Below are 115343 nucleotides of genomic sequence, written 5' to 3'. Positions count from 1 at the left end.
GACAACCAGATCGATATAGCCGAGACCGAGTTCTTCCATTTGGCGTGTGTGCTCTTCGTTATCACGCACAGCCAACAACCCACTATGAACTGCCGGATGCAATGTTTTGACACGTCCGTCCATGATTTCGGGGAATCCGGTCACATCCGAAATTCCGATGACAGGTACGCCTTCCTTCGACAACAGGCTGCTTGTACCTCCTGTCGAAATAATCTCCACACCCATTTGCGACAGCTCGCGGCAAAAGTCCACGATGCCCGTTTTATCCGATACGCTAACCAGCGCTCTTTTGATACTCACAATATGCTCCTCCTTTAATGTCCCATGGCTTCGCGTTTCCTGACGAAACACAGCCGATTTATTTCCCGAGAAATATCACAAAATGCGTACCAATATTCGACTTCTGTTATAGAAGTTGAACCAAGATGTTTACACGGGACACTCCGATGACAGAACAACCTTCCAATCGCTGTTATCCCCAGATTTTTTGATTCCCTTTTCTTAAAGGGAAAATCCGGTGATAAAGGCGAACGCTTCGCTTTTTCAGGTTTTTTCTGTCCTCTCCGTTAATGTGTAAAAAAATTCAACTTATATCAAACCGGTTTGTTAACAGTCACGTGACGTCCGTCTAACTGAACCAGACCTTGCGCGAACCAGGAAACAACTTCAGGGTATAACTGCTGTTCAGCCGCATGAATGGAACGGCTGATTGACTCAGGCGTATCCTCTGGCAAAATGGGAACCGGATGCTGGGCAATAATCGGTCCGGTATCCATGCCTCCGTCCACAAAGTGCACGGTCACACCCGTAACTTTCACACCGTATTCCAATGCCTGTCCAATCGCATCCTTACCTGCAAATGCCGGTAGCAAGGACGGATGAATGTTAATCAACCGCCCTGCGTAACGATCCACCACAACGGAAGTCAGCAATCTCATATATCCGGCAAGAACGACCAGGTCGATCTTTTTGGATTCAAGCACTTCCACGATCTCTGACTCATAGGCTTCACGGGAAGCATAATTTTTCGGAGTAAACAGATGACATTCCACGCCTGCGTCCTGTGCCCGCTGCACAACACGTGCAGATGGTTTATCACACACGAGCAGATCAACGGATGCATTCAGCCCACCATTCCGTACTGCATCGACCAATGACTGAAAGTTAGTCCCTTCACCCGAGGCAAATACAGCTATGCGGTAGTTCGCCATTAAACATCCGCTCCCGTGAAGGTTACTCGCGCATCTCCTTCAGTAACACGGCCAATGATGTACGCTTCTTCACCAGATGCTTTCAGTTGTTGCAGCGCTTCCGATGCATCTGCTTCATTAACGACCAGTACAAGCCCGACACCCATGTTAAATGTGGTGAACATGTCACGGTTCGAAACAGCACCCTTTTCCTGTAACAGGTTGAAGATTGGCAGGATCGGCCAAGAGCCGTAGTCAATATCCACATTCACGTTGCTAGGCAACATACGTGGGATATTCTCGATGAAACCACCACCTGTAATGTGAGCCATACCTTTTACTTTTACCTTTTCCAGCAAGGACAACAGGGGTTTAACATAGATCTTTGTAGGTTCCAGCAGAGAATCACCCAGCTTACCGCCCAGTTCCGCTACTTCATCATGCAGATCAAGTCCTGCATCTTCCAACAAAAGTCTGCGTACCAGCGAGAATCCGTTACTATGCACACCGCTGGAAGCAAGTCCAATCACTGTGTCGCCAGGGGCGATGGTTGTACCGTTGATGATCTTCGCTTTGTCCACGATGCCCACCGTGAATCCGGCAATATCGTATTCGCCTTCACTGTACATGCCCGGCATCTCCGCCGTCTCGCCACCGATCAACGCACAACCAGATTGATGACACCCTTCAGCGATACCCGCGACAATAGCTTCAATCTTCTCAGGAATGACTTTGTCACATGCCAGATAGTCAAGGAAGAAGAGTGGTTCTGCACCCTGTACCACAATGTCGTTCACACACATCGCTACCGCGTCGATTCCGATGGTATCGTGACGGTCCATGGCAAATGCAATTTTCAGCTTGGTGCCTACGCCGTCTGTACCGGATACAAGCACCGGCTCATCGTATTTATCTTTGTTCAAACCGAACAGGGCACCGAATCCACCCAGATCCGTCATCACTTCCGGACGGAAGGTACGCTTCACGTGTTTTTTCATCCGTTCAACCGCTTCATTACCTGCCGCGATATCAACGCCGGCCTTTTTATATGCTTCGGACAAGTGGAATCATCTCCTTTTTTTTCGCCCCACCTAAATCCTCCCGCCCGGGAGGACCCCATAGGACCTTGGCAGGCCCTCTGGACACCCGCCAAAAAAAGCGGTGCAGAGGTGGCTGGTGTGATCTTGCTATGGTTGATTCGTGCGTGATCTCGCGGGATTGTTCGCCGATTCCGTTGGCTGCAAGCCATCGGTCAGCGAACCCCGCTCAGCTACGCTGCGGGCAAGCCCGCTGGGCAGCTGCTTCGCTCGGCTGCCTGGCCCCTGTTGCTCCGCAAAGCGGGGCTTGAGGGCGCGGGCTTGGCCCGGGGCAGCTGCTTCGCCTGGCTGCCTAGCCCCTGTTGCTCCGCAAGGCGGGGCTTAAGGGCGCGGGCTTGGCCCGGGGCAGCTGCTTCGCCTGGCTGCCTAGCCCCTGTTGCTCCGCAAGGCGGGGCTTAAGGGCGCGGGCTTGGCCCGGGGCAGCTGCTTCGCTCGGCTGCCTGGCCCCTATTGCTCCGCAAGGCGGGGCTTGAGGGCGCGGGCTTGGCCCGGGGGCAGCTGCTTCGCCTGGCTGCCTAGCCCCTGTTGCTCCGCAAAGCGGGGCTTAAGGGCGCGGGCTTGGCCCGGGGGCAGCTGCTTCGCCTGGCTGCCTGGCCCCTGTTGCTCCGCAAGGCGGGGCTTAAGGGCGCGGGCTTGGCCCGGGGCAGCTGCTTCGCCTGGCTGCCTAGCCCCTGTTGCTCCGCAAGGCGGGGCTTAAGGGCTAACAGCTGCAACCGAATTTTTCCTCGCCGCCAAAATCGAGGCGGGTTGGGTAATCATGATCAAAACATGCGAGACATAGTCCGCCCTTCGGATCATCCTGATTATCTCCCTGAATCGATGCAATCAGTCCATCCGGACTGAGGAACTCTAGGGAGTCAGCATTAATTTCACGGCAAATTTCTTCCACCGACAACTGTGAAGCAATTAATTCACGGCTGTCAGGCGTATCAATACCGTAGAAACACGGGTTTTTAAAAGGTGGTGATGTAATCCGTACATGTACTTCCGTTGCTCCTGCATCACGCAGCATGTTCACGATCCGTCGGGAAGTTGTTCCCCGTACGATGGAGTCGTCAATCATAACCACACGTTTGCCTTCCACAACACGACGCACAGCGCTCAGCTTCATCTTCACGCCCTGCTCCCGCAATTCCTGGCTTGGCTGGATAAACGTACGTCCAGTGTATTTATTCTTGATCATACCCATCTCATACGGAATACCTGTCTGTTCAGCATATCCAATGGCCGCCGAGATGCTGGAATCTGGTACCCCCGTAACCAAGTCCGCATCCACAAACGACTCAATCGCCATCCGGCTTCCCATCCGTTTACGCGCAGCATGTTGGTTCGTACCATTCATATCACTATCCGGACGAGCAAAATAAATATATTCCATCGCGCATAATGCCTTGCGGTGTTTGTGATGATCAAAGCGATCCTCATGTAGACCATCTGCATCCAACACAAGTAGTTCACCCGGTTCAATGTCACGTATTAACTCTGCGCCAATTGTTTCCAGTGCACACGTCTCGGATGCAAACAGATACGCATCTCCCAGCTTACCCATCGTCAGCGGACGAAGTCCGTGCGGATCGGAAGCCACGAGCAGTTTGTCATTGGTCATGATCAGAAATGCATAACCACCCACAATGCGCTGGAACGCCTCTTTTGCCGCTTCCACAAGCCCTTTGGAGGATCGTGCAATTAGATGCGCAATGACCTCGGTATCACTTGTTGTTTGGAAAATGGACCCGCTCTGCTCCAGCTCGCGCCGGATCGTTGGTGCATTCACAATGTTCCCGTTGGTCGCTACCGCCAAATCGCCATCACGGTATTTGAATACCAATGGCTGTGCGTTTGTCAGTTTACTGTCACCACTTGTGGAATACCGGACATGTCCAATGGAAATATCCCCGGTCAGCGTCTGCATCAGGTCTTTGGTGAATACTTCCTTCACCAGACCCATGCCGCGATGATAGTTAAACTGGCTGCCATCACTCACACACATGCCTGCACTTTCTTCGCCCCGATGTTGCAGCGCATGCAGTCCATAATAGGAGAGCGAAGCCGCGTCAGGGTGTCTGAACACCCCGAACACACCGCATTCTTCTTTCAATTTGTCGAGTCCTTCCTTGCCGGACCCTTCATTATAATAATCGCCTGTCCACAACGGTCCTGTCGTCAGTTCATGAGACATGGAATCGCATCCTCCCAGACCTGAGCCAAACCTCCTACAGGTTCGCTCACGGCTGATGTTCCGTTCAATTCAATCGTCAGGTTACTTCCTTCTACACGTCCAATCACAGCAACAGGTACACCGCGCTCACGTACAAATGCTTCAAGTTTACCCGCTTGCTCTGGCGTAGCCGACAACAAGATACGGGATTGGCTCTCACTGAACAGGGCGTGATCTGCACGAAGTGCAGTCTCCACATTCACCTGTGCTCCTACGTTACCACTGATACAAGACTCTGCGAGTGCTACAGCCAAGCCACCTTCAGACAAGTCATGTGCAGAGCGAACGAGTCCGGATTGGATCGCTTCCAGCACCGTGCTGAGCAGCGCTTTTTCCGTTTGCAAGTTCAGTTCTGGTGGACGACCTTCCGTCTGACCATGAACCGCGTATTGCAGCTCGCTGCCACCCAGTTCAGCTTTTGTTTCACCGAGGAGGATGATAACATCACCTTCGGATTTGAATGCTTGCGTCGTGATATGATCCGTGTCATGAACGAGACCTACCATACCGACAACTGGCGTTGGATAGATGGAGCCTTTGGCGTTTTCGTTATACAGACTTACGTTACCACCGATGACCGGTGTATCCAGCACACGACAAGCTTCCGCCATACCGTCTACCGCTTTTTCCATTTGCCAGAAAATATCCGGTTTCTCCGGATTACCGAAGTTCAGGTTGTCCGTAATCGCCAGCGGCTCAGCACCGGAACATACAATGTTACGCGCTGCTTCACTTACGGCAATCCGTCCGCCAACTTCAGGATCAAGGTACACATAACGTCCATTACAGTCCGTTGTCATTGCGAGACCTTTGCGTGTGCCACGAATCGTAACTACAGCCGCATCCGAACCCGGGCGAACGGCAGTGCTTGTACGCACCATGTAGTCATATTGATCATAAATCCATTTTTTACTTGCTACTGTTGGTGATGCCAGCACTTGTTTCAGTGCTCCGCCGAGATCCGACACTTCGTCATAACGAAGCGTGTCGATGGAAGCACTTTGCTCGTAGTAGGCAGGTACAGAAGAAGGTTTGTCATACACTGGACATTCGTCAACCAAAGCCGTTACCGGCATATCTCCGACCACTTCGCCGTGGTGGATCAATTTCAGACGACCATCATCTGTTACTTTACCAACTTTGGCACAGATTACGCCCCAACGTTCAAAGATTTCCATCGCCTGCGCCTCATCCTTCGGCTCAACAACGAACAACATCCGTTCCTGGGACTCTGACAACATCATCTCGTAAGGCGTCATGCCTTCTTCACGCTGTGGCACCTGATCCAGATACAGTTCCAGACCGTTACCCGCTTTACTTGCCATCTCTGCACTCGAACATGTCAGACCCGCAGCACCCATATCCTGAATTCCGAGCACGATGCCCGTGTCGATCAATTCCAGACAGGATTCCATCACCAGTTTCTCCATAAATGGATCACCAACCTGAACAGCTGTCCGTTGTGACTCGGATTCTTCCGTCAATTCAACCGATGCAAAGGTTGCTCCATGAATACCATCCCGCCCTGTTGGTGGCCCAACATAATACACGGGGTTTCCTACACCTTTAGCTACGCCGCGCTGAATCTTGTCATGATCAATCAGACCCACACACATCGCGTTAACCAGCGGATTGCCTTCATAGCTCTCATCAAACATCACTTCGCCACCAACGGTAGGAATACCGATACAGTTACCGTATCCAGCAATACCCGCTACCACATGTTCGAACAAATATTTAACGCGATCACTCTCCAGCTTACCGAAACGAAGGGAGTTCAGTATGGCTACCGGTCTTGCACCCATGGAGAAAATATCACGGATAATACCGCCCACACCTGTTGCCGCACCTTGATAAGGCTCAACTGCGGAAGGATGGTTATGGCTTTCAATTTTGAATACAACGGCCTGATTATCACCGATATCCACGATACCGGCACCTTCACCAGGTCCCATCAGGACACGTGGTCCAGTCGTTGGGAAACGGCGCAGCAATGGCTTGGAGTTTTTATAAGCACAATGCTCGGACCACATTACACTGAACACACCAATTTCCGTGTAGTTTGGCTTGCGCCCCATGAACTCACAGATCAGCTTATACTCGCTGTCAGATACGCCCATTTGTGCGTAAAGTTTATGTTCTGCGACCTGTTCTGCTGTTGGTTCCTTAGCGGATAGCTGCTGCGTCATGCCGATCCCTCCATGCTTTCAAAATAGATGTAAACATACGTTTGCCGTCTTCCGAACCAAACAGTGAATCCACTGCACGCTCTGGATGCGGCATCATGCCGACCACGTTTCCAGCCTCGTTACAGACTCCTGCAATATCACCCAGGGAACCGTTCGGGTTGGTCCCGTACGTAAATACGATCTGGTTGTTCGCTTGCAGACTCGCAAGCGTCTCCTCGTCGCAATAATAGTTTCCTTCACCGTGAGCAATCGGGATGATAATCTCTTCGCCCGGTGCATAGTCACGTGTAAATGGTGTATCTGCGTTCGCCACTTTCAATACCGTATCGTGACAACGGAATTTCAGGGAAGTGTTACGGATCAATGCACCTGGAAGCAATCCCGCTTCCGTCAGGATCTGGAATCCGTTGCAAATACCAAGAATATATTTACCTTGTTCAGCAGCCTTCGCTACCTCGTTCATTACCGGTGCAAAGCGGGAAATCGCTCCGCAACGCAAGTAGTCACCATAAGAGAAACCACCCGGAACTAAAATACAATCATAAGCCGAAAGATCTGTAGCCGTGTGCCATACATAATCAACCTCTTGCCCAATGGCATCTTCCACTGCCTTATAACAGTCGATGTCGCAGTTGGAGCCAGGGAACACAAGAACTGCAAATTTCATGAGATTAACCCTCCAATTCGTAGCGGTAATCTTCAACAACGGTGTTGGCCAGCAACTTTTCACACATGACTTTCAATCGTTTCTCCGCTTCCGCACGATCTGTTGTATCCAGGTTCAATTCCATGACTTTACCGATCCGTACACTTTCCACTTCGTTGAATCCCATAGAATGCAGGGCTCCTTGAACAGCTACGCCTTGCGGGTCGAGTACGCTTTGCTTAATAGTGACATATACGGTTGCTTTGATCATGATCCTTATGTTCCTCCTCAGTAATGAACGGGATAAATGCTTTACGCTGTTAAAAGGTGGGGCTTGGGAGCTTGCTCCGGGGCGGATTGTTCTTTCCGGTCGCTTGTTGTCCCCAGGTTTTTTGATTGTTTTGGCCCGCTGTGCGGTCAAAACCCGGGGACAAAGGCGAACGCTATCGCTCCTTTAAGAACAATTCCGCCCCTCCGCTAGTCCATGCGACGTTTTTTAAAGGCCTAAACCTTTTACGTTGCACGGTGTGTAATGGTCTAGCCTGACCATTCCTTCAAAACAGTGAATGGCGAATGGTCTTTAAGTTACTTTAGTAATTAGTGAATTTAATTCTCTTAATTTTTCAGGCTTCCCCTACCTGTGGGAAGCCACCGCTCTTAATTGCCTCACCCACCAGTTTGAACACTGGCGGAGGGAAAGATTTGAGCTAGAGAAACGAAGTGCTCGCCTTTGCAACCGGAATGTTTCCTTTTGAAAAAAGGATTCCAATCAAAACATTCCGGGGGCAACAGCGATCGAAAGCCAAACTTTCCCATAGCCTCTCGCTCAAACGTTAAACGTTATTATTTCGTTAAACGGTTATAAATATCGACGTATCTTGCGGTTGTTGTCTCTACTACCTCTTGTGGAAGTGGATCAGGTTTGCTGTTCTTGTCCCAATCGGTTCCGGCGAGATAGGTGCGCACTGGCTCTTTATCCATGCTGTCGATCTCGATGTCGAGTTCATAATTCTCTTTGGCCCAGAAGCGTGAAGCATCTGGGGTGAAGATTTCGTCAATCAGGATGACCTTGCCATCCACGATGCCGAACTCGAATTTGCAATCTGCCAGAATGATGCCACGCTGATCACAGTAATCACGGGCGAATTCGTACAGGCGCAAGCTTTTTTCCTGAAGCTCAACTGCGAGTGCGTCTCCCACCAGTTCTTTCATGCGATCCATTGGGATGTCCTCATCGTGACCAACATCGTTTTTGGCTGCCGGGGTGAAAATGGGAACTTCGAGCTTGGCGTTTTTGCGAAGTCCATCAGGCAGTTTAATGCCATTCACTTCACCACTCGTCTCGTATTGTCTCCATCCCCCACCCGTGATGTATCCACGCACGACACATTCAATATCAATGCGTTCTGCTTTGCGGGTTACCATGATGCGGTCTTTAAGCAATTCAGGGTCTGTGATGAGATCACCCAGTTGATTCACATCGGTATGAACGACGTGATTCTCCATCATGTCACCCGTCAGTTCGAACCAAAAGCTGCTGAGTTTATTCAGTACGTTTCCTTTCTCGGGAACCGCCGGGTCCAGCACGTAATCAAATGCCGATATACGGTCCGTAACCACGATCAGAAAATGTTCACCCAGATCGTACAATTCACGTACTTTTCCTTTATATAACAGAGGTGCTTTAACGAGATCTGCCGCAGTGGACAGTGCCATGGGCTCACCTTCTTTCAGGAGATGTAAAGTATACGTCCAATTCCCCTCTTCACGCGGGGCCACTCCGAATGCAGAACAACCTTCCGATCGCTGTTATCCCCAGATTTTTTGATTCCACTTTTGCAAAGTGAAAATCCGGGGATAAAGGCGAACGCTTTGCTTCTTCAGCTTATTTCTGTCCTCTGCGTTCTCTGCTGAACCATCATTCTGCGCTATAGCCTTATGGGACTTATATATTAGTCGTTCAAGCCGAGCTTTTTGAAGATGGTGTCAACGTGCTTCAGGTGCCATGACGGGTTGAAAGCATCTGCGATTTCTTCTTCGTTCAGCACTTCCGTAATTTCCGGTGTGGATTTCACGATATCCTGGAACTGGCGTTGTTCTTCCCATGCTTGCATCGCACGTGGTTGAACGGTATCGTACGCTTGCTCGCGGCTGAAGCCTTTGTCGATCAGCTTTGTCATGATACGACCGGAGAATGGTACCCCGTAGGTGCGCTCCATGTTACGTTTCATGTTCTCAGGGAATACCGTCAGGTTCTTCACGATGTTACCAAAACGGTTCAGCATGTAGTTCAGCAGCATCGTTGCATCCGGCAGAATGATACGTTCTACGGAAGAATGTGAGATGTCGCGTTCATGCCAAAGTGTTACGTTCTCGTATGCCGATACCATATGTCCGCGAATGACGCGGGACAGACCGGAGATGTTTTCACTACCGATCGGGTTACGCTTGTGCGGCATCGCGGAAGATCCTTTTTGACCTTTTGCAAAAGCTTCTTCCACTTCACGGAATTCACTCTTCTGCAGTGCACGTACCTCTGTAGCGAACTTGTCCAGGGACGTTGCGATCAACGCCAGTGTAGCCATATATTCTGCGTGACGGTCACGTTGCAATGTTTGAGTTGAGATCGGCGCAGGCTTCGTGCCCAGCTTCTCGCAGACAAACTCTTCAACAAACGGATCGATGTTCGCGTACGTTCCTACTGCGCCTGAGATTTTGCCGTATTGTACATTGTCTGCTGCATGGCGGAAACGCTCCAGGTTCCGTTTCATCTCTTCATGCCACAATGCCATTTTCAGTCCAAATGTCGTTGGCTCCGCATGCACACCGTGCGTACGTCCCATCATTGGTGTGTGCTGATAAGCCAATGCTTTTTCACGAAGAATTTCAATGAAATTCACGATATCCTTTTCCAGAATCTCATTCGCTTGACGCAATACATAACCTAGAGCCGTATCTACGACATCCGTGGAAGTCAGTCCGTAGTGCACCCATTTCCGCTCCGCACCCAGACTTTCAGATACCGTACGTGTAAATGCGATAACGTCATGACGTGTTTCTTTTTCAATCTCATAGATGCGATCGATGTCAAAAGATGCGTTCTGACGAAGCAATGCTGCTTCTTCCTTAGGGATAACACCCAGTTCGGCCCACGCCTCACATGCACAAATTTCAACTTCCAGCCACGATTGGAATTTGTTCTCTTCGGTCCAGATGGCTCTCATTTCGGGTCTGCTATAACGTTCAATCATGAATTTGTATTCCTCCAGAGATTAGTTTGTTCAATCCATTGCAATCCTTCTTCAACATCCTGACAGAGCAGATTCACATGCCCCATCTTCCGTCCTGTTTTCGCTTCGGTTTTACCATATATATGAAGCTTGGAAATCACACCGAGTTCTATCGCTTCTGCATCAGGTTGCCCTGTTCTGGCGATAATGCCTTCCAGATGTTCTCCAAGCACATTGACCATAACAACCGGACTCAATAACGAAGTGTCCCCAAGTGGTAATCCGCAGATCGCACGGATATGTTGTTCGAACTGAGAAGTCGCACAAGCTTCCATCGTATAGTGACCGGAATTATGTGGTCTTGGTGCCAGTTCGTTGACGTACAGTCTTCCATCCGCCGCTACAAACAGTTCCACAGCCAGCAACCCAACAGCCTTCATCGATTCTGCAACCGCTGCTGCCAGCTTTTGCGCTTCAATCTGGATGTCTGCGGCAACTCTAGCCGGTACAATTGAAGCATGCAAAATGTTATTCACATGAATGTTCTCCGCTGGCGGGAACGTTTTGATCTCCCCATTTGTACTACGCGCTACAACGACCGATATCTCGCATTCAAACTTGATGAATTGTTCCAACACCAGTTCCGCACCAGTAGCCGCAAGTTCTTCGTATGCCGTAACAGCCTGACTTGCTTCCCGGATGACCCGTTGACCTTTGCCATCGTAGCCTCCAGTCACCGTCTTCAGTACACACGGCACTCCAAGTTCGCTAACAGCAGCAAGCATTGTATCCGCACTTGTGATCTCACGATAAGGCGCGACTCTTACTCCAGCAGCTTCGATCGCACGTTTTTCACGCAACCGATGTTGTGTGGTGTACAGTAACGCACTTCCTTGTGGAACGTAAGACTCACGCTCGAGCAGCCCAGCGACTTCTGCATCCACATTTTCGAATTCATACGTAATGACATCGCATTGCCGAGCCAGTTCAAGTGCAGCTTTGGCATCGCCATAACCAGCTTCAATCTGACGAGCAACTTGACCACAAGGTGCATCCGTAGCGGGATCAAGAGTAACGAATCGATACCCCATTGCCGTTCCTGCGAGCGTCATCATCCGTCCGAGCTGTCCGCCTCCAAGAATGCCGATGGTTGTTTTCCCGGGCAGCAGGACTTTTTTTAGCTCTCCTGCTATACCGGATTGGTTCCCTGCTCTATTCATAGTTCTTCACTACTTTCGAGTACTTCTTGTTTGATGCGCTCTCGGCGAGCTTCAGAGCGACGTTGGACATCCGGGTCAAAAGCACCGATCATTTGAGCTGCCAGCAATCCTGCATTGGTTGCCCCTGCCTTGCCAATCGCCACAGTTGCGACGGGAATACCACCAGGCATCTGAACAATGGACAACAAGGAATCGAGACCGTTCAATGCTTTGGATTGAACCGGTACGCCAATGACTGGAAGCATCGTTTTGGCGGCAACCATACCGGGTAGATGTGCTGCCCCGCCTGCCCCTGCAATGATCACCTTAAATCCTCGATCAATCGCCTGCTCTGCGTATTCAAACATCAGATCCGGTGTACGATGGGCGGAGACCACCTTTTTCTCATACCCAATCTCCAGTTCGTCCAGCACCTCGCACGCATGCTTCATCGTTTCCCAATCCGACTTGCTGCCCATAATTACAGCGACTTGCAGTGACATGAATACATCCAACTCCCGTCTGCGCTTTTTTGATTACATCTGACTATTAAGGAACTCTTATTACGTGTGAAATGAAAAAATCCGCTACCCGCGAAAACATCACATTTTCTCCGGACACCGGACTCCAAGAAATACGTATCCCTCATTTGGGCATGCCAAAAGGGGGCTTGCTGTCCGCATCTGGTTTCATGCGACTCTCAGCCGTATCTCCTCGTAGTCCGGAAATTTACGGTTCCCGGGTAGATACTTCCGGGCCCTATTCCCGGCGTTATACGAGCAAATATCTATCAAACTATCTTCGTTCATTTTTGTAATCTCTTATTACACATTTCGTTCCTACTCGACCTTATTCTTACCTGATCGACACATCTAACATTCTAACAATCCCCTACAGCTAATGTCAACTTAAAGACGAACATTTAACATATTGACAAATATAATGTTCGGGAATTGCTTCTTTAAATTCGCTTAACCATCCATTTCATCCCATAAAAGAAAGCCGGCTCCTCTTCAATCTCTCGAAGACAACCGGCTTCCTGCTTTTCAGTGCGTACACACTTCATCCATTATTTTACGATCAGTACTGGAACCTGCGCATGCTGAACCACATTGTGACTGACACTACCCAGGACAAATTCCCGAATACCACCCAGTCCGCGGCTACCAATAATAATGATATCAGAATCATTTTCTTTGGCAAAATCAAGCAACACTTCCGCTGCCGCTCCTTGAATCAGATCCACATTGGCCGTTACACCCGCAGCCTGAATTCGTTCTTTCGCTTCATCTGTTGTCTGCACAGCCAGATTGTAGTAGTCATTATTAAGTGAAGGTGGCAGTGGAGCCAACCCCTCACCGATGAATACACGCGGGAAATCAAAAGCATGAATGACATCCAGTACTGCATTTGGGGACACTTTAGCTAGCTCAATCGCACGATCAAGTGCTTTATTTGAAGCTTTGGAACCATCATAAGCCACTAATATTTTGGAAAATAACATGTGAATCCCGTCCCTTCCTTTATATGTAGAGCACGCGAAGCAAGCTTCGGTCTGACATGTAATAAACTAACAGTTAAATAACAGAACCATGTAACTCCTTAAACGTTCCAGAGCCACAATGAACCATTTATACGAATGAATTTACATATCAGACGAATGAATGATACACCTTTCACTTCAGCGTAAGTCTTGTTCGAATGGTTACGCATGTGTTCCATGTGTTCATTAAATAAAGTAACCATAGATTACCGCATTCAAGAATAACAACAATGGAATGCCAATGGTGAAGCTGGGATGTTTAGTCTTATGCCTTTTCCGATACATCGCGATCCAGACTCCCAAAGCACCGCCTATAAATGCTAATAAGAATAACGTCCGTTCGGGTGTACGGTCACGACGCTGTTGTGCACGCCTCTTATCATCCGACATCACCAGATAACCAACTACATTAATAAATAAAAACCACAATATAAGTCCGGTTTGCATATAATTCTAGCGATCCCCCTGTCCCGGGACATCTCCCTGTCTCCATTATAGTCCTCATCAGAGACATGTTCAACGCACCGGATAGGGAACCGCAATTTTGTGTAATAACGCTAACCTCGCTCTAACCTAGGACTCCTGCTTTGGAATACCGTTCAGGCTTGGTGCTCTTTTGGCTGCTTTGTCCGGGCGCACAGCGATACTCTCTTCCCGAATACTGTCTTTGTTTTGCTGGTTATGAATTTTCTCTGGTTTGTTATGCGGCATGTAGGTATCACCTCCTTGGCTTACGTTGCCTGAAAACGGAGGATCTTATACGACTTCAACTACCCTCAAGCGTGTTACTCTCCCTTTTTCTCCATAGCCGCCTTCAGCAGATCTCCAAGGTTAGACCCAATGGACTCCTGCTTCGCATATTGTTTCACCAGCTTTTGCTGATCGCGTTTGTTCACATGCTGTTTGTCCTTATCCAACGTTTCTGTAATACCACAAGGTAGACATTGTACGTATAACCCCGCCTTACCTTCTTTGATTTCCATCTTTTTGTGGCACTGCGCACAACGACGATTGGAGAGTCTCTTTTCTGCCGAACGACGATACCCGCAGTCCTCGGTAGGACATACAAGAAACTTGCCGCGCTTGCCCTTCTTCTCCAGCAAACGTGCATTACAGTCCGGACAATGGCTATTGGACACATTATGCGGCTTGTACTCTGCTTTGCTGCCTTTTACCGTAGACACCAACTCTTTTGCCATGGATCGGATACTATCCAGAAACGGCCCCGGTTTCCCTTGCCCACGAGCGATGCGTTCCAGTTCAGCTTCCCAGCGGGCAGTCAGATCCGGTGAACGAAGCTGCGGGGCAGCCAGTTCAATCAACTGTTTCCCTTTACCGGTTGGATGCATGCTGTTGCCTTGACGATCTATTGTATCGGAACTGACCAGCTTCTCGATAATATCCGCACGTGTAGCTGGAGTGCCGAGTCCATGCTTTTCCATCTGGGAAAGCAAAGCAGCTTCGGTATACCGTTTGGGCGGCATCGTCCGTCCACTTTTAATATGGCAACGCTGAACCGTCACGGACTGTCCTTGCTGTACATCTGGCAAAAGCGCACGCTCATGGTCTGCTGCATCGTCAGCCCGGTCATCGTCATCATCGCTGTAATCACCGCCATATACTTCACGCCATCCACTTTCTTTCACCGTTGTTCCTTTGACATGGAAGGAGTCATTCCCCACCTGAACCGTGATTGCAACCGAATCGTACTTCGCTGCCGGATAGAACAGGCTGATAAAACGACGTACGATCAGATCGTACAGTTTGCGTTCCTCTGGATTCAATTGATTCAAAAGCACCGTCTGCTCCGTTGGGATAATCGCATGGTGATCCGTAACTTTGCTGTCATCCACAATCCGTTTGGTGATATTCAGATTTTTGCGCAGTAAAGGACGTGCCAAAGACGCATAAGGTCCAATGGCTACACTGTCCAACCGTTCTTTCAACGTAGCTGTCATGTCGGAAGTCAGGTACCGGCTGTCCGTACGCGGATACGTCACAAGCTTGTGCTGTTCATACAGACGTTGCAGGACATTTGATGTTTGCTTTGCAGAGAAACCATATTTCCGGTTGGCATCCCGTTGCAGTTCCGTCAGATCATATGCCAGTGGATGTGGCTCTACTTTCTCGCTTTTCTTCACTTGGGCAATCGTGCCCTTGCGTCCGTCTACCCGTTTCTTCAATTCTTGTGTTTCCTGAGGGTCAAAGATTCGCGAATCTCCCCCAGCTGCCCGCCAGACAGCCTGAAAACCTCCCATGTCTGCCGTTAACGTCTCATACTCCTGCGAGCGGAAACCGTTAATTTCATTTTCCCTGTCCATAATCATGCCCAAGGTCGGGGTTTGTACCCGTCCAGCAGACAACTGAGCATTAAAACGAACGGTTAGCGCACGGGTCACGTTAAGTCCGATCATCCAGTCAGCTTCCGCCCGGCAACGTGCAGATTCATAGAGGCGGTCGAACTGACTGCCTGGCTTCAGCGAAGCAAATCCGTCTTTGATCGCCTTATCTGTCTGGGATGAAATCCACAGGCGTTTAAAAGGTTTTTTCCACCCTGCCATCTGCATGATCCAACGTGCCAGCAATTCTCCCTCACGTGCTGCATCCGTCGCAATGACAAGCTCACCCACATCCTGACGTTTCATCAGCTGCTGCACGGCTTTATATTGATGGTTGGTCTCTTTAAGTACCTTCAGTTTCGTACGATCTGGCAGAATGGGCAGGTCCTCCAGATTCCATGTGGCATACTTTTTGTCGTAATCCTCGGGTTCAGCTAATCCCACCAGATGTCCAAGCGCCCAGGTAACGATATATTTCGGGCCTTCCATATAACTTTTATGTTTATCACGCGCACCCATAACTCTGGCTATTTCGCGTGCTACAGATGGTTTTTCTGCGAGTACCAATGTCTTCACTTCATATCTCTTCCTCTCTGGTAGAACGTTATGTCTCTTTTATCCCTATCTTTTCATTATATCATTTCACACTAAAGGTATGCTCTGTCATCTCTACTTCCTAACTACTTGCATCCTGTAACCTCATGTTTAATCAACATATCGAGTTTGTGTTATATTTCTTTACATTATAATATGTAATAGTTTTTCTGAGTACATGTAAACAGAAGCATGAATAAGTATTAACACTGTAAAGTATTGATGTATACGTTTTTTTGGATAAATATAAACCTTGTAAGATTACCTGACATAACTATACAATGTGTCAAAAGCATAGAAACAGAATCGCTACACACATCAATGAGACACAGGAAGGGAGCGTGGATGCATGACTTATCATGGATCTGTATTGAAAAAAAGCGGGGCTTTGTTACTGGCAGGTGCTGTTGTTGCCACAACATGGGGAGAAACGGTACCTTCGGCATCAGCCGCAACGGCAACGCCTACGAGTAAAACAACAGTAGCAGCTGTATCCAAAGGAAAAGCGCCTGCTACTCCGGCAGCATTTGTTCAGGCTATGGAAGAAGCGGCTACACTTGCAGGTGTCCCTTTTACCATGGACAAGCTCTCCGGCACAACCGTACAACGTAAAGATGCTGCGGTCGCCTTGCAACAATGGCTCAAGCTGGATTCGACTACCGAATCATTCAAGGATGTCCCGGATGAAGCCACTTTCGCAGGTGCTGTTGGTGCATTGAATACCACTGGGCTAATGAAAGGTTATACCGATTCCCTCTTCCTTCCAAACGCTGTACTTACCGAGAATGACCTCTCCATACTGAAAGACCGCATTTATAACTACATAAAACCGTTTGTCTTGGAGGAAGCAACCATTATGGATCTCCAGGCCGCAATGACGCAAGGAAAACTGACATCAAAAGAACTGGTTCAAAAATATCTGGACCGCATTGAAAAATACGATGATCAAGGTGTAAGCATCAACGCCGTATTAACCCTGAACCCGGATGCACTCCAAATTGCAGAGCAACTGGATGAAGAACGTGCAGCTCAAGGTGCTCGCGGGCCTCTGCATGGCGTTCCGATTCTGGTGAAAGATAACTTTGATACCAATGACATGCCGACAACCGCAGGCTGTATCTGTCTGAAAGATTCGGTCCCTGCTCACGATGCTGAACAAGTGAAGAAACTCAAAGCAGCTGGCGCCATTATTTTGGGCAAAACAAACCTGCATGAATTCGCATTTGGCATCACGACATCCAGCTCATTGGGTGGACAAACGCTTAACCCATACGCCCTGGACCATTATCCAGGTGGCTCAAGCGGTGGAACAGGTGCAGCCATTGCATCTAACTTTGCCGCAGCCGGTATGGGTACAGACACTGGCGGTTCGATCCGTATCCCATCCAGCTTTAACAGCCTTGTAGGTATCCGTCCAACCATCGGACTGTCTAGCCGCGAAGGCATTATACCATTGGCTTTGACACAGGATGTAGGTGGACCTATGGCTCGTACGGTTAGTGACGCTGCAATCATGTTGGATGCTACAGCCGGATATGATAAAAAAGATGTCGCTACAGCTTACGCAGTTGGAAAAATCCCTTCCAGCTATACAGACTTCCTGGATGTAAACGGACTGAAAGGTGCACGCATCGGTGTGGCTGCAGAACTCATCCCAAGTACCAAAGCTGAAGAAAAAGCCGTTGCTGACGTCATCAACACCGCTGTGGAAGAACTGAAGACACTGGGCGCTACCGCAGTTCCCATTTCCATCCCGAACTTGACTGAGATCAACAAATACCCAAGCCTTAGCGGATATGAATTCAAGTTCCAACTGAATGACTATCTGGACTCATTGGGTGCAGACGCTCCATATCACAGTCTGTCCGAGATCATCGCTTCCGGAGAGTTCGACAAATCTCAGGAGCAATCCATGAAGACTCGGGATGCACGCCAAACGTTGGAGACTACCGAATACAAGGACATCGTCCTGAAACGTACCCAAGTTACACGTGAGTCCCTGCTGAAAGTTATGGCAGATAATAATCTGGATGCCATCATCTATCCTACGTCCACACAAGCCGCTGGTGTTATTGGCGAAGGACAAAACTCCGGTGGTAACAACCGTCTGAGTCCATTCTCCGGCTTCCCGGCCATCACTGTACCTGCCGGTTTCACAACTGATGGTTTGCCCGTAGGTATGGAATTCCTGGGTCGCGCCTTTGATGAAGGAACCTTGATCAAGCTGGCTTACAGCTACGAACAAGGTACACATCACCGCCAAGCGCCTAAGCTTACGCCGTAAAATATTTACGGGATTAAGCAATTCCGGTTAACACAAAAAATAGAAGCAATCATATCACTTTTTTGAAACGAGTTAACCCACTAAAGAGACCACCTTCTTCATGACAGCATGAAGTTTGGGTGGTCTCTTTTAATGTTCTCTATTTATTTTTGTGTTGCATACCGTCGGATGTTACTCATTCCTGAACCTTGTCTGGCACGCCCCATTTCAGCACCAGACCTGCGTACGTCAGACCACCGCCAAAGCCAAAGAGAGCTACGCTCTGTCCTTCTTTCAATTTCCCTTCATCCACTGCAAGCTGTAAAGCAAGCGGAATGGAAGCAGCAGATGTGTTCCCGCGATACTCGACACTGGTTAAAGTACGTTCCAAAGGAACCGGACCACGTTCGCAAACAGCTTCAATCATTCTCATGTTGGCACTATGCGGGACAAACCAGTCAATCTGGTCAGGGCTTAATTCAGCTTTCGTTATAAGTTTACCCAATTGCTCTGGAATCGTCCGTACAGCCCACTTATAAATCTCTCGGCCATTCTGAACTAAACAACCTTCGCCCTGTAAAGGCACACCATTCATCTCCGAAGACAAGCCACTCTTATAGAGATGTACACCGCCTTCTCCATGTGTACCTGATATGGCTGCCATAAAGTCACCTTCAGCACCCGATGATCTCTCCACCAAGAAGGCCCCCGCTCCATCACCAAACAGTACACAAGTCGTGCGGTCTGTGTAATCCGTAATTTTGGATAATGTCTCTGCTCCTATAACCAGTACTTTACGGTACATTCCACTGGTTACTAGACTGTCAGCTAGCTGCAACCCATAGGTAAAACCTGCACATGCAGCATTTAAATCCAGTACGCCCGTGTGTGGAATCTTAAGGTTAGCCTGTACCCTGGATGCCGTACTTGGGAAAGCATATTCAGGTGTACTTGTAGCCACAAGGATCATATCTACATCTTCTACACTTACATCATAACGATGTATCATATCTTCTACAGCCTTCATAGCCAAGTCAGATACAAACTGATCTTCAGCTGCGATTCTCCGTTCTCTCATACCTGTACGCTGTACAATCCATTCGTCACTTGTCTCGACCAATTTCTCCAGATCAGCATTCGTTAATATTCGATCCGGTACATACGTCCCCATTGCCGTGATGGTTGCCTTTGATTGATGATTCATACCGGTAGTCACCTCACTTGTTTTTTACTATTATAGCACTAAGTCTTAGTACTTGGTACTAATTTTTTTATAATATTTACTCGATTTATACTTGGAATCAGCATTACTTTTATGCGAGTGAAGAGATGTTTCTGAACCATTACCCTATTTACGAGCTTTTTATAGACACTTTGTCCTTATATAAGGGTTAGATCAGTCGAATTAAAAATTACAGGTTAAGGTGAACCTCAATAATGGGGACGGGGGATTGACATTTCTGCTAGCTACGTTTGAAGAAACGGATACAAAATCACATAAAAAAACAGGTTGTCGCAATATCGACAACCTATTCCATAATTATAATAACGGGGTTATGAAATTCACTTCCGGGAACCGACTATTGGGTCCGTTCATTAAGATTCCGCCCTTTTCTTTCAGATACATGTCAAAGAAATCCAGCATATAGGAATTAATAATGAAATTCGCTCTATCGGGCGCAATCTTCCCTGTAATACCCAGAATTTTGAAAATTGGAGAAATGAACTGCACGTCTGTAAAATTTAAATGCTCCGCATTATCGATATATAGAACTTGTCCCCCTGCGGCAACTGTTTTACGCATCCGATCAAGCTCCAACTTTTTGTCTTTCCTTTCTTGATCCACCCACTCTCTTGTATTACCCATATGCTCAAGTTCAGTATCCGTGTAGACTCGGTGATCGATCAACATTTTTAATTTTTCGTATCCACTTTCCGAGTTCATGAACAAAATCGGCTTCCGCAGGCCCTCTTTGTCATGCAGACCATAAAGTCCTCCATCAAGGTCTATCCCAGCTTTTATTCGTGGATCGTAAGAAGCATCATAGGACGTCGCTCCTCCAATGGAATGACCAAACACTCCGATATGACCCAGATCCAACCTCCCTTTAAGCTGACTTGGAATTTTCCCCGATTGAATCAGTTCGAATTGGTCCAGCGCAAACACCACATCGTCGGTTAACACTTTTCCCAACTCGTCACGTTTTTCTCTTTCTGTTCTGTAATCATGTTCGGGTGAAAACAAATCGCTGGTTGTATTGGTCGTGATTTGACCGTCCGGAAACTCAGTTGCAAATGTATTATAGGTGTGGTCAATCACTGCCACGATATATCCGTGACTCGCCAGATTTTCGGCTTGTGACGTGTGAAGAAACCTGGAGGAACCAAAGCCGGGATTTGCAAGAACCAATGGGTATGAGGCCTGAGCTGAAGAGACTTCAGTCGCCCAGTAAGCATGACTGGATACATACTTCAGGTGTTGAAAAGTAAACCCGGGGAGGCCATAATTCTCCGCCATATAAGATAAGATTCGGGGATTAGGGATAAATGGAGTATACTTCCCATTGCCAGCTTCAGCCGGATACCATACCTGAACCATTAATTCTCTCTTGCCTGTCTCTGATTTCCCGAATGTCTCCTTCCGGTTTGGATCGACGAAATGAAAGACTTGTGTGCCTACTTTTAACTTGCCAGTTGGTGCTGGAAGGTCAAAAACCGGAAACACATAGTGGAAACAGACTGTTGCGATCAGCCCAATTGCAATAAAAAGGGGACCAAGCACTCTAAGAATTCGGGAGACTGGCCACACGCCTTTCTGCGTTCGAACAACTTTTATAAGAGAAAACATGAACATCAGGATCGTAAATCCGTATAAAAATAAAAGCTGAATTCTGTATCCTTCGACAAAAAGATGTATCACTAAAAAAATGGAGCCTGCTCCGCTTGTCAGGAGCAAAGCTATTCTTCGTATACGTGGATTGGGAATGAACAAAAATGCCAATAAACAAACACTTGAGAAGAATAATAAAATTTCAATAAACCTCACGCCAACTCCCCCTGAAAATCAACTCCATCGATGGATAGGGTTAGTATACAGGAACCACTAGATTGATTGTATTGATCTAACTTACAATTGCCTTACAACCGTGTAAGTTAAGTGAGAGGGCAGTAATAAGAAAAAGCCCAACATATGTGAGCTGTTCCTCTTTCATAGATCAGATTAGATAAAAATAAAAAAGACACACTCGATATCATCAAGTGTGTCTTCTATTGCTTGGCGGCGTCCTACTCTCCCAGGACCCTGCGGTCCAAGTACCATCGGCGCTAGAGGGCTTAACGGTCGTGTTCGGGATGGGTACGTGTGGAACCCCTCCGCCATCGCCACCAAACGCATAGCTTAGCTTACATTCAGAGATCGTTCTCTGAAAACTAGATTCGAAACGAAACATGCGAATTACAACTTGCTATTGGATAAGCCCTCGACCGATTAGTACTGGTCAGCTCCATGCATTGCTGCACTTCCACCCCCAGCCTATCTACCTCGTCGTCTTCAAGGGGTCTTACATACTGGGAAATCTCATCTTGAGGGGGGCTTCACGCTTAGATGCTTTCAGCGTTTATCCCGTCCGTACATAGCTACCCAGCGGTGCTCCTGGCGGAACAACTGGTACACCAGCGGTACGTCCATCCCGGTCCTCTCGTACTAAGGACAGCTCCTCTCAAATTTCCTACGCCCACGACAGATAGGGACCGAACTGTCTCACGACGTTCTGAACCCAGCTCGCGTACCGCTTTAATGGGCGAACAGCCCAACCCTTGGGACCTACTTCAGCCCCAGGATGCGATGAGCCGACATCGAGGTGCCAAACCTCCCCGTCGATGTGGACTCTTGGGGGAGATAAGCCTGTTATCCCCAGGGTAGCTTTTATCCGTTGAGCGATGGCCCTTCCATGCGGTACCACCGGATCACTAAGCCCGACTTTCGTCCCTGCTCGACTTGTAGGTCTCGCAGTCAAGCTCCCTTATGCCTTTGCACTCTTCGAATGATTTCCAACCATTCTGAGGGAACCTTTGGGCGCCTCCGTTACTCTTTAGGAGGCGACCGCCCCAGTCAAACTGCCCACCTGACACTGTCCCCGCACCGGATTACGGTACCAGGTTAGAACCTAGATACGATCAGGGTGGTATCCCAACGTTGCCTCCACACAAGCTGGCGCTCATGCTTCAAAGGCTCCCACCTATCCTGTACAGATCGTACCCAAATTCAATATCAAGCTGCAGTAAAGCTCCATGGGGTCTTTCCGTCTTGTCGCGGGTAACCTGCATCTTCACAGGTATTAAAATTTCACCGGATCTCTCGTTGAGACAGCGCCCAAGTCGTTACGCCATTCGTGCGGGTCAGAATTTACCTGACAAGGAATTTCGCTACCTTAGGACCGTTATAGTTACGGCCGCCGTTTACTGGGGCTTCGGTTCACAGCTTCGGATTGCTCCTAACCACTCCCCTTAACCTTCCAGCACCGGGCAGGCGTCAGCCCGTATACTTCGCCTTACGGCTTCGCACAGACCTGTGTTTTTGCTAAACAGTCGCTTGGGCCTTTTCACTGCGGCCCCCTCGTGCTATTCACACTACCGGGGCACCCCTTCTCCCGAAGTTACGGGGTCATTTTGCCGAGTTCCTTAACGAGAGTTCTTCCGCGCGCCTTAGAATACTCTTCTCGCCTACCTGTGTCGGTTTGCGGTACGGGCACCATCACCTGGCTAGAGGCTTTTCTTGGCAGTGTGAGATCATGACCTTCGCTACTATAATTTTCGCTCCCCATCACAGCTCAGCCTTACAATGTGCGGATTTGCCTACACATCAGCCTTACTGCTTAGACGGACATCCATCAGTCCGCGTCACTACCCTACTGCGTCCCCCCATTGCTCATAACGGCTTACGGTGGTACAGGAATTTCGACCTGTTGTCCTTCGACTACGCCTTTCGGCCTCGCCTTAGGTCCCGACTTACCCTGAGCGGACGAGCCTTCCTCAGGAACCCTTAGGCTTTCGGCGGATCAGATTCTCACTGATCTTTTCGTTACTCATACCGGCATTCTCACTTGTATAATGTCCAGCGCTCCTTACGGTACACCTTCAACCCTTATACAACGCTCCCCTACCCCTGATGCAAAGCATCAAGCCATAGCTTCGGTGGTGTGTTTAGCCCCGTTACATTTTCGGCGCAGAGTCACTCGACCAGTGAGCTATTACGCACTCTTTCAATGGTGGCTGCTTCTAAGCCAACATCCTGGTTGTCTGTGCAACTCCACATCCTTTCCCACTTAACACACACTTGGGGACCTTAGCTGATGGTCTGGGCTGTTTCCCTTTTGACAATGGATCTTAGCACTCACTGTCTGACTCCCGGAAGTAAGTCTATGGCATTCGGAGTTTGACTGAGCTTGGTAACCCTTGCGGGCCCCGCACCCAATCAGTGCTCTACCTCCACGACTCTGTTTTCCGAGGCTAGCCCTAAAGCTATTTCGGGGAGAACCAGCTATCTCCGAGTTCGATTGGAATTTCTCCGCTACCCCCACCTCATCCCCGCATTTTTCAACATGCGTGGGTTCGGGCCTCCAGTGCGTGTTACCGCACCTTCACCCTGGACAGGGGTAGATCACCCGGTTTCGGGTCTACGTCCACGTACTAATTCGCCCTATTCAGACTCGCTTTCGCTGCGGCTCCGGCTCTTCACCTTAACCTTGCACGGGAACGTAACTCGCCGGTTCATTCTACAAAAGGCACGCCATCACCCCTAAAACGGGCTCTGACTTTTTGTAAGCACACGGTTTCAGGTTCTATTTCACTCCCCTTCCGGGGTGCTTTTCACCTTTCCCTCACGGTACTGCTTCACTATCGGTCGCTAGGAAGTATTTAGCCTTGGCAGATGGTCCTGCCGGATTCATACGGGGTTTCACGTGCCCCGCACTACTCGGGATCCGTCTCGGAGGGAACCAACTTTCAACTACAGGGCTTTTACCTTCTTTGGCGGGCCTTTCCAGACCTCTTCGCTTAACCGGTTCCTTTGTAACTCCATGTGAGACGTCCCACAACCCCAAAGAGCAAGCTCTCTGGTTTGGGCTTCTCCGCGTTCGCTCGCCGCTACTGACGGAATCACTATTGTTTTCTCTTCCTCAGGGTACTTAGATGTTTCAGTTCCCCTGGTATGCCTCTGCATAACCTATGTATTCAGTTATGAGTAACTGGAAATTACCCCAGCTGGGTTTCCCCATTCGGACACCCCCGGATCAAAGCTTGCTTACAGCTCCCCGAGGCAGTTTCGTTGTTCGCCACGTCCTTCATCGGCTCCTAGCGCCTAGGCATCCTCCGTGTGCTCTTAGTAGCTTAACCATTTTGTTCCGGTTTCGGCCGCTCGCTTCCCTTGTTTTGCTTGCGCAAAGCCAAAAGTCGCTCTCACCCGATACCCTCACAAAAGCAATTTGACTACCGTTTTTATTGAAACTTGTTTAACACAAGTTCAGCTAAAAAGGAATGTTCTAATTCGCGTTTGTTTCGTTTCGATATCTAGTTTTCAAAGAACAAGCTCCATGCAAAAGCAAGCTGTTTGAGAGTTTGAGCTCTCAAAACCGAACAACGAGTGAGTGTTTTGCAGCTAAGCTGCGTATTTGAATGTTTCCGTTGCAGGAAACGATTCTCCATAGAAAGGAGGTGATCCAGCCGCACCTTCCGATACGGCTACCTTGTTACGACTTCACCCCAATCATCTATCCCACCTTCGGCGGCTGGCTCCTTGCGGTTACCCCACCGACTTCGGGTGTTATAAACTCTCGTGGTGTGACGGGCGGTGTGTACAAGACCCGGGAACGTATTCACCGCGGCATGCTGATCCGCGATTACTAGCAATTCCGACTTCATGCAGGCGAGTTGCAGCCTGCAATCCGAACTGAGACCGGCTTTGTTGGGATTGGCTCCATCTCGCGATTTCGCAGCCCGTTGTACCGGCCATTGTAGTACGTGTGTAGCCCAGGTCATAAGGGGCATGATGATTTGACGTCATCCCCACCTTCCTCCGGTTTGTCACCGGCAGTCTATCTAGAGTGCCCATCCGAAATGCTGGCAACTAAATATAAGGGTTGCGCTCGTTGCGGGACTTAACCCAACATCTCACGACACGAGCTGACGACAACCATGCACCACCTGTCTCCTCTGTCCCGAAGGAAAGATACATCTCTGCATCGATCAGAGGGATGTCAAGACCTGGTAAGGTTCTTCGCGTTGCTTCGAATTAAACCACATACTCCACTGCTTGTGCGGGTCCCCGTCAATTCCTTTGAGTTTCAGTCTTGCGACCGTACTCCCCAGGCGGAGTGCTTAATGTGTTAACTTCGGCACCAAGGGTATCGAAACCCCTAACACCTAGCACTCATCGTTTACGGCGTGGACTACCAGGGTATCTAATCCTGTTTGCTCCCCACGCTTTCGCGCCTCAGCGTCAGTTACAGCCCAGAGAGTCGCCTTCGCCACTGGTGTTCCTCCACATATCTACGCATTTCACCGCTACACGTGGAATTCCACTCTCCTCTTCTGCACTCAAGTCACCCAGTTTCCAGTGCGATCCGGGGTTGAGCCCCGGGATTAAACACCAGACTTAAATGACCGCCTGCGCGCGCTTTACGCCCAATAATTCCGGACAACGCTTGCCCCCTACGTATTACCGCGGCTGCTGGCACGTAGTTAGCCGGGGCTTTCTTCTCAGGTACCGTCACCTTGAGAGCAGTTACTCTCCCAAGCGTTCTTCCCTGGCAACAGAGCTTTACGATCCGAAAACCTTCATCACTCACGCGGCATTGCTCCGTCAGGCTTTCGCCCATTGCGGAAGATTCCCTACTGCTGCCTCCCGTAGGAGTCTGGGCCGTGTCTCAGTCCCAGTGTGGCCGATCACCCTCTCAGGTCGGCTACGCATCGTCGCCTTGGTGAGCCGTTACCTCACCAACTAGCTAATGCGCCGCAGGCCCATCCCCAAGTGACAGATTGCTCCGTCTTTCCAGTTCCCTTCAGGCGAAGAAAACAATTATTCGGTATTAGCTACCGTTTCCGGTAGTTGTCCCAAACTTGAGGGCAGGTTGCCTACGTGTTACTCACCCGTCCGCCGCTAACCATCCGAGAAGCAAGCTTCTCTTCAAGTCCGCTCGACTTGCATGTATTAGGCATGCCGCCAGCGTTCGTCCTGAGCCAGGATCAAACTCTCCAATAAAGTATTGAAAAGAGCGATAAGCTCATTTTGAATCTGACGAGATTAAAAATCTCATTTGTGCTCCAGCCGATTCAAACCAAGGCTTGTTTCAAACTTTCGCGTTCATTCTGCAAGCAGAATGTTCACTCACTCGTTGTTCAGTTTTCAAAGATCAAACTCGTTTCGTTACGGAATGTTGTTCTCTTCAGCAACTCTTATATAATATCATGTCCGAACCAACTTTGCAAGCTCTTTTTTTTAAGTTTCTTTCGAAGCTTATTTCATTCGCTTGCCGCACCGTGTATCTCGTGTTTTTTTGGCCGGAAATAGAATATACCATGTACAGTTATGAAACGCAAGTCTTTTTTAGATAAACATTAAATTCTTATAAAATGAGTACCCTATAGACCTTTTAACAAGTATCTCCTTATAACCAGCTAAATGATACATCTGCGCACTAACTTTAATGATCGGAGTAATTAACTCACATACGCAAAAAGGTTTTTCATATAATTCCTAATCCAATTATAGAGAAATCATGTTGTATACAGTACATACTCATCACGTTATAGAACTTATTAACCGCTGATTTCATTGGATAAACAACCAACAGATCTTAGAACATTATACTCATTCCTTCTATATAGAAGGAAAACATTTTTGTAATTCATTTTTGCTCAAGAAAAGAATGCAAAAAAAGCGAAAGCTCCGGGTTTAAATCCCGTGGCTTCCGCTTCTTTCATATATAAGGTATCAAACTTATCTCCGTATTCTTCATTAAACCTAATGTACGCTTACTCCCCGCCAATAAATACGTATCGGCAGACTACGATGAGCGCCAAGATCCACATAAGCCAGTGAATTTTCACTTTACGCTCTGTAACCAAGTTACTGAACACCGCCAGAATTACATAAGATACGATACCTGCGGAGATCCCGTTTGCGATTCCACCTGTGAAAGGCATCAATACAATGGTAAGGAACGCAGGGAAAGCTTGCAGGAAATCATCCCACTCAATGCTGCGCACTTGACTCATCATAAGTACACCCACGATGATCAATGCCGGAGCCGTCGCAGCGGATGGAACAACCAGCGCAAGCGGTGCGATAAACAGGGCCAAAATGAACAATAAACCTGTCGTTACCGAAGTCAGTCCTGTACGTCCACCTGCCTCAACACCTGAAGCACTTTCAACGTATGCCGTAATGGTACTTGTACCTAGTGCAGCACCTGCGCTGACACCAACTGCATCGACGAGCATCGCTTTACCGATCGTTTTCTCGCCTTTTTTCTTATCCTTCATAATCCCCATACGCGTTGCAGTACCTACCATCGTACCAAACGTGTCGAACAATTCAACGAAGGTAAAGATGAAGATGATCTCGAACAATCCGAGACTGATGGCACCTTTCAAATCAAGCTGTCCAACCGCCAGATCACTGAAGTTAGGCAACCAGCTTGCGCCTGAAAGACCACTCAGATTCGTAACGCCCATCGGAATACCAATCAGCGTTGTTGCTACGATCCCGATCAGCAGAGCGCCTTTGACGCGCATAACCATCAGAATAGCAATAAGGAGCAAACCAATCAGGGCCAGCAACGCATCGTGATGTGTTACAAAGTTGCCCAATGACAAGTTAAAACTGCTACCTGGAATCGGCTGACTCAGATCTGCGTCTGGTGCAACATTTACTGTTACAGCCACGAGATTAGCAAGTTTGAAACCAATAATGGTAATAAAGAGACCGATACCCACCGTAATGGCCATTTTGATCGACTGCGGAACTGCAACAAGCAGCATTTGACGAATCTTCGTCACGGTCAAAATAATGAACACGATACCGGAAAGGAATACCGCTCCCAGAGCTGCTTGCCAAGTAATCGCTCCATTCGAACTTAGAACAACAGTCATGAAGTACGCATTAAGCCCCATACCTGGTGCAAGTGCGATCGGAATATTCACGAACAATCCCATAATAATAGTCATTAATCCGGCGCCGACTGCTGTTGCAAAAAATACTGCATTATCTGACATCCCCGCACCGGCTTGTCCCAAGAACAACGTATTTACAAAAAGAATGTAAGCCATTGTCATAAACGTAGTGAGACCCGCAACAATCTCCGTTCTAACGTTTGTTCCGTTTTCTTTTAATTTAAAGAAACGATCCATAATTACTAACTCCCCCTTAGAGATGTTGAAGCCATATTGAAAAACGACAAATGACCCTGATGAAGATTCTTCACCCAGGGTTCAGCTGACAAGGAGTGGCATGATGCCTTTACTAAGAACAAAAAAAATTCTAATGTGCGTGATGTCCCCGCAATCATGTAGAATTCATGTGCTTAGCTTCTCCTCTTCGTAGCCAGATCATTAGGGTGATCTCGTAGAGACTCCCGGGCCAATCCCCAGGATTATACGAATAAGTATGCGCTATTTGTTTGTTTCCCATCACTATTTTAGGAGGGCAGTATGTTTTTGTCAATGAGAAAAACGAATATTAATATCACGCTTTTAGAATATCGTTCGTATTATTTAACAGATTGAACCAGTTCAGCGGTTTACAACCCAATTGAATACGCTCTTTTCGGTGTAATCTCAATGGGATATGTCCATTCTTTCAGACTGAAAGTTCCGAAGGATAATATAAAAAGCTAGCCTGATCAAAGAGCAGAAGCGCTCTAATCAGGCTAGCTTATATTTCTGATGCGTTTTAGCAATCAGGTGAATGATGATCTAGGAATAACGATATCTCGTATTCCGAAGACTTATACTCATTAGGTATATGGAGCAATTTGCGACATGTTCCGGAGCATTTTTTTGCCGGATCAGTCCTATGTTAATTATATCTCTGTCTGCGGAGTATCCTGTATATCTTGTTGTTCCTGATTTGTGTTCGTTGTTGTGTCAGAGGATAACTCCTGGTTTCTGGTCTGATCGGAAGAAGCATCCGCTACCTCTAAGTTCACAAATGGAAAGTCCCCCGAACCGGAAGCCAGATCTTGCATACCCGAACCGCATCCTGCCAGCATCACCATCAGAAACGCACTTCCAATGCCCATCTTCCATTTGCTCATATAGTCGGTTTTACGCATACATTCAATTCTCCTTTCAGTAGCCATATAGCTCTTAGTATGTACTTATTGTACAGGCCCGACCTGAAAGGATCATGAAGTGAACTTTAAAATGGGATTAATTTTGAAAGTTTATTACTTGTAAAAAAAGTAGCCCTACAAAAATTTGATCACAATATTCTTCTTAATAAAAAAACGCCCTTTTATTTGCGAAATACCGCAGATAAAAGAGCATTTTTTAAACCTATCGTTAAGAGTCTATATCCTATTCCCACTCGATTGTTGCAGGTGGTTTGGAAGTTACGTCATAGACGATACGGTTTACGTTATCAACTTCGTTAACGATCCGTACGGAGATTTTCTCCAGCACATCCCAAGGGATACGTGCCCAGTCAGCTGTCATACCGTCGATGGATGTTACAGCACGGATACCTACTGTGTAGGAATACGTACGTGCATCACCCATAACCTTGCTACAATTTTAGGTCATTACATGTCTATTATTGTGTTATTTTATAGATCAATTGTAGCGGGTGAACATGATAAATACAAGCTGAATAATGTAAATATGGATAAAATATTAGAGATGATGGAATTTTCATCATGGTACTATTTACTAGACATACAATACTATTAACTCAGAATTCGCCGTTTTGACTTGCTGTCGATACCATCGTGTCCAAGCCACTTCAATCACATATGGGATGGCACGTTCGAAGAGAGACGGCGGTGTTTTGAATTTTTAGGCATTGGAGGGATAATAAAAACTTCTATGATTTCCATTTGACTTATTTTGATTTATTGAGTTTGAAGCGAACAATTAGTTGCCAAAATTGTTCAAGGAAAATTTCTATGATGCCTAATTAATAAATTAATCACCTAGTTTAACCATTCCACTAATTTCCAAAAATATTTTCTGAATCTCTGATCCTCCATCACCTAACCATTTGAATCCGATAAGAATACTACAAATTCCAAAGTACATAAACATCAACATCTTGTTTTTCTGAGCGTATTCCCATACTGATAAGATTTTGTTTATCAAGCCTATTTGCCCGCCTACTTGGGGAAATTTCAAACTATATAACTCATTCTCAAAATCGCCATTACTTCTCATTTCTATTCTTTCATAATATAAGTTTCTAAACTTTCTTTCATAAATATAAAACTGTAAATTAATTGAATAGAACACAAAAGAGGTTAGTGAAATCAACAATGTGTAGTACCATGGATCACTTATTTTAAAAGCAGAGACAACTATAATAACCGAAAAATACCATCCTTTAATTAAAAAAGAGTTCTGAGCCATTCTATTGATGCAGGACTGTATCAAATCAATTTCCTTGTGAAGGATGGTATTTTTTTCTACCAGTTCCATTTACTTATACCAACCTTTTAACTTATACAACACGTCTAAACATTGCTTATCATAATCACTCTTACTTGAATCATCTGGTCGATTCCTTGCCATATCCTCTAAATCTTGAATTGTTAACTCTCCCAATGAACTTAATTGTTCTTTAACGTCATATATCACCTTTACACTCTCTGCTAGGGCATAGTGCTTGATCGATTTAGCAATGTTATCTGGTCTCTTTGGATCTTCTCTTCTAATCTTCTGAATCATATTCAACTCAGAAAAAATCCAAGGAGAACTTGTCTTTTTTTCCTCCACTTCATCAGAAATTTTCTCCATTGAATTAGGCGTAGAGAGAAATATTACACACTCTACGTGGTCTAGCATGTTATACAAAGCATTGTTTAACATTAAATAAATATTGCTACTTGTTATATTTCTTGATTCATAGTCATATAACCCAGTCTTTTCATCTAAACATTCATTATTATCAACTCTTTTCAATAAATCGTCAGCATAGCCCCAAACTGCTGCATCAATAAAAGATACAATTTTAAATTCATCATATAAAAACCCAGCAAACTTATATACTTCATTGATATCTTTGTGGGAATGTGAAAGAAATACACTAGCATTTACATCAGGAAACCATTTTTTCATCAGCTTCTGTCCATCAATAACATTTTGACTGATGTAAAAGGTGTCTAAAGCAAAATCAAAGGAAGACTTTTGGCTATTAAATAGCTCTTCTCCTGATTTCAAATATTCATTTTCTTTTTCATTTAATTTAGATACGAAATCTGATAACTCATCGAATTTTAAAGCTCCAAACATTCTCTTCATCCTCTCTTCAATAAATCAATTAATAGTTCAAAATAATTATCTCAGATATTACCTTTATAGTAAATATGAATCACAATCATACATGACTATAGATATACGATGGAGGGAAAAGCATGACTAAAGACCTTATAATAGCAAAAAAAAAAAAAACGTTATCCAGTTCACCTTACATTCATTGACGGAACAAGCTTTTCTGGGGAAATATCGTTAACAAGTAATAAATCCCATGTAAAAATACAAATCAAGGAGAGACAGTATGCATTCCAGTCGATGAAATAACACATTGTTCCTTAACCATTCCTGGCTCATTCATTAATTAAGAAGAAATTATCAACTGGAGGCGCTTTTTTGCACATATTAATACTTACACTATACATAATTGCTGTATCAGGTGTAGCAGCCATTGAATTTTATAGGTACCGTAACTTCATTAAAAATTTGAATTCACCTTTTAAATTATCGAAAGAAAAAGAGCTTAGGGCAGTTGAGAATAAGCGGCTTATAAAAAATTGCCAAAAACACATTTTAAAATGATGAAGATGCAGGTTCGTGCATGGAATAAATCTGATATTTCCTCAAACAATTGATGCCTTCATGAAAATCATCATTTCAATAATACTAACAACTACTGGTGTAGTAGTCACAATAATGCTCTCAAGTTTAAACCTGGCAAACAGTAACAAAGACACTGACCCTACTCAAGTGCAAATTGGAATAAACACTATCACTAATATACTCAATAATCTGAAACAAGGAATTTCATCATATACCACCCTGATCAACATTGCACTACCATTTTTTTAAATTTCAATTATTAACATAACCGTTTCGCATTGGAAGAACTCTTTATACAAGAAACACATTATAGTTATTGAAGAGTTAGAGAAAGAATATGGAAATAACAAGTGAATATTTACAAAACAAAACCTCCAAACTCAATCGCAGTTGGTTTGGAGGTTTTGTTTTGTTACTAAATGATCTCTTCTTCTCTTTACATTAACGTATCTTCTTTACTAGCATTCCGTGTAAATATGCCGATCAGTCCATGCCAATAATTTACTTCTCGAATAGCAATCTGATATCTTTCAGAGTCTTTTGGGATAGGAAAATCTTTATAAAGGAACTTGATGTACCTAACTGGCTCCTCTAGATCATCTAAGGTAACTTGCAACGTGACCAGTTTGACATGAGAGCTTGTATTCTGGCTACCTGTCAACGCTCCTACCATCGCTCCAGCACCACCAGCGAGCATGCCTCCAATGACAGCCCCGCCAATCTGGCTGGTTCTGGAGGTGTTCATTATTGCTACTCCATCTTCAACTATTTCTGAACGCAGCAAATCCTCGTATGAATACACTTTCTTCCTTCCACCATGCCTATCATCAACAAAGCAAAACTTTTTATGTACACTGTCTACTGCAATTAGGCTCTTTTTGTCCTCAGATATGTAGTATTGTGACACTTGAAAGTTCTTAGCTGTCTTCATGTGGATAATCAATAGTTCCTGATATCGTTCAACTTCCGTATCCTTGCGTTTCTTTGCTAACCAATTCGAAACTAGTCCTAGCCCAAAGCCAATCACGATAGCGACTATAAAATTACCTGTAGCGACCCAAAGAAGAACAAAAACAATTATTGCACCAAGACACCCTATGACCACAACCTTGTCATCTGTATTACTCATAGCACTCCTCTTTTCAAAAAATTGTACTTAAATCTTTATCTTTTCCTTTCAATGTAGTTTTCTTTAGCTACAACAATCATAATAGTGTCTATCAGAAAATTTTAAATAATTTCAAATCCTATGTTTATCTGTTTCAAATGTTTTCGCTAACCCACCTTTAAATAGAGGTGATTAGCTTGTCAGAGTTCTCTATTGCAGTAGGAAACAGGATTAGAGCCTTACGTAAGCAGCGTGGTTGGACACAAGAACAGCTAGCAGAGAAAGCAAACCTACACTACAGTTATCTTTCATCATTGGAACGCGGGGGACGAAACATGTCTCTAGAGAGCTTGGGGAAGATTATTGAAGCTTTCGAGATTAATCCAATACAAATCTTGAACTTCGCTGATACGTTGCTACTTGATGAAGAAGCCAACAAACAGGAAACGATAAAGGCAATTAGGAATCAGTTAGAACTATGTAATGAGGCAGAGGTTAAAATGGTATATCGTATGCTGAACGATATCATCCAGACATTTAAGAAAGATGATTATAAGCACATAGTCAAATGACTACGTGCTTTTTACTTTCCAGTCTTGGTCTTTACCCGCCAACAACCTATTAAACTCCAACAGACGACAATTTACAGCGAACTCTACAGGATTCGACAAACCTACCTCCGCATTTCTTGTATAATTGACATTATCAATTGTAGAAAGGGGCTGCACTGTGTGAATAGTCATCCACAACAACAAGATAAGGCTTCACTAACCCAACAATTTGACAGACAGTTAGATTGGATTAAAAGCTGTGATACAAAGTCATCAATTGTTCTAGCGGTAGTCGGAATTTTCCTCACAGTTTTCACGGCTGAGCATTCCATCAATATGCTGAATGATATCGTGAGCAAGTCAATTCATAACATTAATTTTTCGAACGTGCTATATCTATTGGGGTTTTCGTTTTTCCTGTGTCTTTTTGTTTATGGAGCTTACTGTTTGATCAGAGTCCTTACACCAAGATTAAGCAAAGATACTCTTAGCTTTGAAGGCACTGAAAGAGATTCTTTGTATTTCTTCGAATCAATTGCTAAAAATACATTCAACGACTACAAAGACAAGGTTCTCAACAGAAGTAATAACGAACAATCAATTGATTTGCTGTCACAAACGTACATCAATGCTAAAATTTGCACTATAAAGTATGCATATTACAGTAAAGGCATCAAGTTCACTTTCATTGGAATAACAGGAATTCTCGTTCTGTACATTATTGGTATCGTACTCATTAAAATGGGAGGTTTTAATTGATGGAAACTGTAAAATATAAATATAAAGAGCGTAAAAGCAAAGTAGAGGAGATATTAGATAATACTGACAAAGTTAACGAGGTGGACTCTTTCCCTAGGGATGAGGATTTCACTTATTCAAACGGTTATAAAGCATTTGCTTGTGCTATTTTTGTGGATTTGAGGGATTCCACAACATTATTTACAAACCACAATGATATCGAGATTTCTAAAGTAATCCGTGGCTTCACTTCTGAAATAATAGAAATACTAAGAAATAACGTTGATGGCAACGAATTGAAGGAGATTGGAATTCGTGGAGATTGTGTCTTCGCAGTTTATTCTGCACCAAAAAAGGGAGATATTTGTGAGGTAGCCAATCGTGCATTCTATATTAACACTTATATGAAGATGTTGAATAATCTTTTAAAGGAACGAAGTCTGCCCTCTATACAAGCAGGCATTGGACTAGCCGTCGAAAAAACACTAGCTGTAAAAGCTGGACGAAAGTCATCTGGAATACATAATCTTGTTTGGATTGGTGAAGCTGTAGCGAAAGCATCTAAATTATCAGACCTTGGTAATAAAGACGGAGTTAAGCCCATTGTCATGTCCAAAATATGTTATGACAACTTCATATCAGCTGCTTCTAATAAGGAGCAACATAAAGAATGGTGGACTAAAAAAGAAGATGACAAGTATGGCACATATTATCATGCTGACATATTTAAAAGTGAGTTTAATAAGTGGATCACTGATGGTATGCCCAACTAACAATTTGTATAAAGACCATTAAGAAGTGCATACGATGAAGCAACATCGTCTCCATACATACAATGAGCATTAAACAGGTATTCCCTTCACCAATGATTTTATTCGGAACGGAAATAACCCACTTAAGTGTGCAACCTAAGAGTGGGTTATTCTTCTTTCTTTCAATATACGTGAGCAGAGCTAAAACGAAAGTTGAAGAAGTAGCTTGCTAGAGTAGCCAAAGAAAGCGAAAACCTTAGTATTACAAACAAATCTTAAAATCATTCCATTCCACCTTCAGCCTCGATACTGGCATTCTCCTACTAGCCAACCAACTTCCCCTGCGGACAGTTCACGATGCGCTCTAGTTGGATCAGATATCGTTTTCAGTTCTGACTGCCTCTCACTGGTCACATGACCCCAATCTATATTTAATGAAGGAAGGTTATCTACAACGCGTTTGTCGAAGGGCAATGGAAACGTGAGAATTTTGGAATGTTGCCTACTTCCTAAGATCACAACTTCATCATCACTGGAATCCGTATGAATACAAGCTATTTCTGTTGCATTTTCTTTTTTGGTAAGCACCTTCTCCACAATAAAATATGCCGTTATATATGCTTGTTTGTTATATGATGTGTGAAAGAATACATAAGAACCAGGTCTTATGTGTTTCATGACTGAATGAACTTTCTTAGGATCACTGTCACCATAGGTTAGAAAAGTAAAATTAGGATCAACACGATCATTGATCTTCTCGGGTTGAATATATTTTATCAATAAGTTTCCCAAAATCCATCCTCCCATTCTTAACAACAATCTATATCAGGTCAGAGCTAGAGACTCCATACTTATAATATCTCAAATTCTTCCTTTATAGTAAATAGGAATTATGATAGCATGGGTATTCAGGTCTATTAAAGGCGTAAAAAACCATATCTAAGGAACTAAGTAAAGCAGTGTATCAATGAACAGGGAGATACTCAATGAACAAAAAACTATGTTTTCTACTTATTACTTCAATTATTACTACGAGCCTTCTTACTCCAGTTATCTCAGCTCAACAATTGACAGCCAACACAGCAAGTACAAAAACAGAACTTGTTACCATCGCAAAAAAGACTTCATCAACCAAAAAAGAGAAAATTGCTTACTACAGAAAGAAGATTGCTCAATTAGATGCGCAAATAGACATACTAAAAGAATCAGAAAGAAATTATGCTATGTCATCTGAAGAATACCGTAACATTGTAAGGAAACAAATAAACCTTTTAAAGAAAAAGAAATACTATCTCCTGAAAATATATGATCTAAATTAACTTGAGCTGTATTGAATTCTCCAATTTCAGGTATATAATATCCATATGGAGTGAGTTAACGATGCGCCACATCGTCTCCAACGAGTTTGTTGTTGGGTGGAACAGTATTACCACACTTAGGCGCGAACCAATGAGTGGGTTATTTCTTCTTATCTACATGCGTTAGTACCGCAATTAGAAATGTCGCGAACTCACCCAACACACAAACTCAGTTAATTGAATTTAGTGAGTTGCGCACTCTGTTTATGTCACTTGCAAGAATACTGTCTCCTGCAACTTTACTACTTGGAATTGCCGTTGTTGGACTCATAGTGTTAATAATACTGATTACATCGTTATAATAAGTCGCCTTGAAATCCGTTCCCGATACGGCTCTTGTAAACGTGTAGTTCGCTATTCCTTTATAAAACCTAAATTCGTTAACTTTGGTCGCTAACCTATTCCATTCAGAAGCAGTAATATTAAAATCTGATCCTGCGTTCTTTGCTGTATCCCATTCGAAATTCGCTGGTCTTGCCTTCTTTGTCTTTACAGCCAGCGTCCTCATTGTAGAACTCTGTCCTGCTGAATCCACAGCTTTGATCCCCAGAGTGTAATTCGTATCCGCTTGCAATGCAGCGAAGGTGTAATATCCACTCGAACTATAACTCGTCCCTGCTTGAACACCATTGACATAAAATTGTACATAGCCTACACCATAGTCATCTGACGATGAGTAATACATCTGAACAGTGTTTACGCCCGTGTTTGATATAGACCAAGACAGGACGCTAGGAGCAAAATCATACGCTGTAGTGGCTCTGTACTGTGTCATAATCGATGTATTTCCGCTGGTATCAAACGCCTTTACTCCAAGAGAATATCTCGTACCAGGGTTAAGTCCTGTAAATGTATATCCACCGCTTGAACCATACATAGAGCCATCATATACACCATCACGATAAAAGTAGAATCCGCTGACTCCCCTGTTGTCTGATGCTGATGCATACATTGGAATTGAGTTTCTGGACGCACTACCATTCATGTACCAGCTATTTATTGATGGTGGCGTTGTGTCGGGCGCTATAGTCGTTCTCTGACCTGTAGATGCGCTCCCAAGAACATTCCTATTCGAGTCATAGAACGTGACGCTCAGACTGTAGTACGTGTTCTCTGACAGCCCAATATACGTCCAGTACTTGGTTGTCGACCCTACTGGGCTAACAAGAGCTTCAAGTCCTGAGTCTCCCACACCATTCTTAAAAAATCTGTAGTACTTTGCTAGTCCACCACCAGTTTGAAAACTAGCAGAAACCGAAATATAGTTGTAGCTTGCGCTATTTGCGTTTATGTTTACTGTTGCCATGTGTCTTTTTTATCTCCTTGTATTACATTCACATAATTGATTGTCTTTTCTTCATCTTTCCAATCGATACGTACAGCATCCTTTTCATTTATGTAGATACTAATTTTGGTAACGCTATCATTTGGGCGAGCAATAAGACTATTGTGTTTCTCATCGTGGATCTCGGTAACTGGAAACGAAAGTTCCATGATTTCTGGAGTACACATTAAGCTTTCTTTCCCTATAATCAAAACAGAATACTTTTCATTATCAAACCTTTGTCCATTTGATAGATTTCCTTTTAGCATGCCTCTTGTTATTCCTAAATCAGAAACTTCATTGATTTTTTCAATAGCTTTCTTCCCGCTAGAACACTCCAATAGAATCAGTTTCTCGGATTCCTTCAACACTACGATAGCTGCACACTCTTTAGACGAACGTTCTCTCATTCTCGAAGATGTATTATTTGAATATCTCTGTACTTCAAGATTGTCTAGCGTGTATCCTTGATCATGATCTATTCTGCCCAGTGTCGGTCTATGTTCTAGCCTAAAGTTATTATTAATGTACAACTCGCAACATCTAAACCATTCTTGTAGGAAATTCTCCTTTTCGATCAAAGCTACTACCATCTCTCTGGGATTATTGAAAGCGTGCTCCTTACCAAAATAAGTTTTTTTACTCTTATCCTTTACTCTGGAAATGGAATTTCTACACGAATTCAAAAGCAATACTAGTGTTATCATCAAATCATTAGTTGTTAAGTATAGCTTATCTTGCTGAAATTGGATGGATTCTAGCATCTCTTTACAGAAGACTTCGTTTCTCCTCGTCCAATACGATCCCTTCGTCTTCATGAGCTGTCTCTCTTTACTAAAGTGGTGTTTCTTTTTGTTACATGTCAATGTTGTTATCTCCTATTTCTATGAATTATTATTTGTAAGCGTTTTCATTTATAGTCAAAACGAATTACCTCTATAACTTTATTATACCATAAATATTTACATTTGTCAACATTAATGTTTATCATTGTATTACAATCATTCCTTCATACTATTGTGTCTCCTCTTAAATGACAAAAAGACCGCCATATGATATCAGCGATCTTCTCAAGTATTATTTTTGTTTATTACTCACCTGTAGCTTCTCTGAGAAGGAAGTTACAGGTGAGCAACCTCATATATCAAAGTAGTATTTTAACCTACTCTAAAGGACCTGTGTTTTGTTTTACTTCGTTTTCGTCCATTTTTAGATATAACCTCAGTTGTTTCCTTTTTGTATTGCAGATTAATCTTGTTGCCAAGTAAACCTATCGATAATGACACAATAGAAATAGAAATAATCAATTCAATATAATTCATAGTATTCCTCCGTTAATTAAAGTATACAGAGGATTGCTCACCTTATTATATTATATCAACACAAAGACTCCGAGACAAGTTCCTCTCATCAAACACACCTCTCTGCCATTTCCATCTAGTACCTTTGCTGATGAAATATTATCATTCCAAACAAAATCCCCTCCTTTAAGCCTGTCATTGAGAGATTACATTGTAGGAATATGGAACTATACCTAATAAAAACTTTATATTAATATTAATATACAAAAATGTACATACTTGCTTGTTGATATAATTTAAATTACTATGGTAAACATTGGTTCTAAACTCACTATATAGGATCGATGTTTAATTATTGGAGAGGGTGTAAAAATATAAACTCGGAGGGAAATATTTTGTTAAAGAAAACATCAATTAAATCACTTTTCCGCATCACTGCTCTGACTATGGCTTTCTTAATTTTCGCTGTCACTGGTGCTCAATCCTATTCATTAGCCGCTAGCGCAGAAACTCTGCAAGGAGATCAAGAAGCTGTAAATAGTACAGTTGAAAGTAACTCTCCTGAGCCTACAAACAATGAAACCCCAAATATTACTGAAGAAGCACCCAATGATGAGACCCTAAATAACGATGAAGAAACTTCTTTAGATGATAATTTCCACAACGTGAACGTTGGCGATTTGGAAATTATGGGAGAAGACACTTCTCCTGAAGCTTCTATGTTCGTTCTTCCTATAGTTTGGGCTGGTATGGGTATTGGTCAACTATTGGGCTGGTTGGCTGGCGGTACTGCTGCTGTAGTTACCATTGTGAAGTTTGGTGAAAATGTAGCACGTGTTGCTGATTTTGCTGCTGAGCTTAGAAAGAGCAAACAAAAAGATAAGCCAAGATATTACAAAGCCAAGATAGATAAACAAGGCATGTATATTTTTAAAGGATTGACAGACGAAGAAGCACTTAAACATCTAAAGGACAGCTCTTCTAATGACGTCTGGACACCTCTAGAAACAGATGCTAAAAGCCTGGCACTAAAATATGCTGTTAGTATTGTTGGCGTAGGCTCTATTAAAATTACAGAAAAGGAAAGTCATCATCTCACTGGATATAATGATACTCGTTATTATCTTCATTATCATGGAGAAAAAATCGGGATCAAGAGATCAGGTCATATTTTTTATGATTCAACAGGTCGGATGGGAGTCAACCCACGATAATAGAATATATCTATAAAATGATATAATATAAATCGTACATACCCTCTCCAGTAATTAATTCTTAATAGCCGTAAATAACTACACCTATCCAAATTATTCTTTTTTTTAGAAAAAGAGTATAATTTGGATAGGCTGTCTTGTCTCTCTATTACATCAGTCAGATATATAATGAAAAGAGGAATCCTCGTGCAAATTGACATTAAAAAATTATATGATAAGTATTTGACATTAAATATTCCTAATCGATTCACATTAAGTGAGATCCATCAAACTATTACAGAAAAGTACAACGCTGAAAAAGTTGATCTTGAGCTATTCTCAGATCTCCGTGCTGATCCTTACGCCTACTTTGATACAGCAGTTTCGGCGTATTCATTCTCAGATTCTGAAGCTATTAAGAAACTAAGCGAACTAAACTACACCAAGAATTTGAGTGTTATTAGTTGGATACTTAATTCTAGAGATAATAAATATTTGACAGGCGGGACTATGAGGGGCGAATCCTGTGTGTTAGATCTCGAGATAGCTATATTTAACGGAATGGATGAAGAGGAAAAACAGCTCGGAAATCTTCGCTTCGAGGAATTTTTAATCATTCTTTATTTAACAGGACATATTCATTTTAACGATGATCCACTAATCAAAGAATTAAAATCTCGTTATCGAGAAGGTTACTATCTTAGATATTTTGGACATGATAATGGATCTGGAAAATACCTATACAAGTAAATGATAATTGAATTTTAAAACGTATCAATGCTCTTCCATTTAAAAGCCTATCATTTTAGTTATGTATATCTATGTTTTGGAGAATTTACTCATCCAGGATACCATCCCCTTTTATTCAGATTGAGTACCCTTGCACCCAACATACAAAACAATACTTTTAACTTTAAAACTGACTGTCTGAGGGGCACTTATAGAAATCCGAAATCACTAAGAGATTTCTATAAGTATCCAGCCCGTCGCGGTGGAAGTGTCCGCTGGCAAAATGTGGTATTTATTAGCTTTTTTGATCTAAACCACCCCCTCCCCTTGTCCCTCAAAAGTGTTGTCTAATATGGATTAGACGACACTTAGAAGCTTAAAATTCCTATTTATTAGGATAAAAACACTTGAATCAATTGATATACTCCACTTCTGCATATTTATTCATTAAGACTTTAGTTTTAGCTTAATTTAGCATACTTTTATACATCAAAGTATTGTTTTAAACCATCCTTATTTCTTTCATGACAATTGACAAGACTACTATATGTTTTTTCATTGAAAATAAGCTATTTCTCGCTCCAAAACTCTACTTGCGCCCTACCTCTACCTATTAAGTGAGAGTGAACCTGTGCTTCGAATCTGCCTTTCACCTCAAAGTGCCTTGAATAACCATGAACTACTATGAAAACAAAAAAAGCCTTGATACAGGCTCTTCATTATAACTCTATTTATTTCATCACTGACTGCGCACCAACCTCAGCACGTCATGTACTTTCTACTTGAAATCATTCATCGTCAATTCACTCTCATCCAATTTCTAAATACAAAATAGAAAGACGATGGCATCGCTCTTTACGATAGAAGACTTGAATTACAAAAGCTTATATTCCAATATATCGTATCGTAAAGATAACAGGCGGCGCATCGCGGGTCAGTCCATGTACACAAATTACAGGATCTGCTCTGGTACGAGCTTGAACCCATTAGTTTCCTTTTTCATTTGAAACAGTCGGATCTGCTTACTCTTTGCTATTCCTATCAACTCACGCTTATGCTCCTGAGATATCTCGGTTCCTAAATAGATTGTTTCTGGCTTAAACAACGCACGATTGAAGCCTTCTCCTTTTAACAGGGGAAAAACTATTCTCCACTCTTTCTCATATGCCCAATCTGAAGACTTTATCATAGTCCAGTAAGTACTAATCAGATTATTGAATTCTAAACCATGGTTTATGCCATGAATTAAGTACTCAGAGATATCCAATAACTCTTCTCTGTAAATCACTGGATTTAGCGCCCTAGTTAGGATTATCTCTCTATCAGGCTTTTTAAAATTATATTCGAGACAGAAACCCGTGTGACTATGAGCATAGTGGCTCCACATAAGCATTGAATCGTTAACTTCGCTGAAGCAACTTAAAAATGTCGTTTCCCTTGATTTTTTAACCTGCTCTAGTGTATGTGACTCTTCCATGTCTTTCATAACACCCAAAACAGCCTTGATAATTTCTTCAATCTGTTCATCTTTATAATCAGGAACACGTTTCAGTACTGTTTTTAAAATAACTTCAATACTTTCACTACTAAGAGCATTAATCTCCTCTTCCGAGATCTCGATTCCATGCTTATGGACAATATTAGGAAGAGCTTTAAAAGTCGCTAAAGCAATTCTTCTTTTCATGTATTGTTCCGTTTTTATCACTAAAGCAGAATCAAACGGATCATTTAATTTATCAGCACTGTTGAACCAAACTGAATCATTCTTCAAGTTTTGAACTGAATATTTGCTATACCCACGATATTTATATAGTGATGAAGGGATGTGATTGTACTTCAACTCCATGGCTTCTTCAAGCTTTATTTCTTTTGAGTTTTTCGGATACTTCATTTCTATATATTGTTCAATCCACATTACTTTACCCTCCACAGCTTGGCTATAGTTGAATTATCTCATTACTTTCCCACCCTAGTGTATCGCAAAACTTCTTGATAGGATTGTCTACTTATTGTATAATCTGTCTCACTTTTTTGGACTCGTGGTTCAGTACCGTTCTTGGTTATACAACAACATTGGGTTTCTTAGTAACTTCAAAGTGGGGAATTATAACATTCGTTATTCGTTTCAGTTCTTGCGTATTGCCATCAACTGAGCTATTTATAGCGGACTCTAACATTTGCGGTCTGTAAATGATAAACGGGTAACTATTATTATCTCCTTCATATCCTAAAACAGCTTTTAACTTCTCGTTCAATCTTGTCTTCATGAGTCCGTATTTGTCCAATATTTCAGGAAGAACCATTTTCACCTTCCTTAGAATCAAACCTTGCTTCTTGAGAATCTCGTTCTCCAAAATCTCTTTTTCGGTAACCCATCCTTTCCTTCCTACTGTTTCTAACACTATATTTTCGATCAATCGGCTCGTTTGTTCACTTTTTTCAGAAAGCTGTTTCCCTTCCAATTTAGGGTAAACACGATCAGCCTCTTCCACACTTATAGTTCGTAAAATTAGCTCTCTACCAAAGCCTTTCATGGTGAGTCCTTTTTCCAAAAATTCTTTAGCTTTACTTGTTGCATAATCTAATACACTCTCATCATAAGATGGAATTGAGTAATATTGTATTGTATTATGCTTTTTGTTCTTTGCGGCTTCGTGCTTTGCACGTTTAAACAAGAATTCTGGCAGCTCTCTGTCCTTTACTTTGATTAGTAGACCCAGGTAAGTAAATAAACCCAAGATCTTAGAGACTGATTGAACATCTTTGTCTAATTCCCGAGAAAGAAAACTATTGCTAGCGAAGAAAATTGGAGTTCCATCTTCTGTTGCGAAGTTTTCGGTAACAACGTGTTCTTTTGCAAATTCGTTTAAGTCAGCCAATTCTTTTTGGTAGTTCCGTATTCGTTTGAATACTTCTGGATAGCATTCTTTGGACTCAGGACTATCAAGAAACTTCAAATTTCGTTTAATGATTCCTTTGTGTTCCTTTTGCCATTGTGTTTCGTGATACGTTACATTGTAAATGCGACGTAGGAATCCCAATGCAGTATAGGTACTGTAATTTGTCAGTCTTTCTGTAATCTGAATTATATTTTGTCCATCATTGTGCAATGGACAGTTATTGCTAAAACAATAATAGATTTGATGTCCCGTTTTATCATCAATATATATCTTAGCACTAGGATTGTGATCAGCGTGAAATATACACGAGAAATTACTTGAACTTGGTAGCCCTAAGAAGTTAGACAAATTTTGCTTTTTTAGATAGTCATATACCTCAGCATTATCGTTTAGTATGACTGGTGCAGCATTTACTCTTTCATGTAAGTGCTGTTCGTTTCTCATTTTTATCAATTGCCAGTTATGTGTCGTATGGGATGTACTGGCTTGTTGATGCTTGAGGGGTTTTGGCACAGTAATAACCTCAACACACCCATCTTTCTTCTTATCACTGTGCCCAAATCCTCCTTCCGAATTGGTTTGGGGATTTAATCCTGTTGGGCATTGATCAATGATGTCCTCAATGCTGTACCGAGTCCTTGTGTTTCGAATAATTTCGATCTGGAATTTATTATGTAGGTCTTTACACCAATTCGTACCAGGCACACGCATTAAGTTACATAGTCGCTTCACGCTTGTATCGGCGTTGAAATGTTTGATCAATCTATCTTGGCACTCTTTAAACTGATCTGTAGTCGCTCCAACTTCGAGTAACCAGTAGCAATGCAATCCATTTCTAGTCTCTACAATATAACTTGGCTTAAGGGGAAATTCATCTATCTCTTTCAACTTTTCATTTTTATATTCCCTTGTTGCTTCCAAGGAGAAGTAATTCTTCGACACATCTCTACCACAATCCAAATCAATGAATACTGCATTTATATGGTCAATGTCAGAATCCTTGTAACCTCCACTGTTAACTACGAAATACACCTCATATCCTTCGTCATTTACCTTAAGAAGCTGTCCAACTGTGGATAGATTGTGCTTCTCCTTAAAATCTCGGGTCTTTGCCTTTTTCTTCAAACAACGGTAAGCAACCTCCTTCTCACCAAATAAATCATCAAAAAAATATTCTAATTCAAACAAAAATCCACTTCTCCTTTGTTATTTTCCGTATGTTAATGTTACATCCACTCCTTAGAGATTCCGTATATTTAGCATATCAAATGCGTTTTTGAAGTATTTTATTCGAAAAGTGATTGTTTTTCCAGCACTTTTTAAAAGAAAATCTTGTAACCCAGTGTCAAGTCTTTTTTTGAAAAATTGAAGAATTTCTTTCGGAATCAACACCTAGCCGTAACCAAGTCACTCAAATGTGTTTGAATATATCTCTGTCCCTATACTCCGAGTCCTCTCTAGAAAGCGCTACCTGCACAAATACTAAATTTTCACTTATCCCATTCTTAGCCTTAAGCAAATTTAAAAGAACGCTACCGGTTGCATTAGCATATATAACATCTCCAGCCTTATCGTGAAGAATTTCTGATACGATATTAATTAATTTGGAATATAATTCCACTTGCACAATGTAATGATCTCTCTCCAGCAAAAATTGTCTTTTTCGTTCTTCGGGAGTTTGCTCTTTCGCTTGTTCATTTAATTCCATATTCTCTTTCCCTCCATGTGTTATATATGTTTAAGCTGCGGTCCATATTACATGCTCTAAGGGTTGCTTTAAAGAGTATGTCTTCTAAACATTTCCTCTAAGAAAAGGTTCAATGATCAATTTCCCTCCAATATTCATATATGGCATTGGCTCTATACCTAAAATCCCAGAGGGGCACAGATCAAGGATGCATTCATCCTCTACTTCCTTGTAGATAATAGAGTCTTTGTTGAATCTAATTACAATTTCATTTTTATTCTGCATAACATCAGCATTGTGTATCGGAAACTCAATTGAACCTAATTCAGGTAATTCAATGTTTTTATCTGTCTCTCCCAGTTGACTCATTATTTTAATTCCAACAAAGTTGTTAAAAGAGTCATACAACAACTTGCATTTAACCTCAGCTAGGGAACTTTCAAATTTATGTGAATTAAATTCTTTAAGGCGAATGTACATTTGGCAATCATCAGTAATTGTAACTTGCATTTCTTTCACCACTCCCTAAGTCATATAGGAAAATTAACCATGCTTCAATCATATTGATGAGAATAAACGTAATATCTTAATTGGTATAATACTACGGTGATCAGCCCCACAACAGAGAACAAACGCTCTTATTTTTTTATACTTCTTATACTAGCGGTGTAAGCCAAAGCAGTTTTGAACGGTTAAAACCACCCATTTTCCCTTGATTTTTTGCTCAAAAACAGCCCCGATGAGTCGTCTGAAACGTGATCTGATACCCTGAAAATCGGATACACTGGGTAAAGTTGATATAGACCTTACGTAGCAAGGGATTGAGGTCAATTTCGAGAAAACTGGATCGTGATATTTTGCTCCAAAACGGCTCTGTGACGGGCTTCGCGGCGTGATATTTTGCCCCAGATTTCGGATATAATATATTCTTTTAAATCTTTAATATATCTTTATAAATATCATGCCAAAGAGATTTGGCATATCAGGTCGGCTAAAGCCTTGGTGCGCTTACGCTTATGAGGGCTTCGCCCAATTCCCCTGTCGGGGAGGATACAGACGTATCCTCTTAATCCTCTACCAGCTCCGTTTTAAGCACTTTGACTTCGAGATGGTGAATTTATACCCAATCAGCATTTGGAACGCGCACGGCTTGTTTGACATGGTTTCAGTACTATATTAAGAACGGATGATATCCAACGATTGTTTATTCTCCAAAACATAGAGTATTGTTACGCAGCATACGAGAGCAAGCCGTGAGCATTATCGACTTTTTTGTTTACTGCTAGCTCAAAGATATCCTCAGTTGTATACCCTATTCTCTTAATTCTCTCCACTGTTTCATCATGCAATGGCTCCATGAAGACTGTTTGTAGTGCATTCTTTATGTCATTGACACACATTTCATCAAACTCTGACAATGTAAGGTTAGCATGCAATCTATCCTTTTTGTGTTGCTTGAAGTCACTAATGAAGGATACAAGCTCATCTAGATCACCATTCCAGTAGCGGTTCCACTCTAATAGATCATTCTCTGACTGCACAAGGTACTCAAGCTTATCAATCCAGATTTTGCTAAAGTCATTCCACACTAGAAAGTTAATCCAGGATTGTTTTGTACTTCCAAGGTTAGCAAGTATCAAATGGTAAGGTACATGTTGCAATTTTCCGTTGTGTGTTTTGTTAGGAATAGTTGTAAATTTCATAGGTTATTGCTCCTTTATTATTGGGATTTTCTTGTATCTGTACCAAATAAAATTTGAATATAGATTTTCTCACTCGATAATGATATATTTTATACGTTCTAGCGTATAAAATTATAATATACGTTGGATCGTATAGTGTCAACTATTAAACCTATTGGAGCGATGTCTTTATGTTAAAATTACGCCTGAAACTTGATGAGATACTTAAAGAACACAACACAACTCAAAGTAAATTATCGCAAGTCATAGAAGTTAGGCAAGCCACTCTGTCTGACATGTGTCGGAATGCGCGTTCAGAGATTAACATCCCCATTGTGGAGAAAATAGCTAATCATTTTGAAATTAAAGACATAACTCAAATAATTGAGCTTGTGAACGTGGAGGAGGGGGAGTCATGATCTCAGACAAAACACTTACTGAACTTGGAGTGGTTAAAGATAAAACGGGAGTTTTCCTTCCCAAAGATTTCTGTCTAGTGTCTCTGCTCAATTGGTATCAATCGCAGGATAGTGTGCTGACTGACGATCAACACCAAGCCATTACGGACTTCCTATTCCACCTTGAGCTTGACTTAGGGATTTGTGATGGCACGAATGCTGAGTATTTGAAACAGAGGATTGTTGAAGAAGATTGAAATCAAGCGCAATTGTTTAGAGAACTAAACTATTGGACTGAAAAACAAAATATTAAACAATCAATGCTCCATTGAACTAACTATATAAGTTGAACTAATCTTTTGCACGATAACGGAGAGGACAGAAAAAACCTGAAAAAGCAAAGCGTTCGCCTTTATCACCGGATTTTCCCTTGTAAAAAGGGAATCGAAAAAATCTGGGGATAACAGCGATTGGAAGGTTATTCTGTCATCGTAGTATCAGTATAAATAATCTTTAGTTCAACTTATATAGCAGGATTGTTCCATAAATTAGTTGAATATATCATTTCGAATATAAATCCTTGAATGTTAAGCAGGTTGAACATTGACGACCTCAGAAAAAATGGATGAGAATTAGGGAGTGATATTGTGGGCATCGGTAGAAATGAATTGTGCCTTTGTAAGTCAGGAAAGAAATATAAAAAATGTTGTGCATTAAATGAAAATGAATATGTTAAATATTTAGATCCAAGAATTCCTGACGGTGAAGTAATGGTACGACAATTTGATAAGGATAAAGTTGTAACTACTTGCTTACATCCTAATAATCATGATTGTACAAAACTACAAGGTGCTCATGCGATTTCTGAAAAGCGAGTGTTAAAAAAAATATCTGACCAAAATGGTAAAATTCTAAAGCTTTATCTTGGTTACAATGAGCAACAAAATTTGAGTGTGAAAATTAGGGAAATTGGTACAGGTAAAGCGTCGGTGTTCTATGGTTTTTGTAACAAGCACGATAGCATTTTTCAGCCTATAGATAATTTGGATTATAACCCTGTTGATGAGACGCAGAATTTTTTATTTTCATATAGAGCATTTTGTTTTGAGTACCACCAGCTTAATGAATCAATTAAAGCCAATCAAAAGCTATTTAAAGAAAGTAAAAAAGTACACGAGGATGTTAGTAAAATTTTATCAATGTTGAATCGGCAAAAAAACAGATTGGACGAGTATCTCAATAAATACAATGAATATATTCTTAGTACTGATTATTCAAATATTATTTACAGGTGCTTTATTTTTCAAGGACAATCACAAATAGCAGTAGCATCAGCCATCTCGCCGTTTTACGATATTGAAAACAATGAAATAACATCAGAAATAAAAAATAGTAAATCAATTGGACTTAACATCTTCCCTCAAGACACCTGTACATATGTTGTATTTAGTTGGTTTAAAGATGATAATGATTCATTTATCAAACTAATTACTCAATTTGAAAACTTATCTATTGAAAATCAAATTAATTACTTGAATAATATGGTGCCGTTGTATGCAAGAAGAAGCCTATTTTTAAGTCCGTTACTTTGGAGCCGATTATCAATAGAAGAAAGAAATGCTTTAAAAGCCACATATCATCCTTCTTTTGTTCACTTAATTTCTCATAAGAATTTATTAAATAAGCCAAAATACAATATTTTCAGAACTATTTCTCATTGATTTACATTAGACTAACGGAAGACGTTAGTTCAATAAAACAGGACAGTCTTGGACTATATTTTTCAGTCCAAAGCTTACGCTGTTTCACTTTTCAAATCAGTCTAGCCCCTACATATGGTTGTACGCGATGATCTAGCCGCAACTAACATTCCTGTGTCTGTGTCATCCAACGAGCGTAAACCGTACGTGACACGTTCTAAGCGCCATTGTGGAAGCGGTGACTGCGCTGGATGCCCCCAGACCAACGCAGGTGGTTACGCACCAGATTGTCGATAACACCATGATTTAGCAAAGGGGAAGCAATATAAAGTGGTGTAACTATAAGGGGTTTATATCAAATACATAAAATGCCGATATTATCATCTTACAATAATGATAATATCGGCATTTTTCACTTATTGACGTTTATTGCTTATATCCTTACCTTATTTAATGGACTATACACTTTCCCAATCTCCAATATATCATGTTGTTCTAGTCCTCTTAGATACTTGGAAGTAATCTGTGTATCGAAATGTCCCATTAGTCTACTCAGGCTATATACATCTATTCCATTCTTAAGTTGCTTCTGAGCAAAATAATGGCGACAATCATGCGGCGAACATCGCACCTCCTTTCTTACTCCAGCTTTTTTACAATGCTCCTTTAGTATTTTATTGATACGAGAACGCGATAAACGCTCAGCAGATTGGTCTAGGAAATAATAATCCTCAATCTCGTCATACAATCTGTGCTTAAAGCGTTCCTGCTTCGCTTCCTCATACTTCCGCATATACCTTCTCATTATCTTGCTAATGTAGATTAGACGCTCCTTAGAGCCTTTACCATGGATGAGAATGTGCGCTCTCGATACATCATCATTCTTGATGTTACACAGTTCTGAAACACGAATTCCAGTATCAAATAGCATGATAAGAATTAACTTATCCCTTAGATTAGAGTAGGTTATTTCATCCAAATCATTGATGATACGCTTTACTTCTTCATCATTAAATGTGATAATTACCCGCTTCTCTTCCTTCAAGTTCTTAATTCTCCGCATAGGATTATTCTTCTCATCTATATATTCCTCATCAACAAGAGTCTGAAAAAAAACTTTGATTGTAGCAATATGACCGTTGATTGTAATATTGGCTTCTTTACCTCTACTCTGACAATGCTGAATGTATTTCTTAATATGCATTGAAGTCACGTCTTCGGCTTCCTCGATTTCTAGTTGCTCCTTAGTGAACTCCATCCAACGATGCAAGCGATACATACAACCAGTAATATATTCCTTTTTTCTACCTTGGATTTCTTGATTCAGCTTAAAGTCATCAATTAATTCATTGATTCTTGACATAAAAAAACTCCCTTCTATTTGTGAAATAACACAAATAAAAGAGAGTAATTTTTGAAGACCAATAGTTGCAGGTGAATGAAATGAAATTTTCAATCGTTGTCTAAAAAACCTTATGTAGCAAGGTTTTACAGTCAATAATCAATTGAAAATCACCCAGATCATTCCCACTCGATTGTTGCAGGTGGTTTGGAAGTTACGTCATACACAATACGGTTTACGTTATCAACTTCGTTAACGATCCGTACGGAGATTTTCTCCAGCACATCCCAAGGGATACGTGCCCAGTCAGCTGTCATACCGTCGATGGATGTTACAGCACGAATACCTACAGTGTAGGAATACGTACGCGCATCACCCATAACGCCGACACTCTTCATGTTCGGCAGGGCTGTGAAGTACTGCCAGATTTCGCGGTCGAGACCGGCTTTGGCAATCTCTTCACGCAGGATGTAGTCTGAATCACGAACGATGGTAAGTTTCTCTTCGGTAACCTCACCAAGAACACGGATCGCAAGACCCGGACCAGGGAACGGCTGACGGTGTACAATTTCGTCCGGCAAGCCACACTCGGTACCGACTTTACGTACTTCATCCTTGAACAACGTGCTCAGTGGCTCGATCAGTTTGAAGTTCATGTCCTCAGGCAGACCGCCCACGTTGTGGTGGGATTTGATGGTCTGTGCAGTCGCTGTACCACTTTCTACGATGTCCGTGTAAAGTGTACCTTGTGCCAGGAATGCAAAGTCATCGAACTGCTTGGACTCTTCGTCAAATACGTAAATAAACTCGTTACCGATGATTTTACGTTTTTGTTCTGGATCATCCACTCCAGCCAGCTTGGACATAAAGCGCTCCTGAGCATCAATTTTGACAACTTTCATGTCGAATTTGCCGACAAACGTCTCCATTACACTTTCTGCTTCGCCTTTACGCAACAGACCGTGGTCGATAAACATACATGTCAGTTGATCACCAATGGCTTTGTGAAGCAATGCAGCTACAACGGAAGAATCTACACCGCCGCTAAGCGCACACAGTACTTTACTGTCGCCAACTTTTTCACGAATGTCTTTGATCGTGTCATCGATGAATGTCTCCATCGTCCAGTTGCCTTCGCAACCACAAACTTCGAACAGGAAGTTACGAATCATGTCGTTACCGCGAACAGAGTGACGTACTTCCGGATGGAACTGAACAGCATACAATTTACGCTCATCGTCGCTCATGGCAGCGATTGGCGCACTTTCCGTGCCTGCATCCAGTTTGAAACCTGGAGGAAGTGTAACCACGTGGTCACCGTGACTCATCCATACCGTATGTTCGCCTTCAATGCCTTTTGCCAATGTAGATCCAGCGGCAAACTCAAGGTCTGCTTTACCGTACTCTCGCTTCTCGGAACGCTCTACTTTACCTTCGAGTTGCTGGGCCATAAGCTGCATTCCGTAGCAGATACCGAAGATTGGCAAGCCTAGGTCATAGACACCTGGGTCCACGTGTGGAGCATTCTCAGCGTATACGCTGGACGGACCACCTGAAAATACGATTCCTTTTGGTGCTATTTCTGCGATCTTTTCCGCCGGTGTATTATACGGCAAAAGCTCGCTGTATACGCCAAGATCCCGGATTCTTCTGGCGATTAACTGATTGTATTGACCCCCGAAGTCAAGGACAACTACAATTTCATTCTGTTTATTCATAACCGTGCCTCCCTCAATTCAATGAAACTAATTATACGCAACGACAAAACATACCGTCAAGGAAAGGCGAAACTCCTTTTTTCGACATATCAAAACAGGATTACCAAATGCCTCTAAATATGAAATTTCGAATAGAAAAGCTTGGTAGCAAGATGCTGGTTCAAGTGTATGATCGTGGAAAGACGCCTCATTCGCAGCGCAGCGCGAAAGGCGTCTTATGTATAGCATTCAGCGATGAACCAAACGCTGCATTTAGATAACAGTGCGCCAGCAATGGCGATCTTCATCTGCCCACAAGTGGCCAAGCTCTATTGGAAAGCGATAGCGATTGTATGGCAGCTGCTTCGCATCTTTGGTGTAACGTTGTAACATCCTGGTGTTACAACGCCTGCAACCGCCGGGCCAAACGAAGTGCCCGGCGCAGGAAGTTCAGACTGTCCGCGCGCAGCGGACGGTCTGGCCCGTACAGCAGCCGTTCCCAGTCGGCTGCAAACCGCGCGATGTCCACGCCGTCCGCGCCTGCGGCCAAAGCCGGTGACGCTGCATATTCACGCAGCGTCATACCCGGCGGCCGCGGGCCGTACCGGCGCGCGAGCGCGGCCCAGACCGGAGCGGCGGCGCGCAGCAACCGCTCGCGGTCTGGAAAGCTGCTGCGTGGCCACGCCAGTAGCAGCCCTATCCGCAGCGCGGGGCGTAGCCGCCGCATGCGGACCAGAGCAGCGGCGCCCAACAGGGCCGCTGCCACAAGGGCTGCCGCGAGCCATGGCTCCGCGGCAATGGCCCGTGCGCGGGCGAGCAGCCATGCGCCCGCGTTAGCCAATCCGCCGCTCATATACGGCGGAGTCTCCGCAACAGACTGCGGCCCGGCGAGCGCTGCGACACTTTCGCCCGCGCCTTGCGCCATGGTGAAGCCTGGCGTGGCCTCAAACGGCATCCAGCCTGCACCTGGAAAATATACCTCTACCCAGGAATGTGCATCTCCCTGTGAAATCACATATTGACTGGGCACATCCGGGTCAGCAACTCCGGGGCCAAAACCTTTAACCCAGCGTGCGGGGATGCCCTCTGCACGCAGCAACACAATCATGGCTGTGGAGAAATGATTGCAATACCCCTGCCGGGTGACGAATAGAAAATCATCCACAAAATCTGTTCCTCGCGGTGGCATACGGGTATCCAACGTATACTCGGCATGAGCAGCCAGATAAGTCTTGACGGCCTGCACAGCGTCATACCGGGTCTCACTGCCTTGAATGATTTCCTTGGCAAGCGTCTGCACTCTACCAGGGAGTGATGCAGGCAATTGCAGATAGTCCCTCCGAATGGCTGCCGGATCTTTCCCTTTATTCGTTTCCTCAAGCAAACGTAACTGTTCAGGTGTTGCGACAGGAACCATGACGTCTGCCGAATAACGTTTAACCATCTTATCGTTCCCTGAGCTTGCGAGCCACAATGTTGCCGAATCGCGATTAGACAGCAAAGAAAACATGTTTTCCTGATTATCCTTGTTCTTATCCTGGAATGATACATTAACCGGTATGCCCCCGGTAAAGAGTGGATTTGGTCCTTTCCACTCTCGCTGCATCGTGACGGTTTGGCGAATGCGACTCCAATAGGTTGGATTCTCCCAACCATCAGCACGCAGCATTCCGGATGGACTTGCCGTTTCGAAGCTTTGACCCGGGTCACTCCAAGTACTACCGTTATAATATGAACGGGTCTCCCCTCGCCAATACGTCACTTTTGGACTCTTTGCTATAAAAAAGATGGAGTTCCCCTGCACCAACGGTGCTCCCATAGGCGCGTCCGCTGTGCTATATCCCGTGACTGCCGTTGCAGCAGGGATACTACTGTGCTGTGTATAACCTGCCCAGCGAGCTAGGCGTTCACCCATCTGCTCCAAAGATATGCGTTCCGGTTGAGGAATGGAAGTAAACTGGCCAGGTAACGCGGAGAGAAGCACCATACCTGCGGAAACAACGATAGTTACTGCACTCCAACGGCCATAGGGGCTGCCGCGATAACTCGGAGTCGTGACTCCTCCATTGAGACGTAGTAGCTGGAGCAGAGCCTGAATAAGAAAAGTCCATAGGACAGACCTTATTACAGAAGCATACACATCCAGCCCCGCAAAGGATTCAAGCAAAAGCAAATAGAGCAGTGTTGCACTGCCAAACAGCATAACGCTTCGACGTAACAATACAAGGGATTGCACAGAAGCCATGAGCATGCTCCAGCCGCACATCATGAACAAACCTCTCGTTTCTGTACTAATCGAGTGGAATCGCCAGTTATTTATAAACGTGTCCATATCCGCTGAAAATATTCCCGGATACGCGACGGCCCAACGGACAGGATCACTTCCTCCGTACATCAGACATAAAGCAGCGACTGCAATGAATAATCGGATCAGTACTCCGGTGATCCATCCTGTACGAATCAACCCCACAAGCAACAATGCTCCCGTTAATCCCGCCATTACGGACAAGAACCGTTCACTGCCCTGCTGATCTGATGATGTAACCGGATATATCCACTCCAGAGACAGTATAAGTAAAATGGCCGAAATAAAAATTTTGTACAGGACAGGTACGCTAACATATCCCTCATCCTTTATGTCCGTCACAGAATTCTGGTTCACAGCTTTATAGACGGAATAGGCCGATTCTATTCTCGTACGGTCCGTTGACTCTAAGTCGGCCACAGTGGAATTGGGTTGCTGGTTACCATTACGCTCCCACATCCGTTACCTCCACCTTTCCCAATGAAGATAACGCAACGTCTGTAACCGCGTGGATCGGCACCCCGCTGTGACGAAGCCGCTCCAAACTTAAGCTGTCATATCCCAATCCATTCATCAATCTATCCGTTGATCCTAATTGGTTTTGATTCTGGTTTGCTTCAGTCAATTGCACCTCTACACGATAACCCGACCCGATTGCAGTTATGATCCATTCGGCCAGAACCTGATCCATCTTACCTGTGAGTACCACAATTCGCGACCCGCTCGTTAGTCCATCCAGCATCTCCGTTCGAAGCGAAACAGAGCCTGATTGTACTTTGGATATTCGTGCCCCCGCTAACTTGTCCAGTCCATGATTCTCATCATCTGCATGGAACGGCCCATGTTTCCATTGATCTTGTGCATCATAGTTCTTATCGCCGCCTTCCATCCACAGATGATAAGGAATGTCATCCCGTTCAGCGGTATGAATCCAGCGGGCAGCTGCACGAACCACTCGTTCAAAAGCAGGTGCATCCATGTTCTCCCGTTGTTTTACGTCATAACCCGACGCGCCTTCATACACAAGGATGCCGAGCGAAGCCAGATCCGTGGTATCAGGCAGAAAGGTCTGAAGTTTTCCCGTTTTGGCTGTACTTTTCCAATGAACTCGTCCCAGTGGGTCACCCTGCTGATATTCACGGAACTCAGGGCTACGGTTACCCTGGCTATTTCTTCGCTCTGACAGAGTCCCTTCGATCATCGCTGCGAATTCTACCGAATCACCCTTCCCCCAAGCTGTTGCTTGAGGAACAACAAACAAGGGGGTACCTCCCGCGGTCTCTGCGGAGAGGGTATTCCAGCCAAACATATCACCCCAGTACAATCTGCCCGTATCCCATCTGTAAACTCCTCTGCGTAACCCGGAACATTCATATTGATAGGAAAATTGTCGCCGTGTTCCCGGGAAAATCAATTTGCGATGAACACCTGCAGGTGTGTTCTCACACAGAACGATCCATAACAATGGAATACGGCAATTGAATTCCAGTTCGACTAGAACCCGTACCTGCTCGCCTGCCTCAATCCGGTTCGTGTGTATTTTCCGACGGATGTGAATACGCCGGGGTCCGAACCAATGGAGAAGCAGACCTCCTGTGAACATCAAGAAAGCTATAACGGATAGAAACAACGCCGCTTTGCCCCCATGCCACTGATACAAGGAAGCAAAAGCCACCACCAAAACAGCACTCACAATCCGTTGTCCCAGCGCAGTCATTGCCTCCGTCCCCTTCCCTGTGATGCCATCTGTACAGGTACCAGGACCGATGACAATGCTTCTTCAATGACTTGTACTTGCCCCCAAACCTCCGCTCTGTTCTGGGCCTTCAATTGAATACGGTGGGAAAGGACAGGCACAGCTACCTCTTTCACATCATCCGGAATGACATAACTGCGCCCTTGAAGATAGGCAAATGACTGCGCCGCAGCCATCCAGGCCAGTGTTCCACGCGGACTGATGCCCAATCTGACCGCCGGAAGGCTGCGAGAGGCTACAGCAACGGCCACCAGATACTGTTTGACGACCGGATCAACATGTACCTGTTTGACTTCACGCTGCATGGCTACGACCTCTTCAGCAAGCAGCACAGGGCGAAGTTCATCAAGCGCTTCTCTACCTTGCATGCGGGTTAACAATTCCAATTCCTGTTCCGGATCGGGATACCCCAGTCCAATTCTCATGATAAATCGATCCAGCTGCGCTTCAGGCAGACGGTACGTACCCTCGAACTGTAACGGATTCTGTGTCGCCAGCAGAAAGAACGGGCGTGGCAAGGCATAGGTAGTGCCATCAACGGTAATACGTCGTTCCTCCATTGCCTCCAGCAGGGCAGACTGAGTGCGTGGTGATGCGCGATTTATTTCATCAGCCAGGACAACGTTGGACATGACAGGCCCGGGCCGAAACTTGAATTCAGCTGTATGTGGATGATAGATTGAAGTGCCCGTAACATCTGCCGGCATGACATCGGACGTGAATTGAATCCGGCCCATGGAGCAGTCCAGTGCAGAAGCAACGGCACGAACCAGCATCGTTTTCCCGGTACCCGGCACATCTTCCAGAAGTACATGCCCCCCACTGAGCATTGCAGTGAGGACATAACGAATCTCTGTTTTTTTGCCAATAATCACACTCTCAACACGCTTCATGACCCTGTTTAACAATTCAACAGCATGTTCATGTTCCATTCGGATATAAGACATTTCTCTGATCTCCTTCCGTTCATCAGCATTCCTGAACCATAGTAATCTATGATTCAGTGTTGCCCGGAAGTAGAGAGAATAGTCCTGCAAGAATGACTTTCTTCAGATCATTTTATACTTAAATATACTGTTCATTGCCGAAATGGATCTGGAAGTGCCTGCCTTCACCGTCCACTCTGCTTGATTACTGGTTAAGGAATTCACCCTCAACCCCATCTGCTCCAGTAACTCACGTAACGGAACCCAGATGGTTCCACCCTGACTCTGTACTGCGTCCGTTTCAATTGCCCCTGTAGTTGTCAGTGTTCCGCTCACACTGTCTGCATGAATCGTTCTTTCCTTCCATACTGCTATGGCCGTCCTTGTTTCAGAGTCCCAGCGAGTGCTGCCCCCGAATTTTTTCATGAAAGTACGCAATGGCACCATGATTCGCTGCCCCTCCATGCGGAACTCGCCCGGTTGCAAGGTAGCTGCAACCAATCCCACCTCTACCTTCAACTTCTTGCTTGCAAGCCATAACGTCGCGTTCGCTTCTACATGCTCTGCGATCCAGGCCTTTCCTGGCGCCTTGCGGGCCTTATACTTACCATCTGGATGTACACGGAATTGAACTGGTTGATCCGTACTCTTTATGGTGTCAAAACGATATCCATGATCACGATAATATTTGATAATACCCGGAAGTGCTTTTACCGTTTCAGCATGTGCACCACCGTCATGCATCAGGACAATGACCGAACGTGCTCCCGCAGGTACTTTGGTCGAATTGCTGAGGATCTCTTTGGCCGGAACACCTCTACGCTTGGAATCCCCACTGTCGACGTTCCAGTCCATGACGGTGTATCCACCCAGTTGGAGCAAATCAAAATAACTCTGGTCAAAATGCCCGTAAGTACCGCCTGGTGCTCGCACCAGATTCGGACGGAAACCGGTTATACGCTCCAGCACTTCCTCTGTCTGCTTAATCTGTTTCCAGAACACTTTAAAATCACTGTACAGCTGTTCGTATTGATGATTAAACGTATGATTGCCCAAAGCATGTCCATCCTCCACAAGCCCACGGATTAACTCCGGATACCGCTCTGCCTGCTCACCCAGCACAAAAAATGTAGCCAAAACCTTCTCCTTGCGCAAAATATCCAATACTTCACGGGTATGGTTACCCGGTCCATCGTCAAAACTCAGATAAACTACCTTGTCTTGAATATTCTTTTCTTCCGGGATTGGATCACCTGAGCCGGAAGCAGCAGATGCATAAGCCGTGCCTGCATATACAGCAAATGCACATAACAGTATCGCAATACGCATGAGAATGACAGACCACTGTCCAGCTAAAAACATATGTATGGTTGTTGCAGAGTTTCCCCCATTTTCTTTGATTCTGAATTCCGGTCTCTGTACCATTTATGAATCGACCTCCACCGTCTCTAGTAATTTGCTGATAGACTTCAGCAGATTTGTTAGAATTATATGGAGGCTACATTGAAAAAAGACGTGATTTTGTTTAATATTTTTTCACAATTTGCTATGTAGCCTGATTGATTCTTCGCTTCAGATTAGGTAGCATAATGAACAGGCAGAACACATTAAAACACCTTGGAGAGTATTCATGCTCCCACCCCGTATTCAGGAGAGTGAAATCTATTGGAATTGCTTGAGAAGATCCAACATCTGTTTGGGTCCTACGGATACAGCGTATTGTTTTTTGGCTTGTTGCTTGAATTCATCGCACTTCCCTTTCCTGGTGAAACAACGATGGCTTACGCAGGGTTTCTCTCCTACAAGGGGCATCTGGACTTCGGAATCCTCACCATACTGGCTTTTCTGGGAACAACGATTGGCATGACCATCACTTATTTTATTGGAGCCAAAGCAGGACTGCCCTTTATAACACGATACGGAAAATGGTTTCTGATGAAGCAGGACAAGCTCGATAAAACGCAAAAGTGGTTTGCCAAGTATGGTAATGCTTTAATCTTCATCGGTTATTTCATTCCGGGAGTAAGACATTTCACCGGGTATTTCGCGGGTATAGCCGCTGTTCCCTTTCGCAAATTCGCTCTCTACGCCTATTCAGGCGCACTGTTCTGGGTTGTACTGTTTCTGGGCATTGGCAAAATATTTGGCCCTCAGTGGAACGCCGTATTCCATCTGGCTCATCAATATGCAGCATATATCGTGGGAGGAATCGGCCTATTGCTCATCGTAGCCGTGTTCTATCGTTACCGCAAAGCATGGACAGCAAGATCCACCGTATCCAAGCCAACCCCAGTTCGACAAAGACAAAAGTAAAAATAATAAGAATAAGCAAGGAGTTGCGTAACCGCGCGGCTCTTTTTTTTGTTTGAAATAAAACACCTCCGCTACTGTGATTCACCTCAAACTTCCTTTTGTATACCACTCATATGCAACCATTCTCTTTTTATGTGATAATCCCGATTCATTCAGGTCATACTAACTTGCAATTATAGGATGTATAGGGGGCAATGGGATGAGTACATCGGTGCAAGACCGTAAAGATCATAAGGAAATTTCTCCAAATCTGAACGACAATACGGAATATTGCAAGCAAATGATGGGGAATAGTACCGACTTGATGATCCGTCCCCTGCAATGTTTACATAAGTGGCCTGCCGTCATGCTGTACATCGACGGACTGGTGGATGTTCAGATTCTGAATCACTCCATCATGGAATCTTTATTGCAAAGACATGATCTACCCGACTTTTCATCAGATGATGAACATCTGAGTTACCTTCAGAATGATATTCTGACCGCCAGTGATGTCATGCTGGTCGAGGATATGCATGAGATCCTGAATGCGATGCTTGCTGGATCAGCCGTCTTGCTGATTGAAGGTTCAGTTCGAGGATTGAAGATTGGCGCTGCAGGCTGGGAAGATCGCTCCGTTGGAGAGCCCATCTCCCAAACCGTTGTTCGTGGGCCGATGGAGGGCTTTAATGAGAATCTGCGTACAAATACCTCCTTAATCCGCAAACGAATCCGTGACCCTCATCTCTGGATTGAAGAGAGAGAGATTGGCCGGGTTACCAAGACCCGAGTTGCCGTGCTCTATCTGGAGAATATCGTGGATCAGGAGATCGTGATGGAGCTCCGGCAAAGGCTGGATAAGATAGATATAGACAGCATTCTGGAAAGTGGATATATCGAAGAACTGGTGCAAGACAAAACGATGACGGTTTTCCCGACCGTCTATAACAGTGAAAGACCAGATACCGTATCTGCTGCCCTGCTGGAGGGACGGGTTGCGATCATTGTGGACGGAACACCCTTTGTATTACTTGTGCCTGCCTTGTTTGTACACTTTTTTCAGTCTCCAGAAGACTACTATCAGCGAGCAGATATCAGTACATTGATCCGGATGATTCGCTATCTGTCCTTTTTCATCGCCCTGCTATCCCCATCATTCTATATTGCCATTTCAACGTTCCATCAGGAGATGTTGCCCACCAATTTGCTTATCAGTTTGGCAGCCCAGCGGGAAGGTGTCCCTTTTCCCGCTTTCATTGAAGCCCTGTTGATGGAGTTAACCTATGAGATCTTACGAGAAGCAGGTATTCGGATACCCAAAACGGTCGGCCAGGCTGTGTCCATTGTCGGTACGCTTGTTATTGGTCAAGCTGCAGTAGATGCAGGGGTTGTATCGGCTGCGATGGTCATTATCGTATCCATTACTGCGATATCCAGCTACGTCGTCCCGGAGAATGGTCTGTCCATCTCGGTACGAATCTTGCGCTTTGTACTAATGATGATGGCGGCAGCCTTCGGTTTCTACGGCATTCTGATTGTATTACTCATTACGGTAACCCACCTCTGCAGCTTGCGTTCTTTCGGTGTGCCCTACATGTCTCCTTTTGCACCTTATATTCAAAAAGATATGAAAGACACCATCTTTCGTGTGCCGTGGTCACGCATGAAGACCCGCCCGTTATCCACAGGATCATCGAATGTCACAAGACAAACACCTAGGAAAACCAAGCGTTGACTCAGTCAGGAGACCCAAATATGAATAAAAGCTTACGTTTATTGATGTGCTTTGCAGTCATGCTTCCTTTGCTTACAGGATGCTGGGATCGCCAAGAAATGAATGAACTCGGCATCATGCTCGGTCTAGGTGTTGACAAGGATGGTGATCAGATTCGGGTTAGCGCACAAGTTGTGGTTCCAAATGAAATATCAGCCAAGTCATCTGGTTCCAAGGGAACGTCTGTAACTCAATACCAGGCCACCGCCAAATCCCTGCTGGAAGCCATACAACAGCTCACCGAAACCAGCCCTAGAAAAATCTTCATGTCTCATATCCGAATTCTTGTGTTTGGAGAAAAGTTCGCCCGCGAAGAGGGTATCTATGATGTCATGGAAGCTCTACTGCGTGAACCAACCGTTCGTCCCGACTATTATGTGATGGTCGCGCGAAATACGAAAGCATCGGAAGTGCTTGATTTGCTGACACCTCTGGATAACATTCCGGCAGAGAAGCTGTTTAGTTCCCTTGACGTTTCCTCCAAAACCTGGGCTCCAACAACGACGGTAACGGGAGACCAACTTATCGATTACATGTTATCCCCAGGAATTCAGCCTGTTATTACAGGGGTTCAAATTCTTGGGGATCTCAACAAAAAAAGCAGCACCGAAAATATATCTACGATACGCACCTCTGCCAGACTGAACACAACGGGTTTAGGTGTCTTCAAAAAGGATAAGTTGATCGGCTGGTTATCGGAAGCAGAATCGAAGGGATACAATTACATCCGAGGCAATGTCAAATCTACCGTAGGACACATTGACTGTCCGAAGAGCAAAGGCGTCGTAACGGTAAAAATACTTCGAGCATCCACGGATCGTAAAGGTAAAGTTGTAGGAGGAGAACCTCAAGTCAAGATTAAGGTTAATACCGTAAACTCAATCGGTTCAGTAGATTGCGACATGCAGATTGGCTCCATGACAGCCATTCGCGAGTTGGAACAACTATCCCAAGAACGACTTAAGGAACTCATGCAAAGCACCGTCAATTCTGTCCGCCGTAAATATCATGTGGACATCTTCGGATTCGGCCAGGAGATCTATCAAGTCGACCCCAAATTTTTCAATAAAATTGAGAACGATTGGGACAAGTATTTCGACAATCTGGAGATCAAATACGAAGCCAATATACAAATTAGACGTGTAGGTGCACTGGACAACTCATTCAAAAATCAAATAAAGGATTGAGATCATGCTACTCTCCATCACTGTTGTTGTGGTTGGATGCCTAATTGGGTGGGTCGATCTTCCCAAGCTCGTTCGAGGCAAACAATGGAAAGAAACAGCTGTATACAGCGGGATGTTACTTTCAGCCACCGTATTCAGCGTCATCGCGGTGAATCTATGGGAATTCCCGAGTCCGCTTTATATCATCATTTGGATCTATGAACCTGTGAATCAATTCCTGGCTTACCTTACCGGAACTTAGCTAAAAGGAGTGATAGAGATGCTTGAAAAAGGGCGACTGGGTACCCGAGCACTGGCTACCCTGACATTTATGATGGTTGTTGGGGATATGATGATGATCTATCCTTCCGTCATCACGTCATATGCCAAGCAAAATGCCTGGATCTGCGCCCTGATTGGTGTTCCGATCGGCATGCTTCTGATGGCCATGTTCCTCAAGCTCGGTAAAGCTTATCCAGACAAGAACCTGATTGCAATATCCCGAAGCATCCTGGGATTCTGGCCTGGCACGCTGGTCGGATGCTTTTACTTGTACTTTTTTGTCATTGGTGCCTCCACCCATACCCGGGAGGTCGGTGATTTCATGACGACCCAGCTTTTCCAATACACGCCGATTCGTGTCATCATTCTGCTGTTTGTGATCGCTGTCTCCTGGGGAGTTTACAACGGGATTGAGACTATGGGCCGAAGCAGCGAGTTATTAATGCCTGTTGGAGTTGTGTTCATTCTTGTACTCTGTTTCTGTTTAGTACCCAAAATTGACACGAGCAACATAAAACCGTTGATGGACACGGATGTGGTATCCATCGCTCAAGGGATTCTCGTTAGTGTCATCTATCCTGTCGGCGAAACCATCCCCATCTTGATGCTTTTGCCCTATACCTCCAGTCAAGAGCATCGCAATCGGGATTTAATTATGGCCGCTGGGCTGGGCAACCTGTTATTGGCCTCTCTGGTAACCATCGCCATACTCGTTCTGGGGGCCTTTCTGACGCAACATAACATCTATGCCTCCTTCATTCTGATGCAAAAAATTAGTATTGGAGATTTTTTCCAACGAATTGAGGCACTTATGGCGTCAGTCTGGCTGATCTCTACTTATTTCAAAGCTATGGTATATCTGTATGCATTTACGATCGGCATTGCAGAATTATTTAAGTTAAAACGCTATGTTTTTTTGATTTTGCCTTCATCTATGCTTGTCTTTGCTTTTGCTAATCTGGTTGCACCAGGCGTTACCTTCATTATTATCACCGTCGTTCCTTACTGGGTCGATTGGGATACAACCGTTGGTATTCTATTACCGGGTATTCTCCTGCTGATTCATGTAATCAAAGCTCGTGTCAACCATATCAAGCTTCGTAGTTAATGGAACCGGCTCAAGAGGAAGGGCTAGTGGATGTGGGGTATTACATAGCTTGACTAGTAATACGGACACGCCTTGTCATCTGGAATCTTATTTACAAAAGGAGTGCATGCTGCATGCTGATCCAGGAAAAGCTCACCATTCGACAGTTCGCGGTTCTTACCTTTATTACTATAATCGGAGACATGATTCTGTTATATCCTACAATGGTCACCTATTCAGCTAAACAGGATGCCTGGATCTGTTCCCTGTTATCGCTACCTATTGGATTATTTATTTTGTGGCTTATGTACAAGCTCCATCGGACCTACCCTCACATGTCCCTAATTGAGATCTGTCCCAAAGTTCTCGGCAAATGGCTGGGATCAGTCTTGTCCGCAGCCTACCTGTTTTACTTTCTCATGGGAGCCTCTATATGCATCCGAGAAGTAGGGGATTTCATGACAACCCAGATTTATCTAAACACGCCGATTCGCGCGATCATCATCCTTTTTGTTGTAACACTCACCTGGGGGATGTTGAAGGGACTGGGTACGATCGGCAGAAGCTCCGAATTACTGGCACCGATTGTCGTTTTCAGCTTGCTTTTCCTGATCATATTTCTGCTTCCTCAAGCCGAGGTATCCCGATTGAAGCCTTTTTTCAATACTCCCGTTTTCTCGATGATAGATGGAAGCTTTCGTGCTGCAGCCGCTTCATTCGGAGAACTGATCATTCTTTCCATGATTATGCCATATGTCACGCACAGCTCCCATTTGAGAAGAGACATGATGTTCTCCGCATTACTCGGAAGTGCCCTGTTGACTTCGCTTGTTCTGATCGCCCTGCTTGTTCTTGGATCGACGCTGACACAACACAATGTATACATATCGTATGTTCTTGCCCAGAAGATTAATGTAGGTAACTTTTTCCAACGAATAGAGGCGCTCACAGCGATCGCCTGGCTGTTGTCGACCTATTTCAAAAGTTTGTTGTATGTCTTCGGGTTTGTGGTCGGAACCGCACAGCTATTTCGCCTGAAAGACTATAAACCGCTCACCTTGCCTTCCATGATGTTGTTTTTTGCAATGTCCATCCTGATCTCCCCGAATATTGTCTTCTATACCACTACAATCATGTACGCATGGTTTGACTGGGACGTGACCGTAAGCATAGTCCTCCCGATATTCCTGTTACTGGTTCACCAAGCGAGAGCTTTGTTCAAGAAGCGGCGCACCAAGAATACTCCTTTGAACAAATAAACAGGCTGCATTATGGAGAACCCTCCACAGATGCAGCCTGTCATTGTATAGATATATCTTATAACGTTTTTATCGTATCGAGCGCAGCCTCGATATGTCCTTTGACCCGAACCTTGGACCAGTCCTTGATCAATTTCCCCTCTTCATCAATCAGAAAAGTGGAGCGAACCATGCCCATGTACTCTTTGCCATACATTTTCTTCAGTTGCCATATCCCGTATTGCTCGGCTACAACGTGCTCTTCATCCGATAACAAAGTGAACGGAAGTCCATATTTGGCAATAAACTTGTCATGTTGTTTCATCGGATCGGTGCTGATTCCAAGAATGACTGTGTTCAGCCCTTCAAATTCAGCATGTCGATCCCGAAAATCACAAGCCTGTTGCGTACAGGACGAAGTCATATCCTTGGGGTAAAAATAAAGCAGTACCCGCTGTCCGCGGTAATCCGAAAGCTTAACCGATTCTCCCGTACTGGACGGAAGCTCAAAATCCGGTGCCAATTCGCCTACATTTAACGTCATGTCAGTTCCTCCCTAATCTCCCCCATGAAATGCTATAGGGCGTTATTATGAACCTGCTCCGCGATACCGCTTCACGCCAAAATTCCACAACAGCAAGCCCATCGAGCCAAACACCAATCCCATCACAGGTGTAAGCAGCGCCATGCGATGCATCTCGGACCTCTCCAGGAACAACGCTGCGGGATAGATCCCCACAAAGGCAAACGGAATGATCCAGGTTAACAGCACCTGAATAGCACGGTTATAGATCGTTACCGGGTAGCGTCCATATCCTTGAATGTTATACATCAACGGCAGGATACCTGTTGGCGCGTCCGAATAAAAGGACAACGAAGTCAGGGTGGTATAGATGCCTGCATAGATCATGACTGAGCTGAGTGCCAATATAATTAAGGCAGGGATATGCCACCACTCCAGCATCAGACCCATCTCAGCTCCGCTGAAGATCATGATGATCAAGCCGATAAACGAGCCCACGAGTGCAGGCGGATCTACATTTTCAAGCAATATCTGGAACAGGTTATGTGCAGGACGAGTCAGGATCCGATCCATCTCACCTTTGACGATGTACCGCTCACTGAATCCCCACAGATTGATAAAACAACTGAAGATGCCATAGGGCACCATAAAATATCCATAAACGAAGAGCACTTCACTCTCACTCCAACCACCCAGATTATCCGTATGGCGGAAGACCACAAAGATAAAGATCAGGTTGGTTGCCTGGAACAGCAGATCCGATAGAATCTCCACCCAGAAATCAGCACGGTACGTGAGTCGTGTTTTCATGTAATTCTTCAAATATTCCCAGATCAGACCCATATAGTACATATCTGTTATCCCCCTTGCACGAACAGACGCTTGCGCGCCTTACGCCAGATCAATACCATCGGAAGCAGCAGTACGGCAAACCAGAACACCTGAATACCGAGTACACTCCAGATGGCGGTACCTTCCACTCTTCCAGTGAACACAGAACCGGGCAGATACGTAATGGCCTGAAAAGGCAATACTTTCATCACCGCAGACATCCAGCCTGGATACAGGCTGATCGGGATGATTAGACCGGAGAACAAATCAACCACGACGCGTTTCATACGCATCATGCCTTCATTGTTTTCCACAAAGAATGCCGCCAGTCCCGTTATCACATTAATCTGGGAATTAATGAGGAAACTGAAGAACAGCATGACGAGAAAGCCAATCCACGCCGATGGCGCCGTAGGCAATTCAACCGGGAACAGCAAAATGGCAATGAGCATCCCCGGAATCATGAGCAGCAGGAAGCGGAAAATACCTTCGCCAAGACCCTGCATCATTTTGACCATAACGTAATTGATCGGTCTGATGAATTGAATCGCAATGGATCCATCCCGTATGTCTGCGGCAATCTCCCGGTCCAGGTTGTTAAAGTAAAAAGCACGTGCCATCCAGGATACAGCGATGTAAGTGGTCATCTGCGCTGCCGTGAAGCCGCCGAGTTCACCACTGCTACCGTAAATGGCTTGCCAGGTAAAGTAATACACGCCGATATTCAGCGTATATATCAAAATGCCGGAGTAATAATTCACCCGGTATGCCAGCATCGTTAGAAAACGGATGCGCATAAAATCAATAAATGCACTATTCATCTCAGGATACACCCACCGCTTCTTTCCCTGCTCCCACAATCTCGGGACGCTCGGCGGAACCGGATTGGTAAATACTGCGCACAATCTCATCCGTGTTAATCTCAATAATCTGAATATCGGTAATATCAGCTTGTCCAACGACACGTCCGAGTACATCCGAAACATTCAGTTCAAGTGGAATCCATACGGATGCGGACAATTCATTCTCAACCGTCCAACGTACAGGCAACGCAGCAGTCCATTCCTGCATCTGACTGATGTTGTGAGCTGAACCAAATTTGAAACGGATCTCCCGCTCCTTACCCCACTGGGACTTGAGATGATCCAGACCTCCATCATAAATGATGTTGCCTGCATCAAGCATGATGACCCGGGAACATAGTGCCTCAATGTCCTGCAAATCGTGGGTTGTGAGCAGAATGGTCGTTCCATGCTCCTTGTTCATGTCTTTCAAGAAATCCCGAATTTCCGACTTCACCACAATATCCAAACCAATAGTTGGCTCGTCCAGGAAAACAATACTCGGATTATGCAACAAGGCTGCCACTAACTCGCAGCGCATACGCTGACCAAGACTGAGCTTCCGTACCGGACGACTTAGCAGGTCCTGTAGCTGCAACCGCTCAACCAGTTCATCCAGCCGTTTGCGGAAATCGACCTCTCCGACACGATATACTTTGCGCAATAAATGGAAGGATTCGATAACGCCAATATCCCACCACAACTGACTGCGCTGACCAAAAACAACACCAATATTCTGTACAAACTTCTCACGTTCCTGATACGGAACATATCCACCAACCGATATTTGCCCTGAAGTAGGCACCAATATGCCGGTCAACATCTTGATCGTTGTTGATTTACCGGCACCGTTCTCCCCAATATATCCGCATATTTCACCCTGCGGAATCTGAAACGAAATATCATTTACAGCCAATACCTCTTGGTATTGACGTGCAAACAGGTCCTTGAACGCGCCCTTCAGCCCACCTCGGCTTTTCTGGACGCTAAACGACTTTCGCAAATCTTTGACATCAATCGCCAGCATGATTATACCTCACTTGGATTTTGTTGAAATTGCTTGTAGCCCAAAAAGAAATTATAATGGTATCAGTCAAAATTCAGCAAGCTTTAAAATAGTATGGAGCCGCGTCCTGCCCTTATGTTGGGAAAAGACGTGTACGGAAAGCTCCGACTACATCTTACTTGAATACTCGAACTCGTTTTTTTATTTCATCTCAAATACAAAGGAGAGCTAGCATGACCAGAAAGACGAAGAGAACCATATGGATTTCTCTTGCCGCCTTCGTGTTAATTATTGGAGGAGCAGCGGCATATTATTTCGGTTCTATTCTCAATCAGTTGGACGGTTTGGCAAAGGACGGCGACGATTCACCATTTGCAGGCATCGAAAATGTGGAGAAAGTAAATACGCCTGATCCACCCAAATGGGAAGGCACAGAAACGGTAAATATTCTCGTTATGGGTGTCGATGCACGTGGATTGAAAAAAGGTGAAGTTCCTCGCTCCGACAGCATGATGGTTGTATCGCTCGACCCACTGACCAAAAAAATCAATCTGTTCTCCATTCTGCGCGACACTTACGTCAATATTGACGGATTTGGCAAGGAGCGGATCAACACCGCTATCACCCATGGGCCTAATGCAGCGATGCAAGCTGCCGGCGACCTGCTCGGCATTCCTGTACAGTATTATGTGTATACGGATTTCCAGGGATTCATCAAATTGGTGGATGCCGTTGGCGGTGTTGATTTTGATGTGGAGAAAGACATGCACTATACAAGTAAAGCAGACAATAACGAATACGATATTGATCTCAAAAAAGGATATCAGCATCTGGATGGCGAGACAGCGCTCATGTACGTTCGTTTCCGTCATGATGCGATGTCGGATTTCGCTCGGTCCGAACGTCAGCGTGAATTGCTGAAAGCTGTAACAGCGAAAATGCAGTCAACAACTACCATTGCCAAACTGCCTGCCATTCTGGAACAGGTTAATCCTTACGTAGATACAAATCTGACACTCTCCGACATGTGGAAGCTGGGTGGACTCGGATACCAGAGCAGCATGAACGGCAGTGAGCAGATTCCGCCAATGAACCTGCTGAAAGAAGAACGTACAGCAGGCGGTGCGCAAGTATTGACGGTTACCAATGAAGAGAAATTGAAGCAGCATATTCAGGATATTATTCACCCGCCTGCTACAACGGATGATAGTACAACCAGCACCGAAGATAAAACAGCCAGTGGTGACGATCAGAAGTCAGAGCAACCGGCTCAGTAATCTAAACATGCAGAGGGCAGCCATTACGCTGCCCTCTCGTTGTGCCCGGCTATATCTTTATGAGAAAATCATCATATCTTTCTGTGGCTTGTTTCTTTATCATATTTTTATTACGAAAGGAAGTTATCTTATGAATACATCACGTTCCCGTTCCGAACTTCTATACGCAGAAGCACTTGAACATATCGTAGGAGGTGTTAACAGCCCTTCACGCTCGTTCAAAGCCGTTGGTGGCGGTGCACCTGTATTTATGAAAAAAGCCCAAGGGGCCCACTTCTGGGATGTCGATGACAACCGTTATATTGATTATCTGGCCGCTTACGGTCCAATTGTTACAGGACATGCCCACCCGCATATTACACAGGCCATTACGGAAGCAGCGGCAAATGGCGTGCTGTACGGTACCCCGACTGAACTTGAGATCAAGCTCGCCAAAATGTTGAAGGAAGCTATCCCTTCCATGGATAAAGTTCGTTTTGTAAACTCCGGTACGGAGGCGGTCATGACTACGATTCGGGTCGCTCGTGCCTACACCAAACGCAACAAGATCGTAAAATTCGCCGGATGTTACCATGGTCATTCCGATCTGGTGCTTGTCGCTGCCGGTTCAGGCCCGTCCACGCTCGGAATTCCTGACAGTGCGGGAGTTCCAGCCAGTATTGCACAAGAAGTCATTACTGTGCCCTACAATGATCTGGAAGCCCTGAAGGATGCTTTGGAGCGCTGGGGTGATGATGTTGCCGCGGTCATGGTTGAGCCGATCGTTGGGAACTTCGGTATGGTTATGCCGGAGCCTGGCTTCCTGGAAGGTCTCTGTGCCATGACACGGGCCAACGGCTCCCTGGTTATCTATGACGAAGTCATTACGGCTTTCCGTTTCCATTACGGTTCTACTCAGACGTATGCCGGGCTCGATAATCATGCGGAGATTGAACCGGATCTGACGGCTCTTGGTAAAATTATTGGTGGCGGCCTGCCAATCGGTGCTTACGGCGGACGCAAACACGTTATGGAGCAGGTTGCTCCGCTTGGGCCGGCTTATCAGGCGGGAACGATGGCTGGTAACCCTGCATCCATCTCAGCTGGTATCGCATGTCTGGAGGTCCTGCAAGGCGCGGGTGTATATGAAGAGATGGAACGTCTTGCTATCGACCTGACAGCGGGTCTGCAAGCTTCTGCTGATCGTCATGGTATTGCACTGACGATCAACCGGATCCGCGGTGCGTTCTCCACCCATTTCTGTGACCATCCGGTTACGAATTATGATCATGCTCAAGACACGGATGGAGAGCTGTTTGCTTCCTTCTTCCGTCACATGTTGAACCGTGGCATTAACCTGGCTCCATCCAAATATGAGGCCTGGTTCCTGACCACGGCTCATACAGACGAGGATGTTCAGGCTACATTGGAAGCCGCAGAAGCTTCCTTCAAAGCGATGGCTCAACAATAAATTAGATTATTTCCATCTACCATGTAGCGTACAAGCTGCATCGTTGATAGATAGCAACTCAAGGAAAAGGCGTCCAACAAGTGATCAACTTGTGTGGACGCCTTTTGTTATATACAGACAGTGGTGAGTGGCCAATACGACTAGATAGATGCTGAGTGTAACAACTATATGCGTTTTATTGTAATGGCCTTGCTGTTATAGCTTTGTCTTTATCTCTGCCTGATCTGAAGTTTCAAAATTTCCTCCCGGATCTTCTGTATCCCTTCTTCGATTCGCTGCTTCGGCACATTGGAGATGTTCAAGCGCAGCATCTGATCCTGATGCACCTGATATGTTCCCTCCGGATAATACCGTTCAGTCGTATCAACGATGACTCCGCGCTTTTCAAGCCGGGACAGCAGAACACGAAGCGGCATATCACCCGCCAAAGGTAATACGGTATGCTCCCCTCCTGTTCGAGGAGCCTCCATAAATGGAGCAAAGTCTGGATATGTGTCCAGTTGCTCATGCACCGTATTCATCCGGGCAGCATAGCGGTTACGAATCACTTTCCTGTGATGAGAAAACATTCCGCTGTGGACATAGATCTCCAGAGCAGCTTGAGACAGAACAGAAGTGTCGATATCGAGCATTTTTTTGTAAGCCCCAAAAGATTGAATTAGGGGTGAGGGCAGAACAGCTACACCAATGCGCAGACCTGGAAACAAAATTTTGGAGTAACTCTTCAGATAGATGACCCGGCCTTCGGTATCATAGGACCATAGCGGGTCCTGTTTCGTATTGTCCTCCAGATCGGCCAGATAATCGTCCTCCACCAGATAGACATCGTACCACTGTGCAAGCCGGATCAGTCTCTTCTTGTCAGCAACAGTCAACGATGTACCAATCGGATTGTGAAAGCGTGGCATGACATAGAAAAACTTGACATCTTCCTCAGCGAACTGACGTTCAAGCGATGCCCAATCCAGCCCATCCAGGGCACGTCTCACACCGGCAATCGGCACATTTAATCCACTCAGTAGCGAGGGCATATTGTGATAGGTAGGTAGTTCAAGCAGTACTTTTCTCTTTCCATTGGGAAAAGGCATCAATGCAAGTACAGCCAGGGCCTGTTGCACACCTGACGTGATAAAGAACTGCTCTGTTCTCGCAAACACTTGATAATCCGCAAACTGCTTCTGCAACAGCAGAATAAGCGAAGGTAATCCCTGATCCGTGCCATACATAAATAACTCTGCTTGCTTCTTCTCCATCGCCTGATCCACACAATGACGAAAGTCTGCATAAGGGAAGACCCGTGGATCAGGAGCAGCCGAAGCGAAGTCCAACGCTCCCTGCCAGTCCATGTCCTGAGCACCTGTCCCGTTCTGTACGGCATAATAACCGGATTGAGGTATGGCATACACCAAATGCCGCTGTTCCAGCCACTCATATGCACGAATAGCCGTGCTTACACTGCATTGATATTGTTCTGCTACAACTCGAACTGCTGGCAGTCGAATGCCCTTATCTGCCCACTGGCGACGATCCTGCTTCTGCATCTGTTCCTGAATCCATTGCTTTAACGCTTCGGCAATCACTTCGTATTTTCTCAATGCACCCATCCCTCTCCAACAACTGTACCGATACAGTTTAACCTTTTATCTATTGTAGCACGATGCACCTGGCAGTATATTGAATAAGGCCAGCACATGCCTCGAACCTGACATCAGGATAATGAAAGATAAAGCGCTATGACTACTGTATTGGAGGAGCATTCATGAACACAACACACACTCGGGGATACGCTTATATCGCAGCTGTATTGTACGCAGCTATTATCGGTCTATCTTTTTTATTTGTTAAAATGACCGTCACTGTTGCACATCCAATTGATGTGCTTGCCCACCGATTCGCGCTGTCGCTGATCGTTGTCAGCATTCCTGTCATTTTTGGCTGGATCAAAATCCGACTGAGCCTTCGTGATCTGTGGCGAATTATTCCACTTGGGCTGTTATCTCCCGTCTTATTTTTTGCCTTTCAAGCCTTTGGACTTGTCTCTTCCAACTCATCGGAAGCGGGTATTATTCAGGCCATGGCCCCTGTATTCACACTCGTTCTCGCTTCAGTTTTCCTGAAAGAACGCACATCAACGATGCAGAAGCTATTCCTGCTTCTATCTGTTTCTGGAGTGGTCTTTATTTTCATGATGCAAGGAAGCGGCGTATCTATGAGTAACCTGAAGGGTATTGCATTATTGCTACTATCCACAGTCTGTTTTGCAGGGTATGGTGTGCTTGCAAGACCATTAACCCAGAAGTATAAACCAATGGAATTAACCTGGGTCACACTGATGGTTGGCTGTATTGTATTTAACGCCGCTTCCCTGATCCGACATGCGTCCAGCGGTTCCATGATGGACTACATCAAACCGCTTGGAGATACATCCTATCTGGGTGCACTCGCTTATCTGGCAATTCTCTCCACCATGATCTCTACCCTGCTTGCGAGCTATGCCCTTACTCATCTGGAGGCTTCGCAAATGAGTGTATTCAGCAATCTGTCCACGCTCATCTCCATCGTAGGAGGTGCATGGATATTGCATGAACCAGTGGGTAGCCATCACTATATTGGTGCATTGTTGATTATCGCCGGTGTGCTTGGCACCAATATGAGCGGTCGCAAACATAGGTTGATCAGTGGAATCAAGTCAGATTCCCCATATTGAGACAGCACGGAAGTTGGTTCGCTGGTTCAACGAGTTATACGCTCCCATCCTCCCCAAACCCCGCATTTTGATCGGAAAGCGGCCCGGGAAACGATGTTAGAGGTAAGAGTAGCCATGGGTATTCGTTATTTCGACTGACGGTATGAAGCGCTCCAATCACGTTAACACTGCTGAGGACAGTCTATTGGGAAAAGGAGACCCCTCAGCATGAAACGAACACAGCCTTCTTTTTTACAAGCTATGATGTTGATCATGTTGTCCGTTGGCTTGATCAGCCATGTTCTGATTATTCCTGCCCTTTTGGCTGCGGCCAAAAGGGATTCTTGGATTTCCGTCCTGCTATCAGCCGGACCATTTTTGATATTTGCGCTAATGCTCGCATATGTCTCTCGTTTCCTCAAGCATCAAACTCTGCATGAATGGTTAACATCCCGTCTCGGCAAGCCCATTGGCATGTTATTTCGAGTTGGTAACAGTCTCTTTTTTCTGAGCGCAATCTATTTCACCCTGCACGAAACCACGACTTGGGCCAAAACAAATTACCTGACAGAAACGCCAATATTGGTAACTAGTATTGCTCTGATGACTCTCTGTGCCTATGGGGCATATAAAGGCATCCGCTCACTGGCATTTACGGCAGGATTGATCCTTCCACTGGTGGTACTGCTGGGCTTCTATGTTGCAATTGTGAACACTCAATACAAGGATTACAGTCGTCTCCTGCCTGTGTTAGAACATGGCTGGCATCCAGTGCTGAATGGCATGATTTACAGTCTTGCAGGCATGTTTGAATTGCTGTTCATCTGGTATATCCAGCCTCACCTCACCAAACGTATACGTGTATGGCAGTATCTGATGCTCGCACTCATTCTGGTGGGACTAACAGTCGGCCCACTCATCGGGGCGATTGTGGAATTCGATCCTTTTGAGGCTGCCAAAATGCGATATCCCGCCTTTGAAGAATGGCGAATCGCCTCCTTGGGCAAATACATCGCCCAGACTGACTTCTTTTCGATCTACCAGTGGCTCGCAGGCTCGTTCACCCGGATTAGTCTCGCCATGTATATTGTAGTAGAAATATGGAATATTAAGAGCTCTACCAGAAGGCTTATCAGTTGTATCTCGTTAGGTGTCTTCTTTATTCTAACCATGTTGTATCCTCTGGATGATATGACCTTCGAAAAGCTTCTGGTCGAATACATATTTCCGTTCAATCTCGTATATCTGAGCGGACTTGCGATTATCGCAACGACGGTTGCCTTTATCCATTCACGCCATCAGAGGAGGAAACATCATGGAGCATCAAGCGATTGACACCACGTCCCATGAAACACTGCTTGCCTCTTTGAAAGAGCAGTTCAATCCATGTGCAGATGTCGTTATTCAGACCTTTCCTGTTAAAGACCAATCTGATCAGCCCGTAATTCTGCTTTATTGCGACGGTCTCGTCGACGGTAAACAAATTAACCAATTTATTATTCCACGTCTGGAACAGCACTCCCTGATCATTGAGGAATCACATCCTAAAGAACTGGGATTAACATTGAATCCGTTGGATGACCTCACAGATACTAACAAGCTTAATATGTTGATATTTAGTGGACAACTACTGATCATTTTTGGTAATGGTGTGCAGTCCTGCAGTGTGGATATTGCTGATATCCCGGGACGCAGTCCAGAAGAATCAGCCATTGAAACATCAGTTAAAGGCCCGCGCGATGGATTCACCGAAGAACTCACTACCAACGTGGCCCTTATACGCAAACGAATGAAAACATCTTCGATGTGTTATGAGAAATATGTCAAAGGCGGTCGTACCCAGACGGCCATTGGACTTCTATATGTAAAAGATATTATCAATCCAGACATTCTGAAAGAAGCTCGGCACAATCTGGATCAGATTGAGATTGACGGCATCCTGGGCACCTCAATCATGGAACGAGCTGTCATGGGAGGGATTCGGAGTATCTTTCCACTTACAGATAATACCGAGCGTCCTGATTTTGTCGTTGATTCCCTGTTAAACGGTCGTTTTGCCGTTTTGATCGAAGGTTCTCCTGTAGCGGTCATCGCACCAACTACACTTTTCAATCAGTTGAAATCTCCGGAGGACGAAAGTACACCCTTTTTCATCGTTACTTTCGAACGAATTTTGCGTATATCCGGACTGCTGATCGCCTGTTTCTTCCCAGGATTTTATATTGGCCTGACCAGCTTCAATGTGGAACAGATTCCCCTGCCTCTTCTGGCAACGATTGCTGGGACTCGAATGGGCCTGCCCATGCCCGTGACGCTGGAAGCGTTCCTGATGATCTTTATGTTTGAGCTATTTAACGAAGCTGGGCGTAGGTTGCCACGTGCATTGGGGCAGACGGTCAGCGTTGTTGGCGGGCTTATTATTGGAGATGCTGCCATTCGCGCCGGGATTACGTCCCCTACGATTATTGTCACGGTAGCGATCTCGGTCATCTCTAGCTATATTCTCGTGAATACTGTGTTAAGCGGGGCTACTGCCCATATCCGGATCGGTATGTTACTCATCTCTTCCATTCTTGGATTATTCGGTTTTATGATCGGACTATTGGCCCTGTTGGTGCATCTCGTATCCTTGGAATGTTATGGCGTATCCTATCTGTCACCTGTATCTCCCTACATTCCCGGAGACTTCACTCAGGCCGTATCCATGCCACCTTCCATGAAAAGAACCAAGCGCCCAGAAGCACTTCATACACAGGATTCTACTCGCCGGAGGAAACGTCCGTGAAACGATGGGTATCCATAAGCGGCCTTCTTATAAGTTGCTTGATCCTGCTAACCGGGTGCTGGGATTCCAAAGAGGTGCAAAGTATAAACTTCATTACGGCGATAGGAATTGACTATGTAGACAACCAGTATATTGCTTATGCCCAACTGATTGACTTCTCCAGTATTGCAAAACAGGAAACGCCAACTTCCCGGGAGACTAGGGATATCTGGACTGGACGGGGCGAGGGTACAACACTGAGTATGGCTATTAACGACTTGTATGAAACGTCACAGCAGCAAACGCTCTGGACTCATGTTAAAGCTATTGTTTTATCCAAAAAAGTGCTGGACGGTCGACTGGAGGATGTCTTTAATACACTTCTTCATTCAGGCCAATTAAGATATACACCCTGGATCTATGCTACAGAGCATAACATCCCGGATATACTCTCTCCCTCTGCATTATTAAACCAATCCGCCCAGACCATTGAATTATTTGAGCCCATGAGACTATACAAACAGCATTCTGGTTACGAACCTATCCGGCTCCATCAGCTTCTCGATGGATTACGGGAACCCGCTTCCGTCGTTCTTTTACCCTCGGTTTCATCGAGGAACGAGACTTGGTTCAACGGTGATAAAACGCCCCCCCTTGTTAGAATGGATGGATTTTATGTCATTTCCAAAGGCACAAGTCAAGGTAGAGTTGCAGGAGCAGACGCAGATGGTACGCGATACGTAAATTATGAGCGTGTACATCAGTACCCACTATATGTATATGGGAATGGTGGAAAAACTCCTGATCTAACCTTGTTGCTTCATCATCCCAAGACAAAAATCAAGGCGAAGAAGCAAGGTGATGGCATCACCTTTGATCTGGTTACCACGGTCAAAAGCGCCATCACCGAAGATCATGGGGCTCCTCGGTCTCCAGATGCCATGGAACAAGAAGCCGAGAAACAGATCGAATCCCAAATCCGAGATACGTTCGAAAAAACCAAGGAACGCAAGATCGATTCATACGGTCTTGTGGAACACTTATATCGTCACAACCTTCCCTTATGGAAACAGGAAGTCTATAACCGGGCGGATCCACTCCAACGTTTTAAGCTTGGAAAAGTGGAGGTTCACGTGGATATCCTGAATGCGAGCACGTATAAATACAGCGAATAAAACGAAGAAAAAGAAGCCCCTTACCTGCATTGGATGCAAGGTTACGGGGCTTCTTACCATCTCCAGCTATGCTGTCGATTGGGGAAGTTATCCTAATGGGTACGCCATGACACTCATTAAAGCCAATTCAGGCTGGGTCGTGTCCAAACGGCTGTACTGGACGAGAACGGGGATATTGCTCGAAACGGTAATCGCATAAGGCACGCCCGGCGGAATAGACTGCTCCCCGGATCGTAGCGATGCAGTGCGAATGTGCTTCGTCCTTCTCGCTGGCACTTCAGCGACCATACCTTCAAGTGGTTCTCTGTCTTCAAAATAAATCGTGATATGCAGTTCCGCATCCGTGGCACTGGTGTTCAGTACACAGATGCTCTCATGACTCTCCAATGTGCCCCGGCTCTCCGGGGGAATGTAACCATCCGGAATGACCCAGTAGGTGTGACCTGTAGCTGCTGAAACATTCTTACGGGCAGATGTGGCTGATTCTGTCTGGTCAGGTGTCATTGAAATACCTCCTCCTTTTTTTTGCGAGTGCAATATAGGTTAAAAATGCGTGGGCTCGCGGGGCAGCCGCTTTGGCGGGCGGATCGGGCTGTGGGCCACTGTTGGTTCGGGATTTCTTCGGCTCATTCGCGGGGGCAACTCTTAAAACCCGTGGGCTCGCAGGGCATCCGCTTTGGCGGGCGGATCGGGCTGTGGGCCACTGTTTGCTCGGGATTTCTATTCATTCCCCCTCAGCAGGGGAAATCCCGCTCCAAAGGCGGACGCTTCGCTCCCTCTACCCGATTCCGCCCTCCTCCGCTGCTACGCTCGCCTGTTTTTTAAAAGATTATTGCCTTCGCTATTCGCTGGGCAACTTTTGCTGGCTCGTTACTTCGTTTAACTCGCTACAGCTTTTAAACCCTGAATAGCTCGCGGGGCATCCGCTTTGGCGGACGGATCGGGCTGTGGGCCGCTGTTGGCTCGGGATTTCTGTTCATTTCCCCTTAGCAGGGGAAATCCCGCTCCAAAGGCGGACGCTTCGCTCCCTCTACCCGATTCCGCCCTTCTTCGCTGCTACGCTCGCTTTTTTTTAAAAGTTTATTGCCTTCGCTATTCGCTGGGCAACTTTTGCTAGCTCGCTATTTAATTAACTCGCTTAATTATTAAGGGCATGAACCTACCGCAGATACATCTGCAACGGTTGCAATTGCAACTCGCGGATGGCTTCTGCCACCTGCTGGGCAAGGCGACGGGCGCCTCGTTCCTGAAAATGCGTGTTATCCTCCACGCCTGAGGGGAAGTTCACATACTCGCCTGGCAGTACCCACATAAAGTCGTCCTTAGTGCCTTCAACACCCGTCTGCTCGAACAGAAGACGGCTGCGCTCAGCCAGATCGATCAGCGGAACATCTTCCTCTTCCGCCAGCTCACGCACGGCGATGATATAATCGCCGTGGGTATCGGTCAATGTGCCATCGTCCGCGAAATAGCGACGATGCACCGGGGTGATGAGCACCGGACGAGCCTTGGCTTCGCGTGCAGCATCGATATACTTTTTCAAATATTCCTTATATGTTGTGAATGGGTCCGTCCCACGTTCAGGGTCCGGCTTCTCATCGTTATGTCCAAATTGAATAAACAGAAAATCTTCAGGCTTGATTCGCTCCAGAATGGCGCTTAATCTGCCTTCATTAATAAAGCTGCGGGAACTGCGCCCTGACTGGGCATGATTATCCACTGCCACATCATGTTTGAACTGTGCCGGCAATAACTGGCCCCAACCGCAATACGGATATCCACTTTCCGGCTGATCCGTTACGGTTGAATCCCCGGCAAGAAATACGGTCATGGTCTGATTCGCAAGGGTAATCTCCAACGCATTAATTCTCGGTGCAGGACCGGAGAATGACAGACGAAGTCTGCCGCCGCGAACAACAACCGAGAATCTAACCTCTGCGTATTGTCCGGGAAGTGTGCGAATGGTTGGCAGTACAAGCCTGCCTTCACCAGCTTTCACGCGGGTCACTGTCTCAGCCAATTCATCCCCTGCAACAAGTAATACTTGGTAGGTTCCGTCGGGAACATCCACGATGAACGATGCTTTGAGCGGAATACAGAAGCCTGAACGCAATCGGGCAGACATGGTTGTCTGCCCCGGATTGTTATGATGTTGTTTCGTGGGATCCGATACATCGTCATCACGAATGCGTTGTTTCTCATACACCAGAGATCCTGCCTCGAATCCGTACCCTCCGCGTTCCTCATATGTGGTTGTTGCAGTTACTTTCAGATAATCGCCTGTCTCATCTGCTCTTCCCGAGTCTGGTCCAAAGTTAAACTTCCAGCTGGTCACGGACACTGCCTGGCCCTCTGCCGCTGCCTCCATGGCAACGGCCTGACTACCCTGAGCTTTATTCAAAAGCGATAACCTCCTTGGTTAACTTTTGTAAACGTTCATTCGGGCGAAGATACGAAGATACAGTAATCTGGCTTATCCTTTCAATCCGCTGGTGCTCATCCCTTGAACAATTTGTTTCTGGAAGATGAAGAACACAGCTACAACCGGAACCAGACTGACGATGGACATGGCGAACATTGCACCCCAGTTGGAAGCAGATTCGCTATCCAGGAACATTTTCAGCGCCATCGACACGGTGTATTTATCAGGCGAGTTCAGGTACAATACCGGACCGAGCAGATCCTCCCATCTCCAGTAGAAGGAGAAAATGGCTGCAGTCGCCAGAGAAGACTTGATCAGCGGCATAATAATCTGGATATACAGTCTGAACTTGTTACACCCATCGATGGTTGCAGCCTCATCCAGCTCCTTCGGAATCGTTCGAATGAACTGTACCATCAGGAAGATGAAAAACGGCATTCCGAAGAATGTAGGGACCACGATTGGCAAGATAGTGTTTAACCAGCCGAGCTTCGTGAAAATGATGTACTGAGGAACCAATACCACGTCATGTGGCAGCATCAGTGTTAACATCATCAAGGAGAACCAGAATGTACGCCCCTTGAAGTTAAGTCTGGCAAAACCAAAAGCGATCAGCGATGACGATATCACAGCACCGATGGTAGATATCACTACGATTACAAGTGAGTTGGTGATGTAATCCATAAACGGTCTTCCAGCTGTGCCTTTCCAGCCATCTACATAGTTGCTCCAGATCCACTCCGCAGGAAACAGGGTATCCGCTGTGACGAATATCGTACGGCTTTCCTTGAATGAACTGAATAGCATCCATAGGACGGGATAGAGCATCAGGAGGGCAAGAGCTGCAACGAACAGGTGATAAATGGGCCATTTCACATTTCTCCAAACCATCGTTACTTCCCTCCTTCAGATTCGTAGAACACCCAGTACTTGGATGTCAGGAACACAGCTACTGTGAGTATACCGATCATGATGAGCATGATCCAGGCCATTGCCGAAGCATAACCCATGTTGTTAAACATAAACGCCTGACGGAACAGATACAGGGAGTACAGCATCGTACCGTCCATTGGACCGCCTTCGCCTTTGGAGATAATATAGGCAGGTACAAACGTCATGAATGCTCCAATCGTCTGCATAATCATATTGAACAGGACGATCGGGCTAAGCAGTGGCAAGGTGATGCTGAAAAATTTCCGTATAGGGTTCGCGCCATCCACACCTGCTGCCTCGTACATCTCAGTAGGGATATTTTTGAGACCAGCCAGGAAGATCAGCATGGACGAACCAAACTGCCACACAGACAGTGAGATGAGCATAACCAGGGACGCATTCGGGTCACCAAACCAGCTTATAGGCCCGATCCCGATTGCCGTTAGAGCACTGTTGATAACACCCTCATTACTGAAGAGGTTACGCCACATAATGGATACGGCCACACTACCACCGATAATGGATGGCAGGTAATACAGCGTTCGGTACGTTCCAATCATACGAGAGCCAGTGTTTAGGACCATCGCTACGAAGAGGGCAAAGATCAACCTTAACGGTACCCCAATGAATACATACAGAAACGTTACTTTGACCGAGTTCCAATATTTCGGGTCATCAAAAAACATTTTGGTGTAGTTATCAAGTCCAATCCACCGTGGAGAAGTGAACAAGTTATAACTCGTGAACGACATATATAAGGACACAAACATGGGGATGAGTGTGAAGCCCAGGAATCCAATAATAAACGGGCTTATGAACGCATATCCAGTTAAGTTTCTACGTAACGACGAATACTGCCTCAATGGAACGAACCTCCTTCATGGATCAGCTTGCTCCCTCATCCTGGCTTCGGTCATCTGGACGGGGAAAGGCCCTCGCATTTGCGAGTAGCCCCATTCCCGACCATCCCTGAAGTGGGACGAGCAAGCCATCATTCAACTGTTATTTATTGTTCGCAAGTACAGATTCGGCGTTCTTGCGGAATGTTTCTGCTGCCTGTTCAGGTGTAATTTTGCCAAAGTTCAACTCTTCAACCACATCTGCCAGAGCAGAGATTACTTCAGGTGAACCAACCGGTGGCGGAGAACTCATTGGTGAAGCCTTAGGCTCCATGGCTGCTACGAATTCAAAGACTTGTTTTGTTGCGTCACTCAGCTCAGGTGCGATAGCTTCTTTGATTGCTCCTGAGATTGGCACACCGCGCTCACCTTTGATCAGTTTGTTGGCTTCCACATCATTCACCCAGAAATCGATGAATTTAGCTGCTTCTTCCTTCACTTTAGAGTTGGACGTCACACCCCAGTACATACTTGGCTGCATATATAGTCCTTTTTCCATATCTGGTCCTGGCATTGGAGCGATTTCGAGTGGACGGTTCGCTACCTGTTGCAAGGCTACGAACTGGTTGGACCATTGCCATACGCCGATTCCTTTTTCCTTCACGAGATCTGATTCCTCAATAATGCCTTTAGTTTGGTTGGCTACATCCGGCGTAGGTGCTGCACCTTGCTCGATCATGCGGCGCATAAGTCCGAAGAACTCCACAAACAATTGATCATCATCATAACCAAGACCTGTTCCTTCCGCATTGTAAAGCGACAATCCTTTGGTACGCAGGAAGTAGTGGAAGAAAATATCTGGAGCTATCCCTCCATCCAAATACAGACCTTTCTCTGCGGTTTGTTTACCCAGTGCTTCGTACGATTCCCAAGTCATATTGTCAGGGATTGCATCCACGCCTGCTTTTTTAAGCAATGCCGGATCATATTGGAAGCCCAGAACGTTAACACCGGCAGGTACACCATATTGTTTACCGTTAATTACACCTGTGCTGATAACATTCTCGGACACATCGTCCACTTTGATCTGGTTGCCCAGATAAGGCGCTAGATCCTCAAGCTGACCATTCTGTGCATATTGGCTGATGTAGGAAATATCCATCTGAACGATGTCAGGCAACTGATTTGCCGCTGCTTGTGGTGCGAGCTTTTTCCAGTAGTCATCAAATGAAGCATATTCCACGTCGATTTTGACATTCGGGTTTTTCGATTTGTACAGGTCGATGACCTTCTGTGTATATTCATGCCTTGCATCCGAGCCCCACCAAGCGATCCGCAGGGTAACTGAGTCATCTCCAGATGCTCCTTCAGTTCCTCCACCTGAGCTACATGCCGCTGTAAACACGAGCAAAGCAGCCATCATCAGGAATATTGCCTTTTTCACCATGCCAATCTCCCCTTTTATGTTGATATGGTTGTGTGAACGAGTTATCCTTTTTATTTCTGATAACGCTTTCACAAACTTGTTAATGTCATTTTCGCAAATGTACGACCATAGTTGAATACACAAAACCGTCTTGTTGGTTCAAAAAACAGAGGAGGACAACAGTCCCCCTCTCGGCGCTGTTCGTCCTCCCCAGACATGAATCACATGATTGGCAGTCCATTGTTATATGCCGATTCTGCGGAATTCCGTAGGTGTCATACCAGTCCACTTTTTGAACACCTGACTGAAATATTGTGAATTCCCGCCAAATCCGAACAATTCAGCAAGCTCGAATACTTTCACATCTCCGCCTCTGCGAATATGGTCACATGCGCGTTCAATGCGCAGGCGATTCACGTAGTTGGAGAAATTCTCGCCTGTGACTTTTTTGAAAATCTTGCCCAGGTAATCTGGATTCATATAGAGCATCTGATGAGCGACTCCATTGAGCGAGAGATCCGCCTCTCCAAAATGACGATCCACGATATCCATCATCTTCTCCACGGCGGAAGACTGGCGGCTGATATGGTTTTTGTAATAACCGGTAGTTAATCGGGCTGTACTGCTTGCAACAAAAGACTTCAAACCAGATAACGTATCGATATGAGGCAATTCTGCCATACGCTGGGTGAATTCCGTTGCCTCCTCAGGTGGACAGACATGAACCATAGCTGAGTACAGCTGCACTACGTAAGAGCGGGTCACTTCAATTTCCAGTTGCTGACGCGATAATAGATCAAACAGACGATCCACCTCTACCGCTGTTTCCTCGGTATTGCCCGATTTGATCAACTGACACAGTTGCTCGGCATCCTGTTCTACATGCAATCCGTCGCATTCTCCGGCCAGTACCAGATCATTCTTCGTAATCAGCTTGCCTTCACCGATAAAAAAGCGATGGTTCAGATACTGCAACGCCTCACGAAACAACCGCCGGGACTGAATCATTCGATCTGCTTCACTCAGCGCAGCGGTCACTTCCAATTTATATAGTCTGGTGAATGCAGCCCTAACCTCTTCAATACTTTCTTTCAGTCCAGCCGGATCAGCTGAATCCGCGAGCAGAATGAGGAGTTTGCCTTCAATGGTTGTGCTTAACAGGACATGTGGGAGCAGGTCACTGGCAATGTTTTTGATCGCAAATAAGTGACTGTAATCATGTTCATCTACAATTCGGAACAACAGTAACCGAACTGCGTTCTCTTCAAGCTCCAGATCAAACAACTCCTGATAATACTCCAGATCAACCGGACCATAGGTGCGGTTGGTCATGAACTCCAGCAGAAATTGCTCCTTCACATGCGGAAGGACTCGCTGCAATCGCTGTTTCATCTCACCTGCAATATGCTCCTTCACCTGGGCATCCTGATGTTCCTGCAACAGTTCAGTTAACGCATCATGGATCTGATTCTCGTTGCAGGGCTTGAGCAAATAATGCTTCACACCATATTGCATCGCTCTGCGGGCATATTCGAACTCCTTGTAGCCGGATAACATAATAAAACGTACTCCCGGGTATGCTTCAGATGCCTTCTCTATGAGTCCGAGACCATCCAGACCTGGCATGGAAATATCCGTAATAATAATATCGGGTCGCGACTGCCCAATTTTGTCCAATGCTTCAATCCCGTTCCTCGCCGTATCCACCAATTCCGTTCCTGCCGCGGCCCAATCGACCACTTGGGAAATCCCCTCCAGAATGACACGTTCATCATCTACGAGCATCACTTTGTACATCGTCATCGTCCTCTCTGATCCAAGGTATGCTGATCGATACTACAGTTCCTGATCCGGGCTTGCTGCTCATCACCATTCCACCTTCATCACCGAAGGTCAGTCTGATTCGTTCCTGGATGTTAGATAACCCAATGCCCTGTCCTCTTGTCTGAATACGTCCTTCGTGTAGCTGTTCCAGGAATTCCGGTGTCATCCCCGGACCGTCGTCCTCAACTTCAATAATCACCTTATCTCCCTCTGCTGTCGCCCGGATCCGAATCCGGCAAGGGTCAATGCTTGGTTCGAGTGCATAATGTATCGCGTTCTCCACCAACGGCTGTAATGTTAACTTCGGTATCCGTGCCGTTCCTACCTCCGGGGCAATTTCCATGTCGAAATCCAGTCTTTCCTCAAAACGCGTGCGCTGAATCGTCACGTAACTGCGGACAATGTCCAGCTCTCTTTCCAGCGTAATCCACTTCTCGGACATGTTCACAGAGCTACGCAGCAGAAATCCGAGGGCCTCAACCATTTCCGAGATCTGTCGTTGCTTCTGTACTTTAGCCAGCCAGTTAATCGATTCCAACGTGTTGTATAGAAAATGTGGATTAATCTGCGCCTGAAGCGCTTTCAACTCCGTCTCACGAATCACCAGTTGCTTCGCATAATTCTCATCAATCAATTCACGTATCCGTTGAAGCATCATCTTGAATGTGCGATGCAACAGCCCAACCTCATTCTGTGGAGATATCGGAACATTGCCGAGAGCAGCCTCCTCCAGCTTATCCAAATCGCCTTTTTCGATATTACGCATCTTTTTGATCAACTGTGCAATCGGATGGGTAATACTGCGAGAGAATCTCGCTCCAATGATAAGCGCCGCCAGAAAAATCATGATGAAGATCACCGTGACCAACTGTTTGACAAACTGGATCTTTTTAAACATCTGGTCAAACGGGGTTGTGTACAAATAGGTCCAATCCGTATAGGAAGAATGAGCACGAGCTACAAAGTGTCTCCCCTGTTCCAACATGGCAATTCCATAGGGCTGGGTGCGCTTCAGTTCAGACTCAATCTCGGCTTCACTAACCGACGATTCTGTTGGATAGATCACTTCTTTTCCATCCGTAATGAGTAATTGGGAGTCCTCAGCCGGTTCTTGCATCTGGTCCTGTACAATTCGGTCCAGCCGGACGCGGATGATCAGTGTGCCAAGGTCCTCCAATGTAAATGCTCCGCCAATAAAGGATTTCACCTGTCGAACCGACAAGAGTCGGGACTGTTTATCCCCACTGGTATGCCATGCATTGGAGCCCGAGTATTGCTGTCCCAGTGCAACCAGTTCCTTTTGCTTCGACTCCGAAATTCCCTCCCGATTGCCTGCGGCCATAACGTTATTATCATTATCGATAAATAGCATGGAATAGACGTATTTTTCGGAACCGGCATATGCGACTAACCTGTTAGTAATTTTTTTACGCAATCCATTTTTCTCGTAACCCGTTTCGGCCTTTTTCAGTTGGAGCAGATATTGCTGAAGCGGCTCGTCCGACATCACCTTGAAGGAGAGATTAGAAATTTCACGAAGTTGATTCTCAATACCTACCGAAGACATATTGAGGACCTGCGAGGATTTCTCATAGATCTGGCGGTCATAGATGCTGAACACATATCGGAGTACGGACGCATAAAACGTAAAGCTGATCAACATCAAAAGTCCGATGAGAAGAATCGTTTTGTGGTGAATCGGTAGTGTTGTGAAAGCGTTTTTAATTTTGTTCATCCTAAGCGCTCCTTTGGCTTGCGAGGGGTGCCTGTCATACTATGCATTAGTGGTTTTATTGTAAGTTATTTTCATATTTACACATCCATTGGTCATCTGACAAGATATATTTATGCAACATTTTAGGTCATTAGAGAAGGTATACATCTGTGTCAGCAACGTAAAAAGAACACAAAACAGCCAGAATACCTTGAACAAATCAAGGTATTCTGGCTGTTGAATAACATCATGTTAAAACATGAAATACAATTTACGGATTAACAAAAACAGTTTTCAGCTTCGCTACATATTGCACATCAAAGCCAAGACCTTCAGCCACCATGGCAAGTGGTACATATGTTTTGGACTCTTTGCCTACCTTATTCAGGAATGCAGGTGTATCCACAGTAACCGATGCTCCATTTACCTTCACAGCATTGGCACCAATCTTCACCGCAACTTTCCGGTCTCCATATGTAATGGTTGCGGTTGAAGTTTTGTTATCCCACACCGTAGTAGCACCGACCGCATTCACGATGTCTTGAATCGCCACAAAGTTTTTGCCGTTACGGATAATCGGTTTGTACGGAGTATTTAATGTTTTGCCACTCACAATAATGTTCATCGGCTCACCTGTCGCAGGTGTAGTCAGCTTCGTGTAGTCGCCCCAGATCGTTTTGGCAAATACTTCGGCAATGGCCGCATATCCAAATTGGTTCGGGTGGAAATCACGATCTTTGATCATATGTGTCATCGTGCCTTCACCACCAACAAACTCCTTGGCCACGTGTGCGACTTTGACATCGGTACCCTGAGCAGTGAATTGTGCTGCAATGCCATCAATGGTCTGTGTGAAACCTTGGGATGCCTCCATCAGTTTAGCATAGAGTGCCTTGCCTGCTACTTCTGGCATCGGTTGATACTGATCGGCGATGACAATTGTAGCTGTCGGATTAATTTCATGGATATCATTAATCGTTGCACTTACATTGGCTGTATATGTTGCGAGTAATTCTTTTACCTTCGCTTGCAGATCCTGATCACTCAGTTTGTCTGCTGTACCGAGAAGCTCAGATACATCATTTCCCCCAATGGTAATTGCAACCAGATTGGCCTGTGCTACACTCTCACGGATTGCAGCAGTATTGGCTCCGATCTGTCCCGCTCTTGGATCAGGAAGACTTGGTTGAATGGCTTCAGAAGTCAGCGTTTTGCCATCCTTAATTGCAGTAGTAAAGTTTTTCAGACCACTGGTTTTCAATCCGGCAATCCCGTAGTTGTCCACCTGTGTACGTCCATGCAGCAAACCTTGCTCCTGGAGACGTTCTACATAACCATAAGGCAATTCTTTTGTGTTGGGCTCATAACCTACCGTTATGGAATCTCCCAATGTGACGATGCGGAACTCCTTAGTTACGGCTACTGCATCTTTCTTCGCTGTCAGCGAAGTCTCGTTTGTACCCGCTGGCAATACACCGGTTTTGGTGTCAGCCGCGTGTGCAGGCAATGCAGATGATGTAAAGAGCAGCATTCCTGCCAACATGCTTACCGTTAAACCGGCAGCTGTATTTTCCCATATACGTTTACGCTTCATTCAGGTAACACTCCTTCTCGCAAATCTATAATAATTTACACTAATATACGTGTTCAAAAAGGGCGGTTTTCAGTACCGAGAAGATGGGATGAAGCTAGAAATGGAGTAGCGGAGCGTAGGAAAACTACGTGAGCAACCAAAATGTTTCCTTCGGAAACATACTTCGTAAGCCTCCCGCTTATTTCGGCTGAATTCCATATTCGATGCTGATGATGCCGTTAGGCATCCTTCGTAATCAAAAGCGGACTTTTTGAACAACCTCACTAATATATAGTACATTGGTCATTCCAATGACATAGGTTGGTGTTACTCTATTCTATCATTTTAAAGTAGGCGTTGTCCTCTCTACTGAGAGCACACATGAAATAACAGACTCCCTAAAGGGGAGCCTGTTATTTGTTAAGCTCAGCTATGACGTTCAGTGATTAGTTAAGATTGCGGCTTATTCGAGTCTTCAGCAATCGTATGACCCTTGTCACTCTCCGGTTTGTTCCCGGTAGCTCGCTCCAGATACCGATCATAACGATCATCCACTTCGCGTGCCATCTTCCGGTACTTTAACGTTTCCTCGACAATTGGATCACGTTCTGTCTGGATTCGCACTTCATATTTGGGAGGAATCAGCTGGCGTTCACGCTGATTGGTGTCGCCGGACTCTTCCATGTCCCCTTCCGTCAGCATATCACTGAGCCGTCGTTCCAGTTCTTTGGATTCATCCATTGTTTTCGCTCCTTATAATGAATTTCATTCCAAGCCGGTTGCTTTCGCTTCCTTCAGCACATCCGTCAGTGCATCATGGATTTTGCCATTGCTGGCAACGACATGATTCACAGACAGTTGGTAAGGCGTTCCGATGGTATCGGTCACCTTGCCACCTGATTCTTCAACCAACAGTGCACCTGCGGCAATATCCCAAGGTTTCAACCCAACTTCGGTGTAGGCGCTGAGACGTCCTGCGGCAACATATGCCAGATGGAGGGCGGCAGATCCGCCTGCACGCAAGTTACGAACTTGCGGAGCAAGCGCCTGCACAGCGGCCATATTCAGTGGCAACGCAAAGGTTGTGTCTGCCGGGAATCCAACCGCAATCAGGCTCTGAGCCAGTTCCTGTTCACCAGATACAAGCATCCGGTTTCCGTGAACATATGCTCCTTTCCCTTTTTCCGCAACAAACATCTCATCACGGGAAGGGTCGTAGATCACTCCGACAATGACTTCACCATTGTGAGCCAATGCGATGGACACCGAATAAAACGGGAATCCGTGTACATAGTTCGTCGTTCCATCCACAGGATCAACAATCCACAGGAACTCTTCTTCCTCAGCCTCTTTCAGTGCTTTTGCCGAAGCTTCCGGTCCCGGTTCGACGCCTTCTTCACCCAGAATGGCATGGTGGGGAAAATGCGTAAGAATCAGGCGGCGGATCATCTGCTCCGCTCCTTTATCCACTTCGGTCACCAGATCTTGGGGTGAATATTTGGTGCCAAGTTCAGCTACCGTCCCAAGACGGCTTTTGATCCATTCGCCAGCTTTGGAAGCTGCATTAATGGCAACGGCAGTATAGCTTTTGCTTGTCACGACATAAGGTGTCTTTTCCTTCTCATTCAAAGCGTTCACTCTACTTTCTATATCAATCTACGAAAAGTTGAAATACTTGTTAAAAGTATACGCCCCACAGGTCGTAAAGTTTCTCGTTGCCCAGGCCCCTTTTGGCACTACGGATGAATGATGACGGTAGACTCGTCCACCCACTCCACACCCTCTTCGTGATAGAATGCCAGCTTCTGCATCAGTTGCACAAGAGCCTCATCCTTGCGTTTGGCCTCAATCATCACGTCAAGTCTTGGGGTGTCTGCTGCGATATGACGCAAGAAATCGAGCACAGGCTCTACCTCCACACCATCGGCATGACCTCGCAGATCCTTCTCGCTCTTCGGACTGGAGACATGGATTTTGGGTGGCAATGGCTGATCAGCCGGTGAATCTGCCTGGGCAAGCGGTGACTGCCAGGTCTTTAGAATATCAGGCCACAGATCCCATGCCTGTTCTCCTTCGTTGTTCACCCAATGGTGATGGATATCCAGTACCATGGGCAATCCCAAGCGCTGGCACACGGCAAGTGTCTCAGGCGCATTGAACGTTTTGTCATCATTTTCGAGTGTGAGCCGCTCCTGAATGTCCCGATCCAGCTTCAAAAAGTTTTCTTCAAAACGAAGCGCCGCCGAAGGCTTGTCCCCGTATGCACCACCAATATGTATATTGTTCTTGGCAGTGGCATTCAGCCCCATAGCATCCAGCATCCGAACATGATGACGAAGGTCGCGAATCGAGTTGCGCAGAACTTGCTCGCGGGGGGTACTAAGTACGGTAAAATGATCCGGATGAAAGGACACACGCATATGATTTTCCTTCACAAAATCACCAATGGCCGCAAAGTCCTGCTTCAGTGCCGGGAACGGGTCCCAGTCATTCAGGTCTTCGTGTGTTGCCAGTGGAATCAATTTGGAAGAGAAGCGATATACATGAATATGGCTACCCTTGTTGTGCCTGAGCAAACGTAATGTATTGTGCAGGTTCTCGGCTGCAATCCGTTCGAGCTTGCGGATCGCCGCTTCCCTGTCATCGATTTTGTTAAAACTCGACATGGTCATGGTCCGGGAAGGCGAGGCGTTCTCTATAAGCACGGACATTGCCACGTAACCAAAGCGTACGAGCATGAATCTCTTCCTCTCTATTAGGGCGGAGAACCCACATGGCATATTCAGCCGTCAGGATGTACCGTCACTGTATATAACCAAGTTTTACCCTAAAAGAGTGACCATAATCGTATTCTGGCAAATCCGTCCTTCCGACCCGCACTTACAGTCAACAACTACTCCTGTGCTTGCTCCCCAAAGAACATCTCATCCGCAAGGGCAGTCTGGATGCGTGATTCTTCCTCAGTCAATTTGCGGATGAGTAGCATCTCCACCTCGGTTACCTCTTGCCCCTGGAAGTTGATCTCCGCAATGGAAACCACGATCTTGACGATGGCTACAGCCACGTTATCCGGTGTGTATGCAATCACTTTCTGGCCGGTAGGAAATACCCGGAAGCCCTGTTTGACCATTTTGCCGCGTCCGTATTCAAGCAGTTCGAACAGCTCCTGCTCATTCTTGAACTTGCATACGGAATTGAATTCAGTCTGAAATCCCATGCATATCCCTCCTGATCTTGTGGTCGCAGGCTACGCCTGTACGCCGTTCTCGTAATTCAGTGCCTGCTTGCGGTTGTAACGCTCCAGTGCCAGTTCAATCATGCGATCCAGCAGTTCGGCATACGATACACCTGTCTCACGCCAAAGAAGTGGATACATGCTGTATGGTGTGAAACCAGGCATGGTGTTGACTTCATTAATAAGCAAAGCGCCGTCATTTTTCCGAATGAAGAAGTCGGCACGTGAAATACCGTTACCTTCAATCGCACGGAACGCCTGCAAAGCTGCCTCGCGAATGCGATCTGCGGCCTCTGGGTCCAGTGGAGCTGGAATCAGCATCTGTGATTGACCATCAATATACTTAGCTGCATAGTCATAATACTCACCGGAGGATACGATCTCACCTGGAACGGAAGCCATGGGCTCGTCATTGCCGAGGACGCTGACTTCAACCTCGCGTGCTTCAACGAACTCCTCAATGACAACCTTCGTATCATACCGAAGTGCAAACTCGACAGCTGTCTTCAACTCATCGCGGTTACGTGCTTTGGAGATGCCTACACTGGAGCCCAGATTTGCCGGTTTGATAAAACAAGGATACCCCAGCTGATCTTCGACCTGTACGATCATTTCGTGCTCTGTCTGCTTCCATTGTGTCGCGTTAAAATACGTAAAGGCACATTGGTCAATGCCAGCCTGTGCAAACAGCTTTTTCATGACCACTTTGTCCATGCCGCCAGCAGAAGCCAGTACACCTGCACCTACATATGGCATATCCGCCATCTCAAACATGCCCTGAATGGTACCATCCTCTCCAAACGTACCATGCAGCAGAGGGAACATCACGTCCAGCGCTTCTGCTCCACCATACAAACGGCCAAACAGGGCGTTCAGCGCATCCTGCGTTCCACCCGCCGATTGCTCCAGCTTCAGATCTTCAATCTGCGCGAACGGCGCATGCATGACAGGTCCTTTTTTCCACGTCCCCTGCTTGGAGATATAAAAAGGAACCAGTTCATACTTTTCATAATCAAATGCGTTTGTAACAGCAAACGCCGTTTGCAGCGACACCTCATGCTCGCCCGATTTTCCGCCGTACACGACGCCTACTTTTAATTTATCCATACTCATGTGTACCCTCCGATTATCTGTGCCTGATACTGTCATGTTTGCATGCTCAGCACCCTTGTTATTCTGCTTGCGTTATCTGATCTTATTTTACACGGAACTGGATGTCTGCGTCACCGCATCCCGAAAATCTTTCGTCATCAAAACTCATCTGCAATATGAAAAAGCCGGTATACCGTCCGCTCCGTCCAAGCGTAAGAATCCCGGTAATCCCAAAAGCGGTGACGGCTGCTAACCGTATGTGCGTTAACAAGCGGCATACCGCCCGCATCAAACGCGGTCACAACGGTGCTGTGCTGAAATCGTCCATCTCCATCCCAATCGTAGAGAATAACATCACCGAGCATCAGCTGCTCAGGACGCTCCACTTCTGTCGCGGTCAGCCCCCAGCTGCTGCCTGACAAATAACGCTCCAGACTGTTGGAAACTGCCCAACTGTAACTCCACATTTCGGAGCCGTTCACATATCCTTTATACCACCAGCCAGCTTCTCTTCTACCAGTATAGTGGATGGGTGCGCCCCCTGCAAAGAGACATTGGGACACGTAATTGGTACAATCCACATCAAATTCCTCAAATGCCGGATTCCCCGCATTCCACCATCGATCTGCATAGGCAACCGCCAGATCTCTGCGATATGACTGTTGCCGTGAGCTTCTTCCTTGACCCAACACTTCCCGATTCAGCAGCGGACGATTCATCGCCTGTACAAAATCAGCTTGTTGAAACGGACGTCCTTCCCCAGCAGGGCGACGCTCCGGCACTTCTCGCTCGACCCGTCCAATGATCCATCCACCACTCTGCCGCAGAAAGGTTAACCGCTCCCGCTCAATCCGGTCCTCCCGGTGGGTGATCCCGCTCTTCTCGTAGAACAGTCTGCTGTACAATTGTACATCCACCACCGCTTCTTCCTGGCCATCCATAAGCGTGCGCACAAGCTTGGCGCTGGTCTCGCTGCGAAGAGGCACGGCGCGCCGCTTACGATACCATTCGTCCAGCCTTGCCATACGCTCTCCCCGTTCCACCACGAAGTCAGGATCGGTAACGATCCGTTCGCTGGTCTGTGGACGGTAGTCGATCTCACAGCGATTGTACTGGTTCACGTAAGTATATAAGGCACTCTTCCATTCCCGTTCCAAGCCTATGTCCCCCTTTGGCATGAGTTCTGTCTGGAATATTTCATTGCGTATATAAACTCCTACTATTCATATGAAAGGGTCTTCGGTTGTATGTACACGGCTCAGGAAGGAGATCCGAAATTCAGCAAATACAGGTACACGAGATATCTTATTCCTGCTCGCTTCACGAAAACGCCTTCATCGGTCCAAAAGCTTGCTTGATCAGGCAAAAAGACCTTTACGTACGGAGGTGAAAACGGTATACTTAAAACTAAAGTTATGATTATGAAATTACGTTTCATCTGATGAAACTAACGAACAAGAACACGGAACGATGAAGGCCTGTTCTTCACCTAAATGAACGTTTTCTTCATCTCACCGACACATCCCAAGGAGGTACATGTATGTCAGCAAAGAATCATTTCTCCGCCGCTCGCAGTCTTGAGGTTGGAGGCAAGTCTTACCGCTACTACAGTCTCGATGCTCTTCAGGAAAACGGCCACGGCGATCTTTCCAGGCTTCCTTTCTCCATTAAAGTGTTGCTTGAAGCAGCAATTCGTCAATTCGACGGACGTGCTATCACCGAAGAACACGTAAAACAACTGACCGGCTGGGCAGATGGCCGTGACAATAACAAGGAAATTCCATTCATCCCTGCACGTATCGTTCTGCAGGATTTCACCGGTGTACCGGTTGTCGTTGACCTCGCTGCAATGCGTGATACTGTGAAAAAAGCAGGCGGCGATCCAAAACAGATCAACCCGCTCGTACCGGTCGATCTCGTTATCGACCACTCCGTTATGGTTGATGCTTTTGGTACCAACGATGCACTTGATTACAATATCAAAGTTGAGTTTGAACGTAATGAAGAGCGTTACCGCTTCTTGCGTTGGGCGCAAACGGCATTCAACAACTTCCGCGCAGTTCCACCATCCACAGGGATCGTTCACCAGGTTAACCTGGAGTATCTGGCTTCCGTGGCAGCAACAAAAACCGTGGACGGCGAAACCGTTGTATTCCCGGATTCCCTCGTAGGTACAGACTCCCACACCACCATGATCAACGGACTTGGTGTTGTTGGTTGGGGTGTTGGTGGTATTGAGGCTGAAGCAGGTATGCTGGGCCAACCGCTTTATTTTGTAACACCGGACGTTATCGGTTTCAAACTGACAGGCAGCCTGAGCGAAGGCGCAACAGCAACGGATCTGGCACTGACTGTTACCCAATTGCTTCGTAAAAAAGGCGTTGTTGGTAAATTCGTTGAGTTCTACGGACCAGGTCTTGCCAACATCGGTCTGGCTGACCGTGCAACAGTAGCCAACATGGCACCAGAATATGGCGCAACGATCGGTTTCTTCCCTGTTGATAGTGAAACGTTGAACTATTTGCGTAACACTGGCCGTCCTGACGAGCAAGTAGAATTGGTTGAAGCTTATTACAAAGCTCAAGGCATGTTCCGTACTTCCAGCACCGTTGATCCTGAATTCACAGATGTGATTGAACTGGATCTCGGCTCTGTTGTACCAAGTCTTGCAGGACCAAAACGTCCACAGGATCGCATCGAGCTGACACAAATGAAAGAAAGCTTCAACAGCATCATTCGCACACCTGTAGATAAAGGCGGCTACGGTTTGAGCGATGAGAAAATCGAACAATCCGTACCTGTGAAGCATCCGGACGGTTCCAACAGTGAACTGAAGGCAGGCGCTGTTGTGATCGCGGCGATCACAAGTTGTACGAACACTTCGAATCCAAGTGTTATGGTTGGAGCGGGACTACTGGCGAAAAAAGCAGTTGAACGCGGCCTGACCAAACCAGGTTATGTGAAAAGCAGTCTGACACCAGGTTCCCTTGTGGTTACCGAGTACCTGGAAAAAGCAGGTCTGATCACGTACCTCGACAAACTCGGATTCAACGTTGCGGGCTACGGTTGTGCAACATGTATCGGTAACTCCGGTCCACTGCCGGACGAAGTGAGCGAAGCTATTGCTGAGAACGATATGACCGTAGCGGCTGTATTGTCTGGTAACCGTAACTTCGAAGGCCGTGTGCATGCACAGGTTAAAGCCAACTACCTGGCATCACCACCACTCGTTGTGGCATATGCACTTGCGGGTACCGTAAATATTGACTTTGAAACCGATCCAATCGGTTATGATACGAACAATGAGCCTGTATTCCTGAAAGACCTCTGGCCTACCTCCGAGGAAATCAAGGATACCATCGCTAGTTCCCTGAACGCTCAGATGTTCCGCAACAAGTACGAGAATGTATTTACAGCCAATGAGCGTTGGAATTCAATTTCTGTACCGGAAGGTGAACTGTACGAGTGGGATCCGAACTCCACGTACATTCAGAATCCTCCGTTCTTCCAGGAGCTTGGCGACAAGTTGAACGATATCGCAGATATCCGTTCTGCACGCGTTATGGCATTGCTTGCGGATTCCGTAACAACGGATCACATCTCGCCAGCAGGTAATATTGCACCATCCAGCCCGGCTGGACTGTACCTGAAAGAACATGGCGTAGAGCGCAAAGACTTCAACTCCTACGGTTCACGCCGTGGTAACCATGAAGTCATGATGCGTGGTACGTTTGCCAACATTCGTATTCGTAACCAGGTGGCTCCGGGTACCGAGGGTGGTATCACGAAGTACCTGCCAACGGACGAAGAAATGTCCATCTACGATGCTTCCATGAAGTATCAGGATGAAGGACAGAACCTGATCGTTATTGCTGGTAAAGAGTATGGTACAGGAAGCTCCCGTGACTGGGCGGCAAAAGGAACATTCTTGCTCGGCGTCAAAGCCGTTATCGCAGAAAGCTTCGAGCGGATTCACCGTAGTAACCTGGTCGGCATGGGCGTAATGCCATTGCAATTCCAGGAAGGTCACGGCTGGTCCAGCCTTGGTCTGAACGGACGTGAAACGTATGACATTACTGGCCTCAGCAATGATGTGAAGCCAGGACAAGAGTTGAAAGTTACCGTAACTCGTGAAGACGGTACACAGTTCGAATTCCCTGTCATCGCTCGTCTGGACAGCATGGTTGACGTGGATTACTACCATAACGGCGGTATCCTGCAAACTGTATTGCGTCAAATGATGAAAAAAGCTTAATGATATAAATCATTAATGTGATGAAGTTATACAGAAAAGCTCCCTGCCACGTGCAATCAGCACGTGACGGGGAGCTTTTTATTTAACTGTCGATATGCATCATCAATTTAATGATAAGTAGGTTCTTATCACTTAAAATTCAAAATTTAATCCAACTTCTGAATCATCAGGTGGTTCAGGAATACGATATACACCTCTGCAGTTTAATTTCTCCACGTTGATCCAGTCCACAAAATCATCCGCCCCGTAACTACGGATAAAGTGAGCATATTCCGTATTTCCCTCATGATCAATAGACTCGATATACAGGGTGAATGGGTGCTTATACTCTAGGCTCTGCAAAAAATCGATAAATTCTCCTCTCCACTCGCCAATTTTTCCTGCATATTGATTGGGAACGTAATAGTAGAACACATCAAAGTGATATACAACAATTTTCATTAACATTTACAAGCCTCCTAGAACTTACAGATCACAGTTTAGAGTTTTAAGATCTCCATACCTTCTCTCAGTTGTTCCGACACAGCGGTATAGTACTCAATGCTATCCGCAAGTTCGCGTTCAGTCTTATGTATAAGATAATAGGAATATTTCTTCATCAACTCATGCTCGTTTAACTCAACAGGGAGATAAATAATCTCAACATCATTCGAATTGAAATAATGACGATATCCTCTCTCCGATTGTCCCACTTTCATGACTGTTTTTATCACCAGCAACTCATCACGTGTACAAACTCTTATCAGATCAGTTCTTTTCTGTTCTAAATCACGCACTACTTCTTCAGCCTGTTGATCAATCTTAGCTTCAGCAATTTCAGTTTCAATCTGCATAATGGCTTTCATTGTTCCTGCTAGTTGTATAGCTAATGAATACAATGTATGTCCTCCTTTTTTTGTAAGAAATAGGTACTAACGCATCATCTCTACTCTACCTCATTTACGATGTTACTCGCAAAGTTCACTGATCCTCTCCTGAATTTGAGACCTTATGAAACACTAAAAAACTCCTCGTAAAGTGCACTCTGCACGTTACGGGGAGCTGTGGTTTCAGTATGTGTGTGTCCTCCGTTGCTTCAAGGCCAACTACCTTCTAATGTCCAATGTGATGTGAGGCTTGATCTAACAGTTGAATCGTGCCCATGATCAGAAACAAACACGACAGAGCAATTAACGAGCCTCCAACCCATCTAGACATGATCACTCGCTCCGTAATCTGTTTTTCCGAAGCATCCGTTACCTTGTGTGGATACACGAGAAATATTAGCCCTGCGCTAATGAATAGTACAGCCATTATAATCAAGTTCTTCCCCTCCTTACACGTGACTTTCCTTAGAATTTAACTTTTTCGTCGTCACGCGGGATTCTCCTCCCACCAACACCTTTTTCAGACCCATAGCCATAGTGAAAACAATATATCCAATGAAGCCGCCGAGTGTATTAAGCATCAAATCATCCACATCAAATATGCCCATACCAGTCACTAACTGTGTCACTTCATAGCCCAGACTGAGCAGCAGAGACAGCAAGATTACCTTTACTCCAGAGAATAACTTGTTGCCCGTCAACACAGGGATGAAGATGCCCAGAGGGATAAAGGCCAGTATATTGCCTACCAGATGGATTGCGGTGCCCGGACGATGTAACGACAGACTGTTCCAGTCTCGTGAGATTTCCTGAAATGGTGTCAGGTTGACGGTTCGGTTATGGACCAGATCCGGTTGTTGCAAGAACGCCATCAGTCGATCCTTCACGATGCCAAAATCGACCGGGCTTCCTTTAAAAAGGATCAGCTTCGTAAGTAGATATAAATAGATAATGAAAACGGCAATCCAAAGGATGTAATGTTTGCTTTTCTTCTGGTTGTTGTGCTTCATGTTGTTTCGCCTCCTTTGTGTTGCCCTGTTATTTCTTTACGGTGACAATGACACCATCCATGTTATCACCCGATATTTCAGTTTGTCCTTGCTCAGGTATGTAAACGGTTGTGTCTCGGGTGGCCCGATAATAGCGGATATGATACTCCTCTTCCTCTACTTCCACAGTAATGTTCTCTTTCTCTTTTAGCATATCGAGATACTCTTCCAGTACCAGATTATTCTTATACATGACAGTACTGTGCGGCAGCCCTACATATCGAAAGTGCCATGGTTCATACTGAATACCGGTGATGCGCACTTTATCCTTTGGGTAGCGTAAAATAAATCCGTATTTCCATGCATTCTTCTCCAGCCATGCACCCTCTGGTGCTTCATTCATCGCAGCCAAGCTCGAGCCGATATCCAGGGATAACCCAAGATTGTGCTCACTGTGTCCCGCAGGAAGTGCATAATCTGAACCCTTTTCCCGATATAACTCGTCCTGCTTTTCAAAGTCCCTGTATCCACTGCTGACGAGAAAATATCTGACTCCCTCTTCGCCTGCTGCTTCAACCATCCTCTGAAACTCCTGCGCCACCTGTCGTGATAACATGATTTTCTGATCCAGTATCCCATATCCACGAAGCAGATCATCCTCATGTGCCACATATACAATATCGGATTTAACTCCTTCCGGGTGTACGGGGTATTGCTTATCAACCAGTAACAAATTGCCCTTATGTATCTGATCCTGAATGTTTCCGGTGACGGATACGGTATAACCTGCGGGATTTTCACGCGTATTCTGAATCTCGATGGGCAACTCATCCTTCTGCTGAATCCATCCCGGTGATTGCGTAACAATATATCCGATCAAAATAATACTTATCAAAAAGCCCCACTTTTTCATGCTTGTTCCTCCTTTTACCTCATACATCAAGGATAGACAACACAAGTTAAAGAAAAAGCAGGGCAATTTTAAAGTTTTTCTTAAATTTGACGTCAACCTTATTGGAAGACGGGCAAACGAACCTCGAATAACGTCCGTACCACGTCGCTCTGAGCCGAGATTGTACCGTCATGCTGCTCCACAATATTACGAGCGATAAACAGTCCAAGGCCTGTCCCACCCTCCTGAGGGGTCCTGGCACGATCTCCGGTGTAATACATATCGAAGATATGTGGCAATTCCTCCGGACGAATATGTCCGCCATAGTTAATCACCTGAATGATGACCTGTTCTGCATCCCGATATCCATTAATATCTACGTACATGCCATCCTTGCCATGCCGTGCAGCGTTAATTAGCAGATTCTCGAACACACGAGCCAGCAGCTCGCCATCACCGGAGACCGTAAGGTCAGTGTCTATTTTTAGTCGGGCGACTAGTTGGTTCTTTTCAAATACAGGATAGAGTTCTTCGTTCATCTGCTTCAGCAGTTCGCTAAGATCCAGCTGTGTCTTGTTTATAGGCAACATGCCATAATTCATACGGGTAATTTCGAACAAATCATCAATCAGCTTCTCCAGGCGCTGTGATTTGGTGAATGCAATCGACGTAAAGTGCCGTACCTGCTCCTCCGTTAACTGATCATCCTTCATGAGCAGATCCAAATATCCAAGCACAGACGTCAGCGGTGTTCGCAGGTCATGCGCCAGATTGACAACAAGCTGGTCCTTACTATTTTCAGCAAAATCCCCTCGTTCTACTGCTTCCTTTAGCTTCTCACTTGCCAAATTCACATCCTCCGCAATCGTACCTAACTCGTCCTTCGAGGAGATCTGCACACGATGCTGAAAGTCACCGTTGGCCAAATGCCTGATCCCTGTAGAAATATCCTTGAAATACGTCGCGTAGGGCTTGGTAAACCAGAAGAAAAATAGAATGGCGAGTGGGATAAATAAAATCAGGAAGAAATAGATATCCCCGATACTTCTCATAAAATGACGATATTCAGCGAGCTGATCTTCTGCACGGACACCCGAATAATAGGCTTGCATAAGCTTATAAATCCCATAGGTAATTGCACCAGAGGCAAGCATGCTTAACCCTAGCAACATAATCATGGTTGTACGAAAACTTCTTCGTTTAGTCATTAAACGTGTACCCCACACCCCAGATGGTTTTGATAAACTTGTTCTTGTTCACATCTTCCCCCAGTTTTTTGCGCAGGGTCCGAATGTGGACCATCACGGTATTCCCACTCTCGTAATAGGCTTCTCCCCAGACCTGTTCAAAAATGTTTTCTGCACTGAACACCTGCTTGGGGTGGCTCGCGAGCAGATACAAAATGTCAAACTCCTTCGGTGTTAGTTCCACTGGTTTGCCGTAGAGTGTAACGCGATGTTGATCTGGCGTGATGATGAGCCCACCTTTCTCCAGAATGGACCTCTGCACAGGCGCAGACTGGCTGAATTGCAGAGAACGACGTAACTGGGAGTTAACCCGGGCAACAAGCTCCATCGGATTAAACGGTTTGGTCATATAATCGTCCGCACCCATTACGAGTCCCGTAATTTTATCCATATCTGACGTTTTGGCACTTAGGAAAATGATCGGTAAATGATGCTGCTCCCGAATTTTACGGGTCACCTCATACCCGTCCATACCAGGCATCATAATGTCCAGAATCGCCAAATCTATCGCTTGGGTCTGAACAGCTTGAACCGCCGCCTTCCCATCAAAGGCCTTGATGGTGTGATATCCTTCTTTTTGTAAATGTAAAGCAACCAGATCAGCGATCTCAACTTCATCGTCTGCGATCAGAATCGTAATTCGCTTCATTGCTTATTCCACTCCTATGTGTGATGCTCAACAATATAACATATTTGAATCCAACAGATAAACCAATGAAAGGAATCTATACATATGAAACTGGAGCGTTTATTAGCCATCGTGGTGCTGCTAATCAATCGTGGACGGGTACAAGCCAAAGACTTGGCAGATATGTTCGAAGTATCGATCCGGACCATCTATCGGGATATCGATACATTGGGTCAAGCAGGCATCCCCGTGGTGACGTATCAGGGGGCAAGCGGCGGGATTGGTCTAGCAGAGGGCTACCGTCTGGATCGAAACGTATTAACAGACAAGGACCTCGCTTCCATTGTCACTGCACTGCGCAGTGTATCCACTTCCCATGCTAATGCGGCGCGTGAGCTTCTGGTCGAAAAACTCAGCAGTATCGTACCTGAATCCAAAAATGACGATTTTCAGGCCAATACCAATCGATTCATCGTGGATTACTCAACTTGGACGCATCCCGAAGCGCTGAAATTCAAGCTTGAACTTATCGAACAGGGTATGGATCAATTACGCCCCGTAACCTTCACCTACTGCAGTGCGGAAGGTATCCATACTCACCGAACTGCCGACCCTCATACCATCGTACTCAAGAAGCATTCCTGGTATCTGTATGCTTTTTGTCACGAGCGGAATCAATTTCGCATGTTCAAGCTTGTGCGTATGCAAGATGTCACACTTGCTAATGAGCACTTCGAGCGTAAAGTCATCAACCCACAGGACAGACCCTGGCAACAGGAATGGAGCCGTCCGGACAATCAAGCTAGGTTAACCTTGAAATTCCATGCTCGCGTCCGTCATATTGCGGAAGAATGGTTTGGGATCGAGAACGTCATGCCTGATGGGACTGGGTATTACATCAGCCAGGTTGCTTTTCCCGAGGATGGCTGGTTATATGGGTTCATTCTGGGCTTCGGCGCGGACGTTGAAGTATTGGAACCTCAGCATATTCGGGATGAAATCTGCCGTATCGCGGAGCAAATTGTACAAAATTATATACCTCCGACTCAAACCTGACAGACAGCTGTCCAGTTCCTCCTCGTATACTTCAGATATATTCAATCTCTACATATATGAGGAGGAACTAATCATGAACGTTACTGTATGTCAAAGCTGCGGAATGCCGCTCACAACCCCTGCCCAATTCGGAACGGAAGCAGATGGAAGCACAACCCGTGAGTACTGTATTTATTGTTACAAAGAGGGCAAGTTTGAGCAGCCCGGTATGTCACTAGAAAGCATGACGGAGATGTGCACTGCCATTCTGAAGGACGAAGGCATGGATGAGGAATCCGCTCGTTCGATGCTACGCAACCAGCTTCCTTTTTTGAAGCGTTGGCGCACGAATACAACGGATCAACATACAGAATCTCTCGCTGAAAACTCTACTGCTTCCGCTAAGCCTGGTCAGGTAACAACAGAGCATTCGTTCTCTGCCCAGCCCGTTCGTTATGTCACGCTCCCTGGCAAACGTCTTGCCGGCGTATCCGCCCGCACAACCAACGCCATTGAGATCAGTGGCAAAGGTTGTATTCAGGGACTCTGGAACAATTATTTTGCCTCAGAGCACCTCCCTGCACCTGAAGTTGTTCGCTATGGTTGTTATACGGATTACACCGATGGGATAACCGGAGAATACACCATACTGGTAGGGCATGAGGTCAGTCCGAACGAATCGTTGCCTGAGGGACTGGACGACATTTTACTCCCTCCTGCAACTTACGCCATATTCACTTCCAGAAAAGGACCTATGGCAGAGGTTGTTGGCGAAGCTTGGGGAGCCGTGTGGGCATGGGATAAACAAAGCGATCGTACGTTCACCGGGGATTTTGAATTATATGATGAACGCAGCCTGAATCCCGAAAGTGTACAAGTGGATATATACATCGCTGTTCGCCAAAGTAGATAAAACCAACACGATACCACCTCAGACAGAATCAAAGTTTCATCGCATCCTTCTTCATATCAAGCAAGCTGCCGGGTTCGCTCGGCAGTTTTTTTGTTATATCCGGAACTACATCCCCCCCTAAACAACCCGACCATGGTACCAAGTTAGTTAGCATGCTTTGCATCATTTAACCAGATAATATGCCTCATATGCGGGTACCATTGACTTCCTTAAAATTGGGACTATTCACATAACAACCGATTCGATCCTCCCATATCAAACCTTTCATATCAGGTCCTTTTCTCCTGAATTTCCCTAAAAACGTTTACATTTCCTTAAAACCGGGTAAAATCACTACAATCCAATTGGAATTACGCTTTAAACTCTTTTATTTCGTCTAACAAGTCACATGTACCTATATGCGCACCTGGCATGGTAACCAGTCGAAATACATAATTCAAAAAAAACGCATCAAAGGAGGAACCAAGATGATCCGCATGCCTATTCAGCAAATGATCCCGTACCATCACCAATATCCGCGCAACACGGCGACCACTGCTCCTAAAAAGGAGAATGAGAACACTCAAGGTCTATCCTTTCATGAAATTCTGCAACAAAAAATGGCGAAGAAAAATGCTTCTCCTTCCCTTAGATAAAAATGGACACCGGACCGACCCTAGTCGAGTCAGGTTATCAACCGTCTTTCCGCAGCTTGGCGGAAGGGCGGTTATTGGCGTTGAGCAATAAACGACTGTACAGTTCTCAGGCATGTTTCTATAATGGTTTAAATATCTAAAAGATCCATGACATATACGAACTGTTAAAGGGGACTTAGCACATGACCACCATTGGTTGTTTTCACGCTCATTATTCCAACATCGCCTTAATTGAAGAGACGCTTGCTCCTTATGAAGTTGAATTGGTCCATTACGTCGATCCAGGCCTGGACCGTCTTAAACATGACGCTGACTTTTCCAAGGTTGTCATTCACGAGAAGGTAGCCCAGACGCTCCAATGGATCGCTGAGTGTCATGCCGATGCCATTCTGGTCACCTGCACCCTGTTTGCTACAGTACTGGAGCAGGAAGCGTCACAGGTCCCTGTGCCTGTGATCGGCATAGATGATCCGTTATTGCAGGAGATGCGGCGAGTAGCAGGAGATTACATAATAACATTCACCAACCCGGCAACTATTGAAGGAACGATGGCACGGTTGAATCGGGTATTACAGCAAGAGGATGAGAATGGGCAACTACACGTTGCCAAGACATCTCAGACGGAAGCGGTGTGCATCCCTGGGACATTTGAGTTGATTATGCGTGGAGATCAGCAAGGGTATCTCGAAGCGGTACGTGAAGGCTTACAGCAGATTGCTGAGCAGCATCCGGGTAAAACGGTAGTGGCAGCCCAGCTGTCTATGGCTCCCGCTGCTGCACAAGTTACAATAGATCGCGGTATTCCAATCCATAGCCCGCTGGCATTGCTTGCAACGTATTTGGAGAAGGATTTGGGCTTGGCTCGACAGTAGCTGCTGATTTGGAGTGAAATATTACAATCACTAAAAAGATGTGAAAACTACTATATCGACTCCTTTTGCAAAATAAAAATGCTCTCGAACAAGAGCATTTCAAATGGTATAATCACTTTGTACAGCCAATTTGTGGTGGGAAATAGGCTTGCCTCCAGTGGGAGGTGATCCTATGAACTTCTCTTTTAACGACGTAATCGTGTTCGCGATGTTAATTATTGCGCTCCTGACATACATCGATCGTAAAAAGAAGTGACCCGCCACAGGTTGACGGCCTGACGGGTCACTTCATCTGAACTTGCTGCACTCGGAGGAATACCCACCGCAAATGCTGTGCAGGAGTAGCCATTGGCCTGGCTACTCTTATTGGTGTTTACTTACATTCATTTTATTAAACATCTGCTAGACAATCAACCATAATGCTGATAAAAAGTATCAGGAAGCTGATCAATAAGATGAAGAAGACGACATGATAGCAGTATTCTCACCTTCAAACGATGTCAGACTGCCCAGCTTGCGCTGTATCGGCGCCTAGGACCGTGTCCGATATTCCTCGGCCTTTTCCTGCATCCCGGCAGCTACAGCCTCATTCTCGGACAATCCTTTGTCTGCGGCAAAGGCACGAATGTCCTGCGTGATGCGCATGCTACAGAACTTTGGTCCGCACATGGAGCAGAAATGAGCTTCTTTGGCTCCTTCTGCTGGCAGCGTCTCATCATGGTAGGACAGCGCACGTTCAGGGTCCAGTGACAGGTTGAACTGGTCACGCCAACGGAACTCAAAGCGTGCCTTGGACAATGCATCATCGCGGCGCTGGGCACGCGGATGACCTTTCGCCAAATCGGCGGCGTGGGCCGCAATCTTGTAGGCGATGACCCCTTCCCGCACATCATCCTTGTTGGGCAGGCCCAAATGTTCTTTTGGCGTAACATAACAGAGCATGGACGTGCCGAACCAGCCAATCATGGCTGCCCCAATGGCGGATGTGATGTGATCGTAACCCGGGGCAATGTCGGTCGTCAGCGGCCCAAGTGTGTAGAACGGTGCTTCTTTACAGATCTCCATCTGCAAGTCCACATTCTCTTTGATCTTGTGCATCGGCACATGCCCCGGACCTTCGATCATCACCTGCACATCATGCTTCCATGCGATCTGCGTCAGTTCCCCGAGCGTAGCCAGTTCCGCCATCTGAGCTTCGTCATTGGCATCATAGATACTACCTGGACGGAGTCCATCTCCCAGCGAAAACGCTACATCATACCTTTTCATAATCTCACAGATTTCTTCAAAATGGGTGTACAAAAAATTCTCCTGATGATGCGCCAGACACCATGCTGCCATAATGGACCCGCCCCGGGACACAATACCTGTCATCCGCTTGGCCGTCATCGGGATATAACGTAGCAGTACACCTGCATGAATCGTAAAGTAGTCCACGCCCTGCTCTGCCTGCTCAATGAGTGTGTCACGGTACAACTCCCAGGTCAGCGCTTCCGCTTCGCCATTCACCTTCTCCAGCGCCTGATACAGCGGCACCGTACCAATCGGCACAGGTGAATTACGGATGATCCATTCCCGGGTGGTATGAATGTTTTTGCCTGTGGACAGATCCATCACCGTATCCGATCCCCAGCGTACCGCCCAAGTCATCTTCTCCACCTCTTCCTCGATGGAGGAAGATACGGCCGAGTTACCTATGTTGGCATTGATCTTCACGTGAAAATGACGACCGATCAACATCGGCTCACTCTCCGGGTGATTGATGTTGGATGGCAGAATGGCCCGTCCACTCGCCAGCTCCTGTCTCACAAATTCCGGCTCCACGCCTTCACGAATGGCGGCGAATTCCATCTCAGCCGTAATGACTCCCTGTCTCGCGTAGTGCATCTGAGTCACGCAGCGTTCTGGCTGTGCCCGCAGCGGTTTGCCACGTAATCCGGGGTACTCTTCAGCGCCGGCTCTCTTCCCTCCGGGCTTCAGTCCGTTATCCTCCGGTTTAACCATACGGCCCTGATAAGCTTCAACATCGCCACGCTCTGTGATCCAACGAGTGCGCAGAGCTGGCAGACCTGCGCGGATATCCGCATGAAATTCGGGATCGGTCATGGGGCCGCTCGTATCGTAGACACGCAGCGGTTCGTTATGCTCCACTCCTTGGGGAGTATTCGTGTCATGAAGGGCTATCTCACGCTCCGGTACAGCAATGTCCGGCCGTGAGCCCTGAATGTAGACTTTGCGGCTACCGGGAAAGGGCTGAACCCGTCCGGCCGCTCCTGTTTCTTTTTCCACCTGCTGATCGTTATGTCCCTGCTCCGTCGCTTGTTGTCCCGTTTGATTTCCTGTACTCATGTTCGCTTGTCTCCTCCTCAGTGTTCATTCGCTTGGTTTGGTTGGTTTCATCATTAGCTCGCTTACGTACCTGTCCCAAATCATGCGCAATGCAGAGAAGAAAAAAGCGATCCTACACCAGACCAGGGGAGACACTTTTCATGTACAGTTAACAACAGAACAGAGGCTACCACAGATCATAGATCTATGGTGACTTCTCTCTCATCATCCAAGCCCACTTTTGCAGGTTAGTGAAAAAGAAGCCCATAGAGTCCGCACTATATCGCCCGTTCCCTGTATATAAAAAAGCCGGTCCCCGAAGGAACCGACTTTTATGTCCATCACCAATAATGCACCTTTATGCAGCTCCTTAACGGAGCCCTACAAGGGTCACATCATGTGGTGGTTGTGGTCATATCGCCGATTACTTCCCTACGCTGGTATGATCCAGATCAGGTGCAAAGGGTCCGGAATCTCATGCGATTCCGTCTCAGTCCGGACAATTCGGACTCCCCCAGTAACGTTAATAAGTTGCGGCTTACATAAGCCGCTGTTCATATTCAATGAAGCTGGCCCCGTTGGGCCGTCCATTACAGAGTAGCGCAACCGGAACATAAAAACAACCTTTATATTCCAAATAATCAAACTCTATTGGAGAAAAAACTTACCTCAACATCAGGATAACATGAGCCCCATTTGCGTAGCAGCATCCTTCAACACAGGTGCGTATTCATGCAATGTCTCCTGCGAGAGTCGACTGACAGGTCCTGAGACCGAGAGCGCAGCTGCAATATTGCCTCTGCGATCCATAATCGGTACAGATACCGCGGCAGCTCCCGGCTCACGTTCCTCATAACTCGTCGCATATCCGTTATCCCGGATATCTCCCATTTGCGCCAAATACACTGCCGGATCAATAAACACCGGCCATTCAGGCCCGTTCATCAGTTCTTCACGATCCTCGTCCGTGGCAAACGCCATCAGGACTTTGCTGGAAGCGCCCACAGACAGCGGCAGTCTAACACCAACGGGGGCAACTCGGCGAATCGCCTGATCACTTTGCACAGCCTGAATCCGAATCCGTTCACTGCCATCACGCAGGTACAGACTCACGGTCTCCCCCAATCGATCTCTCAGTCGCTCCATCGCAGGCAACAGCAGAATAGCGGGATCATCACTGCGGGACATATGAGCTGACAGCTCCCAGATTCGGATGCCAAGTCGGTACTTCTCTGTTGCTGCATCGCGGATCACGAACCCTCGATCCTCCAGCGTAGCCATCAAGCGGTGGACTGTACTTTTGTGCAGGCCGATCTGGCTGGCAATTTCGGTGAGTCCCAGATCACTGCGTGTGGTAAAACATAATAATATATCCAGCGCCCGTTCCACAGCCCGGACGGTTAACTTGCGATCTTCCATGGCATAATGCCCTCCTCATGTTTCATCACATGAAACTTGGTTACATAAATTATATGAGAAACGGTCTCATCTGTAAACCAAAAAGAGCCAAAATCAAAATAGGCCAACGTGTAAATTTTTCCTTTTTATAAGACTTAATCCCCTGTAATTTACACACTAAGGTAATCTTACCCATATATCTTAAGAACTATATAACAATTGCGTAACAAATGCCCTCAATCAATTGACTTTGACTATATTGGAACATACGATAAAGATATATTACATTAAGATATCGCTCTGAAGCAGGCTCTGAAATCGACGCAATTCTCTTTACATGTCGTTGTTATCTTCAACTGAACTTCAAAGGAGGGGCATTCATGTATCAATCATCCCAGAGCGAAGCCCCGCTGCAAACAAAAGTGTCCGATCTGCCCTCTTCCCTATCACCGAGGCTGATTCGGTTCAAACATATTATCGTAGCGTTGCTGCTCTCCGTTGTATTTTTTCTACTGTTTTGTTTTATCGCATTGCATGGTTATATCGCATGGGTATTATCCAATCCTACTGTAGCGCCGGTCTTCTCCAATCCAATGCAGGCCAAGAACATGAAGTACGAAGACATCACGTTCCCGGCAGCAGATGGCAGCCGGACGATGCAGGGATGGTATATACCTGCTGACAATGCTGCAAGCAAAACGATTATTTTCAGTCACGGCTATGGTGCCAATCGTGAAGAAACATGGGTACCCATGTATGACCTGGCACACTATGCTCATCAACTTGGGTTCAACGTGGTCATGTTCGATTATGGCTTCGCCTCACAGGTGAACAAAGCTGTAGCCACAGGTGGCAAAGCTGAGTCACAGCAACTGCTCGGTGCGATCCAGTTCGCCAAGCAACGTGGTGCGCAGGAACTGGTTGTCTGGGGCTTCTCGATGGGTGCCGGTACAGCGTTACAAACCGGACTGATTACGAAGGAAGTGGATGCAATGATTCTGGACAGTGCGTTCCTGCTGGAGCCAAATACGCTGTACCACAACATTCACAACCAGATCGATCTGCCACGTCAGCCTACACTGGAGATCATGAAACTGTTGTTCCCTGTTCTGAATGGTACCGGATTACAACAGATTCCATACCAGGAAGTGAAAAAGGAAGATTATCCGTTCCCGATTTTCTTCATCCATGGTACAGAGGACGAGAAGGCGCCTTATCCAATTGCGGAGCAACTCGCCGCCAACCAGACCAATCCGTACTCGGATGTATGGATTGTCCAGGATGCGCATCATGAGTTGATCTTCCGGGAGCATCCAAAGGAATATCTGCGCCGTGTCTCAACTTTCCTGAGTCATGTAACGAAAACAAGCAGTGACGATGTGCAAAACACGAATAATGGAGAATAACCAAATTTCAATCACCGAACTTTTCGTTGATTCCAGAGCCCTCAGGGGCTCTTTTTTTTCACTCATAGGACAACAAGCTCGGAGAATATACTCTTGGGACGCATGAACAGAGGGTCTGCATGCAATGAATTTCATCTGAAGGAGGTTCAACATAGATGAACTGGTATGGATATGGTCACCTGCTGCCTCTGCGGACATTGGAGGAAATCCGTTTCTGGAAAGAGCAGGAGAAAGAACATACACTCGTCATCCGTGCCCTGGTTCCTGATTTGGAGCCCCCATACGTCAAGCTACTGGAGGAATGGGAGGCTACCTTTGCAAACAGTGAGCGAGTAGCCAATCAGCTTTTAAAACAACTATTGCCCGCAACCCATCCACCTGCTCCCTACATGGTTCGTTGTATCGATCAACTTGTGTTGGCAGCTCGGCAGCAATCGAGAGAGTTCATCAAACAGCTGTATGTTCTTCTGGAGCAAAGTGCTGCTGTGCAAGCTGTTCCGCTTGCCAAAGTACTCATTCTGCATTTTATCCGCGAGTCGGAGTATTTTCTGGGTGTATTGGATACGCTTGGCCAACCGGGCATCTTGCGTGAGACGGATTCGGAGCCATCACTTTTTCTGGAAAATGCGCTGCATACGTCAGAGTCAGGAAGCATCCATCGCCAAGCTTCAGAAGCTCCAACTTCTCCAGAGGGAAATGTAAATGCACCTGCCGCTCCAGCTCAGATCCAATCCGCAACCGTTCAACCGCCTTCTACCGGAACAACACAAGCCACACCCAGCTCTACAGCACCTCCTGTAAAAGAAAAGCCGGTTCCCATTGGAGGACACACACTGCCGCCTCTCCCCTATGCGTACAATGCGCTGGAGCCACATATTGATGAGCTGACGATGCGTATCCATCATGACAAACACCATCAATCTTATGTGGACGGACTGAATGTAGCAGAGAAGAAGCTGGCGGAATCGCGAAAAAAGAATAACTTTGAACTCATCAAACATTGGGAACGTGAACTTGCCTTCAACGGGGCAGGCCACTACCTGCATACGATCTTCTGGACAATTATGAACCCTGCTGGCGGCGGCAAACCTTCCGGTATGCTCGCAGAGCAGATCAAGCGAGATTTCGGGAGTTATGAAGCGTTTAAGAATCAATTCACAGAAGCCGCGAACAAGGTGGAAGGCAGTGGCTGGGCGATGCTTGTCTGGAGCCCGAGAGCACATCGTTTGGAGATTTTGCAGGCGGAAAAACACCAGAACCTGTCCCAGTCCGATATCGTACCACTCCTGCCACTGGATGTGTGGGAACATGCCTACTATCTGAAACATCAGAATGAACGCAAAAAGTATATCGAGGATTGGTGGAACGTTGTCTACTGGCCCGCTGTGGCCGAGCGTTACGAAACGGCACGCAAGTTGTTGTGGCCGCCTTATTAAGCTTGGGGTTAGATGGATTAGAGAAAAAAGAGATATCTCCAGCCGAATGACTGAACGATATCTCTTTTGGTGTATACAAAAAAGCAAGCCTCCTGTAAGAAGAGACTTGCTTGTATTTTGAGAGACTTCCTATTTCTAAATGTTCACTTAAGAAGCACAGCCCTCGCACGCCACATAGTTGTCGCCAACCTGTTTGCTAATGGAGATCAGATCGCCCAGCTTGATATCAGACTCGTCTGTAAACTCCAGATCGGCTATACGTGCAACGATCAGTGCAGCAGCCTCTTCCTTGCTTGTTGCCATTTGGCTGAACTCGGATTTTTCGCCTGTTGATACAACCTCATATAAATACGTATATCTCAATGTGTCCATCCTAACACTCTCCTTCCGAAATCACATCATATCATCTCTATTAACCAATTCCAAGCCCTAGTAAAAAGTGTTAATCGTATCGCAGCTTCATCTGCTCAGCTGTCAGGCGTACTTCTTCAGAGCCAACGCTAAGCACCCTGCTGGTCTCCGCCTGTGGATAGCGATCCCGTAGTGTTCGAACCAAAGCCGCAGTATATGCCGCGGCTGAAGGTACACCTGCCAATTCTTTCAGACTTGCCATCGTGCCAGGCTGAACATCAGGATATCCTTCACTCGCCCCACCTGCTGCATGCTGATAGAATTGTCGCACGTCCGCTGCCAGTTGATCTCCCTGACCTTCCACGATGATAAAAGCCGTAATGATATACGCCTTTGCCTGCCTGCGCTGGGCAATACCACAGAATTTTAGGCCACCTACACTGACATCATAATCTCCCGGGCAAAAAGCACCCTGAACCTCACCAGTTTGCGCCTGATTCGACCACGGCGTTAGCGACTCGGCAATAATCGAAGCCATCTCTCGGAAATCATCATGAATATTGATGGCATGTCCGGGATTAGGCAGAATCAGCGACACATTAACTACCCCTGGATTCAAGGGTACTGCCGCTCCACCGGAAGGCCGAACACAGACCGCCGTCCCTTGGCTTCTAATCTGTTCCATCGCTTCTACAGCCTGTGGCAACCTGCGGTCACGCAGACCCGCTACAAAGGCATCTGGGTGTCTCCATATATGCGCAACAGGCGGATGCCCTGCCCCAACCCGCCTGCACATGACTTCTTCCCATGCAAAAGCTTCGAGCACACTACTGCCTTGTTGCATGAGCGGTGTCTCCCAGATTTGCAGACGCAATGTAGCCTGTTTATCTGCCTGTAGTCCCTTTCCCGGCTGAACCGGTTGATCTGAATGGGAAGGTGCACTCATCGTTCCATTACCTCCGGCTTAACGAATTCATATGTATCCAGTATATAGGAAGGACAACGCATATATAAATAAGCCGGTTCCCAGGGAACACGGCTTATTTATATCACATCCTATGGCTTAGAAACTGCTGCTTCCAAAACCAAAGGAACTTACACATCCGGCTTGTCCAACGAGTGGACATACCTAATCTTAATCTTTTACCAGTGACAAGAACTCCGCACGTTGTGCCGGATTCTCACGGAAAGAACCACGTACAGCAGACGTAACCGTCTTGCTTCCAGGTTTCTTCACGCCGCGGGAACACATGCACAAGTGCTCGCCTTCCACAACGACCATAACTCCATGAGGCTCAACGGCCTCTGTCAGAATGTCAGCGATCTGTGAAGTAATACGTTCCTGAACTTGAAGGCGACGTGTTACTGCTTCGACCAGACGAGCCATTTTGCTCAGACCAACGATCTTGCCGCTTGGTACATACCCAATGTGCACCTTGCCGAAGAACGGCGCCATGTGGTGCTCACACTGACTGTAGTAGACAATATCCTTGACGATAACCAGTTCTTCATGATTCTCGTCAAACGTGACACCGAGCACATCGCGTGGATCTACTTCATATCCACCAAAAATTTCTTCATACATTCGCGTCACACGTGCAGGCGTTTCAAGTAGCCCTTCACGTGTACTATCTTCTCCGATCAATTTCAGGATCTGCTCTACATGATACTCGATCTTCTCCCGATTGTCGGATACTTTTGAATTCAAATAATCTTTAACGCCAGCCACTGCCAAACGCCTCCTTTCGAACCACAATAAGGTAAGCAGTTATTCACTTTACTGCTATTATTTTCGGCGGCCCGAACTTTTACGCGCAGGATGCTGTTGCGGCTGAGGCATTTTCGCTCCTGGCTGCTGATTCTTCATCATCTGCTGGGCACGCTGCATTTGCTTGCCATTCAGGTTGTAGCCCATTTGCTTCGCCATTTTCTGAAGCATGTCCGGATTGCTTTGCATTTTCTCAAGTTGTTTACGCAAGTAGAACACCCCGATGAAAAATCCCCCGACCAGACCAACAATCAATGTAATAATCGGTATAACAATATCCATCTCTTAGACACCTCTGTATGCATTCTAAAAAGCCTGATAATCCGTGTCACTTCATGATGTTTGACACACATGTTGCAAACCTGACACAGAGCGGATTTCCTGAAAGTATCATAGCATTTCCGCACGCCTTGAGCAAACGGATTTTCCAGTTGAACCGCACACAAGCTACGTCATGACAGCTTCAATGAAAACGGTTGTATGCTGAGCCAGATCGATTTCAACCACATCCAGAGAATAACGCGTACTTCCGCGTGCCACTCGGATTACAGGTCTGCCGGGCAATCCCCGATGTTGACGCACAATGACTCCAGTCTCTTTGGTGGACAGTCGTACCGCTGTACCATTGGGATACACGGATACACTCTTGTTGAACTCAATCAGAATGTCCCGATCCAGCTTTGTACCAGACAACGCCATCATCTCTTCACAGGCCTCATGTGGCATCAAACTGTCCTTGGATAAACCATTAATGAGATTATCATAGATATTAGCCACACTAACGATTCTCGCAAACAGATGAATGTCACTTCCCTTGATCCCTCTCGGCATGCCTGTACCATCTACATGCTCAT

Annotated in this window: 101 protein-coding genes, 3 rRNA genes, 1 pseudogene and 3 riboswitches (2 of these 108 only partly in view); of the genes and pseudogenes, 32 read left to right on the top strand and 73 right to left on the bottom strand. The window is 45.8% G+C overall.

The genetic code is table 11. The features are described 5' to 3' along the window. The 3 genes from purH to purM form a co-directional block, all read right to left on the bottom strand. A protein-coding gene (gene purH / locus MHI52_RS04035) for a bifunctional phosphoribosylaminoimidazolecarboxamide formyltransferase/IMP cyclohydrolase (protein ID WP_036606066.1) crosses the window boundary here: on the bottom strand, positions 1-300 show its 5' portion. It extends 1248 nt beyond the left edge of the window; 300 of the gene's 1548 nt are visible here — the first part of the coding sequence; it begins with the start codon at positions 298-300; its stop codon lies off the left edge, out of view. Between the two features lie 293 nt (positions 301-593). Further along, positions 594-1211: a phosphoribosylglycinamide formyltransferase gene (gene purN, locus MHI52_RS04030; RefSeq protein WP_036606067.1), complete on the bottom strand. Its 618-nt coding sequence runs from the start codon at positions 1209-1211 to the stop codon at positions 594-596. After that, positions 1211-2251: a phosphoribosylformylglycinamidine cyclo-ligase gene (purM, locus tag MHI52_RS04025; RefSeq protein ID WP_101314736.1), complete on the bottom strand. Its 1041-nt coding sequence runs from the start codon at positions 2249-2251 to the stop codon at positions 1211-1213. Before purM ends, purN begins: the two co-directional genes overlap by 1 nt. Before the next feature lie 128 nt (positions 2252-2379). Between purM and MHI52_RS04020 the strand changes: the two genes are divergently transcribed. After that, complete coding sequence (locus MHI52_RS04020) at positions 2380-2538, top strand: hypothetical protein (RefSeq protein WP_405158510.1); 159 nt, start codon at positions 2380-2382, stop codon at positions 2536-2538. Between the two features lie 449 nt (positions 2539-2987). Here the strand turns inward: MHI52_RS04020 and purF are convergent, their stop codons facing one another. The 12 genes from purF to MHI52_RS03960 form a co-directional block, all read right to left on the bottom strand. Then, positions 2988-4466: an amidophosphoribosyltransferase gene (gene purF / locus MHI52_RS04015; protein WP_036606069.1), complete on the bottom strand. Its 1479-nt coding sequence runs from the start codon at positions 4464-4466 to the stop codon at positions 2988-2990. Beyond that, on the bottom strand, positions 4451-6694 hold the full coding sequence (gene purL / locus MHI52_RS04010; protein WP_127551762.1) for a phosphoribosylformylglycinamidine synthase subunit PurL: 2244 nt from the start codon (positions 6692-6694) through the stop codon (positions 4451-4453). The genes purF and purL overlap by 16 nt, the downstream gene beginning before the upstream one ends. Further along, complete coding sequence (purQ, locus tag MHI52_RS04005; RefSeq protein ID WP_036606071.1) at positions 6672-7361, bottom strand: phosphoribosylformylglycinamidine synthase subunit PurQ; 690 nt, start codon at positions 7359-7361, stop codon at positions 6672-6674. Before purQ ends, purL begins: the two co-directional genes overlap by 23 nt. A 4-nt stretch (positions 7362-7365) precedes the next feature. Next, positions 7366-7611 carry a phosphoribosylformylglycinamidine synthase subunit PurS gene (purS, locus tag MHI52_RS04000; protein WP_017690695.1) on the bottom strand — a complete coding sequence of 82 codons (246 nt, stop codon included), beginning with the start codon at positions 7609-7611 and terminating at the stop codon, positions 7366-7368. A gap of 572 nt (positions 7612-8183) precedes the next feature. Then, positions 8184-9056 (bottom strand): phosphoribosylaminoimidazolesuccinocarboxamide synthase, encoded by an 873-nt coding sequence (locus tag MHI52_RS03995; protein WP_074093473.1) that lies wholly within the window; start codon positions 9054-9056, stop codon positions 8184-8186. Between the two features lie 236 nt (positions 9057-9292). Next, the gene (gene purB, locus MHI52_RS03990) at positions 9293-10591 is read right to left on the bottom strand and encodes an adenylosuccinate lyase (protein WP_036668399.1); all 1299 of its coding nucleotides are present in this window, start codon (positions 10589-10591) and stop codon (positions 9293-9295) included. Further along, on the bottom strand, positions 10588-11790 hold the full coding sequence (gene purK / locus MHI52_RS03985) for a 5-(carboxyamino)imidazole ribonucleotide synthase (protein WP_127551764.1): 1203 nt from the start codon (positions 11788-11790) through the stop codon (positions 10588-10590). The genes purB and purK overlap by 4 nt, the downstream gene beginning before the upstream one ends. Then, positions 11787-12272, bottom strand: a complete 486-nt coding sequence (gene purE / locus MHI52_RS03980) for a 5-(carboxyamino)imidazole ribonucleotide mutase (protein ID WP_017690699.1) — start codon at positions 12270-12272, stop codon at positions 11787-11789. Before purE ends, purK begins: the two co-directional genes overlap by 4 nt. A gap of 194 nt (positions 12273-12466) precedes the next feature. Continuing rightward, positions 12467-12568: riboswitch (purine riboswitch) on the bottom strand. Between the two features lie 270 nt (positions 12569-12838). Further along, entirely contained in the window at positions 12839-13273 is a 435-nt protein-coding gene (locus tag MHI52_RS03975; protein ID WP_047840488.1) for a universal stress protein, read from the bottom strand. Positions 13274-13498: 225 nt separating this feature from the next. Continuing rightward, complete coding sequence (locus tag MHI52_RS03970) at positions 13499-13759, bottom strand: DUF1294 domain-containing protein (RefSeq protein WP_127551766.1); 261 nt, start codon at positions 13757-13759, stop codon at positions 13499-13501. Positions 13760-13885: 126 nt separating this feature from the next. Continuing rightward, positions 13886-14023 carry a hypothetical protein gene (locus MHI52_RS03965; protein WP_017690703.1) on the bottom strand — a complete coding sequence of 46 codons (138 nt, stop codon included), beginning with the start codon at positions 14021-14023 and terminating at the stop codon, positions 13886-13888. Between the two features lie 74 nt (positions 14024-14097). Further along, on the bottom strand, positions 14098-16227 hold the full coding sequence (locus MHI52_RS03960) for a DNA topoisomerase III (RefSeq protein WP_405158509.1): 2130 nt from the start codon (positions 16225-16227) through the stop codon (positions 14098-14100). Positions 16228-16594: 367 nt separating this feature from the next. On the opposite strand from MHI52_RS03960, the gene MHI52_RS03955 reads away from it, so the two are divergent. Next, positions 16595-18529 carry an amidase family protein gene (locus tag MHI52_RS03955; RefSeq protein ID WP_405158508.1) on the top strand — a complete coding sequence of 645 codons (1935 nt, stop codon included), beginning with the start codon at positions 16595-16597 and terminating at the stop codon, positions 18527-18529. Between the two features lie 175 nt (positions 18530-18704). On the opposite strand, the gene MHI52_RS03950 is transcribed toward MHI52_RS03955, so the two are convergent. The 10 genes and pseudogenes from MHI52_RS03950 to MHI52_RS03905 all read right to left on the bottom strand — a co-directional run bounded on the left by MHI52_RS03950 (position 18705) and on the right by MHI52_RS03905 (position 32008). After that, complete coding sequence (locus MHI52_RS03950; RefSeq protein ID WP_405158507.1) at positions 18705-19712, bottom strand: ketoacyl-ACP synthase III; 1008 nt, start codon at positions 19710-19712, stop codon at positions 18705-18707. Between the two features lie 336 nt (positions 19713-20048). After that, on the bottom strand, positions 20049-21554 hold the full coding sequence (locus MHI52_RS03945; RefSeq protein ID WP_405158506.1) for an alpha/beta hydrolase family protein: 1506 nt from the start codon (positions 21552-21554) through the stop codon (positions 20049-20051). A 226-nt stretch (positions 21555-21780) separates the two neighbouring features. Further along, a 5S ribosomal RNA gene (gene rrf, locus MHI52_RS03940) occupies positions 21781-21897 on the bottom strand. Positions 21898-21975: 78 nt separating this feature from the next. After that, positions 21976-24901 (bottom strand): 23S ribosomal RNA (locus MHI52_RS03935). A 311-nt stretch (positions 24902-25212) separates the two neighbouring features. Further along, positions 25213-26765 (bottom strand): 16S ribosomal RNA (locus MHI52_RS03930). The 16S, 23S and 5S rRNA genes sit together here, the layout of an rRNA operon. Before the next feature lie 773 nt (positions 26766-27538). Further along, a complete protein-coding gene (locus MHI52_RS03925) occupies positions 27539-28915 on the bottom strand; it encodes an NCS2 family permease (protein ID WP_047841443.1) in 1377 nt (458 codons plus the stop codon). A 170-nt stretch (positions 28916-29085) separates the two neighbouring features. Beyond that, a riboswitch (purine riboswitch) is annotated at positions 29086-29185 on the bottom strand. A 401-nt stretch (positions 29186-29586) separates the two neighbouring features. Continuing rightward, a complete protein-coding gene (locus MHI52_RS03920; RefSeq protein ID WP_405158505.1) occupies positions 29587-29838 on the bottom strand; it encodes a hypothetical protein in 252 nt (83 codons plus the stop codon). 244 nt (positions 29839-30082) lie between these two features. After that, positions 30083-30286 (bottom strand): annotated as a pseudogene (locus MHI52_RS03915) (GMP synthase (glutamine-hydrolyzing)); the annotation flags it as partial. Between the two features lie 402 nt (positions 30287-30688). Next, positions 30689-31126, bottom strand: a complete 438-nt coding sequence (locus MHI52_RS03910; protein ID WP_405158504.1) for a hypothetical protein — start codon at positions 31124-31126, stop codon at positions 30689-30691. A gap of 69 nt (positions 31127-31195) precedes the next feature. After that, on the bottom strand, positions 31196-32008 hold the full coding sequence (locus tag MHI52_RS03905; RefSeq protein ID WP_405158503.1) for a hypothetical protein: 813 nt from the start codon (positions 32006-32008) through the stop codon (positions 31196-31198). 603 nt (positions 32009-32611) lie between these two features. Here MHI52_RS03905 and MHI52_RS03900 point away from each other — a divergent pair. Beyond that, positions 32612-32821, top strand: a complete 210-nt coding sequence (locus tag MHI52_RS03900; RefSeq protein WP_405158502.1) for a hypothetical protein — start codon at positions 32612-32614, stop codon at positions 32819-32821. A 187-nt stretch (positions 32822-33008) separates the two neighbouring features. Here the strand turns inward: MHI52_RS03900 and MHI52_RS03895 are convergent, their stop codons facing one another. Then, positions 33009-33701: a hypothetical protein gene (locus MHI52_RS03895; protein ID WP_405158501.1), complete on the bottom strand. Its 693-nt coding sequence runs from the start codon at positions 33699-33701 to the stop codon at positions 33009-33011. 176 nt (positions 33702-33877) lie between these two features. Here MHI52_RS03895 and MHI52_RS03890 point away from each other — a divergent pair, with 176 nt between their 5' ends. From MHI52_RS03890 to MHI52_RS03880, 3 genes are all read left to right on the top strand, one after another. Further along, positions 33878-34252 (top strand): helix-turn-helix domain-containing protein, encoded by a 375-nt coding sequence (locus MHI52_RS03890; protein ID WP_405158500.1) that lies wholly within the window; start codon positions 33878-33880, stop codon positions 34250-34252. 159 nt (positions 34253-34411) lie between these two features. Continuing rightward, entirely contained in the window at positions 34412-34990 is a 579-nt protein-coding gene (locus MHI52_RS03885; protein ID WP_405158499.1) for a Pycsar system effector family protein, read from the top strand. Next, a complete protein-coding gene (locus MHI52_RS03880) occupies positions 34990-35742 on the top strand; it encodes an adenylate cyclase (RefSeq protein WP_405158498.1) in 753 nt (250 codons plus the stop codon). The genes MHI52_RS03885 and MHI52_RS03880 overlap by 1 nt, the downstream gene beginning before the upstream one ends. A 276-nt stretch (positions 35743-36018) precedes the next feature. Here MHI52_RS03880 and MHI52_RS03875 read toward each other — a convergent pair whose 3' ends face one another. Next, positions 36019-36513, bottom strand: a complete 495-nt coding sequence (locus MHI52_RS03875) for a hypothetical protein (protein ID WP_405158497.1) — start codon at positions 36511-36513, stop codon at positions 36019-36021. A gap of 194 nt (positions 36514-36707) precedes the next feature. Here MHI52_RS03875 and MHI52_RS03870 point away from each other — a divergent pair, with 194 nt between their 5' ends. Beyond that, on the top strand, positions 36708-37040 hold the full coding sequence (locus MHI52_RS03870; RefSeq protein ID WP_405158496.1) for a hypothetical protein: 333 nt from the start codon (positions 36708-36710) through the stop codon (positions 37038-37040). 208 nt (positions 37041-37248) lie between these two features. Here the strand turns inward: MHI52_RS03870 and MHI52_RS03865 are convergent, their stop codons facing one another. Together MHI52_RS03865 and MHI52_RS03860 are read right to left on the bottom strand one after the other, a co-directional pair. Next, on the bottom strand, positions 37249-38385 hold the full coding sequence (locus MHI52_RS03865) for a hypothetical protein (RefSeq protein WP_405158495.1): 1137 nt from the start codon (positions 38383-38385) through the stop codon (positions 37249-37251). Beyond that, the gene (locus MHI52_RS03860) at positions 38373-38813 is read right to left on the bottom strand and encodes a hypothetical protein (RefSeq protein WP_405158494.1); all 441 of its coding nucleotides are present in this window, start codon (positions 38811-38813) and stop codon (positions 38373-38375) included. Before MHI52_RS03860 ends, MHI52_RS03865 begins: the two co-directional genes overlap by 13 nt. 1286 nt (positions 38814-40099) lie before the next feature. On the opposite strand from MHI52_RS03860, the gene MHI52_RS03855 reads away from it, so the two are divergent. Together MHI52_RS03855 and MHI52_RS03850 are read left to right on the top strand one after the other, a co-directional pair. Beyond that, positions 40100-40918 carry a hypothetical protein gene (locus MHI52_RS03855; RefSeq protein ID WP_405158493.1) on the top strand — a complete coding sequence of 273 codons (819 nt, stop codon included), beginning with the start codon at positions 40100-40102 and terminating at the stop codon, positions 40916-40918. Positions 40919-41104: 186 nt separating this feature from the next. Further along, on the top strand, positions 41105-41647 hold the full coding sequence (locus tag MHI52_RS03850; protein WP_405158492.1) for a pyruvate kinase: 543 nt from the start codon (positions 41105-41107) through the stop codon (positions 41645-41647). 931 nt (positions 41648-42578) lie between these two features. Here the strand turns inward: MHI52_RS03850 and MHI52_RS03845 are convergent. The 5 genes from MHI52_RS03845 to MHI52_RS03825 all read right to left on the bottom strand — a co-directional run bounded on the left by MHI52_RS03845 (position 42579) and on the right by MHI52_RS03825 (position 47916). After that, a complete protein-coding gene (locus MHI52_RS03845; protein WP_405158491.1) occupies positions 42579-43541 on the bottom strand; it encodes a DUF2971 domain-containing protein in 963 nt (320 codons plus the stop codon). 145 nt (positions 43542-43686) lie between these two features. Beyond that, positions 43687-45714, bottom strand: coding sequence for a hypothetical protein (locus MHI52_RS03840; RefSeq protein WP_405158490.1), 2028 nt, complete (start codon positions 45712-45714; stop codon positions 43687-43689). A gap of 223 nt (positions 45715-45937) precedes the next feature. Beyond that, positions 45938-46234: a hypothetical protein gene (locus tag MHI52_RS03835; protein WP_405158489.1), complete on the bottom strand. Its 297-nt coding sequence runs from the start codon at positions 46232-46234 to the stop codon at positions 45938-45940. Between the two features lie 84 nt (positions 46235-46318). Next, positions 46319-46723 carry a hypothetical protein gene (locus MHI52_RS03830; protein WP_405158488.1) on the bottom strand — a complete coding sequence of 135 codons (405 nt, stop codon included), beginning with the start codon at positions 46721-46723 and terminating at the stop codon, positions 46319-46321. Between the two features lie 719 nt (positions 46724-47442). Next, positions 47443-47916 (bottom strand): hypothetical protein, encoded by a 474-nt coding sequence (locus MHI52_RS03825; RefSeq protein ID WP_405158487.1) that lies wholly within the window; start codon positions 47914-47916, stop codon positions 47443-47445. Positions 47917-48086: 170 nt separating this feature from the next. On the opposite strand from MHI52_RS03825, the gene MHI52_RS03820 reads away from it, so the two are divergent. From MHI52_RS03820 to MHI52_RS03810, 3 genes are all read left to right on the top strand, one after another. Next, on the top strand, positions 48087-48314 hold the full coding sequence (locus MHI52_RS03820; RefSeq protein ID WP_405158486.1) for a helix-turn-helix domain-containing protein: 228 nt from the start codon (positions 48087-48089) through the stop codon (positions 48312-48314). Then, the gene (locus tag MHI52_RS03815; protein ID WP_405158485.1) at positions 48311-48550 is read left to right on the top strand and encodes a hypothetical protein; all 240 of its coding nucleotides are present in this window, start codon (positions 48311-48313) and stop codon (positions 48548-48550) included. The genes MHI52_RS03820 and MHI52_RS03815 overlap by 4 nt, the downstream gene beginning before the upstream one ends. Before the next feature lie 390 nt (positions 48551-48940). After that, positions 48941-50014, top strand: coding sequence for a YecA family protein (locus MHI52_RS03810; protein WP_405158484.1), 1074 nt, complete (start codon positions 48941-48943; stop codon positions 50012-50014). Positions 50015-50426: 412 nt separating this feature from the next. Here the strand turns inward: MHI52_RS03810 and MHI52_RS03805 are convergent, their stop codons facing one another. Together MHI52_RS03805 and guaA are read right to left on the bottom strand one after the other, a co-directional pair. Then, a complete protein-coding gene (locus MHI52_RS03805) occupies positions 50427-51491 on the bottom strand; it encodes a tyrosine-type recombinase/integrase (RefSeq protein ID WP_405158483.1) in 1065 nt (354 codons plus the stop codon). 23 nt (positions 51492-51514) lie between these two features. Continuing rightward, positions 51515-53053 (bottom strand): glutamine-hydrolyzing GMP synthase, encoded by a 1539-nt coding sequence (gene guaA, locus MHI52_RS03800; RefSeq protein ID WP_036668199.1) that lies wholly within the window; start codon positions 53051-53053, stop codon positions 51515-51517. Between the two features lie 234 nt (positions 53054-53287). Here guaA and MHI52_RS03795 point away from each other — a divergent pair, with 234 nt between their 5' ends. After that, complete coding sequence (locus MHI52_RS03795; protein WP_405158482.1) at positions 53288-53422, top strand: hypothetical protein; 135 nt, start codon at positions 53288-53290, stop codon at positions 53420-53422. Positions 53423-53432: 10 nt separating this feature from the next. Here MHI52_RS03795 and MHI52_RS03790 read toward each other — a convergent pair whose 3' ends face one another. The 4 genes from MHI52_RS03790 to MHI52_RS03775 all read right to left on the bottom strand — a co-directional run bounded on the left by MHI52_RS03790 (position 53433) and on the right by MHI52_RS03775 (position 59444). Next, positions 53433-55796 carry a DUF4129 domain-containing transglutaminase family protein gene (locus MHI52_RS03790; RefSeq protein ID WP_405158481.1) on the bottom strand — a complete coding sequence of 788 codons (2364 nt, stop codon included), beginning with the start codon at positions 55794-55796 and terminating at the stop codon, positions 53433-53435. Then, positions 55783-57054: a DUF58 domain-containing protein gene (locus MHI52_RS03785; protein WP_405158480.1), complete on the bottom strand. Its 1272-nt coding sequence runs from the start codon at positions 57052-57054 to the stop codon at positions 55783-55785. The genes MHI52_RS03790 and MHI52_RS03785 overlap by 14 nt, the downstream gene beginning before the upstream one ends. Further along, positions 57051-58040: an AAA family ATPase gene (locus MHI52_RS03780; protein ID WP_405158479.1), complete on the bottom strand. Its 990-nt coding sequence runs from the start codon at positions 58038-58040 to the stop codon at positions 57051-57053. Before MHI52_RS03780 ends, MHI52_RS03785 begins: the two co-directional genes overlap by 4 nt. A gap of 102 nt (positions 58041-58142) precedes the next feature. Then, positions 58143-59444: a polysaccharide deacetylase family protein gene (locus tag MHI52_RS03775; RefSeq protein ID WP_405158478.1), complete on the bottom strand. Its 1302-nt coding sequence runs from the start codon at positions 59442-59444 to the stop codon at positions 58143-58145. 240 nt (positions 59445-59684) lie between these two features. On the opposite strand from MHI52_RS03775, the gene MHI52_RS03770 reads away from it, so the two are divergent. The 6 genes from MHI52_RS03770 to MHI52_RS03745 all read left to right on the top strand — a co-directional run bounded on the left by MHI52_RS03770 (position 59685) and on the right by MHI52_RS03745 (position 65879). Next, positions 59685-60332 carry a DedA family protein gene (locus MHI52_RS03770; protein WP_405158477.1) on the top strand — a complete coding sequence of 216 codons (648 nt, stop codon included), beginning with the start codon at positions 59685-59687 and terminating at the stop codon, positions 60330-60332. Between the two features lie 199 nt (positions 60333-60531). Further along, positions 60532-62046, top strand: a complete 1515-nt coding sequence (locus MHI52_RS03765; RefSeq protein ID WP_340983498.1) for a spore germination protein — start codon at positions 60532-60534, stop codon at positions 62044-62046. A gap of 20 nt (positions 62047-62066) precedes the next feature. Continuing rightward, positions 62067-63272 carry a Ger(x)C family spore germination protein gene (locus tag MHI52_RS03760; protein ID WP_340983499.1) on the top strand — a complete coding sequence of 402 codons (1206 nt, stop codon included), beginning with the start codon at positions 62067-62069 and terminating at the stop codon, positions 63270-63272. Positions 63273-63276: 4 nt separating this feature from the next. Then, complete coding sequence (locus MHI52_RS03755; protein WP_340983500.1) at positions 63277-63513, top strand: hypothetical protein; 237 nt, start codon at positions 63277-63279, stop codon at positions 63511-63513. Between the two features lie 18 nt (positions 63514-63531). Continuing rightward, the gene (locus MHI52_RS03750; protein WP_405158476.1) at positions 63532-64641 is read left to right on the top strand and encodes an endospore germination permease; all 1110 of its coding nucleotides are present in this window, start codon (positions 63532-63534) and stop codon (positions 64639-64641) included. A gap of 113 nt (positions 64642-64754) precedes the next feature. Then, positions 64755-65879, top strand: coding sequence for an endospore germination permease (locus tag MHI52_RS03745; protein WP_405158475.1), 1125 nt, complete (start codon positions 64755-64757; stop codon positions 65877-65879). A 58-nt stretch (positions 65880-65937) separates the two neighbouring features. On the opposite strand, the gene bcp is transcribed toward MHI52_RS03745, so the two are convergent. The 4 genes from bcp to MHI52_RS03725 are packed head-to-tail and all read right to left on the bottom strand — an operon-like array spanning position 65938 to position 69081. Further along, positions 65938-66402 carry a thioredoxin-dependent thiol peroxidase gene (bcp, locus tag MHI52_RS03740; RefSeq protein WP_405158474.1) on the bottom strand — a complete coding sequence of 155 codons (465 nt, stop codon included), beginning with the start codon at positions 66400-66402 and terminating at the stop codon, positions 65938-65940. A gap of 45 nt (positions 66403-66447) precedes the next feature. Next, positions 66448-67233, bottom strand: coding sequence for an ABC transporter permease (locus tag MHI52_RS03735; RefSeq protein ID WP_036614076.1), 786 nt, complete (start codon positions 67231-67233; stop codon positions 66448-66450). A gap of 5 nt (positions 67234-67238) precedes the next feature. Next, on the bottom strand, positions 67239-68033 hold the full coding sequence (locus tag MHI52_RS03730; RefSeq protein WP_036614077.1) for an ABC-2 family transporter protein: 795 nt from the start codon (positions 68031-68033) through the stop codon (positions 67239-67241). Position 68034: 1 nt separating this feature from the next. Continuing rightward, a complete protein-coding gene (locus tag MHI52_RS03725; RefSeq protein ID WP_405158473.1) occupies positions 68035-69081 on the bottom strand; it encodes an ATP-binding cassette domain-containing protein in 1047 nt (348 codons plus the stop codon). 212 nt (positions 69082-69293) lie between these two features. On the opposite strand from MHI52_RS03725, the gene MHI52_RS03720 reads away from it, so the two are divergent. Together MHI52_RS03720 and MHI52_RS03715 are read left to right on the top strand one after the other, a co-directional pair. After that, complete coding sequence (locus tag MHI52_RS03720) at positions 69294-70337, top strand: LCP family protein (protein ID WP_405158472.1); 1044 nt, start codon at positions 69294-69296, stop codon at positions 70335-70337. 130 nt (positions 70338-70467) lie between these two features. Continuing rightward, positions 70468-71787, top strand: a complete 1320-nt coding sequence (locus MHI52_RS03715; RefSeq protein ID WP_405158471.1) for a glutamate-1-semialdehyde 2,1-aminomutase — start codon at positions 70468-70470, stop codon at positions 71785-71787. A 209-nt stretch (positions 71788-71996) separates the two neighbouring features. Here the strand turns inward: MHI52_RS03715 and MHI52_RS03710 are convergent, their stop codons facing one another. Further along, positions 71997-73391: a PLP-dependent aminotransferase family protein gene (locus MHI52_RS03710; RefSeq protein ID WP_405158470.1), complete on the bottom strand. Its 1395-nt coding sequence runs from the start codon at positions 73389-73391 to the stop codon at positions 71997-71999. A gap of 155 nt (positions 73392-73546) precedes the next feature. Between MHI52_RS03710 and MHI52_RS03705 the strand changes: the two genes are divergently transcribed. From MHI52_RS03705 to MHI52_RS03690, 4 genes are all read left to right on the top strand, one after another. Further along, positions 73547-74494 (top strand): DMT family transporter, encoded by a 948-nt coding sequence (locus MHI52_RS03705; RefSeq protein WP_405158469.1) that lies wholly within the window; start codon positions 73547-73549, stop codon positions 74492-74494. A 207-nt stretch (positions 74495-74701) separates the two neighbouring features. Next, a complete protein-coding gene (locus MHI52_RS03700) occupies positions 74702-75808 on the top strand; it encodes an endospore germination permease (RefSeq protein ID WP_076320361.1) in 1107 nt (368 codons plus the stop codon). After that, on the top strand, positions 75789-77258 hold the full coding sequence (locus tag MHI52_RS03695; protein WP_405158468.1) for a spore germination protein: 1470 nt from the start codon (positions 75789-75791) through the stop codon (positions 77256-77258). The genes MHI52_RS03700 and MHI52_RS03695 overlap by 20 nt, the downstream gene beginning before the upstream one ends. Further along, positions 77255-78412 carry a Ger(x)C family spore germination protein gene (locus tag MHI52_RS03690; RefSeq protein ID WP_405158467.1) on the top strand — a complete coding sequence of 386 codons (1158 nt, stop codon included), beginning with the start codon at positions 77255-77257 and terminating at the stop codon, positions 78410-78412. The genes MHI52_RS03695 and MHI52_RS03690 overlap by 4 nt, the downstream gene beginning before the upstream one ends. A gap of 87 nt (positions 78413-78499) precedes the next feature. On the opposite strand, the gene MHI52_RS03685 is transcribed toward MHI52_RS03690, so the two are convergent. The 14 genes from MHI52_RS03685 to MHI52_RS03620 form a co-directional block, all read right to left on the bottom strand. After that, entirely contained in the window at positions 78500-78916 is a 417-nt protein-coding gene (locus MHI52_RS03685; protein ID WP_405158466.1) for a sensory rhodopsin transducer, read from the bottom strand. Between the two features lie 655 nt (positions 78917-79571). Next, complete coding sequence (locus MHI52_RS03680) at positions 79572-80780, bottom strand: rhamnogalacturonan acetylesterase (RefSeq protein WP_405159351.1); 1209 nt, start codon at positions 80778-80780, stop codon at positions 79572-79574. Positions 80781-80885: 105 nt separating this feature from the next. Then, positions 80886-81725, bottom strand: a complete 840-nt coding sequence (locus tag MHI52_RS03675) for a carbohydrate ABC transporter permease (RefSeq protein ID WP_017690747.1) — start codon at positions 81723-81725, stop codon at positions 80886-80888. A 2-nt stretch (positions 81726-81727) separates the two neighbouring features. Further along, positions 81728-82630 (bottom strand): carbohydrate ABC transporter permease, encoded by a 903-nt coding sequence (locus tag MHI52_RS03670; protein ID WP_047841423.1) that lies wholly within the window; start codon positions 82628-82630, stop codon positions 81728-81730. Positions 82631-82769: 139 nt separating this feature from the next. Beyond that, positions 82770-84053: an ABC transporter substrate-binding protein gene (locus MHI52_RS03665; RefSeq protein ID WP_076216734.1), complete on the bottom strand. Its 1284-nt coding sequence runs from the start codon at positions 84051-84053 to the stop codon at positions 82770-82772. 222 nt (positions 84054-84275) lie between these two features. Next, a complete protein-coding gene (locus MHI52_RS03660) occupies positions 84276-85829 on the bottom strand; it encodes a response regulator (RefSeq protein ID WP_405158465.1) in 1554 nt (517 codons plus the stop codon). Beyond that, positions 85804-87591 (bottom strand): histidine kinase, encoded by a 1788-nt coding sequence (locus MHI52_RS03655; protein WP_405158464.1) that lies wholly within the window; start codon positions 87589-87591, stop codon positions 85804-85806. The genes MHI52_RS03660 and MHI52_RS03655 overlap by 26 nt, the downstream gene beginning before the upstream one ends. Before the next feature lie 250 nt (positions 87592-87841). Next, positions 87842-89164, bottom strand: coding sequence for a stalk domain-containing protein (locus MHI52_RS03650; RefSeq protein ID WP_339189919.1), 1323 nt, complete (start codon positions 89162-89164; stop codon positions 87842-87844). Between the two features lie 429 nt (positions 89165-89593). Beyond that, positions 89594-89884, bottom strand: coding sequence for a hypothetical protein (locus tag MHI52_RS03645; protein WP_405158463.1), 291 nt, complete (start codon positions 89882-89884; stop codon positions 89594-89596). Between the two features lie 24 nt (positions 89885-89908). Continuing rightward, a complete protein-coding gene (locus MHI52_RS03640; protein ID WP_405158462.1) occupies positions 89909-90772 on the bottom strand; it encodes an inositol monophosphatase family protein in 864 nt (287 codons plus the stop codon). Positions 90773-90879: 107 nt separating this feature from the next. Further along, complete coding sequence (gene uvsE, locus MHI52_RS03635; RefSeq protein ID WP_036614105.1) at positions 90880-91881, bottom strand: UV DNA damage repair endonuclease UvsE; 1002 nt, start codon at positions 91879-91881, stop codon at positions 90880-90882. Positions 91882-92036: 155 nt separating this feature from the next. Next, positions 92037-92360, bottom strand: coding sequence for a hypothetical protein (locus MHI52_RS03630; protein WP_017690758.1), 324 nt, complete (start codon positions 92358-92360; stop codon positions 92037-92039). Positions 92361-92390: 30 nt separating this feature from the next. Beyond that, a complete protein-coding gene (locus MHI52_RS03625; protein ID WP_036614110.1) occupies positions 92391-93491 on the bottom strand; it encodes a D-alanine--D-alanine ligase in 1101 nt (366 codons plus the stop codon). A gap of 137 nt (positions 93492-93628) precedes the next feature. Next, entirely contained in the window at positions 93629-94648 is a 1020-nt protein-coding gene (locus MHI52_RS03620; protein ID WP_197997991.1) for an amidase domain-containing protein, read from the bottom strand. A 362-nt stretch (positions 94649-95010) separates the two neighbouring features. Here MHI52_RS03620 and acnA point away from each other — a divergent pair, with 362 nt between their 5' ends. Continuing rightward, on the top strand, positions 95011-97725 hold the full coding sequence (gene acnA, locus MHI52_RS03615; protein WP_036614112.1) for an aconitate hydratase AcnA: 2715 nt from the start codon (positions 95011-95013) through the stop codon (positions 97723-97725). 132 nt (positions 97726-97857) lie between these two features. On the opposite strand, the gene MHI52_RS03610 is transcribed toward acnA, so the two are convergent. From MHI52_RS03610 to MHI52_RS03580, 7 genes are all read right to left on the bottom strand, one after another. Continuing rightward, a complete protein-coding gene (locus MHI52_RS03610) occupies positions 97858-98172 on the bottom strand; it encodes a hypothetical protein (protein ID WP_047841416.1) in 315 nt (104 codons plus the stop codon). A gap of 32 nt (positions 98173-98204) precedes the next feature. After that, positions 98205-98603, bottom strand: a complete 399-nt coding sequence (locus MHI52_RS03605) for a hypothetical protein (RefSeq protein WP_405158461.1) — start codon at positions 98601-98603, stop codon at positions 98205-98207. Positions 98604-98817: 214 nt separating this feature from the next. Beyond that, a complete protein-coding gene (locus MHI52_RS03600; RefSeq protein ID WP_076254955.1) occupies positions 98818-99027 on the bottom strand; it encodes a hypothetical protein in 210 nt (69 codons plus the stop codon). 13 nt (positions 99028-99040) lie between these two features. Then, entirely contained in the window at positions 99041-99601 is a 561-nt protein-coding gene (locus MHI52_RS03595; RefSeq protein ID WP_405158460.1) for a VanZ family protein, read from the bottom strand. A 28-nt stretch (positions 99602-99629) separates the two neighbouring features. Next, positions 99630-100493, bottom strand: a complete 864-nt coding sequence (locus tag MHI52_RS03590; protein WP_405158459.1) for a D-alanyl-D-alanine carboxypeptidase family protein — start codon at positions 100491-100493, stop codon at positions 99630-99632. 98 nt (positions 100494-100591) lie between these two features. After that, a complete protein-coding gene (locus tag MHI52_RS03585; protein WP_127550881.1) occupies positions 100592-101680 on the bottom strand; it encodes a HAMP domain-containing sensor histidine kinase in 1089 nt (362 codons plus the stop codon). Next, a complete protein-coding gene (locus MHI52_RS03580) occupies positions 101673-102368 on the bottom strand; it encodes a response regulator transcription factor (RefSeq protein ID WP_036614121.1) in 696 nt (231 codons plus the stop codon). Before MHI52_RS03580 ends, MHI52_RS03585 begins: the two co-directional genes overlap by 8 nt. 84 nt (positions 102369-102452) lie before the next feature. Here MHI52_RS03580 and MHI52_RS03575 point away from each other — a divergent pair, with 84 nt between their 5' ends. From MHI52_RS03575 to MHI52_RS03560, 4 genes are all read left to right on the top strand, one after another. After that, on the top strand, positions 102453-103403 hold the full coding sequence (locus tag MHI52_RS03575; RefSeq protein WP_405158458.1) for a helix-turn-helix transcriptional regulator: 951 nt from the start codon (positions 102453-102455) through the stop codon (positions 103401-103403). A gap of 73 nt (positions 103404-103476) precedes the next feature. After that, positions 103477-104295 carry a zinc ribbon domain-containing protein gene (locus tag MHI52_RS03570; protein WP_405158457.1) on the top strand — a complete coding sequence of 273 codons (819 nt, stop codon included), beginning with the start codon at positions 103477-103479 and terminating at the stop codon, positions 104293-104295. Between the two features lie 467 nt (positions 104296-104762). Then, complete coding sequence (locus MHI52_RS03565; protein WP_017690769.1) at positions 104763-104930, top strand: hypothetical protein; 168 nt, start codon at positions 104763-104765, stop codon at positions 104928-104930. Positions 104931-105112: 182 nt separating this feature from the next. Continuing rightward, a complete protein-coding gene (locus MHI52_RS03560; RefSeq protein ID WP_405158456.1) occupies positions 105113-105802 on the top strand; it encodes an aspartate/glutamate racemase family protein in 690 nt (229 codons plus the stop codon). Between the two features lie 531 nt (positions 105803-106333). Here the strand turns inward: MHI52_RS03560 and thiC are convergent. Beyond that, positions 106334-108151: a phosphomethylpyrimidine synthase ThiC gene (gene thiC / locus MHI52_RS03555; protein WP_405158455.1), complete on the bottom strand. Its 1818-nt coding sequence runs from the start codon at positions 108149-108151 to the stop codon at positions 106334-106336. Positions 108152-108542: 391 nt separating this feature from the next. Continuing rightward, positions 108543-108656: riboswitch (TPP riboswitch) on the bottom strand. Positions 108657-108805: 149 nt separating this feature from the next. After that, positions 108806-109549 carry an IclR family transcriptional regulator gene (locus MHI52_RS03550; protein ID WP_017690772.1) on the bottom strand — a complete coding sequence of 248 codons (744 nt, stop codon included), beginning with the start codon at positions 109547-109549 and terminating at the stop codon, positions 108806-108808. 359 nt (positions 109550-109908) lie between these two features. Between MHI52_RS03550 and MHI52_RS03545 the strand changes: the two genes are divergently transcribed. Then, positions 109909-110934, top strand: a complete 1026-nt coding sequence (locus tag MHI52_RS03545) for an alpha/beta hydrolase (protein WP_405158454.1) — start codon at positions 109909-109911, stop codon at positions 110932-110934. Positions 110935-111089: 155 nt separating this feature from the next. Further along, positions 111090-112370 carry a Fe-Mn family superoxide dismutase gene (locus tag MHI52_RS03540; RefSeq protein WP_405158453.1) on the top strand — a complete coding sequence of 427 codons (1281 nt, stop codon included), beginning with the start codon at positions 111090-111092 and terminating at the stop codon, positions 112368-112370. Between the two features lie 147 nt (positions 112371-112517). Here the strand turns inward: MHI52_RS03540 and MHI52_RS03535 are convergent, their stop codons facing one another. The 5 genes from MHI52_RS03535 to MHI52_RS03515 form a co-directional block, all read right to left on the bottom strand. Then, positions 112518-112742, bottom strand: a complete 225-nt coding sequence (locus MHI52_RS03535; protein WP_036614132.1) for a hypothetical protein — start codon at positions 112740-112742, stop codon at positions 112518-112520. A gap of 70 nt (positions 112743-112812) precedes the next feature. Further along, positions 112813-113667, bottom strand: coding sequence for a biotin/lipoate A/B protein ligase family protein (locus tag MHI52_RS03530; RefSeq protein WP_405158452.1), 855 nt, complete (start codon positions 113665-113667; stop codon positions 112813-112815). A gap of 189 nt (positions 113668-113856) precedes the next feature. Then, positions 113857-114450: a GTP cyclohydrolase I FolE gene (folE, locus tag MHI52_RS03525; protein WP_036668229.1), complete on the bottom strand. Its 594-nt coding sequence runs from the start codon at positions 114448-114450 to the stop codon at positions 113857-113859. Positions 114451-114507: 57 nt separating this feature from the next. Beyond that, positions 114508-114771, bottom strand: coding sequence for a YneF family protein (locus MHI52_RS03520; RefSeq protein ID WP_017690778.1), 264 nt, complete (start codon positions 114769-114771; stop codon positions 114508-114510). Positions 114772-114936: 165 nt separating this feature from the next. Beyond that, positions 114937-115343, bottom strand: partial view of an HD-GYP domain-containing protein gene (locus MHI52_RS03515; RefSeq protein WP_017690779.1) — the final stretch only. The gene runs 625 nt beyond the window's last position; 407 of the gene's 1032 nt are visible here — the last part of the coding sequence; its start codon lies off the right edge, out of view — the gene reads right to left on this strand; its stop codon occupies positions 114937-114939.

The sequence above is a fragment of the Paenibacillus sp. FSL H8-0283 genome (genome assembly GCF_045040675.1).
In the GTDB taxonomy this organism is placed as follows: Bacteria; Bacillota; Bacilli; order Paenibacillales; family Paenibacillaceae; genus Paenibacillus; species Paenibacillus amylolyticus.
This window is presented reverse-complemented; position numbering and strand designations above follow the sequence as displayed.

Bases quoted from the DNA above. Each gene is read 5' to 3' on its own strand.
- purN (WP_036606067.1), bottom strand. From the start codon at position 1,211: ATGGCGAACTACCGCATAGCTGTATTTGCCTCGGGTGAAGGGACTAAC.
- MHI52_RS04020 (WP_405158510.1), top strand. From the start codon at position 2,380: ATGGTTGATTCGTGCGTGATCTCGCGGGATTGTTCGCCGATTCCGTTG.
- purF (WP_036606069.1), bottom strand. From the start codon at position 4,466: ATGTCTCATGAACTGACGACAGGACCGTTGTGGACAGGCGATTATTAT.
- purL (WP_127551762.1), bottom strand. From the start codon at position 6,694: ATGACGCAGCAGCTATCCGCTAAGGAACCAACAGCAGAACAGGTCGCA.
- purQ (WP_036606071.1), bottom strand. From the start codon at position 7,361: ATGAAATTTGCAGTTCTTGTGTTCCCTGGCTCCAACTGCGACATCGAC.
- purS (WP_017690695.1), bottom strand. From the start codon at position 7,611: ATGATCAAAGCAACCGTATATGTCACTATTAAGCAAAGCGTACTCGAC.
- MHI52_RS03995 (WP_074093473.1), bottom strand. From the start codon at position 9,056: ATGGCACTGTCCACTGCGGCAGATCTCGTTAAAGCACCTCTGTTATAT.
- purB (WP_036668399.1), bottom strand. From the start codon at position 10,591: ATGATTGAACGTTATAGCAGACCCGAAATGAGAGCCATCTGGACCGAA.
- purK (WP_127551764.1), bottom strand. From the start codon at position 11,790: ATGAATAGAGCAGGGAACCAATCCGGTATAGCAGGAGAGCTAAAAAAA.
- purE (WP_017690699.1), bottom strand. From the start codon at position 12,272: ATGTCACTGCAAGTCGCTGTAATTATGGGCAGCAAGTCGGATTGGGAA.
- MHI52_RS03975 (WP_047840488.1), bottom strand. From the start codon at position 13,273: ATGTTATTTTCCAAAATATTAGTGGCTTATGATGGTTCCAAAGCTTCA.
- MHI52_RS03970 (WP_127551766.1), bottom strand. From the start codon at position 13,759: ATGCAAACCGGACTTATATTGTGGTTTTTATTTATTAATGTAGTTGGT.
- MHI52_RS03965 (WP_017690703.1), bottom strand. From the start codon at position 14,023: ATGCCGCATAACAAACCAGAGAAAATTCATAACCAGCAAAACAAAGAC.
- MHI52_RS03955 (WP_405158508.1), top strand. From the start codon at position 16,595: ATGACTTATCATGGATCTGTATTGAAAAAAAGCGGGGCTTTGTTACTG.
- MHI52_RS03950 (WP_405158507.1), bottom strand. From the start codon at position 19,712: ATGAATCATCAATCAAAGGCAACCATCACGGCAATGGGGACGTATGTA.
- MHI52_RS03925 (WP_047841443.1), bottom strand. From the start codon at position 28,915: ATGGATCGTTTCTTTAAATTAAAAGAAAACGGAACAAACGTTAGAACG.
- MHI52_RS03920 (WP_405158505.1), bottom strand. From the start codon at position 29,838: ATGCGTAAAACCGACTATATGAGCAAATGGAAGATGGGCATTGGAAGT.
- MHI52_RS03910 (WP_405158504.1), bottom strand. From the start codon at position 31,126: ATGGCTCAGAACTCTTTTTTAATTAAAGGATGGTATTTTTCGGTTATT.
- MHI52_RS03905 (WP_405158503.1), bottom strand. From the start codon at position 32,008: ATGTTTGGAGCTTTAAAATTCGATGAGTTATCAGATTTCGTATCTAAA.
- MHI52_RS03900 (WP_405158502.1), top strand. From the start codon at position 32,612: ATGAAAATCATCATTTCAATAATACTAACAACTACTGGTGTAGTAGTC.
- MHI52_RS03895 (WP_405158501.1), bottom strand. From the start codon at position 33,701: ATGAGTAATACAGATGACAAGGTTGTGGTCATAGGGTGTCTTGGTGCA.
- MHI52_RS03880 (WP_405158498.1), top strand. From the start codon at position 34,990: ATGGAAACTGTAAAATATAAATATAAAGAGCGTAAAAGCAAAGTAGAG.
- MHI52_RS03870 (WP_405158496.1), top strand. From the start codon at position 36,708: ATGAACAAAAAACTATGTTTTCTACTTATTACTTCAATTATTACTACG.
- MHI52_RS03865 (WP_405158495.1), bottom strand. From the start codon at position 38,385: ATGGCAACAGTAAACATAAACGCAAATAGCGCAAGCTACAACTATATT.
- MHI52_RS03860 (WP_405158494.1), bottom strand. From the start codon at position 38,813: ATGAGAGAACGTTCGTCTAAAGAGTGTGCAGCTATCGTAGTGTTGAAG.
- MHI52_RS03845 (WP_405158491.1), bottom strand. From the start codon at position 43,541: ATGTGGATTGAACAATATATAGAAATGAAGTATCCGAAAAACTCAAAA.
- MHI52_RS03835 (WP_405158489.1), bottom strand. From the start codon at position 46,234: ATGGAATTAAATGAACAAGCGAAAGAGCAAACTCCCGAAGAACGAAAA.
- MHI52_RS03830 (WP_405158488.1), bottom strand. From the start codon at position 46,723: ATGCAAGTTACAATTACTGATGATTGCCAAATGTACATTCGCCTTAAA.
- MHI52_RS03825 (WP_405158487.1), bottom strand. From the start codon at position 47,916: ATGAAATTTACAACTATTCCTAACAAAACACACAACGGAAAATTGCAA.
- MHI52_RS03820 (WP_405158486.1), top strand. From the start codon at position 48,087: ATGTTAAAATTACGCCTGAAACTTGATGAGATACTTAAAGAACACAAC.
- MHI52_RS03815 (WP_405158485.1), top strand. From the start codon at position 48,311: ATGATCTCAGACAAAACACTTACTGAACTTGGAGTGGTTAAAGATAAA.
- guaA (WP_036668199.1), bottom strand. From the start codon at position 53,053: ATGAATAAACAGAATGAAATTGTAGTTGTCCTTGACTTCGGGGGTCAA.
- MHI52_RS03795 (WP_405158482.1), top strand. From the start codon at position 53,288: ATGAACCAAACGCTGCATTTAGATAACAGTGCGCCAGCAATGGCGATC.
- MHI52_RS03790 (WP_405158481.1), bottom strand. From the start codon at position 55,796: ATGTGGGAGCGTAATGGTAACCAGCAACCCAATTCCACTGTGGCCGAC.
- MHI52_RS03785 (WP_405158480.1), bottom strand. From the start codon at position 57,054: ATGACTGCGCTGGGACAACGGATTGTGAGTGCTGTTTTGGTGGTGGCT.
- MHI52_RS03780 (WP_405158479.1), bottom strand. From the start codon at position 58,040: ATGTCTTATATCCGAATGGAACATGAACATGCTGTTGAATTGTTAAAC.
- MHI52_RS03775 (WP_405158478.1), bottom strand. From the start codon at position 59,444: ATGGTACAGAGACCGGAATTCAGAATCAAAGAAAATGGGGGAAACTCT.
- MHI52_RS03765 (WP_340983498.1), top strand. From the start codon at position 60,532: ATGAGTACATCGGTGCAAGACCGTAAAGATCATAAGGAAATTTCTCCA.
- MHI52_RS03760 (WP_340983499.1), top strand. From the start codon at position 62,067: ATGAATAAAAGCTTACGTTTATTGATGTGCTTTGCAGTCATGCTTCCT.
- MHI52_RS03755 (WP_340983500.1), top strand. From the start codon at position 63,277: ATGCTACTCTCCATCACTGTTGTTGTGGTTGGATGCCTAATTGGGTGG.
- MHI52_RS03750 (WP_405158476.1), top strand. From the start codon at position 63,532: ATGCTTGAAAAAGGGCGACTGGGTACCCGAGCACTGGCTACCCTGACA.
- MHI52_RS03745 (WP_405158475.1), top strand. From the start codon at position 64,755: ATGCTGATCCAGGAAAAGCTCACCATTCGACAGTTCGCGGTTCTTACC.
- bcp (WP_405158474.1), bottom strand. From the start codon at position 66,402: ATGACGTTAAATGTAGGCGAATTGGCACCGGATTTTGAGCTTCCGTCC.
- MHI52_RS03735 (WP_036614076.1), bottom strand. From the start codon at position 67,233: ATGTACTATATGGGTCTGATCTGGGAATATTTGAAGAATTACATGAAA.
- MHI52_RS03730 (WP_036614077.1), bottom strand. From the start codon at position 68,033: ATGAATAGTGCATTTATTGATTTTATGCGCATCCGTTTTCTAACGATG.
- MHI52_RS03725 (WP_405158473.1), bottom strand. From the start codon at position 69,081: ATGCTGGCGATTGATGTCAAAGATTTGCGAAAGTCGTTTAGCGTCCAG.
- MHI52_RS03720 (WP_405158472.1), top strand. From the start codon at position 69,294: ATGACCAGAAAGACGAAGAGAACCATATGGATTTCTCTTGCCGCCTTC.
- MHI52_RS03715 (WP_405158471.1), top strand. From the start codon at position 70,468: ATGAATACATCACGTTCCCGTTCCGAACTTCTATACGCAGAAGCACTT.
- MHI52_RS03710 (WP_405158470.1), bottom strand. From the start codon at position 73,391: ATGGGTGCATTGAGAAAATACGAAGTGATTGCCGAAGCGTTAAAGCAA.
- MHI52_RS03705 (WP_405158469.1), top strand. From the start codon at position 73,547: ATGAACACAACACACACTCGGGGATACGCTTATATCGCAGCTGTATTG.
- MHI52_RS03700 (WP_076320361.1), top strand. From the start codon at position 74,702: ATGAAACGAACACAGCCTTCTTTTTTACAAGCTATGATGTTGATCATG.
- MHI52_RS03695 (WP_405158468.1), top strand. From the start codon at position 75,789: ATGGAGCATCAAGCGATTGACACCACGTCCCATGAAACACTGCTTGCC.
- MHI52_RS03685 (WP_405158466.1), bottom strand. From the start codon at position 78,916: ATGACACCTGACCAGACAGAATCAGCCACATCTGCCCGTAAGAATGTT.
- MHI52_RS03680 (WP_405159351.1), bottom strand. From the start codon at position 80,780: ATGGAGGCAGCGGCAGAGGGCCAGGCAGTGTCCGTGACCAGCTGGAAG.
- MHI52_RS03675 (WP_017690747.1), bottom strand. From the start codon at position 81,725: ATGGTTTGGAGAAATGTGAAATGGCCCATTTATCACCTGTTCGTTGCA.
- MHI52_RS03665 (WP_076216734.1), bottom strand. From the start codon at position 84,053: ATGGTGAAAAAGGCAATATTCCTGATGATGGCTGCTTTGCTCGTGTTT.
- MHI52_RS03660 (WP_405158465.1), bottom strand. From the start codon at position 85,829: ATGTACAAAGTGATGCTCGTAGATGATGAACGTGTCATTCTGGAGGGG.
- MHI52_RS03655 (WP_405158464.1), bottom strand. From the start codon at position 87,591: ATGAACAAAATTAAAAACGCTTTCACAACACTACCGATTCACCACAAA.
- MHI52_RS03650 (WP_339189919.1), bottom strand. From the start codon at position 89,164: ATGAAGCGTAAACGTATATGGGAAAATACAGCTGCCGGTTTAACGGTA.
- MHI52_RS03645 (WP_405158463.1), bottom strand. From the start codon at position 89,884: ATGGATGAATCCAAAGAACTGGAACGACGGCTCAGTGATATGCTGACG.
- uvsE (WP_036614105.1), bottom strand. From the start codon at position 91,881: ATGCTCGTACGCTTTGGTTACGTGGCAATGTCCGTGCTTATAGAGAAC.
- MHI52_RS03630 (WP_017690758.1), bottom strand. From the start codon at position 92,360: ATGGGATTTCAGACTGAATTCAATTCCGTATGCAAGTTCAAGAATGAG.
- MHI52_RS03625 (WP_036614110.1), bottom strand. From the start codon at position 93,491: ATGAGTATGGATAAATTAAAAGTAGGCGTCGTGTACGGCGGAAAATCG.
- MHI52_RS03620 (WP_197997991.1), bottom strand. From the start codon at position 94,648: ATGCCAAAGGGGGACATAGGCTTGGAACGGGAATGGAAGAGTGCCTTA.
- acnA (WP_036614112.1), top strand. From the start codon at position 95,011: ATGTCAGCAAAGAATCATTTCTCCGCCGCTCGCAGTCTTGAGGTTGGA.
- MHI52_RS03610 (WP_047841416.1), bottom strand. From the start codon at position 98,172: ATGTTAATGAAAATTGTTGTATATCACTTTGATGTGTTCTACTATTAC.
- MHI52_RS03595 (WP_405158460.1), bottom strand. From the start codon at position 99,601: ATGAAGCACAACAACCAGAAGAAAAGCAAACATTACATCCTTTGGATT.
- MHI52_RS03590 (WP_405158459.1), bottom strand. From the start codon at position 100,493: ATGAAAAAGTGGGGCTTTTTGATAAGTATTATTTTGATCGGATATATT.
- MHI52_RS03585 (WP_127550881.1), bottom strand. From the start codon at position 101,680: ATGACTAAACGAAGAAGTTTTCGTACAACCATGATTATGTTGCTAGGG.
- MHI52_RS03580 (WP_036614121.1), bottom strand. From the start codon at position 102,368: ATGAAGCGAATTACGATTCTGATCGCAGACGATGAAGTTGAGATCGCT.
- MHI52_RS03575 (WP_405158458.1), top strand. From the start codon at position 102,453: ATGAAACTGGAGCGTTTATTAGCCATCGTGGTGCTGCTAATCAATCGT.
- MHI52_RS03570 (WP_405158457.1), top strand. From the start codon at position 103,477: ATGAACGTTACTGTATGTCAAAGCTGCGGAATGCCGCTCACAACCCCT.
- MHI52_RS03565 (WP_017690769.1), top strand. From the start codon at position 104,763: ATGATCCGCATGCCTATTCAGCAAATGATCCCGTACCATCACCAATAT.
- MHI52_RS03560 (WP_405158456.1), top strand. From the start codon at position 105,113: ATGACCACCATTGGTTGTTTTCACGCTCATTATTCCAACATCGCCTTA.
- thiC (WP_405158455.1), bottom strand. From the start codon at position 108,151: ATGAGTACAGGAAATCAAACGGGACAACAAGCGACGGAGCAGGGACAT.
- MHI52_RS03550 (WP_017690772.1), bottom strand. From the start codon at position 109,549: ATGGAAGATCGCAAGTTAACCGTCCGGGCTGTGGAACGGGCGCTGGAT.
- MHI52_RS03545 (WP_405158454.1), top strand. From the start codon at position 109,909: ATGTATCAATCATCCCAGAGCGAAGCCCCGCTGCAAACAAAAGTGTCC.
- MHI52_RS03540 (WP_405158453.1), top strand. From the start codon at position 111,090: ATGAACTGGTATGGATATGGTCACCTGCTGCCTCTGCGGACATTGGAG.
- MHI52_RS03535 (WP_036614132.1), bottom strand. From the start codon at position 112,742: ATGGACACATTGAGATATACGTATTTATATGAGGTTGTATCAACAGGC.
- MHI52_RS03530 (WP_405158452.1), bottom strand. From the start codon at position 113,667: ATGAGTGCACCTTCCCATTCAGATCAACCGGTTCAGCCGGGAAAGGGA.
- MHI52_RS03520 (WP_017690778.1), bottom strand. From the start codon at position 114,771: ATGGATATTGTTATACCGATTATTACATTGATTGTTGGTCTGGTCGGG.